Origin of the sequence: Arthrobacter glacialis (assembly GCF_002909445.1) — a bacterium.
In the GTDB taxonomy this organism is placed as follows: Bacteria; Actinomycetota; Actinomycetes; order Actinomycetales; family Micrococcaceae; genus Specibacter; species Specibacter glacialis.
The window spans coordinates 1-115,343 of sequence record NZ_PPXC01000005.1 but is presented as its reverse complement, the minus strand read 5'-3'; the positions used below and the strand labels follow the sequence as shown (position 1 = coordinate 115,343).

At 60.3% G+C, this 115,343-nt stretch carries 100 protein-coding genes and 3 tRNA genes (1 of these 103 running past the window's edge); 59 read left to right on the top strand and 44 right to left on the bottom strand.

What is annotated here, in order from left to right:
- Positions 1–1,149: the 5' portion of a LutB/LldF family L-lactate oxidation iron-sulfur protein gene (locus tag CVS27_RS07870; RefSeq protein WP_103465184.1), read on the bottom strand. 378 nt of this gene lie to the left of the window's left edge; 1,149 of the gene's 1,527 nt are visible here — the first part of the coding sequence; its start codon is at positions 1,147–1,149; its stop codon lies off the left edge, out of view.
- Positions 1,146–1,943 carry a (Fe-S)-binding protein gene (locus CVS27_RS07865; protein WP_103465183.1) on the bottom strand — a complete coding sequence of 266 codons (798 nt, stop codon included), beginning with the start codon at positions 1,941–1,943 and terminating at the stop codon, positions 1,146–1,148. Before CVS27_RS07865 ends, CVS27_RS07870 begins: the two co-directional genes overlap by 4 nt.
- Before the next feature lie 148 nt (positions 1,944–2,091).
- Here CVS27_RS07865 and CVS27_RS07860 point away from each other — a divergent pair, with 148 nt between their 5' ends.
- Entirely contained in the window at positions 2,092–2,607 is a 516-nt protein-coding gene (locus CVS27_RS07860; protein ID WP_103465182.1) for a DinB family protein, read from the top strand.
- Positions 2,608–2,628: 21 nt separating this feature from the next.
- Here the strand turns inward: CVS27_RS07860 and CVS27_RS07855 are convergent, their stop codons facing one another.
- Positions 2,629–3,084 carry an Lrp/AsnC family transcriptional regulator gene (locus CVS27_RS07855; RefSeq protein ID WP_103465181.1) on the bottom strand — a complete coding sequence of 152 codons (456 nt, stop codon included), beginning with the start codon at positions 3,082–3,084 and terminating at the stop codon, positions 2,629–2,631.
- Positions 3,085–3,188: 104 nt separating this feature from the next.
- On the opposite strand from CVS27_RS07855, the gene CVS27_RS07850 reads away from it, so the two are divergent.
- Positions 3,189–3,881 (top strand): LysE family translocator, encoded by a 693-nt coding sequence (locus tag CVS27_RS07850; protein WP_103465180.1) that lies wholly within the window; start codon positions 3,189–3,191, stop codon positions 3,879–3,881.
- An 89-nt stretch (positions 3,882–3,970) separates the two neighbouring features.
- Here CVS27_RS07850 and CVS27_RS07845 read toward each other — a convergent pair whose 3' ends face one another.
- Positions 3,971–5,005: an adenosine deaminase gene (locus CVS27_RS07845; RefSeq protein WP_103465179.1), complete on the bottom strand. Its 1,035-nt coding sequence runs from the start codon at positions 5,003–5,005 to the stop codon at positions 3,971–3,973.
- Positions 5,006–5,051: 46 nt separating this feature from the next.
- Positions 5,052–6,191 (bottom strand): type I restriction enzyme HsdR N-terminal domain-containing protein, encoded by a 1,140-nt coding sequence (locus CVS27_RS07840; protein ID WP_103465178.1) that lies wholly within the window; start codon positions 6,189–6,191, stop codon positions 5,052–5,054.
- 305 nt (positions 6,192–6,496) lie between these two features.
- Between CVS27_RS07840 and CVS27_RS07835 the strand changes: the two genes are divergently transcribed.
- The 14 genes from CVS27_RS07835 (at position 6,497) to CVS27_RS07770 (ending at position 19,272) form a co-directional block, all read left to right on the top strand.
- Positions 6,497–7,597: a DUF475 domain-containing protein gene (locus CVS27_RS07835; protein ID WP_243400091.1), complete on the top strand. Its 1,101-nt coding sequence runs from the start codon at positions 6,497–6,499 to the stop codon at positions 7,595–7,597.
- A 47-nt stretch (positions 7,598–7,644) separates the two neighbouring features.
- Positions 7,645–8,235 carry a TerD family protein gene (locus CVS27_RS07830; RefSeq protein WP_103465176.1) on the top strand — a complete coding sequence of 197 codons (591 nt, stop codon included), beginning with the start codon at positions 7,645–7,647 and terminating at the stop codon, positions 8,233–8,235.
- A gap of 58 nt (positions 8,236–8,293) precedes the next feature.
- The gene (locus CVS27_RS07825; protein WP_103465175.1) at positions 8,294–8,875 is read left to right on the top strand and encodes a TerD family protein; all 582 of its coding nucleotides are present in this window, start codon (positions 8,294–8,296) and stop codon (positions 8,873–8,875) included.
- 95 nt (positions 8,876–8,970) lie between these two features.
- On the top strand, positions 8,971–9,552 hold the full coding sequence (locus CVS27_RS07820) for a TerD family protein (protein ID WP_103465174.1): 582 nt from the start codon (positions 8,971–8,973) through the stop codon (positions 9,550–9,552).
- Positions 9,553–9,705: 153 nt separating this feature from the next.
- A complete protein-coding gene (locus CVS27_RS07815) occupies positions 9,706–10,899 on the top strand; it encodes a toxic anion resistance protein (protein ID WP_103465173.1) in 1,194 nt (397 codons plus the stop codon).
- A gap of 36 nt (positions 10,900–10,935) precedes the next feature.
- Positions 10,936–11,493 (top strand): hypothetical protein, encoded by a 558-nt coding sequence (locus CVS27_RS07810; protein WP_103465172.1) that lies wholly within the window; start codon positions 10,936–10,938, stop codon positions 11,491–11,493.
- Entirely contained in the window at positions 11,481–12,032 is a 552-nt protein-coding gene (locus tag CVS27_RS07805) for a TerD family protein (RefSeq protein ID WP_165788102.1), read from the top strand. The genes CVS27_RS07810 and CVS27_RS07805 overlap by 13 nt, the downstream gene beginning before the upstream one ends.
- Positions 12,033–12,041: 9 nt before the next feature.
- On the top strand, positions 12,042–12,890 hold the full coding sequence (locus CVS27_RS07800) for a hypothetical protein (RefSeq protein ID WP_103465170.1): 849 nt from the start codon (positions 12,042–12,044) through the stop codon (positions 12,888–12,890).
- A 48-nt stretch (positions 12,891–12,938) separates the two neighbouring features.
- Positions 12,939–14,132 carry an HpcH/HpaI aldolase/citrate lyase family protein gene (locus CVS27_RS07795; RefSeq protein ID WP_103465169.1) on the top strand — a complete coding sequence of 398 codons (1,194 nt, stop codon included), beginning with the start codon at positions 12,939–12,941 and terminating at the stop codon, positions 14,130–14,132.
- A complete protein-coding gene (locus CVS27_RS07790; protein ID WP_103465168.1) occupies positions 14,129–15,628 on the top strand; it encodes a phosphoribosyltransferase domain-containing protein in 1,500 nt (499 codons plus the stop codon). Before CVS27_RS07795 ends, CVS27_RS07790 begins: the two co-directional genes overlap by 4 nt.
- Entirely contained in the window at positions 15,625–16,794 is a 1,170-nt protein-coding gene (locus CVS27_RS07785) for a cysteine protease StiP family protein (RefSeq protein WP_103465167.1), read from the top strand. Before CVS27_RS07790 ends, CVS27_RS07785 begins: the two co-directional genes overlap by 4 nt.
- The gene (locus CVS27_RS07780) at positions 16,791–17,606 is read left to right on the top strand and encodes an HAD family hydrolase (RefSeq protein ID WP_103465166.1); all 816 of its coding nucleotides are present in this window, start codon (positions 16,791–16,793) and stop codon (positions 17,604–17,606) included. The genes CVS27_RS07785 and CVS27_RS07780 overlap by 4 nt, the downstream gene beginning before the upstream one ends.
- 85 nt (positions 17,607–17,691) lie before the next feature.
- On the top strand, positions 17,692–18,780 hold the full coding sequence (locus CVS27_RS07775; protein WP_243400090.1) for a GmrSD restriction endonuclease domain-containing protein: 1,089 nt from the start codon (positions 17,692–17,694) through the stop codon (positions 18,778–18,780).
- Positions 18,781–18,864: 84 nt separating this feature from the next.
- The gene (locus CVS27_RS07770; RefSeq protein ID WP_103465165.1) at positions 18,865–19,272 is read left to right on the top strand and encodes a hypothetical protein; all 408 of its coding nucleotides are present in this window, start codon (positions 18,865–18,867) and stop codon (positions 19,270–19,272) included.
- Positions 19,273–19,357: 85 nt separating this feature from the next.
- Here the strand turns inward: CVS27_RS07770 and CVS27_RS07765 are convergent, their stop codons facing one another.
- Positions 19,358–21,127: a glycoside hydrolase family 35 protein gene (locus tag CVS27_RS07765; RefSeq protein WP_103465385.1), complete on the bottom strand. Its 1,770-nt coding sequence runs from the start codon at positions 21,125–21,127 to the stop codon at positions 19,358–19,360.
- A gap of 328 nt (positions 21,128–21,455) precedes the next feature.
- Positions 21,456–22,076, bottom strand: coding sequence for a LysE/ArgO family amino acid transporter (locus CVS27_RS07760; RefSeq protein WP_207767484.1), 621 nt, complete (start codon positions 22,074–22,076; stop codon positions 21,456–21,458).
- A 70-nt stretch (positions 22,077–22,146) separates the two neighbouring features.
- Between CVS27_RS07760 and CVS27_RS07755 the strand changes: the two genes are divergently transcribed.
- Positions 22,147–23,085 carry a LysR family transcriptional regulator ArgP gene (locus CVS27_RS07755; RefSeq protein WP_207767474.1) on the top strand — a complete coding sequence of 313 codons (939 nt, stop codon included), beginning with the start codon at positions 22,147–22,149 and terminating at the stop codon, positions 23,083–23,085.
- Positions 23,082–24,314, top strand: a complete 1,233-nt coding sequence (locus CVS27_RS07750) for an MFS transporter (protein ID WP_103465163.1) — start codon at positions 23,082–23,084, stop codon at positions 24,312–24,314. The genes CVS27_RS07755 and CVS27_RS07750 overlap by 4 nt, the downstream gene beginning before the upstream one ends.
- An 88-nt stretch (positions 24,315–24,402) precedes the next feature.
- Here CVS27_RS07750 and CVS27_RS07745 read toward each other — a convergent pair whose 3' ends face one another.
- Complete coding sequence (locus tag CVS27_RS07745) at positions 24,403–25,875, bottom strand: TIGR01777 family oxidoreductase (RefSeq protein ID WP_103465162.1); 1,473 nt, start codon at positions 25,873–25,875, stop codon at positions 24,403–24,405.
- 121 nt (positions 25,876–25,996) lie between these two features.
- Here CVS27_RS07745 and CVS27_RS07740 point away from each other — a divergent pair, with 121 nt between their 5' ends.
- Both CVS27_RS07740 and CVS27_RS07735 read left to right on the top strand, forming a co-directional pair.
- The gene (locus CVS27_RS07740) at positions 25,997–29,677 is read left to right on the top strand and encodes a TM0106 family RecB-like putative nuclease (RefSeq protein WP_103465383.1); all 3,681 of its coding nucleotides are present in this window, start codon (positions 25,997–25,999) and stop codon (positions 29,675–29,677) included.
- Between the two features lie 7 nt (positions 29,678–29,684).
- Positions 29,685–30,335: a DUF1345 domain-containing protein gene (locus tag CVS27_RS07735; protein WP_165788277.1), complete on the top strand. Its 651-nt coding sequence runs from the start codon at positions 29,685–29,687 to the stop codon at positions 30,333–30,335.
- A 6-nt stretch (positions 30,336–30,341) separates the two neighbouring features.
- Here the strand turns inward: CVS27_RS07735 and CVS27_RS07730 are convergent, their stop codons facing one another.
- The 5 genes from CVS27_RS07730 to CVS27_RS07710 form a co-directional block, all read right to left on the bottom strand.
- Entirely contained in the window at positions 30,342–31,658 is a 1,317-nt protein-coding gene (locus CVS27_RS07730; RefSeq protein ID WP_103465161.1) for a M18 family aminopeptidase, read from the bottom strand.
- 133 nt (positions 31,659–31,791) lie between these two features.
- Complete coding sequence (locus CVS27_RS07725; protein ID WP_243400089.1) at positions 31,792–32,502, bottom strand: response regulator; 711 nt, start codon at positions 32,500–32,502, stop codon at positions 31,792–31,794.
- Positions 32,499–33,782, bottom strand: coding sequence for a sensor histidine kinase (locus CVS27_RS07720; protein ID WP_243399771.1), 1,284 nt, complete (start codon positions 33,780–33,782; stop codon positions 32,499–32,501). The genes CVS27_RS07725 and CVS27_RS07720 overlap by 4 nt, the downstream gene beginning before the upstream one ends.
- A gap of 41 nt (positions 33,783–33,823) precedes the next feature.
- Complete coding sequence (locus tag CVS27_RS07715; protein WP_103465160.1) at positions 33,824–34,723, bottom strand: ABC transporter permease; 900 nt, start codon at positions 34,721–34,723, stop codon at positions 33,824–33,826.
- Between the two features lie 2 nt (positions 34,724–34,725).
- Complete coding sequence (locus tag CVS27_RS07710) at positions 34,726–35,673, bottom strand: ABC transporter ATP-binding protein (protein WP_103465159.1); 948 nt, start codon at positions 35,671–35,673, stop codon at positions 34,726–34,728.
- A 185-nt stretch (positions 35,674–35,858) separates the two neighbouring features.
- On the opposite strand from CVS27_RS07710, the gene CVS27_RS07705 reads away from it, so the two are divergent.
- Positions 35,859–36,518 (top strand): phosphatase PAP2 family protein, encoded by a 660-nt coding sequence (locus CVS27_RS07705; RefSeq protein WP_103465158.1) that lies wholly within the window; start codon positions 35,859–35,861, stop codon positions 36,516–36,518.
- Here CVS27_RS07705 and CVS27_RS07700 read toward each other — a convergent pair.
- The 3 genes from CVS27_RS07700 to CVS27_RS07690 all read right to left on the bottom strand — a co-directional run bounded on the left by CVS27_RS07700 (position 36,515) and on the right by CVS27_RS07690 (position 39,252).
- Positions 36,515–37,726: an MFS transporter gene (locus tag CVS27_RS07700; RefSeq protein ID WP_103465157.1), complete on the bottom strand. Its 1,212-nt coding sequence runs from the start codon at positions 37,724–37,726 to the stop codon at positions 36,515–36,517. The two genes, CVS27_RS07705 and CVS27_RS07700, sit on opposite strands and share 4 nt — an antisense overlap.
- Before the next feature lie 74 nt (positions 37,727–37,800).
- A complete protein-coding gene (locus CVS27_RS07695) occupies positions 37,801–38,493 on the bottom strand; it encodes a phosphonatase-like hydrolase (RefSeq protein ID WP_103465156.1) in 693 nt (230 codons plus the stop codon).
- A gap of 12 nt (positions 38,494–38,505) precedes the next feature.
- A complete protein-coding gene (locus CVS27_RS07690; protein WP_243399772.1) occupies positions 38,506–39,252 on the bottom strand; it encodes a GntR family transcriptional regulator in 747 nt (248 codons plus the stop codon).
- Between the two features lie 171 nt (positions 39,253–39,423).
- Between CVS27_RS07690 and CVS27_RS07685 the strand changes: the two genes are divergently transcribed.
- Positions 39,424–40,611, top strand: coding sequence for a TIGR03364 family FAD-dependent oxidoreductase (locus CVS27_RS07685; RefSeq protein WP_103465154.1), 1,188 nt, complete (start codon positions 39,424–39,426; stop codon positions 40,609–40,611).
- 464 nt (positions 40,612–41,075) lie between these two features.
- Here the strand turns inward: CVS27_RS07685 and CVS27_RS07680 are convergent, their stop codons facing one another.
- The gene (locus tag CVS27_RS07680; protein WP_103465153.1) at positions 41,076–42,758 is read right to left on the bottom strand and encodes an ABC-F family ATP-binding cassette domain-containing protein; all 1,683 of its coding nucleotides are present in this window, start codon (positions 42,756–42,758) and stop codon (positions 41,076–41,078) included.
- Positions 42,759–42,988: 230 nt separating this feature from the next.
- Here CVS27_RS07680 and CVS27_RS07675 point away from each other — a divergent pair, with 230 nt between their 5' ends.
- Together CVS27_RS07675 and CVS27_RS07670 are read left to right on the top strand one after the other, a co-directional pair.
- The gene (locus tag CVS27_RS07675; RefSeq protein ID WP_165788276.1) at positions 42,989–44,299 is read left to right on the top strand and encodes a sensor histidine kinase; all 1,311 of its coding nucleotides are present in this window, start codon (positions 42,989–42,991) and stop codon (positions 44,297–44,299) included.
- A gap of 26 nt (positions 44,300–44,325) precedes the next feature.
- Positions 44,326–45,024, top strand: coding sequence for a LuxR C-terminal-related transcriptional regulator (locus CVS27_RS07670; RefSeq protein WP_243399773.1), 699 nt, complete (start codon positions 44,326–44,328; stop codon positions 45,022–45,024).
- Positions 45,025–45,117: 93 nt separating this feature from the next.
- Here the strand turns inward: CVS27_RS07670 and CVS27_RS07665 are convergent, their stop codons facing one another.
- The 4 genes from CVS27_RS07665 to CVS27_RS07650 all read right to left on the bottom strand — a co-directional run bounded on the left by CVS27_RS07665 (position 45,118) and on the right by CVS27_RS07650 (position 53,681).
- Positions 45,118–49,998, bottom strand: coding sequence for an NPCBM/NEW2 domain-containing protein (locus CVS27_RS07665; protein WP_243400088.1), 4,881 nt, complete (start codon positions 49,996–49,998; stop codon positions 45,118–45,120).
- A gap of 310 nt (positions 49,999–50,308) precedes the next feature.
- Positions 50,309–51,523: a C40 family peptidase gene (locus CVS27_RS21025; protein WP_243400087.1), complete on the bottom strand. Its 1,215-nt coding sequence runs from the start codon at positions 51,521–51,523 to the stop codon at positions 50,309–50,311.
- A 224-nt stretch (positions 51,524–51,747) separates the two neighbouring features.
- Entirely contained in the window at positions 51,748–52,401 is a 654-nt protein-coding gene (locus CVS27_RS07655) for a response regulator (protein WP_103465151.1), read from the bottom strand.
- A complete protein-coding gene (locus CVS27_RS07650) occupies positions 52,398–53,681 on the bottom strand; it encodes a sensor histidine kinase (protein WP_103465150.1) in 1,284 nt (427 codons plus the stop codon). The genes CVS27_RS07655 and CVS27_RS07650 overlap by 4 nt, the downstream gene beginning before the upstream one ends.
- A gap of 190 nt (positions 53,682–53,871) precedes the next feature.
- Here CVS27_RS07650 and CVS27_RS07645 point away from each other — a divergent pair, with 190 nt between their 5' ends.
- The 3 genes from CVS27_RS07645 to CVS27_RS07635 all read left to right on the top strand — a co-directional run bounded on the left by CVS27_RS07645 (position 53,872) and on the right by CVS27_RS07635 (position 56,306).
- Positions 53,872–55,002, top strand: a complete 1,131-nt coding sequence (locus CVS27_RS07645) for an ABC transporter permease (RefSeq protein WP_103465149.1) — start codon at positions 53,872–53,874, stop codon at positions 55,000–55,002.
- Between the two features lie 124 nt (positions 55,003–55,126).
- Positions 55,127–55,831, top strand: coding sequence for an ABC transporter ATP-binding protein (locus CVS27_RS07640; protein WP_103465148.1), 705 nt, complete (start codon positions 55,127–55,129; stop codon positions 55,829–55,831).
- Positions 55,832–55,922: 91 nt separating this feature from the next.
- On the top strand, positions 55,923–56,306 hold the full coding sequence (locus tag CVS27_RS07635) for an META domain-containing protein (protein WP_103465147.1): 384 nt from the start codon (positions 55,923–55,925) through the stop codon (positions 56,304–56,306).
- A 111-nt stretch (positions 56,307–56,417) separates the two neighbouring features.
- On the opposite strand, the gene CVS27_RS07630 is transcribed toward CVS27_RS07635, so the two are convergent.
- Both CVS27_RS07630 and CVS27_RS07625 read right to left on the bottom strand, forming a co-directional pair.
- Positions 56,418–57,866, bottom strand: a complete 1,449-nt coding sequence (locus CVS27_RS07630) for a phytoene desaturase family protein (RefSeq protein ID WP_103465146.1) — start codon at positions 57,864–57,866, stop codon at positions 56,418–56,420.
- The gene (locus tag CVS27_RS07625; RefSeq protein ID WP_103465145.1) at positions 57,863–59,059 is read right to left on the bottom strand and encodes a glycosyltransferase 87 family protein; all 1,197 of its coding nucleotides are present in this window, start codon (positions 59,057–59,059) and stop codon (positions 57,863–57,865) included. The genes CVS27_RS07630 and CVS27_RS07625 overlap by 4 nt, the downstream gene beginning before the upstream one ends.
- Here CVS27_RS07625 and CVS27_RS20755 point away from each other — a divergent pair.
- Positions 59,058–59,333 (top strand): hypothetical protein, encoded by a 276-nt coding sequence (locus CVS27_RS20755; protein WP_103465144.1) that lies wholly within the window; start codon positions 59,058–59,060, stop codon positions 59,331–59,333. The two genes, CVS27_RS07625 and CVS27_RS20755, sit on opposite strands and share 2 nt — an antisense overlap.
- 91 nt (positions 59,334–59,424) lie before the next feature.
- Here the strand turns inward: CVS27_RS20755 and CVS27_RS07615 are convergent, their stop codons facing one another.
- Both CVS27_RS07615 and CVS27_RS07610 read right to left on the bottom strand, forming a co-directional pair.
- The gene (locus CVS27_RS07615; RefSeq protein WP_103465143.1) at positions 59,425–60,060 is read right to left on the bottom strand and encodes a histidine phosphatase family protein; all 636 of its coding nucleotides are present in this window, start codon (positions 60,058–60,060) and stop codon (positions 59,425–59,427) included.
- A gap of 29 nt (positions 60,061–60,089) precedes the next feature.
- Positions 60,090–61,538, bottom strand: a complete 1,449-nt coding sequence (locus tag CVS27_RS07610) for a CCA tRNA nucleotidyltransferase (RefSeq protein WP_243400086.1) — start codon at positions 61,536–61,538, stop codon at positions 60,090–60,092.
- Positions 61,539–61,677: 139 nt separating this feature from the next.
- On the opposite strand from CVS27_RS07610, the gene CVS27_RS07605 reads away from it, so the two are divergent.
- The 10 genes from CVS27_RS07605 to CVS27_RS20745 all read left to right on the top strand — a co-directional run bounded on the left by CVS27_RS07605 (position 61,678) and on the right by CVS27_RS20745 (position 72,771).
- Positions 61,678–62,217, top strand: coding sequence for an NUDIX hydrolase (locus CVS27_RS07605; RefSeq protein ID WP_207767473.1), 540 nt, complete (start codon positions 61,678–61,680; stop codon positions 62,215–62,217).
- A gap of 60 nt (positions 62,218–62,277) precedes the next feature.
- Positions 62,278–64,095: a murein biosynthesis integral membrane protein MurJ gene (gene murJ / locus CVS27_RS07600; protein WP_165788105.1), complete on the top strand. Its 1,818-nt coding sequence runs from the start codon at positions 62,278–62,280 to the stop codon at positions 64,093–64,095.
- Between the two features lie 127 nt (positions 64,096–64,222).
- The gene (locus tag CVS27_RS07595) at positions 64,223–65,596 is read left to right on the top strand and encodes a hypothetical protein (RefSeq protein WP_103465140.1); all 1,374 of its coding nucleotides are present in this window, start codon (positions 64,223–64,225) and stop codon (positions 65,594–65,596) included.
- Between the two features lie 125 nt (positions 65,597–65,721).
- Positions 65,722–66,678, top strand: a complete 957-nt coding sequence (gene trxB / locus CVS27_RS07590; RefSeq protein ID WP_103465139.1) for a thioredoxin-disulfide reductase — start codon at positions 65,722–65,724, stop codon at positions 66,676–66,678.
- 16 nt (positions 66,679–66,694) lie between these two features.
- Positions 66,695–67,021, top strand: a complete 327-nt coding sequence (gene trxA / locus CVS27_RS07585) for a thioredoxin (protein ID WP_103465138.1) — start codon at positions 66,695–66,697, stop codon at positions 67,019–67,021.
- Between the two features lie 365 nt (positions 67,022–67,386).
- A complete protein-coding gene (locus CVS27_RS07580) occupies positions 67,387–68,103 on the top strand; it encodes a DUF222 domain-containing protein (RefSeq protein ID WP_103465137.1) in 717 nt (238 codons plus the stop codon).
- Between the two features lie 23 nt (positions 68,104–68,126).
- A complete protein-coding gene (locus CVS27_RS07575; protein WP_103465136.1) occupies positions 68,127–69,596 on the top strand; it encodes an HNH endonuclease signature motif containing protein in 1,470 nt (489 codons plus the stop codon).
- Between the two features lie 1,051 nt (positions 69,597–70,647).
- Positions 70,648–70,803, top strand: coding sequence for a hypothetical protein (locus CVS27_RS20750; protein WP_165788106.1), 156 nt, complete (start codon positions 70,648–70,650; stop codon positions 70,801–70,803).
- Positions 70,804–71,001: 198 nt separating this feature from the next.
- The gene (locus CVS27_RS21725) at positions 71,002–71,301 is read left to right on the top strand and encodes a hypothetical protein (protein WP_442319967.1); all 300 of its coding nucleotides are present in this window, start codon (positions 71,002–71,004) and stop codon (positions 71,299–71,301) included.
- 1,293 nt (positions 71,302–72,594) lie between these two features.
- Positions 72,595–72,771: a hypothetical protein gene (locus CVS27_RS20745; RefSeq protein ID WP_165788275.1), complete on the top strand. Its 177-nt coding sequence runs from the start codon at positions 72,595–72,597 to the stop codon at positions 72,769–72,771.
- 2,899 nt (positions 72,772–75,670) lie between these two features.
- Here CVS27_RS20745 and CVS27_RS07555 read toward each other — a convergent pair.
- From CVS27_RS07555 to rpmH, 8 genes are all read right to left on the bottom strand, one after another.
- Entirely contained in the window at positions 75,671–76,681 is a 1,011-nt protein-coding gene (locus CVS27_RS07555) for a ParB/RepB/Spo0J family partition protein (protein WP_103465133.1), read from the bottom strand.
- Positions 76,682–76,767: 86 nt separating this feature from the next.
- Positions 76,768–77,823: a ParA family protein gene (locus CVS27_RS07550; RefSeq protein WP_243400085.1), complete on the bottom strand. Its 1,056-nt coding sequence runs from the start codon at positions 77,821–77,823 to the stop codon at positions 76,768–76,770.
- A 74-nt stretch (positions 77,824–77,897) separates the two neighbouring features.
- Positions 77,898–78,536: a 16S rRNA (guanine(527)-N(7))-methyltransferase RsmG gene (gene rsmG, locus CVS27_RS07545; protein WP_103465131.1), complete on the bottom strand. Its 639-nt coding sequence runs from the start codon at positions 78,534–78,536 to the stop codon at positions 77,898–77,900.
- Positions 78,537–78,620: 84 nt separating this feature from the next.
- The gene (locus CVS27_RS07540) at positions 78,621–79,157 is read right to left on the bottom strand and encodes a Jag family protein (protein WP_103465130.1); all 537 of its coding nucleotides are present in this window, start codon (positions 79,155–79,157) and stop codon (positions 78,621–78,623) included.
- Complete coding sequence (gene yidC / locus CVS27_RS07535; RefSeq protein ID WP_103465129.1) at positions 79,157–80,119, bottom strand: membrane protein insertase YidC; 963 nt, start codon at positions 80,117–80,119, stop codon at positions 79,157–79,159. Before yidC ends, CVS27_RS07540 begins: the two co-directional genes overlap by 1 nt.
- 18 nt (positions 80,120–80,137) lie before the next feature.
- Complete coding sequence (gene yidD, locus CVS27_RS07530; RefSeq protein ID WP_103465377.1) at positions 80,138–80,494, bottom strand: membrane protein insertion efficiency factor YidD; 357 nt, start codon at positions 80,492–80,494, stop codon at positions 80,138–80,140.
- A 35-nt stretch (positions 80,495–80,529) separates the two neighbouring features.
- Positions 80,530–80,955, bottom strand: a complete 426-nt coding sequence (gene rnpA, locus CVS27_RS07525; protein WP_103465128.1) for a ribonuclease P protein component — start codon at positions 80,953–80,955, stop codon at positions 80,530–80,532.
- 55 nt (positions 80,956–81,010) lie between these two features.
- A complete protein-coding gene (gene rpmH / locus CVS27_RS07520) occupies positions 81,011–81,148 on the bottom strand; it encodes a 50S ribosomal protein L34 (RefSeq protein WP_044569795.1) in 138 nt (45 codons plus the stop codon).
- 565 nt (positions 81,149–81,713) lie between these two features.
- Here rpmH and dnaA point away from each other — a divergent pair.
- The 12 genes from dnaA to CVS27_RS07465 all read left to right on the top strand — a co-directional run bounded on the left by dnaA (position 81,714) and on the right by CVS27_RS07465 (position 94,599).
- Positions 81,714–83,150 carry a chromosomal replication initiator protein DnaA gene (dnaA, locus tag CVS27_RS07515; RefSeq protein WP_103465127.1) on the top strand — a complete coding sequence of 479 codons (1,437 nt, stop codon included), beginning with the start codon at positions 81,714–81,716 and terminating at the stop codon, positions 83,148–83,150.
- Positions 83,151–83,611: 461 nt separating this feature from the next.
- The gene (gene dnaN / locus CVS27_RS07510; RefSeq protein ID WP_103465126.1) at positions 83,612–84,736 is read left to right on the top strand and encodes a DNA polymerase III subunit beta; all 1,125 of its coding nucleotides are present in this window, start codon (positions 83,612–83,614) and stop codon (positions 84,734–84,736) included.
- A 53-nt stretch (positions 84,737–84,789) separates the two neighbouring features.
- Positions 84,790–85,677 (top strand): phosphogluconate dehydrogenase (NAD(+)-dependent, decarboxylating), encoded by an 888-nt coding sequence (gnd, locus tag CVS27_RS07505; protein WP_103465125.1) that lies wholly within the window; start codon positions 84,790–84,792, stop codon positions 85,675–85,677.
- A gap of 21 nt (positions 85,678–85,698) precedes the next feature.
- On the top strand, positions 85,699–86,919 hold the full coding sequence (recF, locus tag CVS27_RS07500; RefSeq protein WP_103465124.1) for a DNA replication/repair protein RecF: 1,221 nt from the start codon (positions 85,699–85,701) through the stop codon (positions 86,917–86,919).
- On the top strand, positions 86,912–87,502 hold the full coding sequence (locus CVS27_RS07495; protein ID WP_103465123.1) for a DciA family protein: 591 nt from the start codon (positions 86,912–86,914) through the stop codon (positions 87,500–87,502). Before recF ends, CVS27_RS07495 begins: the two co-directional genes overlap by 8 nt.
- A gap of 335 nt (positions 87,503–87,837) precedes the next feature.
- Positions 87,838–89,925, top strand: a complete 2,088-nt coding sequence (gyrB, locus tag CVS27_RS07490) for a DNA topoisomerase (ATP-hydrolyzing) subunit B (protein ID WP_103465122.1) — start codon at positions 87,838–87,840, stop codon at positions 89,923–89,925.
- A gap of 70 nt (positions 89,926–89,995) precedes the next feature.
- Positions 89,996–92,641, top strand: a complete 2,646-nt coding sequence (gene gyrA, locus CVS27_RS07485; RefSeq protein WP_103465121.1) for a DNA gyrase subunit A — start codon at positions 89,996–89,998, stop codon at positions 92,639–92,641.
- Positions 92,638–93,186 carry a DUF3566 domain-containing protein gene (locus CVS27_RS07480; RefSeq protein WP_103465120.1) on the top strand — a complete coding sequence of 183 codons (549 nt, stop codon included), beginning with the start codon at positions 92,638–92,640 and terminating at the stop codon, positions 93,184–93,186. Before gyrA ends, CVS27_RS07480 begins: the two co-directional genes overlap by 4 nt.
- A gap of 121 nt (positions 93,187–93,307) precedes the next feature.
- Positions 93,308–93,381, top strand: a tRNA-Ile gene (locus CVS27_RS07475).
- Positions 93,382–93,429: 48 nt separating this feature from the next.
- Entirely contained in the window at positions 93,430–93,537 is a 108-nt protein-coding gene (locus CVS27_RS21615) for a DLW-39 family protein (RefSeq protein ID WP_370739490.1), read from the top strand.
- Between the two features lie 40 nt (positions 93,538–93,577).
- Positions 93,578–93,653 (top strand) — tRNA-Ala (locus CVS27_RS07470).
- 73 nt (positions 93,654–93,726) lie between these two features.
- Complete coding sequence (locus CVS27_RS07465; RefSeq protein WP_103465119.1) at positions 93,727–94,599, top strand: DMT family transporter; 873 nt, start codon at positions 93,727–93,729, stop codon at positions 94,597–94,599.
- A gap of 91 nt (positions 94,600–94,690) precedes the next feature.
- Here the strand turns inward: CVS27_RS07465 and CVS27_RS07460 are convergent, their stop codons facing one another.
- Positions 94,691–95,737 (bottom strand): hypothetical protein, encoded by a 1,047-nt coding sequence (locus CVS27_RS07460; RefSeq protein ID WP_103465118.1) that lies wholly within the window; start codon positions 95,735–95,737, stop codon positions 94,691–94,693.
- Between the two features lie 139 nt (positions 95,738–95,876).
- Here CVS27_RS07460 and CVS27_RS07455 point away from each other — a divergent pair, with 139 nt between their 5' ends.
- Both CVS27_RS07455 and CVS27_RS07450 read left to right on the top strand, forming a co-directional pair.
- The gene (locus CVS27_RS07455) at positions 95,877–96,419 is read left to right on the top strand and encodes a peptidylprolyl isomerase (protein WP_103465376.1); all 543 of its coding nucleotides are present in this window, start codon (positions 95,877–95,879) and stop codon (positions 96,417–96,419) included.
- A gap of 339 nt (positions 96,420–96,758) precedes the next feature.
- On the top strand, positions 96,759–97,370 hold the full coding sequence (locus tag CVS27_RS07450) for a rhomboid family intramembrane serine protease (RefSeq protein ID WP_306418483.1): 612 nt from the start codon (positions 96,759–96,761) through the stop codon (positions 97,368–97,370).
- A 94-nt stretch (positions 97,371–97,464) separates the two neighbouring features.
- Here the strand turns inward: CVS27_RS07450 and CVS27_RS07445 are convergent, their stop codons facing one another.
- A complete protein-coding gene (locus CVS27_RS07445; RefSeq protein WP_103465116.1) occupies positions 97,465–98,013 on the bottom strand; it encodes a flavin reductase family protein in 549 nt (182 codons plus the stop codon).
- Positions 98,014–98,473: 460 nt separating this feature from the next.
- Positions 98,474–98,602 (bottom strand): hypothetical protein, encoded by a 129-nt coding sequence (locus CVS27_RS21470; RefSeq protein WP_279325105.1) that lies wholly within the window; start codon positions 98,600–98,602, stop codon positions 98,474–98,476.
- Between CVS27_RS21470 and CVS27_RS07440 the strand changes: the two genes are divergently transcribed.
- Both CVS27_RS07440 and CVS27_RS07435 read left to right on the top strand, forming a co-directional pair.
- A complete protein-coding gene (locus tag CVS27_RS07440; protein ID WP_165788274.1) occupies positions 98,601–101,222 on the top strand; it encodes a helix-turn-helix transcriptional regulator in 2,622 nt (873 codons plus the stop codon). The two genes, CVS27_RS21470 and CVS27_RS07440, sit on opposite strands and share 2 nt — an antisense overlap.
- Positions 101,223–101,434: 212 nt before the next feature.
- The gene (locus tag CVS27_RS07435; protein WP_103465114.1) at positions 101,435–101,707 is read left to right on the top strand and encodes a hypothetical protein; all 273 of its coding nucleotides are present in this window, start codon (positions 101,435–101,437) and stop codon (positions 101,705–101,707) included.
- A gap of 4 nt (positions 101,708–101,711) precedes the next feature.
- On the opposite strand, the gene CVS27_RS21235 is transcribed toward CVS27_RS07435, so the two are convergent.
- Positions 101,712–101,966 (bottom strand): cell division protein CrgA, encoded by a 255-nt coding sequence (locus tag CVS27_RS21235; RefSeq protein WP_243399780.1) that lies wholly within the window; start codon positions 101,964–101,966, stop codon positions 101,712–101,714.
- A 262-nt stretch (positions 101,967–102,228) separates the two neighbouring features.
- Here CVS27_RS21235 and CVS27_RS07425 point away from each other — a divergent pair, with 262 nt between their 5' ends.
- The 3 genes from CVS27_RS07425 to CVS27_RS07420 are packed head-to-tail and all read left to right on the top strand — an operon-like array spanning position 102,229 to position 103,815.
- Complete coding sequence (locus CVS27_RS07425) at positions 102,229–103,011, top strand: class E sortase (protein WP_370739489.1); 783 nt, start codon at positions 102,229–102,231, stop codon at positions 103,009–103,011.
- Complete coding sequence (locus CVS27_RS20740) at positions 103,011–103,175, top strand: hypothetical protein (RefSeq protein ID WP_165788108.1); 165 nt, start codon at positions 103,011–103,013, stop codon at positions 103,173–103,175. The genes CVS27_RS07425 and CVS27_RS20740 overlap by 1 nt, the downstream gene beginning before the upstream one ends.
- 1 nt (position 103,176) lies before the next feature.
- Complete coding sequence (locus CVS27_RS07420; RefSeq protein WP_103465111.1) at positions 103,177–103,815, top strand: anthranilate synthase component II; 639 nt, start codon at positions 103,177–103,179, stop codon at positions 103,813–103,815.
- Positions 103,816–103,850: 35 nt separating this feature from the next.
- Here the strand turns inward: CVS27_RS07420 and pknB are convergent, their stop codons facing one another.
- The 7 genes from pknB to CVS27_RS07385 form a co-directional block, all read right to left on the bottom strand.
- Positions 103,851–105,749: a Stk1 family PASTA domain-containing Ser/Thr kinase gene (gene pknB, locus CVS27_RS07415; protein ID WP_103465110.1), complete on the bottom strand. Its 1,899-nt coding sequence runs from the start codon at positions 105,747–105,749 to the stop codon at positions 103,851–103,853.
- A gap of 68 nt (positions 105,750–105,817) precedes the next feature.
- Positions 105,818–107,599 (bottom strand): protein kinase domain-containing protein, encoded by a 1,782-nt coding sequence (locus CVS27_RS07410; RefSeq protein WP_103465109.1) that lies wholly within the window; start codon positions 107,597–107,599, stop codon positions 105,818–105,820.
- Complete coding sequence (locus tag CVS27_RS07405) at positions 107,596–109,065, bottom strand: peptidoglycan D,D-transpeptidase FtsI family protein (RefSeq protein WP_103465108.1); 1,470 nt, start codon at positions 109,063–109,065, stop codon at positions 107,596–107,598. The genes CVS27_RS07410 and CVS27_RS07405 overlap by 4 nt, the downstream gene beginning before the upstream one ends.
- Positions 109,062–110,456: an FtsW/RodA/SpoVE family cell cycle protein gene (locus CVS27_RS07400; RefSeq protein ID WP_103465107.1), complete on the bottom strand. Its 1,395-nt coding sequence runs from the start codon at positions 110,454–110,456 to the stop codon at positions 109,062–109,064. Before CVS27_RS07400 ends, CVS27_RS07405 begins: the two co-directional genes overlap by 4 nt.
- Entirely contained in the window at positions 110,453–112,186 is a 1,734-nt protein-coding gene (locus tag CVS27_RS07395) for a PP2C family protein-serine/threonine phosphatase (RefSeq protein ID WP_306418482.1), read from the bottom strand. Before CVS27_RS07395 ends, CVS27_RS07400 begins: the two co-directional genes overlap by 4 nt.
- On the bottom strand, positions 112,183–112,668 hold the full coding sequence (locus CVS27_RS07390; protein ID WP_103465106.1) for an FHA domain-containing protein FhaB/FipA: 486 nt from the start codon (positions 112,666–112,668) through the stop codon (positions 112,183–112,185). Before CVS27_RS07390 ends, CVS27_RS07395 begins: the two co-directional genes overlap by 4 nt.
- Positions 112,665–113,465 carry an FHA domain-containing protein gene (locus CVS27_RS07385; RefSeq protein ID WP_103465105.1) on the bottom strand — a complete coding sequence of 267 codons (801 nt, stop codon included), beginning with the start codon at positions 113,463–113,465 and terminating at the stop codon, positions 112,665–112,667. Before CVS27_RS07385 ends, CVS27_RS07390 begins: the two co-directional genes overlap by 4 nt.
- 386 nt (positions 113,466–113,851) lie before the next feature.
- Here CVS27_RS07385 and CVS27_RS07380 point away from each other — a divergent pair.
- Both CVS27_RS07380 and CVS27_RS07375 read left to right on the top strand, forming a co-directional pair.
- A tRNA-Leu gene (locus tag CVS27_RS07380) sits at positions 113,852–113,934 on the top strand.
- A gap of 667 nt (positions 113,935–114,601) precedes the next feature.
- Positions 114,602–114,979 carry a phage holin family protein gene (locus CVS27_RS07375; protein WP_103465104.1) on the top strand — a complete coding sequence of 126 codons (378 nt, stop codon included), beginning with the start codon at positions 114,602–114,604 and terminating at the stop codon, positions 114,977–114,979.
- The last annotated feature ends 364 nt before the right edge of the window (positions 114,980–115,343 follow it).

Sequence of the window (115,343 nt, the reverse complement as noted above, 5' to 3'; positions counted from 1 at the left end):
GCAGAGTGAGGAGGCGTAGGGCAGGGAGCTGTTTTCCTCGCTCTTGATGCCCGTCATGAGTGGGGAAAGAATGGCACCAATGGGGCCCGGGTAGGTGGAGCCGTAGGCGTGCCCGCCGGTGCGCTCGTACACGGGGCACACGTTCATGCAGGCTGAACAGCGGATGCAGTTCAGCGCCGTCCGGCCATATTCATCGGCCAAGGCAGCCGTGCGGCCGTTGTCCAGCATGACCAGGTGCACATTTTGCGGGCCGTCGCCGGGGGTGACTCCAGTCCACAGGGAGGTGTACGGGTTCATCCGTTCACCTGTGGAGGACCGGGGCAGCAACTGCATGAACACCTCAAGGTCGCTCCACGTGGGCAGCAGCTTCTCAATGCCCATGACGGTGATAAGGGTTTCCGGCAGGGTCAGGCACATGCGGCCGTTGCCTTCGGATTCCACAACAGTCAGCGTGCCCGTATCCGCAAGCCCAAAGTTGGCGCCGGAGACAGCCACCTTGGCGGAAAGGAACTTCTTGCGCAGGTGCTTGCGCGCCGCCTCGGCCAGGCGTGCCGGTTCATCCGTGAGGTTCGGGTCCACCACCGGCATTTCTCGCAGGAAGATCTCCCGGACCTGGCTGCGGTTCTTGTGAATCGCGGGCACCAGGATGTGGCTGGGCTTGTCGTGGTCAAGCTGCACAATGAGCTCGGCCAGGTCGGTCTCATAGGCGGCGATGCCCTGCTCTTCCAGGTATTCGTTCAGACCGATCTCCTGGGTGGCCATGGACTTGACCTTGACCACCTCGGTTTCACCTGTTTCCCGGATCAAGGCGGTGACAATCTCATTGGCTTCCTGGGCGTCGCGGGCCCAGTGGATGATGCCGCCACGTGCAGTGAAGTTTGCTTCAAACTGCTCCAACAAGGCCGGCAGGTTCGCCATGGTGGCGTCCTTGATGGCGCTGCCAGCATTACGCATGTCCTCCCAATCGGGAAGCTCCGCCACCACCTTCAGGCGCTTGTCACGGATGGTGTGGGTCGCGTGGCCCAGGTTGGCGCGCAGCTGGGTGTTGGCCAGTTCCCTGCGGGCAGCCTGGGGGAAGGACTCCGTGGCGTTGATGTTGCCCTGGCCAAATACCGGCAGTGTTGGCATGCCCAGAAAAGTGTTGCTCATCGCTTGCTCCCTGCCAATTTGACGACGCCTGAGACGGTTGCGGGGTTTTCAAGGGTGCTGGCAAGGATCTCAGCAAAGTGGAGGGTGCCCACATCGCTGCCCTGCCGGGACAACCCGCCGCCAATGTGCAGGAGGCAGCTGGCGTCACCACCGGAGCACAACTCGGCTCCGGTGCCGCAGATGTTCGCTGCTTTGTCAGCATTCATGGCACTGGAGACGTCGGCATTCTTCATGGAGAACGTGCCACCAAAGCCGCAGCACTGCTCAGCCTCGGGCAGTTCCACCATCTCGATCCCACCCACGCTCGCCAGCAGGTTCAGCTGCCGGTCTTCCAGGCGCAGCAGCCGCATGCCGTGGCAGCTGGGGTGGTAGGTGACCTTGTGCGGGAAGTAGGATCCCAGCTGCTCGGCCGCGTTGGTGATGCCCAAGACATCTGTGAGCAGCTGTGAGAGTTCATAGGTTTTTGCGCCTACGACGGCGGCCCGGGCTTCCAGCGCTGCGTCACCGCATCGGCGGGCAACCAATTCGTGCTGGTGTTTCACACTGGCCACGCAGGATCCCGAGGGCGCCACGGCAACGTCGTAGTCGTCCGTGTCGAATGCTTCAACATGGTTGGCCACCACCGCGTGGGCTTCCTTGAAATAGCCAGAATTCACGTGCATCTGGCCGCAGCAGGCTTGCCCGGACGGGAACACCACCTCGTGTCCCAGCCGTTCCAGCAAGGCAACAGTGGCCTGTGCAGTGCGCGGATACATGGCGTCAACGATGCAGGTGGCGAACAGCGCAATTTTCATGATTCCCACTGTAGGGCAAAACGGCTGGGATGTGGACTGACCACACCCTAAGTTGCGAATCCGGCCACCCGATTCACTGGCTGCTTCCCCCGCCGAGCCCACTGCTGTAGCTTGGACGGCACAGGCACGGCCACCCAGGGAGACCACCATGTCCGCATCACCGCGTGCTTTGCGCGTTCCGCCGCAAGGGGATGAAAAGACGTGCCTGCATGTGGCGCTGCAACGCCACCGTGCCGCCGTCGTGTGGAAGCTCGACGGCGTCTCAGACACCGATCTGCGCCGCCCCATGGTTCCATCCGGGACGAATCTTTTGGGCCTGATCAAGCATTTGGCGGCGGTGGAATACGGCTGGTTTTGCGAGACCTTTGGCCGGCCCACCGAACCGCTGCCCGATGTGGATGCAGATCCCGAAGCCGACATGCGGGCCACCGCCGAGGAGACCACGGCAGGTATCCTAGCCTTCTACCAGCGCGCCTGCGCCGCCGCGGATGAGGTGATTGCCGCCGTCGGACTTGAAGAGACGGGCAGCAGCTGGGACGGGGAGACGGTGTCCATGCGCTGGGTGCTGGTTCACATGGTGGAGGAAACCGCCCGCCATGCCGGGCATGCGGACATTGTCCGGGAGCTGATCGACCACGGCACCGGGGACCACAACTTCGGCTGAGCCGGAACCCGGGCCGGGAAGTTACAGCGGCAGGCCAGCGCCGGGCTTGAGATTCTTCATGACAAGGGTTGAGCGCAGCCGCAGCACACCCGGAAGGCTTGTCAGCTCGGTGTCATAGAACTTTTGGTAGTCGTTCAAATCCCGGGCCATGACTTTGAGAATGTAGTCGGGGTCGCCAAACAAGCGCTGGGCCGAGGTGATGCGGGTGTTCGCTGCCACCTGCGCCTCAAAGTCGTCAATGGTGTCCCTGTCCACCTGCGCCAGCGTCACGAACACCAGCGCCTCAAAACCGAGACCCACTGAGCTGGGATTGATGACAGCCCGGTAGCCGCTAATGGCGCCGGACGCCTCCAAATCCTTGAGCCGGCGATGGCAGGGCGCCACCGTCAAACCCACCTGGGCGGCCAGTGCAGTGGCGCTCATCCGGCCCTCATTTTGGAGGGTGCGCAAAATTTCTCTGTCAATGGCGTCAATCACAGCAAAATCTTATCGCTCCTACGGTGGTTTGCGGCTAAAAAGGCAAACACTTATGGCGAGATTTTCCTTAAGCTTGCTCCTGTCAGCCCACCACAAGGAGCAGCATGGAACCGCAGGCACTCATTGGTTTCCTCATAGTTGCCGTCACCCTGACGTGCACGCCTGGCCCGGACTGGGCCTATTCCATTGCCGCGGGTCTGGGCAAGCGCAGCTTTCTCCCCGCCGTGGCGGGACTCTGCAGCGGCTACGTGCTGCACACCATCTTGCTCGCGGCGGGCATTGCAGCCCTCATGGCGGCCGTTCCAAGCCTGCTGATCTGGCTCACCGTGGCCGGCGCGGTGTACCTGCTGTGGCTGGGCGTCACGACTGCCAGGTCCTGGCGCAGCGCCGGCTTCATGACGGTGGGCCCCAACGGGGAGTTGCCGGCAGGCTCCCCGGGCGCGACTTCCTCCGGCACGCACATGGGCGCCTATCTCCAGGGTGTTGGCACCAGCAGCATCAACCCCAAGGGCATGCTGCTGTTCGTTGCCCTCACACCCCAGTTCATCAAGTCCGACGCCGCATTTTCGGTGCCGCTGCAATCCATGATTCTGGGCTTGACGTTCGTAGCCACAACAGCTGTCATCTACACCGCGATTGCCGCCGGCTCGCGCAAACTCCTGCGCTCACGACCGGGCGCGGCCAGTGGCGTGACACTCTCCAGCGGCATCATCATGTGCGCCTTGGGCGCCCTGCTCCTGGTGGAGCAGGCCGGCCCCGTCGTGGAGGTGGCGGGCCACTGGCTGGCCCGCGGCTAGAACTTTTGGCGCATATCTGCGCTTTGGCGGCTCATCAGCGGTTGGCGAACCGCTGATGAGCCGCCAAAGCGCAGAAGTGCATTCCTGAATCAGCCGTGGGTGTCACTCCACGCCGCCAGATCTGCCAACAACTCGCTTTTGCGCTCCGCCGAGGCAAAGGAGGAACGGATGGAGTTCCGTGCCAGCGTCTCCACCGTGGCGGCGTCCCACGCGAACTCAGCCACGAGCGCCGCAAAGTTGGCGCCCACATAGCCGCCAAAATACGCCGGATCATCGGAACTCACGCACACATTCAACCCCGCTTCGATCATCTGCGGCAAGGGGTGGGCGGCCAGCGTATCAACTGCCCGCAGGCGCACATTGGAGAGCGGGCACACGGTCAGCGGAACCTGCTCCGTCACCAACCGCTTGATCAAGAATTTGTCTTCCACAGCCCTGATCCCGTGGTCAATGCGTTCCACACCCAACAAATCCAGGGCATCCTCCACGTAGCTGGGCGGTCCTTCCTCGCCCGCGTGGGCCACCAGATGCAGACCCGCTTCCTTGGCCCGCTGGTAGAGACGCACAAACTTCGACGGCGGATTCCCCACCTCCGCAGAGTCCAGGCCAATGCCCATGATGGGTGCCCGCATGTGAAGCAGTGCCTCCAAAACAGCCAGCGCCGACTCCTCCGACTCGTCGCGCAGGAACGCGGCAATCAGCCCCGTGGAGATGCCAAACTCAGCCTCGCTGGAAGCCAGCGCGGCAGCGATGCCGTTGACCGCCGTCGAAAGTTCCACGCCACGGGCCACATGCGCCTGGGGGTCAAACATGATCTCAACGTGGCGCACCCCGGATTCCTTGGCGCGGGCCAGGTAGGCCCGGGTCATGTCGGCAAAATCGGCCTCGGAGATCAGGACAGCCATGTTGGCGTAGTACAGGTTCAAAAATGACTGCAGATCACTGAACTCGTACTGTTCGCGCAACGTTTCCAGGGTGGGAAACGGCAGCGTGATGCCATTGCGGGCAGCAAGGGCCAGGATCAGCTCCGGTTCCAGGGTGCCTTCAATGTGCAGGTGCAGCTCCGCCTTAGGCAGGGCTGTCAGCGCGGCGGAGTCGATATTTTTCGGAGCAGCTGTGGTCATTGCGCAAGTCTACGGCCGCAGCATGACCGCAGCCGGCAGGTCCCCGCTAAGACTTGAAAAGCTTCGCAATGAGCTTCGGATCTACAATCTCGGTCCGGATCACCTCACTCAGTGCCTCCGGCGTGGTGGTGGTTCCAGTCCGCCTTTTCACTTCCTTGCGCATCTGGTCAAGGATGGCCTCGGACAGGATCACATCCAAAAGGGCGCCGGGTTCTGTTGCCGCCCGGTGCTTCCAGGATTCGTCAATGCGGCGACGCTTCAGGGCTTCTCTGTGCAGCAAGAACATGAACTCGGCCTTTTCTTCGAACGACGCCGGACCGAGCAGGTCAATCTCGAAGGCCATGTTGACCACCACGGGCAGCCCTCCAGTCAGGTGGTAGGCCTGCCACACGGCACCGTTGGTGAGAACCATCCATTCAATACCCTCATTGACGGCATACATCTGGACCTGGCGAAGATGCCTTTCGTTCAGTTTCTGGCTGATGCGCTTGACCTCGATAAACGCCACGAGCTGCTTGTCGATCCGGACACCGTAGTCGGCAAAGTCCTGCCGGACCATGTATTCCGTGGTCAGGTCCCTGAACTTGTCGTAGTCCAAACCCTCACAGAGGATGTCGGTGACAACAAGTCGGGTGTCACCCTCATTGGCGTCCCGGGCTTTCAAGTCATGCAAGGGTTTTGTGTAGCGTTTAATGGCCTCGAGCACCTGCTCCCTGGCCATTGATTCCCACTTGGGCGTGCGGCTTGAAGGAAGGGCCTCCTGGGCGTTCAAGGCCGGCGATTTCACGGCCTTGGCTGGCTTGGCTGCATTTTCTAAGATTGCCGCTTCCACGGTTGCCGCGGCGGCCTCTGCGCCCGGGGCGACGGGTTCATCCACTGCCGCCTGAGTTGCAACCGACTGGGACGCAGCTGTCACTTCGGCTGGAACCCTAAGGCTGTCAGGCAACTGCAGGTAGGGGTCCGTGACACCGAAGGCGGCCTGTCCCATCAACCAGTTGAGCGTTGCGGCCCAAGTCTGAACAAGGGCCGAATCGATGCCTGCGTGTTCAGCACTCTTCGCCACGGCAATCTGCGCCAGATGAACAGTCGTTGGAACCTCGTGACCTGCATCCGCAGCGTCCTCCGCCCACCTGCTCAACGCCTGCAACCGGAGCTGTGATTTTGCATCAAGTGCCGCATTTTCCATGTCTTGATTCCCCTCAATCGTTTTTCGGTCCGGGCGCTAGGTGGCAGCTGGGAACACTATTGCCCTCAGATCGCCTTGCCCGCCAGTCTAGGCGGGCACTCGAGCGATTTGCGGCCAATACCCAGCGTTTTCCCAGCTTTATTGCCCGCATTCCATTAGGAATATGTAGTGGGAGTGGAGATAATTGAGTTTGAACGATTTCTCATCTGTTCCACCGGGGCAGATGGGTCCGTAAGAGCATCGACCATGATTCCTTAAGTCAGCATTGTTTGGGGAACTTTTGAGGAGCTTGTCAGCGCGTGTTCATGAAAACGTTTGGGTGGTCGTTCGCGATCTCCGCAGTGGCTCTCATTGTCGCGTTCATTTATGGCGGCCTTGAAGCACTTATTCTCTGCGCAATCCTGGGCGTTCTTGAAGTCAGCCTGAGCTTCGACAACGCAGTGGTTAACGCCCGCATCCTTGAAAGGATGAGCGCGTTCTGGCAGAAAATGTTCCTGACTGTGGGCATTTTGATAGCCGTTGTGGGCATGCGCGTTGCGTTCCCGCTGCTCATCGTGGGCGTGACAGCCAACCTCAACCCCGTTGAAGCCATCCGGTTGGCCATGGAAAAGGGCAGCATTGACGACCCCGGCTCCTACGCGTATCTTCTGCATGAAGCCCACCCGCAAATCGCCGCCTTTGGTGGCATTTTCCTGCTCATGCTGTTCCTTGACTTCATGTTTGAGGAGCGCGAGCTGCGCTGGTTGGGCCTGCTGGAACGGCCATTGGCGTTCGTGGGCCGCCTCAATGGGGCATCCCTGGTCATCGGCTTGCTGGTCCTGGTTGCTTCGGCAACCATGGTGCGCCCTGGCAAGGAAATCGACGTCCTAATCTCCGGCATTCTGGGCCTTGTCACGTACTTCCTGGTCCGTGGCCTGGGCGACTTGTTCGACGTCGACAACGACGGCGACACTGACGCCGACGACGCCGGGGCCCTCGCGAAGTCCGCCACGAGGGGCGTGGGCAAGGCCGTCGGCAAGGCGGCGTTCATGCTGTTCCTCTACCTTGAAGTCATCGATGCGTCCTTCTCGTTCGACGGCGTCATTGGCGCGTTCGCCATCACCTCCGACCCCATCATCATCGCCCTGGGCCTTGGCCTGATCGGCGCCATCTTTGTCCGCTCCCTGACCGTGTACCTGGTTCGCGAGGGTACCTTGGATGACTACGAATACCTGGACCACGGCGCGCATTGGGCCATCGGCGCCTTGGCCCTGATCTTGCTGCTAACCATTAGCGTAGAAATCAACGAAATCATCACAGGACTTATCGGCGTGCTGTTTATCGGCTCGGCGTTCATTTCATCAATTGTTCGCAACAAACGCGTGACTGCGGCAAGTCTGCCCTCGGTGGACCAGCTTTCCAGCTAGCGCATCAAATTACTCAATTCTCACCATTTTCAAAGGAGCAAAACGTTATGGGACTCAGCTTACAAAAGGGCCAGTCACTCTCGCTGAAGAAGAACGACGGCGGCTCCCTCACCCGTGTGCGCATGGGTTTGGGTTGGGATTCAGCCGCTCCTGTCAAGCGCGGCCTGTTCGGCATGAAGAAGGGCGGCGAGGTTGACTTGGACGCCTCGGCGATCCTCTTTGACGCCACCGGCAACGCAGTGGACACGGTCTTCTTCAACCAGCTCAAGAGCAAGGACGGCTCAACCCAGCACACAGGTGACAACCTCACCGGCGAGGGCGACGGCGACGATGAGGTCATCCTGGTTGACCTGGCCAAGGTTTCACCGGCCGTCACCCAGATCGTGTTTGTCATCAGCAGCTACAGCCGCCAGACCTTTGACACCGTGGCGAACGCCTTCTGCCGCCTGGTGGACGACTCCACCCCCGGCTCCCCCGAGGTTGCCCGCTTCCAACTCACGGATGCCGGCACCCACACCGCCATGGTCATGGCGAAGGTTTCCCGTGATGCTGCGGGCTGGACATTCACCGCCATTGGCGACCGTGCCAACGGCCGCACAGTCATGGACTTGATCCAGCCTGCCGCCAGCGCCCTGTAGGGTGTCGCCAACAGTTCAATCGTTCCGACAGCTTCGTATCTAAGGAGTTTTAGCTTTCATGGCATCTCTAACGCTTTCCAAGGGCAACAACCTATCCTTGACCAAAGCCGACCCCGGTTTGAGCAAGGCCGTAGTTGGTTTGGGCTGGGATCCCCGCACCACCAGTGGTGAAGCCTTCGACCTGGACGCCTCAGCCCTGTTGGTAGGCAGCAACGGTAAAGTCCGCAACAACGATGACTTCATCTTCTACAACCAGCTCGAAGCCAAAGACGGCTCGGTCAAGCATTTGGGCGATAACCGCACGGGCGAGGGCGACGGTGACGACGAGCAAATCCTGATCGACCTCAATGCTGTCTCCGCGGACATTGAACGCGTCATCATAGTTGTCTCCATTGATCAAGCTGACGCACGGAGGCAGAACTTTGGCCAGGTCCGTGACGCCTACTGCCGCGTGGTCAACCAGGACAACGACATCGAAATTGTTCGCTACGACCTCTCCGAAGACGCCGCCTCGGAAACCACCATGGTGTTTTCCGAGATTTACCGCAACGGTGCGGAGTGGAAGTTCCGCGCCGTCGGCCAGGGCTACGCCAGCGGACTGCACGGCATTGCCACGGACTACGGAATTGTTCTGGACTAACTTTTAGTGCCTCGCCCAACCCAGGGCACAGCACACAGGCTTTTCTTTCCCAGAAGAGCCACCTCCGAATATCAACAACGTAAGGACAAGATCTCATGGCTGGATTGACGCTTGCAAAGGGCAACAACCTTTCTCTGACCAAAACTGATCCGGGCCTGCAGCAGGCCGTGGTTGGTTTGGGCTGGGACCCCCGCACCACCACTGGTGAGGCGTTTGACCTGGACGCTTCTGCACTCATGGTCGCCGCCAACGGCAAGGTTCGTTCCGCCGATGACTTCATTTTCTACAACCAACCCACAGCCAAGGACGGCTCAGTAACCCACCTCGGTGACAACCGTTCAGGTGAAGGCGCGGGCGACGACGAGCAGATCCTGATTGACCTGACGAAGGTTGCCGCGGATGTTGAGCGCGTTGTCATAGTTGTCTCCATCGACCAGGCGGATACGCGCGGCCAGAACTTTGGCCAGGTGCGCGGCGCCTACTGCCGTGTCATCAACCAGAGCAACGACAACGAGATCGTCCGCTTTGATCTCAGCGAAGACGCCGCACCGGAAACCTCCATGCTGTTTGCGGAGATCTACCGCAACGGCGCCGAATGGAAGTTCAAGGCAGTCGGCCAGGGCTACGCCTCCGGCCTGGCTGGAATTGTGTCCGACTTCGGCGTCCCCATGGGCTAGTCCGCCCCCGCTCCCTAGCCTCGTACCTCGGCTTGGGACCCTCGCGGGCGCGGCTCCACCCAGCTCCTCCGCCCTCCCCTGTTGCAGCCGTTGGCGCGTCTGCAACAGGGCCCCAATCACTTCACCCCTGGCAACTGGAAATTGGATCTCACTATGACTTCACCTTTGACACCTCCCACCGAGTCCGAAACTGCCCTCGTGCTGAAAGCCCCTGACGCCCCCGGCATTGTTGTGGCCGAAGAGGCACCCGGAATGGTGCCTGTCCCGGCAGAACGTCAGGCGGAGATCAGCCGCCAGGCGAAGGATTTCATCGCCGAGATTGCCGACTTCGATGCCCGCAGCCCCGAATTCACCAGCAAGGTGGATGGCATTTCCAAGCTGGCCGGCTCCGAGATGACAAGCTCCTCGGACGCCTCCAGCCGCATGCTGGAGCGCTCCACCACCTCCATTGCCGGAGCCAAGAAGAGCGGCAACGGCGCCCAGGCCCATGTGGCCGGCACCTTGAATGATCTGCGCACCACCGTTGAGGACCTGACGCCCAACAACGCCGACCTCAGCACCGGCCGCAAGATCCTGGGCTTCATCCCCGGTGGCAACAAGCTGGCCAAGTACTTCCAGAAGTACGAGTCGGCACAAACCCAGCTCGACGCCATCATCAAATCCCTCATGGCCGGCCAGGATGAACTCCTCAAGGACAATGCTTCGCTGGCAGGGGAAAAGGTCAAGCTCTGGGAGACCATGCAAAGCCTGAGCGAGTACGCCGTGTTCGCCAAGGCCCTGGATGGCGCCTGTGTTGAGAAGATCGACGCCACCCGCGCCTCGGGCCAGATTGAGCAGGCCCAGAAGCTGGAAGCGGATGTGCTCTTCCCCATCCGCCAGCGCCACCAGGACATCCTGACCCAGCTGGCAGTGTCCGTCCAGGGTTACCTGGCCATGGACTTGATCCGCAAAAACAACCTTGAACTGATCAAGGGCGTTGACAGGGCCCGCACCACCACCATTTCGGCCCTGCGCACGGCCGTCATCGTGGCCCAAGCCCTCGCCAACCAGAAGATGGTGCTGGATCAGATCGATGCCATCAACACCACCACCAACAACATGATTTTGAAGACCAGTGAAATGCTCAAGGATCAAACTGTGCGCATTCACCAGCAGGCCGCGAGCTCCGGCGTCAGTGTTGAGACGCTGCAAAAGGCCTTCGACAACGTCTTTGAGACCATGGATGCCATTGACACGTTCCGGGCGTCTGCCGCCAAGAACATGGAAGGCACCGTGCACGCCCTCGAAGACGGCCTGGCCAAGGCCAAGCCGTACCTGGAGCGGTCCCGCCAGTCCGATCGGGAGTAGCCTAGAACGTACCGACGACGAAGCAAGGGTAGTGCGATGATTGGCCGTTTTGTGGCGGGCAGGTTTGGTGGCGGGTCAGCACCGCAGCAGCCAAACCTCCCCGCAGTAGATCCCGTGGCACAGGAGATTGCCGAGATGGGCACAGCTGTGGACAGCTTGCGCTCTGCCGTGCGCAGGGCAGGGAGCAAGCTGCCTCCCCTGCTCATGTCACAGCTGCGCCATCTGGGCGACCTCATGCAGGAGGCTGTGGCCGATATCAGTGTCCGTGGCTGCTCCACAGAGCAGCGGGTGCTGCTCAACGCCATGATCACCAGCTACGTGCCAACGCCCTTGCAGGCGTACCTGGCCTTGCCGCCGGCGCATCATGACGAAGAATCGAAGGCAACGTTCATGTTTGCGGAGCAACTGGCCACCCTTGAGGAAACTCTTGCGGACTTGCTGAACCAGATTCGCATCGGCGCTGTGGAGGAACTCTCCACCCATGGGCGCTTTTTGGCGGATAAATTTTCCGCCCAGGATGTTGCCTTGCAACTTCAACAACCAGTTCAAGAAAGGGACCCATTGCGTCTGGAGGGCCAACAGTGGCAGCACTAGTACCGGGGGCAAACGCCGCCCTGACAGCTGAAAATCCAGACCTGGACCACGTGGTGGTGGGCATGGGCTGGGACACCATCCCCAGCAATGGCCCGCAGGTGGAACTGGTGCCTTTTGCGCTTATGTGCAACACGGACGGCAAGGCCATCTCCAACGACCATCTGGTCTTTTTCAACCAGCTGGTCAGTGCCGATGCGTCCATGACATTCATCGGTGATGCGGACCAGGAACAAATTGATGTTCTGCTCAACCAGGTCCCGCAGGACGTTGCCAAGATTGTTTTCCTCGCCTATGTGGATCCTGAGGTTCGCGGCCAAGGGACTTTCGCCTCGGTTCGCAGCTCCCATATCCGGGTGGCCAACGCGCAAAACCGCGAACTGGTGCGCTTTGACATTGCTGCGATCCAGCTGGCTTCCGTCACCGCCATGATCTTTGGTGAGCTGTACCGGCACCGCACGGACTGGAAATTCCGGGCTCTGGGCCAGGGCTACAGCACAGGCTTGGCCGGAGTGGCCAAGGACTACGGAATCAGTCTGTAGGGCGCCCCGGTGAATGTTCCTGCAACCCCACGCACCGATCTGCCCTTCCTGCGGCGGCGGATAAAACCGGGCCGCACCCAAGACGCACCCGGTGCCGCGGCAACGGCCGGACTTTCGGTGCCCGCACGCGCAACAGCGCCCAGCAGTCCGGCCGCATCCAGCCCCTCGCTGACGCTTCGGCCCCAAGCAACCCAAGCACCCCAACCGCCAGCCCGATCAACGGGTGCCCAGCGCCCCGCGGGCTTGGTTCTGGGAGGTGCAGCCCCGGTGCTGGCCACCGATGGTCGGGCCCAAATGTTGGCGGCCCAGCGTGAGAAGGCCCAAAACGAGGACCATGAGGTCCAGCTGCTCTTCCCCGCCCCGGGAATCGCGAAGCTGTATGAGCTGAATTTGGCCCAACGGGTGTTGCGGCTCTCTGCCCTTGAATCGGCTGTTGGCACCATGGTGGTCAGCGGTTGCTCGGCCGTGGCATGGGAAAGCGTGCGCCGCGTGACAGGTGGCGCCACTGCTGACGGGCACAAGGCGGGGACTCCCGTCATGACAGCCGGGAACCGTGAACTGGTGGGCTATCACGGCAAGGACGCATTAATTTCTTTGCGTCATGTGCGTGAGTTGCGTCGGGCGATTTTTATCAACCGCAGCAGCGCCGCCATGGGTGTGCGGCTGCTGTCCGGTGAATCCATTGCGGTCCCCCCGGCCACCAACGGCACCCAGATAGTGCTGCTGGTCCACCGGATAGGCAATGTTCTGGAGCTTCGCGCGGAGCCTGTCCCGCACGATTGGCCCGACATTGAGGTCTGGGCGGAGTTTGATTTTTCCATGACACACAGGGCGCCAGCCTCCGCCTACGGGCGCTAGTTTCCTTCCCTGCAGGGCCGCAAACCCTGCCCCAGCTTGAAAGGGCTAATGCGACATTTCCGCTCTCTGACCGAATCCCAGTCCGCCCAGCTCTTCCACCGCCTCCCTGCGGAGGTGAGCCCTGCCAGCAGCCCGGCATTCCTCGCGGTGGCGTTGGGCGGCACCCTGTACACCCCGGCCAATCGACTGGACCTGGTCAAGGACGTGCTGCGCCAACGCGATCTGGGCTGCGTGTCCATGGTGCTGTGCCTGGAGGATTCCATCTCCGACGCAGAAGTGCCGCGGGCCGAGGAAAACGTCATTTCCACCCTGCTTTCGCTCGCCGGGCACCAGCACGATCTGCCCTTGCTGTTTGTACGCGTCCGCACACCTGAACAGCTGCTCTCGGTGGCGCGCCGTGCAGGTGCCGCCACGTCCTTGCTGACGGGTTTTGTGATCCCCAAGTTCGACAACGAATCGGGCAAGGGTGCCGCGTTCCTGCAGGCATTGCATGTGGTTCAGACCGAGTTGGGGCTCGACGGCGCACAGAGCCCCGATGGAGTGCCGGGACGGCGGCTGCGCATCATGCCCATCCTGGAATCGCCCGCGGTGATCCACTTGGAGACGCGGGCTGCTGCGCTGACAAACATTTACTCGCTGCTGGCCGCCAACCGCGAGGACATTTTGTCGGTGCGGATAGGCGCCACCGACATGTCCAGCACCTTTGGGTTGCGCCGCTCCCGAGATTTGACCATCTACGACGTCAACGTGGTGGCAGGGGTCATTGGGGATATTGTGAACGTGCTGGGGCGGCCGGAGGGCGGCTTTGTCATCTCCGGTCCCGTCTGGGAACACTACTCCAACACTGAGCGGGTGCTGCGTCCACAATTGCGTGTCACACCGTTTGCGCGCCAGGACGAGCAGAACCTGCGCAAACGCATCATGACGGCAAACCTGGACACCCTGATTCGGGAGATTGAGCTGGATTTGGCCAACGGCTTGTTGGGCAAGACGGTCATCCATCCCACCCACGTTGCTTTGGTGCATGCCATGAGCGTTGTCAGCCATGAGGAATACCTCGATGCGCTGGCTATCGCTTCAAACGTTGGCGGCGGCGCCGCCGCATCCCCCTATGGGAACAAAATGAATGAGATGAAACCCCACCAAGCCTGGGCCCAACGGACCTTGTTGCGCGCCGATGCCTTTGGTGTTTCCGCCGCCAACGTCACGTTCGTGGACCTCCTGGAAGCGAGCATGAGATGAACACTTCCACCGCTGATCACCTCCAGCCTGGCCCTGCCTGGAGCGGCGGCTTTGTTGCCGAGCGCCTCAAAGTCCGCATCCACTCCGATCCCGGCAGCGCCGTGGCAGTGCAGGATTTGGTTGGTTTGGCGCTGCGCCGCAACCCCAAACGGGCGCACCTCTTGGTCTCCAAGGTGCTGGCCAAACATGTCCCCACCGAACCTGCCCTGGTGATCGCCGCCGGGGAATTGTTGGGCGCCTTTGTTGCCAGGCAGCTTTCAAGGCTCACGTACGACGCCGGCGACCGGCTGGCCATGCCCATCTACGCCGTTCCGGACCAGGCTCTTGCGGACGCCGCCACGCAATTGGCAACAGTCTTGCAAAGCCCGACCGGGCATCGCGCGGATGCCGTAGCCGCCCTGGCCGGCGCGGTGGCGGGCATGCGCACACAGCTTGCAGGCGCCGTGGTCCTTGGCTATGCAGAGACGGCCACCGGCTTGGGGCGCCTGGTGGCCAATGCCCTGGGCGCCTACTACATCCACTCCACCCGCCATGCCACACCGGGGATTCCCTCCGCGGCCGGCTTTGAAGAGGGGCATTCGCACGCCACCTCGCACAGCTTGGCACCCACCGATCCGCACTGGTTTGACGGGGCAGGTCCCGTGATTTTGGTGGACGACGAGCTCAGCACGGGTTCCACCGTCATCAACACCATCCGCGAGCTGCACGCGCTCATCCCGCACCCCGTCTATGTGGTGGCTGCCCTCATTGACCTGCGCAGCGACACGGACAGGGCACGGTTTGATGCGCTGGCCGATGAGCTGGGCTGCCGCATTGCCGTGGCAGCATTGGGAACGGGCCGTGTTGAGCTCGCCGATGACATTCTGGACCAGGCTGCGGAGCTTCTGGCCACCCTGCCGCAGCCAGTAGTTGCAGCAGAGGAGCCCGGCCGGTTGTCCATGCTGGAGCTCGCGGCGCAGGACGTGGCGCCCGTACGCAGCGACAGATTTGGCAACGCCGCGCCGCCGCAGGAGGCCACCATTGCGCTGGTGGCCGGCCAGGTCGCCGAACATCTGAGCAGCCTGGCGTTGCGCGGGCCTGTGGTTGTGGTGGGAACCGAGGAGAACATGTTCCTGCCGCTGGCCGTTGCCGATGTGTTGGCCGCCATGCTGCCGGAGATCGCCGTGCGTTTTTCCACCACCACCCGCTCCCCCATAGTCCCTCTCGCGCGGGACGACTATGCCATTGCCGGGGCACTCACCTTTGCCAGCCACGACCTAACCACCGACGGCCCGGGCGTGCGCTTTGCCTACAACCTCAACGGACCGGGGCAGCGCCCCGGCACCATTGTGGTGTTCCCGGAGCCGGGCACCAACAGGCAAGCGGTTCTGCAGGGCCATCCCGCCACCGACCTTCCGCCACTGGCGGGGGCGCTGCGAACAGCCGCCGACGACGTTGTGGTGGTTCTCCTGCCCGCTGATGCACCATCCGCCACCGCCACAAAGGATCAGCCATGAGCCAGTTTCCACTCCCCACGCCCCTGACCGGGCCGGACTTTGGCTCCTACGAGGCAAGTGAGGTCACCTGGTTGTTGAAGGACCTGAGCCACCTTGCCTTGGAGGCGCCAACAGCCGACCGCGAGCACGCCATCCAATCGGGTGCGGCGAACTACGCCGAGTCCCTGCCGGTTGAGTACACGCCAAGCCCCGAATACCAGGCCCTGTACCAGGAAGCCGTGGAACGCGCCGGGGAGCGTATTGCCACGGCCGTAGGCGTCGTGACCGAGCTGGCCCTGGCCGCCCGCCAAAACCGGCCCGTACTGGTGTCCCTAGCACGCGCCGGCACACCCATTGGCATTTTGATGCGCCGCTGGGCCCAACAGATTCACGGTTTGGACTTGCCGCACTTCACCATGAGCATTGTGCGCGGAGTGGGATTGGATCAAACGGCGCTGCGGTACTTGGCAGCCAATTTTGACCCTGCCCGGATACTGTTTGTGGACGGCTGGACGGGCAAGGGAGCCATTTCACGGGAGCTGAGCGCCGCCTTGGACGCTTTCGCGGCCAGCGATGGCGTCCGTTTTCCGGATGACCTTGCCGTGTTGGCCGATCCCGGGCATTGCGTGTCGATGTTCGGCACCCGGGAGGACTACCTGATCCCCTCGGCCTGCCTGAACTCGACAGTGTCAGGCCTGGTGTCGCGCACCGTTTTCAACACCGACCATATTGGCCCCCACGATTTCCACGGCGCCAAGTTTTATGCCGAACTGGCCCCGGCCGACGTTTCCAACGACTTCCTGGCCGCCATCTGTGCGCACTTTCCGGGAGTTCAAGCAGCCGTTGAACAACAGCTGGCGCAGCATACAGCCGCCGCCCCGGCCCCCACCTGGGTGGGCTGGCAGGCAGTGGAGCGGATCAGCACAGAGTACGGAATCAACAACGTCAACCTGGTCAAACCGGGCGTGGGTGAAACCACGCGCGTGCTGCTGCGCCGCGTCCCGTGGCGTGTGCTGGTCAACCCTGACGCCATGGACGACGTGGCCCACGTGCTACTGCTGGCGCAACAACGCGGAGTCCCCGTGGAGGCGGTGCCGGACCTTCCCTACAGCTGTGTCGGCCTGATCCACCCCCAATTCGATAAAAGCGCCGTGGGCGCCGACGGTAAGGCAGTACACAACGCATGAATACCCCGATTCTTGTAGCCTGCGATCTTGACCGGACGCTGATCTACTCCAAGAACGCCCTCTGGCTCACCGGCGCCGACAAGGACGCCCCCGCCATGGTGGTGGCTGAGGTGTACGACGGCGCACCCCTCTCCTACATGACCCGCACGGCCCAGGAACACCTGCTGGCACTCAAGCACACAGCCACTTTTGTGCCCGTCACCACCCGTACACAGGCCCAATATGAGCGCGTGCAATTGCCCGGCCCTGTCCCCCAATACGCCATCACCTCCAACGGCGGCGTGCTGCTGCACCACGGAACCCCGGACGCGGCTTGGCATGAACAGCTCACGGCCAAGATGGCAGCAGCCTGCGCCCCGCTGGAAACCATTGAGGCCTATCTGGCCAACCCTGATTTTGCCGGCTGGATCCTGCGTTTGCGCCGTGCCGAGGACCTTTTTGTCTACGCCATCATTGACCGCGACGCCATGCCGGAGGCGTTTCTCACTGAGCTGACACGTGTGTGCACGGAGGCCGGTTGGACTGTCTCGGTGCAGGGTCGGAAGCTGTATTGCGTCCCCGTGCCCATCAACAAGACTGACGCCCTGGCCGAGGTTGCCCGCCGCACAGGCGCCACGACGGTCATTGCCGCGGGAGATTCGCTGCTGGATGCGGACATGCTCGCCGACGCCACCCTTGCCTTCCGGCCCATCCACGGAGAACTGCACGACGTCGGATACCTAGCCGCCCATCTTCGACTCACTTCGGTGCGCGGCATCCTGGCGGGCGAAGAAATCCTGCGCAGCATCCTGGCAGAGGTCACCGCCGCCTGACCCCTTGGGCTTGAGACCGACGTTGTCGGTGGCTGGCGGTAGGCTGGACGTTCACCACAATCCGTTATCCGGGGAGAACTCTGTCTTGTCGCTTGTACGCAGCACCCGCCCTGTTGGGGCCACCGAATTCATTGTGGGCACGGTCCTGGCCTCCGTTTTATTCCTAGGCACAGCATGTGGCGGCGCCCCGGCACCCGCTGCGGCCCCGGCGTCGAGCATGCCAACCCAGGGTGTCCCTGCCGAACCCACAACGACGCCGGCTGACAGCGCCCCGCTCGAAGTCGATGTGGTTCCAGACGCCGGCGGCGCCGATCTGGCCGCCAACAGCCAGCCAGCATTTGCGGCCACGGCCGTAGCAGTGCTGGCCACGATTCCCATCAAGGGCCGGGCCCCCAAGACGGACTACAGCCGGGAAGAGTTTGGGCAGGCGTGGGCCGATGTGGACAGGAACGGTTGCGATACGCGCAATGACATCCTCAAACGGGACCTGAACGCCAAGACGTTCAAGCCCGGAACCGGCGAATGCCTGGTGCTGACGGGTGTTTTGGCGGATCCCTACACGGCAACCACCATCGATTTTGTTCGCGGCTCGGCCACCAGCAGCGCCGTCCAGATTGACCACGTTGTGGCGCTCAACGACGCCTGGCAAAAGGGCGCCCAGCAGCTCAGCGTTGCCCGGCGCACAGCCCTCGCCAACGATCCACTGAATCTGCTGGCGGCGGACGGCCCCGCCAACCAGCAAAAGGGTGCCAGTGACGCGGCAAGCTGGCTGCCGCCAAACAAGAGCTACCGCTGCGACTATGTGGCACGGCAGATTTCCGTCAAGGCCACCTACTCCCTGTGGATAACGCAGGCGGAACATGACGCCATGGCGAAGGTCTTGGCCAGCTGCGCGGCCATTGAAGTGCCCACCAATCAAACTGCACCCGCTGCCGAACCGCAGGTGAAGCCGGTCATTGTGCCGCCCGTGGCTCCGGTTGCTCCCGTGGCCCCTGTGGAGGCTGCGCCGGCCCCACCCGCAATGGTGCCGGCGGCCCCGCTGGTCCAGGCGCCGGATGTTTTCTACAAGAACTGCTCCGCTGTTCGCGCCGCTGGAGCCGCGCCCATTCGTGCTGGCCAGCCGGGTTACAGCACCAAATTGGACGGCGACGGCGACGGCGTGGCCTGCGAGTAGTATTTTTTCCGCCGCGGGCTGCTCTTCTGCACAGTATGTGAGATTCCCTCTAGCAACTAGTTCAGGAGTGGCTAAAATTGGGGTGTGAGCTCTCATAGCGACCAGCCCTTGGTCCCAGCAGTGTGGCGACGCCATGACACGGAGATTCTGCCGTTATGGCGTGAACGGCTGTGCGCCGAAATGGGCCCCACCGTGGCGAGCCGCTACGCAGCGGGACTATTTTTCGAGGACAGGCGCAGACCCATCGCCCAGTGGTTCAATCCGGCATTGGGTGCTGCCCTGCTAGTGGGGATCGAAACCTCCGCCGAGTGGCCGGTTCAACGTTTTGGCCTGTTTTACGCCCCGGCCAGCGGAGGGGTGATTCGGGTCCACACCACCATCCACGAATGGTATCTGCGCACCCCCAAGCAGTCCCCCACCGAGGAAGAAGCCTTCGCCCAGGCCATCAATTCGGCCGAGTCCTTCCTGCAGGTGGAGATGGATTTCATCTAGGCCACGGCCCAAAAGAGGTGCCGCCACGGAACAATGAGGTGTTCCGTGGCGGCACCCTCCCGGAAGTTACCCGGCGTTGAACGCCCTAGGACTCCGTGTGCCCCAAGTTGTGCTCGGCAACGAAGGAGACCATGGCGCGGGTTGCCGAATGCAATTCCAGCACCAAAACCTCATTGCCCGTGGGCTTCAGCAATGTTCCCGGAACGTAGAGGGTTTGCTGCGGCCCGCGGGCCCAGTACCTCCCAAGGCAAAAACCATTGACCCACACCAACCCCTTGCTCCAGTTGTGCGTGGCAAAATACAGGTCCCCGGCAACGGGGTGGTCAAACGTGGCCCGCGCAAATACCGGTCCGGCCAATACCTCCACCTGTTGTTGCGGCACTCCGTCGAAGGCTTGCGAAACGGGGCCGCCAGCCAGCAGCTGAAGCGGCGACACCTGCCAATTCTTCAGCGGCACCCCATTCAGCCTGGCAGAGCCGATCAAGCCCTTCGGCTCACCCAGGCGTGGTCCATAATTCACGCGGCCTTGGTCCTCCAACAAAACCTCAAGGGTCCCACCACTGTGTGCCGGCAGCACCAGGGACGTTTCCTTTTGGTCCCGTGAAAGAGTCCCAACATGCTGGCGGTTGAGGAAGACCTGGGCCCGGTCCCGGACTTCCTCAAATTCAAGGACTGCCTGCGCACTTGCCTGAACCTGGGTCCGGTAAACACTAAATCCGCTGTAGTGGCCCATGGCATCGGTGCTGGTTAGTTCTTGTGAGCCGGTCCAATCGGCGGTTGCGTCAAAGTAATCCCACAAGGAAAGTTCCTGTGTCAGGGGCAGCTCCAGGGAGCACGCCTCTTCCTTGGCCGCCGGAACGTCGTGCTCATCAAGCTCCGTGTAGCGGGCCAGGATTTCCCTGAACGCCCAGTACTTAGCCGTGGGGTGCCCCGATTCATCCAGTGGCGAATCGTAGTCGTAGCTGGTGACCGTTGGCTGGAAAACGCCCTTGTCGTTGGCTCCGTTGGTGAACCCAAAGTTGGTTCCGCCATGGAACATGTATATGTTGACTGAGGCTCCAGCCGCGAGCAGATCCTCCAGTTCCTGGGCCGCCTGCCCTGCCGCGGTGGTGTGGTGGTGGGCGCCCCAATGGTCAAACCAGCCAACCCAGAATTCGGAGCACATCAAGGGACCGGTGGGTTGGTGTTGGCGCAGTGTTGCCAGGCGTTCCTTCGCGCGGGAACCAAAGGAGCCTGTCTTGTGCAGGCCCGGCAGGCTCCCGTTGTCCAGCATGTCCGGCTCCGGCTGGTCCACGGTTGTGAAGGGGACGCTCAAACCAATCTGCCGGTTTAGTTCCACCAGTTCTTGAAGATAATCCTTGTCGGCACCGTAGGCACCGTACTCGTTTTCAATCTGCACCAAGATGATGGGGCCGCCGGCGTCGATCTGCCGGGGAACCAGGATGGGGGCCAGCTGTTCAAAGTACCTGCGGACAAGGTTCATATAGACCGGGTCAGAGGACCTGATCACGGGATTTCCACTGCCAAACAACCAGGCCGGCAGTCCGCCATTGTCCCACTCAGCACAAATGTAAGGCCCGGGCCGAACAATGGAGTGCAGGCCTTCGGCGGCGACCAGGTCCAGAAAACGGCCCAGGTCCAGCCCCCCGGTGGTGTCAAAGGTGTCGGGGGTTGGGGCGTGCATGTTCCAGGCCACGTAGGTCTCAATGGTGTTCAAACCCATTTGGCGTGCCTTGCGGATCCGGTCCGCCCACTGGTCCGGATGCACCCGGAAATAGTGCAGGGCACCGGCCAGTATTCGGTGGGGTTTTCCATTGAGCATGAAATCCTGCTCACCGATGGTGAAGCGTGACATTGATGTTCCGATCGAAAAAGTAAAGAAGGGATGGCCCGCAACGGCCCAGGGCGCCTTGCGGACCATCCCTGACGGGATTCTTGCATGTTACTTTGAAGCCCTGCTGCTCGCCGTACTTGGCCGTTTCCCTGGCCATGTATGAAGGCCCACATCCAAGTTATTCTTGGCGGCGTTGGCCAGTTCCGCTGAATCACCGCCGGCACACCCGCAATAGCTGCTGTTTCACGTGACGCGGGAAGGTCCAGTGGGCGGGTCTGAGGCGAACTACACCGCAACACCATTTTTTGGGAACCAATGAACCGGTCCCCTCCACCTGCGGCGCCGCAGGTTAGACGCCCAATGCCATCTTGATGCCCAGGAACAGCATGACGGCGGCTATGAGCCCATCCAGCACGCGCCACGCACCGGGCTTGGCGAACACCGGGCGCAGCAGTTTGGCACCGAAGCCCAGGGCACTGAACCACACCACGCTGCCCAGCGCCGCTCCGGCGCCGAACCACCAGCGCAGCTCCCCGTGCTGGTTGGCAAGCGTGCCCAGCAGCAGAACGGTGTCCAGATATACGTGGGGGTTCAGCCAGGTCAGGGTCAGGACGGTGATCAGTGCAGCCTTCCTGCTCATGGTCCCCGTTTGGGTGCTGGCATGCAGCGTGCCCGGATGTACGGCACGCTTGGCGGCAAGAACGGCGTAGCCAATCAAGAATGCCGCCCCGGCTAGCCTGATCACCACAACAACAGCAGGCGCGGCAGTGATCACGGCACCAATGCCGAAGATCCCGGCCGCAATCAGAACTATGTCGCTGAGCATGCAAACCAGGACCACCAGCCCCACATGTTCACCTCGAATGCCCTGCCTGAGCACAAGTGCATTCTGGGCGCCGATGGCGATGATCAGGGCCAAGCCGGCTCCGAGTCCTGTGGCAACGGTGGCGAAAATTTCAAGTGGCATCATAAGCATTGAAACTACTAGGCTCGGGACAGACAGTACAGCTAATTATTTTGATGCTACATAAGGAAAACTAATGCTGGCTTTTCAGACGGAACAGTTGCGCACGTTTCTGGCGGTACTGGACTTGGGCACCTTTGACGCCGCCGCCGGGCACCTGCACGTCACCGCCTCCGCTATCTCCCAGCGCATCAAGGCCATGGAACAAGCCGCCGGACGGGTCCTGCTGCAGCGCACCACCCCTGTCACTCCCACAGCCGCCGGCGCCGTGGTGCACAAGCTGGCCCGCCAACTGCGGCAGCTGGAAGCGGATGCGGCTGCGGAACTGGGGATGACCGGTGCCAATCAAAGCGCCATTGCCGTGGTGGTCAACGCAGACTCCCTGGCCACCTGGTTCATGGATGCCTTGGCTGCGGTGCCGCCCACCGAGCACATGACCTTCGAAATAGTGCGCGCGGACGAGCACCATTCCGTGAACCTGCTGCGTTCCGGCGAGGTCATGGCGGCGGTCACGGCATCTGCCGAGCCCGCCCAGGGTTGCTCAGTGGTGCCGCTGGGCGCCATGAACTACCGCGCTGTTGCCTCGGCTGATTTCATGCGCCACTGGTTTCCGCAGGGATTCTGCGCCGAACTGCTCGCCGCGGCCCCTGCGGTGCAGTTCGACCGCAGCGACACCCTGCAAAGCAACTTCTTCGCCGCCATCACCGGTAACCCGCTCAGCGGCGCCGAGCACTTCATCCCCGACACCATTCAATTTGCCAGGGCCGTTGAGCTGGGGCTGGGTTGGGGGCTCATGCCCGAAGCGCATTGCCGGGCCGGGCTGGACTCCGGGGCACTGCTTGAACTTGTTCCCGGCCACGTTTCCAGCATTAAGCTGTACTGGCAGCGCTGGAAGATCAATTCAGCCGCCCTAGACATGCTCAGCCATGCTGTCCGCACGACGGCGGCTGCCGCACTCGACCCGGGCGCAGCGTTGCGTCGACCTTCAGCTTCCACGCAAGGATCCACTCCATGAGCACCATTTCCCTCCAGCGCCGCAACCAAAGCGTGCTGGTCATTGGCCAGCTGCTGTCAGGAGTGGGGGTTGCCTCAGGGGTGGCCGTGGGCGGCATCCTGGCGGGCCAATTGGCTGGCACCACGGCGGCGTCGGGGTTTGTTCAAACGGCGGCAGCCTTGGGCGCCGGGCTGGTGGCAGTGCCGCTGGCCAACCTGGCGGTCCGTGCCGGGCGCCGCTGGGCCCTGAGCACAGGCTTTGCCCTGGGCGCCGTGGGTGCCGCCCTGGTTTTGCTGGCAGCGGCCCTTGGCCAGTTCTGGCTCATGGCCGCCGGCATGATGTTCTTTGGTTCGGCCACGGCTGCCGGCCTGCAGGCACGCTATGCAGCAGTGGACGGCGCGGCTCCGGAGAAGGCCGGGCGCGCCATGGCCATTGTCATTTGGGCCACCACGGTGGGTTCTGTGGCAGGCCCAAATCTATCCGAACCGGGCCGACTCATGGGCCTCCAGCTGGGTCTTGTGCCGTTGGCCGGTCCCTTTGTTTTTTCCCTCGTTGCCTTTGTCACGGCAGCCCTGGTCATAGCCGTCTTCTTCTTGACGCCCCCGGCGTTTTCTGACGCCAGCACCGAGCCCCGCCAGCGCGTCAAAACCCATGGGGCTTGGCGTGCGCTGCGCCTGGCTGCCCACAATCCGCGGGCACTTTTTGCCCTGGCAGCTGTCACTGGCGGGCACTCGATCATGGTGGGCGTCATGGTCATGACACCCGTTGCCATGAACGCCCATGGGCACACCTTGGAGATCATTGGCATTGTCATCAGCTTGCACATTCTGGGCATGTACGCGGCAAGCCCGGTGTTTGGCATCTTGGTGGACAAGCTGGGCGCACTTCCCGTGGTGTTCATTGGCTGCGGCATTTTTCTGGCCGCCATCAGCCTGGGCGCTGTGGTCTCGGACAGCAGCGACCCCTTGCTAATGTCCGTGGCCCTGACCATGCTGGGTCTGGGCTGGTCCGCGAGCCTGATCGGCGGCTCATCGCTTCTCACCCAGTCGGCCCCCACCGAGTTGCGCGTACCGCTGCAGGGCGCCAATGACATGATGATGAACTTTGGCGCGGCTGGCATGGCTGCGTTGGCCGGCCCCGTCCTAGCTCTGGGCGGCTTCTTCTGGGTCAACATGATGGCCCTGGCCGTGCTGATCCCCGTGGTGGTCCTTGGTGTTCGCGCCTTGCGTTCGGCTCCGGACGTCAAATGAACGCGAATGCTGACTGTAGCCGCAGGAATGCCTGAGTAACCATGCATCTCGGGGCTGGCGTCAGCACTCGCGTCCGGTCCGCAGCCGTCTACTCCCCCAGGATGTGCCGTAAGGCCAGTTCCAGGCTTGCATGCCTGAACTGGTAGCCGCTGGCCTGAATTTTTGCGGCCGAGACCCGTTGGCTCGCCAGCGCCAGTTCGGCGGCGCCTTGGGCCCCCAAGAGCAGTTTGGGGCCCAACGCCGGCACCTTCAGGGCTGCGGGCCTGTGCAGCACCTTGCCCAGGGTGTGGGCAAATTCCTTGGCCGTGACGGGGTGCGGGGCCACGCCGTTGACAGGCCCCTCCAGCGTGGGGTTCAGCGCCGCGTGGGCAAAGATCCCGGCAATGTCATCAATGCCAACCCAGCTTTGCCACTGTTCGTCCCCCAACGGCCCGCCAGCACCCGCCAGATACAGCGGAAGGAGCCGTTGCAAAACGCCCCCGGCAGCCGAAAGCACTATGCCCGTGCGCACGTTGACCACCCGCACCCCGGCCGCAGCAGCTGGCGCGCAGGCGGCCTCCCAGTCCTTGCACACCGTGGCCAGGAAATCGCTGCCGGCAGGGTCAGTTTCCACCAGTGCCCGGGAAGAACCGCCCGGAGCCTGCCCCTCCGCACCGTAGTACCCCACGGCCGAGCCGGAAACCAGCGCCCGCTCCACACCGTCAGAGGCCAGCTCAGCAAGTGCCTGCGCCAGCAGCGTGGTGCCGCGTATCCGGCTTTGGTGAATGGCTTCCTTGTTCGCATCGGTAAACCGTCCACCAATGGGGTGCCCGGCCAAATGAATCACCGCTTGGCACTGGGCCAGGGCCGCGGAATCAATGGCCCCGGTCTCCGGATCCCAAAAAATCTCGCCCTCGTTCCGCGGTGCCCGCCGCACCAGTGTGAGCACCCTGTGCCCGCCGCCGGTCAGCAGTGCACCCAATTGGCGCCCCACCAGGCCAGAGGCACCGGAGATGGCAATGGTCAGCTGCTCTCCGGGATGGGCGTAATGGAAGGACAGGTCCGCCAGCAGCTGCCGTTCCCGGAACGCAAACATGCGCGTCAGCTCCGCATCCATCCGCTTGTACGCCCACTCCCCGCGCGCCACGGCCGGCAGCTCATAGGTGACCTCATCAACCATCAGTGTGGTGCCGGCCTGGGCCCCGTCGGTGAACGTGTGGCGGTGCGTCCACGCGGCCAGAGGACCCTTGTCCATGACGTCGGTAAAGCTTGTTCCGGGCACCAGTTCCGTATGCAGCGCGTCCCAGCGGATCTCCGGTCGCGTCCACTTCTTCGCCGCCAGCGAGGCAGGCAACAGGCCCCGCACACTGCCCGCGGCCGAGCCCAGCCACATGCCCACCCCGCCAGGGGCACCCACGCCCATAGCCGCCGTCGAGCCTGGATTAATGCCGTCGGATGGTTCGGCCAGGATGCTCCCAAAGAACGACGGCGTGAGCCGCACCAGGGCGCCGGGCCGGGTAAACCAGGCGAAGACGTCGGCGCGCGGGTAGGGGATGGATGTTACGTAGCGGAACGAGCTCATGATGCCTCCAAAGTGGGTAACACCTCCATCTTGCCCCATGGCGGGGACGGCATGCGAAGGAATGTGGGCGACCCTTGCTAGATTCAAGGTGCTGCACTCACACGGCACGGAAGGTACTGACATGTTTTTGCTTGACTCTCCCGGGGGCGGCACCCCGCTGATCTTCTCGGCGTCGGACCTGGTGACGGCCAGCGAATGCCAGTACAAATCCTTGCGGATCCTGGATGAAAAGCTGGGCAGGACAGCTAAGCCCGGCTTCGCCAGGGACGCCATGCTGGAGCGTGCCGCCGAGTTGGGCGACGCCTTTGAGCACAAAATCCTTGACGAGTACAAGGCTGAATTCGGCGTGTGGGACCCCGCCACAGGCAAGGGCGTGAAGGTGGTTGACCGCGGCGCACTCAGCTGGGCGGGACTCGAAGCTAAACGGGAGGAAACCCTTGACGCGCTGCGGACCGGGGCCGATGTGGTCTTCCAGGCGACGTTCTTTGACGGCTCGCTGGTGGGGTTTGCCGATTTCCTCGTCCGGCAACCCGACGGCACTTACGCCGTTCACGACACCAAGCTGGCCCGGCACGCCAAGGTCAGTGCACTGCTGCAGCTGGCCGCCTATGGCGATCAGCTGCAGAAATACGATATTCCCGTCTCAGACGTGGCCACCTTGGTGTTGGGCAATCGCGACCACAGTGAGCACCCCATGCCGGACCTGCTGCCGGTATTCCGCGAACGCCGCGACAATTTCCTGGCCGTGACGGCGGCGCACCGGGCCCAGCCGGAACCCGTTGCCTGGCTCCAGGAGGGCATCAGCTATTGCGGGCGGTGCGACTACTGCGCGCAGCAAGTGCAGGAGCACCAGGACCTGCTGTTGGTCAACGGCATGAGCACTTCCCAGCGACGCAAGCTCATGGCCGCCGGCATCACCACTATCCAAAAGCTGGCAGAGCTGCCCGCACCCGAGTCCGGCCCGCTGGTGCGGCTGCGTGACCAGGCCCGGATGCAGCTGGGTCAGGAGGTGGTGGACGGGACTGCCATGGCTGGCAAAGACGAAGCCGCCCACCCCATCAGTTACAAGGTGTTGCGGAGCAGCATCAGCAAGTTGCCCGCTCCCAGCGACGGGGACATCTTCTTTGACTTTGAGGGCGATCCGCTCTGGCAGGATCCCGCGGATGGAAAGTGGGGCATCGAGTATCTCTTTGGCTCCATCGAGGCGCCCCCGGCCGGCTCCGAGATCCCTCCGGTATTCATACCCTTCTGGGCACATTCCCGCGACCAGGAACGAAAAGCTTTCACAGCTTTTCTGGACTATGTGGAAGCCCGCAGGGAAATATGGCCGGACATGCATGTTTACCACTACGCGCCGTACGAGAAGTCGGCGCTGCGCAACCTCTCGGTGCGCCATGGCGCGGGCGGGGCCACCGAGGACATTGTGGACAATTGGCTGCGCACGGGCCTTCTGGTTGACCTGCTGGACACTGTGCGCCAGTCAGTGCGGATCTCCGAATCCTCGTACTCCATCAAGAAGCTCGAACCGTTCTATATGCCCGCCGGGCGGGAGGGCGATGTGACGGATGCAGGGGCCTCCGTGGTTGCCTACGCGGACTACTGCACAGCGCGCGACGCCGGACTGGCCGGGGACACTGCCCTGACCGCCAAGGCCGCGCAGATACTGGCGTCCATCAGCGACTACAACGAATACGACTGCCTCTCCACCCTGCACCTGCGCGATTGGCTGTTTGAGATTGGGGCGGCCGTTCAAATCGGAGCTTGGACCGAGGGCAGCGGCAAGCTCAACCTTCCCGACGAGAAGAAGGTCAGCTACGAACCCACCGACGATGAGCGCAAGTTGCAGGCGTTCATCGAAAACTTGGCGCAGGAAAAAGGCCACACGTTCACGGACGACGAGAACGCCATCGCCATGGTGGCCGCGGCAGCCAGCTACCACCGCCGCGAGGACAAGCAGTTCTGGTGGGGCCACTTTGACCGTCTGGACAGCGCAGTGGATAGCTGGTCGGAGGAACGCAACATCTTCATCGTCCAGGCTGCCGAGGAGATCGACGACTGGGCGAAGGCAACCCCTCGGGCCAGAACTGAAACGCGCACGCTCAAACTTTCGGGTTCGGCCACGGAAGGATCTGACTTCCGCCCGGGCACGTCGTGGTTTGGCATGTTCAATGCCCCGCTGCCCGACGGCATGGAAGCCTCGGAAGGCAGCAAGCTCGGGAGGGACGGGCACTTCAGCATCACCGTGCTCGAGGACCTTTCCGAGCCGTCAACGCCGGAGCTGACCACCTTGCTGGTGACCGAAAAGTCCACCACAAAAGTCCAGCCCTACCATCAAAAACCCATAGCCCTGACACCCAACAAGCCTGTTCCCACCGCGAGCATCCGCGAGGCCCTTGCAACGCTGGCCAACACCGTGGGCAGCAACGTGCCGCACCTGCCCAAGCATCCGGGCATCGAGATCCTGCGCAAGGCCAAGCCCCGGCTGGCCAGCGGCGGCAGCCTGCCCTCCGCCGTCGTCCATAGCGACGGGCACAGCACGCAACAGCATAACTACATCGGCGCCATCACAGCGGCGGTGCTGGATCTGGACCACTCGTACCTGGCTGTCCAGGGCCCGCCCGGGACCGGCAAGACGCACGTGGGTTCCCACGTCATCGCGAATCTCATCAAGGAGGGTTGGAAAGTTGGCGTGGTGGGGCAATCGCACGCCGTGGTGGAGAATTTGCTCCGCAAAGCCATCGAAGCCGCCGGCGTGGACCCGGAGCGGGTGGGCAAGAAGCTGTCAGCACCTCACGACGTACCGTGGAAAATTACCGATGACAAGCAGTTTGGCAAGCTGCTCAATAGTACCCAAGGCGCACTGATTGGCGGGACTGCCTGGACCATGACGGGCGCCAATGTGCCGCCCGGCTCCTTGGACCTGTTGGTGATTGACGAGGCCGGGCAGTACTCGCTGGCCAACACGCTGGCCGTGGCACAGTCCGCCCAACGTCTCTTGCTGCTGGGAGACCCGCAGCAGCTTCCCCAAGTCACCCAGGGATCGCACCCGGCACCCGTGGACGAATCGGCGCTGGGCTGGCTGTCAGCCGGCCACGCCACGCTGCCCGCGACCAAAGGCTATTTTTTGGCCGATTCCTGGCGCATGCACCCCGAACTGTGCGCAGCCGTTTCCAAACTGAGCTACGACGGCAAGCTGTCCGCAGCTCCCGCCGCATCCCAGCGTCACCTGACGGGCCGAGCTCCCGGAGTGGAGACAGTTTTCGTGGCCCAAGCCCCGGACAGCGGGAAGGACAATAAACAGTCCTCCCCCGAGGAGGCTGCCGAGGTGGCGGCTCAGGCGAAGGCCCATCTTGGGCTTCTCTGGACACCCGGGGAAGGCGAAACACCTCGCCCGTTGGTGCAGGAAGACATCCTGGTGGTCGCAGCCTACAACGCACAGGTCCACCTGGTCCGTGGAGTGCTGGATGCGGCAGCACTCACGGGCGTCAAAGTTGGCACCGTGGACAAGTTCCAGGGCCAGGAGGCGCCAGTGGTATTGGTGACCATGGCGTGTGCCGATCCCACGGGAGCTCCCCGCGGGATGGAGTTTCTGCTGAACCGGAACCGCATCAACGTGGCGGTCTCACGTGGGCAGTGGCGGGCAGTCATCATCCGTTCCCCTGAACTGAGCAACTTCATGCCGTCCAAGACCTCCGGCATGGCTGAGCTGGGCGCTTTCATTGGATTGTGCAACGCGGCGCCTGCCCATTCCATGTCAGCCAAGGGCGCGGCAGCGGCACCGGGACCAGACACCATGGCATGATCACAGCATGGACCACCTGACTTCCGGCCGCAGGCGGCACCGGCAGCTTCGCATTCTCAGTATGGTCATCTGTGGTGCCCTGGCCACAATTCTGACGGGCTTGTTGGGCGCGTGGATCTACGCCCCGGCTGTGGGGTGGACTGCGGCGGCACTCATCTACAACGCCTCCGTGTGGCTCGCCATTGCTCCCATGGATGCCCAGCGCACTGCAGCGCATGCTGTGGAGGAGGACCCGGGGCTGCGCACCTCGGATCTGTTAATCTTGCTGTCGGCGATAGGCTCGCTGGCCGCCGTCGTGCTGGTCATCCTGGGCAGCAAAGATGTGGAGGGGCCGGGGCGGTTGCTGCTAGCCCTGTTGGCCACCAGCTGCACGGCCCTGTCCTGGCTCATGGTCCACACCCTGTTTACGCTGCGATACGCCGAGATTTACTACAGCGGCGAGCCCGGCGGCATAAATTTCAACCAGGAGGAGCCGCCCCAGTACACGGACATTGCGTACATGGCCTTCAGCGTGGGTATGACCTACCAAGTTTCGGACACCAACATCACCACCCGGACCATGCGCTCGGCGGCGCTGCGGCATAGCTTGCTCGCCTTCGTGTTTGGCACGGGCATTCTGGCCACCACCATCAACCTGGTGGTCAGCCTGGCCAACTAGCCGCCACTAAATGGCGGCCCCGAAGAAGGTCTCCGAGATCCGCGCCAGATAGTAGGGATCGGCAATGCCGCACAACTCCCGGGCGGAATGCATGGACAGCAGCGGAGTCCCCACATCGAGGGTGCGGATGCCCAAACGGGTGGCCGTCAACGGGCCGATCGTTGATCCGCAGGGAACGCCGTTATTGGAGACAAACTCCTGGTACGGCGCACCGGCGCTGGCGCAGAGGTTCGCCCAGATGGCGGCACCCACAGCATCTGTGGCATAGCGCTGGTTGGCATTGATTTTCAGCAGCGGGCCACCGTTGAGCACGGGAAGGTTCGCCGGATCATGCCGTTCGCCATAGTTGGGGTGGACGGCGTGGCCGGCGTCGGCCGAGATGCACAGGGAGTTCACAAAGGCGCGGCGCCGTTCACTCACGCTTGCACCCAAACCATCCGAGACCCGGGTCAGGATATCCTCCAGGATGGGCCCGCACGCACCGGAGCGGGAAGCCGAACCAATTTCTTCATGGTCAAAAGCGGCCAGGACGGGGATCACGGGCCGTCCCCCCGCCTGTGCAGCCCCGGCGGCCTTGGCCTCCCCTGCTTCTGCAGCGCCAGCGGCGGCAATGAGTGCCACAACGCCCGCGTGCACCGACGTCAGATTGTCCATCCGGCCTGCGGCAAAGAACTCATCGTTGGCGCCAAAGATCGCACCGGGCTGAGTATCGGCCACCACAATGTCGTAGCCACCAATCGTGTTGGCATCCACCCCTGCCCGGCTCGCCAACAAGCCCAGCAGATCCTCGTCGGCCGGGTTGCCCTGGCCCCAAATGGGGTTCATGTGCGCTTGTTTGTCCAGCTTGAGTCCGTCGTTGCTGCTGCGGTCAAGGTGGATGGCCAGTTGCGGGAAGCGCAGCAGGGGCCCGGTGGCCACCAGGGTTTCGGTGCCGTCGCGGTCCACCAAACGTCCGGCGAATTGCAGTTCCCTGTCCAGCCATGAATTGAGCAGGGGCCCGCCGTAAACCTCAACGCCTGCCTGCAGCCACCCATAACGGCCCGTGGTGGATTTGGGCTTGAGCTTGAACGACGGCGAATCCGTGTGCGCACCCAGAATGTTGAACCCGGTGGTGGCGGTGGCGTTTTCCGGCACCACCCAGGCGATGATGGCGCCGTCGCGGATCACAAAGAATTTGCCGTGCGTGGGCCACGGAGCCGTCTCCGCGAGTTGACTGAACCCTGCCGCCTCCAGCCGGCGTCCCGCCTCGTGAGCTGCATGAAAGCTCGACGGCGACGCCTCAATGAAGTCACGAAGGTCCACGATGTGCTTAACGAAAGTCATACCTAGATTCAACCACGAAGGGCCGCGGACGGTGCGGAGTTGAAGTGGCCGCCGGAAACGTCACCACGGCGTAGACCAAGACTAGAACTGTGAGGCCGCAGGCAAGGGCAACCCCAGGACGGCGGCACCTGCGCTAGTAGTCAGGGTTGCTGGGGATGACCAAGCCTGTTTCGTAGGCGTACACCACCACCTGCACCCGGTCCCGCAGATGCAGTTTAGTCAGAATCCGGCGCACATGAGTCTTCACGGTGGCCTCGGAGAGGAACAATTTGTGCGCAATTTCGGCGTTGGAGAGTCCTTGGGAAATGCATTGGGCCACCTCCAACTCTCGCGGGGTGAGATCCTCCAGGAGCGGATCGGACTGGTGTGCCGGGCGGGGCGGACGGCTGCGCACAAAGTTTTCCAGCAACCGCTGGGTGACACGCGGCGCCACCACTGCGTCGCCGCTGGCCACCAGCCGCACAGCCTGCACCAATTCCGCCGGGGCCACGTCCTTGAGCAGGAAGGCACTGGCACCGGCCTGCAGTCCGGCAAAGGCGTATTCGTCCACATCAAAGGTGGTCAAAATAATGACCCTTGCCTCCGACGGGGAAGCACTGATCTTCCCCGTCGCTTCAATGCCGTCCATGATCGGCATGCGGACATCCATCAAGACCACATCCGGCGTCAAGCGATCCACGGCGGCAAGCGCCTCAACGCCGTTGGAGGCCTCACCAACAACGAGCAGATCCGTTTCCCCTTCAAGGATGAGCCGGAAACCCATCCGTAACAACGGCTGGTCATCCACCAGCAGAACCTTTATTGCATCTTCATCCACAGCGTTCTCCCCCATAACATCGCTCATGGTGCACCTACGTTAGGGCGCAAAATTGCCTGGACCGTCCAGCCACCCTGGGGCGCCGGTCCGGCGTCGACCGTTCCACCATAAATCCCAGCACGCTCCCGCATTCCCACAATGCCACTGCCGGAGCCCAATGAGGCGTTCATGGTTCCGTGCCCGTCGTCGCTTATTCGCACGGTGAGCTCTCCCTGGGCCAAGTTGTTCTCGACCATCACCTGAACCCGGGAAACAGCCGTCCCATAGCGGAGCACGTTGGTCAGTGATTCCTGCACAATCCTGTACACCGTCAGCTCCAGGGATGGGTCCGCTGGCAGTGGCGGCCCGGAATGGGTCAGCGCCAGCGGCAGGCCAGCCTGCCGGAAGCCCTCAATCAGGGCACCCATGGTGGTGTGGTCCGGTTGCGGGGAACGGTTGGCACCGCCGTCGGCACGTAGGACGCCCAAAACCCGGCGCATGTCGTTCAGCGCAGTGCGCCCCGTCTGGGACAGCTGACTCAGCACCTCCCCAGCCTTGCTCGGATCATGCCTAGCCACCACGGCGGCGCCGTCGGACAGGGCCACCATGACTGTCAGCGAGTGCGCCACGACGTCATGCATTTCCCGGGCAATCCTGTTTCGCTCTGCCACCGAAGCCAGTTGGGCATTGCGGACGGCCCACTGGCGCAGCTCCGCCTCATGTTTGCGCCCGCTGCGCACGGAAGCGCCAATTCCTGTGGCAATAATATTGGCCAGCGGCATCATGATGGCGGAAATAATGTTCGTTTCATCGGCTGTGGGACCGTCTGCCACCAGGTATTCGCTGGGGAGTTGGTAGATAAAGAGGGTGTACAGGCTCAGGGGAACCGCAGCCACCACGGCCAGCGTGAAGCTCAGCGGGGGGCGGTAGGCCACCGCCACGGCGTAGAGGGCAAACCAGATGCTGATGCCAATACTGCCGGAATTGGGCACCATGGCAATATTGAGCAACTCAAAAACGGAGAGGATGGCCAGTACCGCAAGGGGCTTGTCGCGGCGGAACATGAGCACCGTGGCCGAGGCCCCGACGATGACAAAGTGGGCCGTCAAATTCATCTCCGCCCGGGAGCTCAGGAAGACACCTGATCCGGCCAGCAGGTACGCAAAAACCACCACCACGTCCATGACGCGGGGATGGTTGTAAAAGTACGTGCGCAGCTTGCCGCGGCGGCGGGCCGAAAACTCGTCGGCCCGCCGCTCAACGGAAGGTAATTCGGCGGGGGCCAGGGCCGTTCGTTCCGCGGCCCCCGCCTGGCTTTTTGTACGCATAAGTGTGAGCTTAGGACCCTGGCACGGGTCCGGCGCCCTGCTTAGACGTCACGGTTCTTGAGGGACACCAAGGCCGGCACGGTGACCAGGACAATCCAGCCCAGGAAGATCATGCCGCCGGCCAGGGGGCTGATGAAGGCGGCCTTGTCGCCGATTTCCAGCATGCGTCCACCGGCCACGCTGGGCACGTACTGGCCCACGTATTTCCAGAAGTCACCGGGAACCAGGGTCAGCAGTGAAGTGCCGATTTCCAGGAGGAAGAGCAGCCCCACGAGGACAATGATGCCTCCTGCGGAACTCCGGATCAGCGTTCCCAGAGACAGGCCAATGAGGGAAACACCTGCAACGTATACGCCGCCCATGAGGATGCTGTAGAGCACCCCGTCCATGCTCAGTGACATGTCAATGCCGAAGGAACCCAGGATCGGGATGGAGACCAGGAACGTGGCGAAGGCTGCCACGAGGGTCAGCACGTAGGAAACCACCACCAGGACTATGGCCTTGGCGAAGAACGCCGGCAGGCGTTTGGGCACCGCGGTCAAGGTGGAGCGGATCATGCCCGTACCAAATTCGGAGGAGATCAACAGCACGGCCAGTGCACCGAGCACAAGAACGCCCAGCTGCAACCCGGCAATCGGTGTGCCGTAGATGCTGAAGCCCTGCGCACTGGCGGCGTCCATGGCCTGCTGAAGCGTCATTTGCGATTCACCTGTGCCGGAGCCGGGGCCTGCCGGGCCGCTATGCATGATCGCGTCAATGACTGTGCCGCGCACCCAGGCGGCAAAGGCGCCCACGCCAACCACTGCCACAAAGGTGAAGGCGAGCAGCATCTGGGTGGAGCGCAGGGAACGGAACTTAATCCACTCGCTGCGCAACACTCCGCTGAAGGTGAGGGACTTGCGGCCAGCACGACTGGAGGCCGGAATCGTTGCAGTGCTCATTGTTAGCGTCCCTTCACAGCGGCCGGAACGGGCGCGTTGTCAGTAAATTCTTGCGAGTGGTACTCAACGGCGTCCTTAGTGAGGTTGAAGTAGGCCTCTTCCAGGGAGTTGGTGAGCGGTGTCAGTTCATACACCAGCACCCTGTTGTCCATGGCAATGGTTGCAACTTGGCGGGCATCCAGGCCGGACACCTCCAGGGTCTCGTTCTCGTGGCACTCAACCTTGACGCCGTTGGCGCCCAGCAGCTGGCTCAGGCGGGTGACCTCCGCCGTGCGCACCCGAACCTTGGCCTGCTGCGTGCCAGCCAGAATCTCGGCGATGGGGGCGTCCGCGATGATCTGGCCACGCCCAATCACAATCAAGTGATCGGCCGTTTGCGCCATTTCACTCATCAAGTGCGAGGACAGGAACACTGTTTTGCCCTGCGCAGCCAAATGTTTGGCCAAATTGCGCACCCACAGCACTCCTTCGGGGTCCAGACCGTTCACGGGTTCATCCAGGATCAGTGTCTGAGGATCGCCCAGCAGTGCCGAGGCAATGCCCAGCCGCTGCCCCATGCCGAGGGAGAAACCGCCGGCCTTCTTCTTGGCGACGGCTGCCAGTCCGGTCATATCGATGACCTCGTTGACCCGCTTGGTGGGGATGTTGTGCGTGGCTGCCATGGCCAGCAGGTGGTTGTAGGCGCTGCGGGAAGTGTGCACTGCCTTGGCGTCCAACAGCGCGCCCACCTGATGCAGGGGGTCGTGGTGGTCGGCGTAGCGTTTGCCATTGACGGTCACCTTGCCGGCCGACGGCTTGTCCAAGCCTACGATCATGCGCATGGTGGTGGACTTGCCTGCACCATTCGGGCCCAGGAAGCCTGTGACCATGCCGGGCTTGACCGTGAAGGTGACGCCGCCAACGGCCGTCTTGGCACCGTAGTGCTTGGCCAGGTTTACTGCCTCAATCATGTGGACATCCCCTTTGGATGATCTCTGAAAAGTTGTTGCATTCTTTTGGAATCTACTTACTACCGTACGCACCCGCCAACGATTTTTCCTCTATCTCAGGGATGAATCAGGGTCCATTCAGGGTCGTCCCTTTGGATGATGCCGCGGCAGGGCTTGCCCACAGATGAACACCATAGAATGGCCAGATGCTCACTCAAACACAGTCAGCTGCAGGCCTTCAGCCTGTGGACTGGCCCCACACCCGCCTGCTATGGGCGTCCTTGCCAGCACTGGCGATCGTGCTGGCCGGCGCCGTGGTGGTCTTCGCAACCGGGAACCAGCCGCCATTTCAGGGGCTCGACGACGGCTGGTACCACCTCATGGTGGACTCGCGGACGCCGTGGCTCACGGCCGCGAACCTGGTTTTGAACGTTGTTGGCAACGCCGGCATGGTCATGTACTGCGCCGTACTGTTTCTTGTCCTCATGATCCGCCACAGGCGCCTGGCATACTTTACTGCCGTGGCCAATCTGACCGCCTTAGGCCTGACACACTTGATCAAGTTCCTGGTGGCCCGGCCACGGCCGGAAGACCAGCTGGTGCACGTGGATTCCGGCTCATACCCGTCGGGGCATGTCAGTGGCACGGTGGCAGCCATGGTGACAACCGCCGTCGTGCTGGGAAAGGTGTGGATGTGGATCAGCGGGGCCATTTTGAGTGTGGCCATGATGTACAGCCGCACCTACCTTGGCGCCCACTGGGTATCGGACACCATCGCCGGGGCGCTGCTGGGGGTGGGTGTCACACTTTTGCTGTGGGTGGCCCTGAAGGATAAATGCCTTGGTGGGAATATTTTCAGGCCTTAGCGCTCGACCGACTCAAACTCGGACTCCGCGAGCGGCCGTGCGGCCGGAACCGTGAGGATGGAGGCCACAATGGCAATGCCAATGGCCAGCAACGCCCAACGAATGGTGACATGGTCGCCCAGGAACCCGAGCAGGGGCGGCCCGGCCAAAAAGGCCACATAGCCAATGGTTGACACCACGGAGACCCTTGCCGCAGCACGTGCCGGGTCATCGGCAGCCGCCGACATGCCCATGGGGAAGCCCATGGCGGCGCCGGCGCCCCAGAACACGGCACCCAGTCCCGCCACCAGCATGTTCGGCGCCAGCACAAAGATCACCAGGCCGGCCAGAGCTGTGCCAAGGCTGAAGTACAGCACAGGCACCCGGCCGTAGCTGTCAACGAACCGGCCGCCGAAAAACCGGAACAAGGTCATGGAAGCAACAAAAACGGCAAACATGATGGCCCCGCCAGCTTCCGTGGCGCCAAGCCCGTCCACCGTGGCCTTGGCAATCCAGTCGTTCGCGGCACCTTCGGTCAGGGCGGCACCCAAAACCACCAGGCCCACCAGCAGCGTGCGTTTCTCCGTCCACGCGCTGCGGCCCTTGGGAGCTGTTTCCGCGGGCCCGCCGCCTGTGGCAACCATGCTGGCGCCGGCCTTGCTTTCGGGCAGGAACCAACGCGGCACGAGCACCATCGCGGTGCTGACCAGGACCACAATGGCGGCCAGGTGCAAGGACATGCTCACGTTAATGGCTGACAACCCCGCACCAACAAGCGCACCAATGAGCGCCCCGCCGCTAAACCCGGCATGGAACTGCGGCATCACGGTCCGGCCCAAATGCCTTTCCACATCGGCGCCCTCAATGTTTTGGGCAACGTCCCAGAGCCCAATCCCCACACCGAAGAAGACCAGCCCCACTGCCGTGAACGTCACGGAGCCCTGGGCCAGGGCGAACGCCACAATCAGCCCACCAAAGGCGGCAGTGAATCCGCCGGTCCGCACGGTGCTCGCCGTGCCAATCCGCGCCACAACCGACCCCGCCAGGGGCAGTGCCACCACCGACCCTGCCGCAATGGTCAGCAGCAGCATGCCCATCTCACCGGCCGTCAGGTCAAGGATCCGGGTCACGGCAGGAATGCGTGCCGCCCAGCTGGCAAACACAAAGCCGTTGATGGCAAACACGGCAAATGTGGCAATGGCCGCGGAACGGACCGCTTGCTGATTCATGGTGGAGACGCTCTTCTGTCGATGGTCGGCATAAGTCTATGGAACCACTCTAGTGTCGCCCTCCCGCCGGCGGCTCAGGCTGGGCGCTGAGTCTCAGCCAATTCAGGCACCTCCACCACTCCGGTGAGGATGTAGTCGTGAGAGTGGGCGGCCAGGTCATCCCGGCTCAATTTGCCCGTCAGGACGCCCACCGAGATACCGCCAGCGTTGCGTCCGGCCTGCACATCAACCACAGTGTCTCCGGCTGCCAGCACCTTGCGCACATTGATCACGCCGGTCTTTTCCATGGCGCGGTGAATCATGTAGGGGGCCGGGCGTCCGGCGGAGACGTCGGAGGTGGTGACAACGGCATCAACGGTGGAACCGGCATCGGCACCCACTGCCCAGCCCAGCGATTCCAGCAGGGGGTGGGCAACGTCGTCGTCAAATCCTGTGGTCAGGGCAACTTTAATGCCTCGCTCACGCAGCGTGGCAATGGCTGCGGCAACGCCCGGCAGGGCCACAGGAGGTGTTGCGGCGTACCGTTCGACCAGGAGTTCACGGAACCGGACAAACGCCGCGGCCACCCGCTGTTGAGTTGCTTCCTGCCCGCCCAGCGCCATCAACGCGGTGATGGCACTGACCTTGTCGGCCCCCATCCATTCCTGCAAATCTGCTGTGGCCACGGGAGCCCCGGTCTCTTCCACGGCGTCCTGCAGCGCAACGTAGACAATGCCGTGGTCATCCACGGTGGTTCCGGCCATGTCAAAGACGGCAAGTTCAATCATGGTGTTCATTCCTTAATAAGTGGTGGTGCTTTGGACGCGGGCCACGGGGGTCCGGCCGTGCAGGGTGTTGTTGATCATGAAGTTGGCAAGTTCGGGCCGGTACCTGTCATCGGCGTATTCCAGGCGGTCGCCGGTGCTGGAGAATGTCACGCGCCGCTCCCGCAGCAGGGGTGCACCCTTGGCAATCCCCAACAGTTCGGCGTCGACGGTGTCAGCGGCCACGGCATCAATGGTGTGCCTTGCACTGTGCAGGTCCACGCCGGCACCCAAAAGGTAGCTGAATGTTGAACCGGAGTCGGTGTCAAAGTCGAAGAGGGCCCGCCCAGCTGAGGGCACAAAGTGTGAGCGCTCCACCATGGCGGGTTCGCCGTCAAGCAGGCGAAGCCGCAGCAGGCTCACCACCGGCTCACTTGCCTGCAATCCCAGCTGGTCGGCAATAACAGGCCCGGCAGGCCTGCGCGTAATTTCCTGAGTCTGCTGCCCGGGCACCCTGCCCATGGATTCGGCCCATTGGGTGAAGGACAGGAACGTCTCCACCGACTGGGAAATCACTGCCGGGCGAACCACGGGAGGCTTGCCCCGGCCACCTGAAATGGCCCCGTCTTGGCGAAGGGCGGCCAACGCCTGGCGAACGGGCCCGCGGGATGCACCAAACTCTTGGCACAGCACGGCCTCGGACGGCACAGGCTGGCCCTCGGGCCAACTCCCGGAGTCAATCCTGTGCCTGAATTCATCCCGAAGTTGTTGGTGCATGGCCATTTTCATTCCTTGAGTGTACAAGTGGAAAATGGCCAAAAAACGCTAAATTTCGGCTCTCTCGTTGAACAAATGGTAAACATTTGGCCACCAAAATGAACCGTCAAAGAACTTGTCCATACAAGTGCCATTTTCATTTGATTTGGGGGTCAACTGCAAGGCACAGTCGTTCTCATGAACCAATCCAAAATTCACCTTCAGCCCACGGATGTCTTGATTGTGGGGGCCGGCATCACCGGGCTGGCACACGCTGCCGAGGCAGTTGCCCGCGGCCTGAACGTGCACATCATTGACCGGGACACGCGGGCCGTGGGCGCCTCCATCCGCAACTTTGGGCATTGCTGCGTGGGCGCCCAGTCCGGTGAACTGCTCGAGCTGGCCACGGTGGCCCGCGAAGGCTGGTTGCGCCATAGCGAGCTGGCCGGTTTCTTCTCCGTGGAATCCGGCGGCCTGGTCGTGGCCCGCAGCAGAGCGGAAGTTGCCGTCCTGGAGGAGCTGGCCGCCACGCGCGGCTCCGACCAGATGCAGCTGATCAATGCCGCGCAGGTCCGCCAGGAGCTCTCCGGCAGCGGGGATCCGGCAATTCTGGCCGGAGCCCTGATCCGTGATGACATCCGGGTGGATCCCCGTGAGGCGGTTGCCAAGCTGGCCGCTTGGTTGGCAAAGCAGCCCAAAGTCACCTTCTCGTGGCGCACCTCGTACTTCGGCACCGATTCACGAGAGCCTGTTTCGAGTGCCACGCCCGACGCCGAAACTTCCCACCGCACCGACGTGACCGTGCGCACCTCCCGCGGCACACTCACGGCGTCGCGGGTCATCGTCTGCGTTGGCCACGATCTTGACTACGTGCACCCGGACGTTGCCGAACCTTTTGAGGTGAACCGCTGTTCCCTGCAGATGGCGTTGGTGCGCCCAGCCGCACCGCTGACGATCAGGCGCGCAGTCCTGACGGGCACCTCCATGCTGCGCTACCCGGCGTTCGCTGAAACGGGAGCAGCCGCGGAACTGAAGAAGGAACTGGCCGCCAACAGCCCCGAACTCCTGGCCATTGACGCCAATCTCATGCTGACCCAGCGCCCCGACGGCACACTGCTGATTGGCGACAGCCACCACACGGCGACCACCCAAGACCCATTCCTGATTGAACAAACCCAGGACACCCTGCTGAACGCCACCAGCAAGCTCCTTGGCATGGGCAGCTACACCGTGCTGCAACGCTGGCAGGGAATCTACGCCTCGAGCCCGCAGCAAAGTTTTTTGATCAAGGACGTTGCACCCAACGTCACGGCGGTCTCCGTCACCAGCGGAATCGGCATGACCATCTCCTTTGGTCTGGCCAAAAAGACGTTCAGCCAGTTCTAACCCTCCCCCAAACAACTGACCCGCAGAAAACGCCGAAAAACAGGGGGAAACCCTGATTTTTCGGCGTTTTCTGCGGGTCAGTTGAGTCAGCTGGTGTGCGGCTTCGCCGCGCCAGTGGCAACTGAAAATTCTGCCGTGGCTTATGCGCAGCCGTGGAAACCAGTGTGGCGCATAGACCCCAATCTGGGCACGCCTGCTTTGGCTATGCGTCGCGCCAGGAGCCAGTGCGGCGCAGCTTTGACACTGGCGCCATGCCCGGTATCAGTAGCGCGCATGCCCAAAGCGGCCCCGGCTTATGCGCGGCCCCAACTCCCAGGCGGGCGCATAAGCTGCCAACACCACACAGCTGGCCACCAGCAGACACTCAAGAGCTGTGGGCAACTCGGATACTGCGGTCGCCCCTATCCAAACTGCCCAACCCGCCCCATTTACGTTTCAGGTGGAGAGGTCAGTTGGAGAGATTCCTAGCGGGCGCGCTCAACCCGCTTTTCATCCCACACGGGCTCTTCGGATTCGTACACCTTGCCGTCTGAACCAAACACCAGGAACCGGTCAAATGAACGGGCAAACCAACGGTCGTGGGTCACGGCCAGCACTGTTCCCTCAAAGGAGTCGATGGCCTTCTCCAACGCTTCGGCCGAGTGCAGGTCAAGGTTGTCGGTGGGCTCGTCAAGCAGCAGCAGGGTGGCGCCGGAGAGCTCCAGCAGCAGAATCTGGAACCGCGCCTGCTGGCCACCGGACAGGGAGTCATACTTCTGCTCAGAGCTGGACGCCAGTCCGTAGCGGTCCAGAGCGCCAGCGGCGGCCTCGCGACCCAGCCCGGAGCGGTGCTCGTCCCCTCGGTGCAAAATGTCCAGCAGGGTCCTGCCCAGCAGGTCCGGGCGGGCATGAGTCTGGGCAAAGAAGCCGGGCCGGATGCGGGCACCCAACTTCACCTTGCCCTCGTGCGGCACATGGGCAATATCGACGTCGGACACTGGCTCGTGTTCCTTGTCCGGATCCGAACCGCCCGCCGCCAGAAGCCGCAGGAAGTGGGATTTTCCTGAACCGTTGGAACCCAGAACGCCCACCCTGTCACCAAACCAAATCTCGGTGGTGAACGGCTTCATCAGCCCCGTGAGTTCAAGTTTGGTGGCCACAATGGCGCGCTTGGCCGTGCGCCCGCCCTTGAGTCGCATCTTCACGTTCTGCTCAATGGGCAGCGCCTCCGGCGGGCCCTTTTCCAGGAACTGCGCCAGGCGGCTCTGCGCGGCCTGGTACCTGTTGGCCATGTCAGAGCGGAACGCGGCCTTGGTCTTGTACATGATGACGAGTTCCTTGAGCTTGATGTGCTCCTCGTCCCAGCGCTTGCGCAGCTCCTCAAAGCGGGCATTGCGGTCTTCGCGGGCCTTCACATAGGACTCGAAACCGCCACCGTGGGTCCAGCTTGAGGCACCATTGATGCCCGGCTCCAGCGTGACAATCCTGTCTGCAGCGTTGGCCAAGAGTTCCCTGTCGTGGCTGACGAACAGCACCGACTTCTCTGACGCAGCCATTTTGGCTTCCAGCCAGCGCTTGCCGGGAACATCGAGGTAGTTATCGGGCTCATCCAGCAGCAGGACCTCGTCGGGTCCGGAGAACAACGCTTCCAACACCAGGCGCTTCTGCTCGCCACCGCTGAGGGAGGACGCTTTGCGGTACTGGGCCGTGTAAAAATCCACACCCATGGCAGCCATGGTGACTTCGTCCCAAGTGGTTTCCATTTCGTAGCCGCCAATATCACCCCAGTCGGCGATCGCCTGGGCGTACGCCATCTGGCTTGGCTCGTCGTCGCGCTCCATCATGGCCAGTTCGGCGTCATCGACGGCCTTGCCGGCGGCGGCAATGTTGGCCGAAGCCACGGAGAGCAACAGGTCTCGCACGGAGCTGTCATCGCGCACCTGGCCAACAAACTGGCGCATGACGCCCATGGTTCCCGAGCGGGACACTGCCCCCTCATCGGGCTTAATGTCCTGGCAGATGATGCGCAGCAGGGTGGTCTTGCCTGTGCCGTTGGGGCCAATCAGGGCGGTCTTGGTGCCGTCGGCGACGCGGAAATTCACCCCGTTCAGCAGCTGTCGGCCGTCGGAGAGAAAGTAGTCAATGTTTGCAACGTCTATATGTCCCACTCAGCAATTCTCCCATCCCCGGTGCTCCACGCCGAACGGCCGACGGCGGGACCCTCGCTTCCCCTCGAACGGGCAGTCCCCGCCTCGCGAACGGGCAGTAGTTGTTGATGTTGAGCGGAAACATCAACAACTACTGCCCGTTCGGCAGGCACCGGGGTGGGGTTTTCCCTACCCTGCATTGACCGGGTGGCATGATGGTTTCACGACGGCGCCGCGGCAAGGATGGAACTATGAACACCTCAGCTACTTCCAAGCCCCGCAATTCGTGGTTGATCCTACGCCCCGCCACCTGGCGCCAGATCGGTGCTGACGTGGTCTACATCCTGCCAGGCTTCTTCGTTTCGCTAGTGTCCTTCATTGTCTTGGTGACCTTGTTTTCCGTGGGTGTCTCCACGCTCATCATCTGGCTTGGTCTGCCCATCCTGCTGTGCTGCCTTGGCGTTTCCCGCTGGTTCGCCAACATTAACCGGGCGATGGTGCAGCGCTGGGCTGGCAGAGTCCCACCCGCGCACTACAAGGCGCGGCACAAAAATACCATTGGCGGCATGTTCAGCAACCTGGCGGATCCGCAGCTGTGGAAGGACCTGATCCACGGAACAGTAGTGTCGTTCACTTTTCGCACCGCCTCCTTCAGCGTTGCTGTCACTTGGCTGGCCGCGGCACTTGGCGGTTTGACACAATGGCTTTGGGGACGGTTCCTGCCGGCAGACAATATTCCGCTAGCGGAATTGATCGGCCTGGACCGCCTGCTCGGCCTGAGCCCTGCGGCCGCCGAGGGTTGGTTGGGCCTGGCCTACGGTGTTCTCTTTCTCTTGACCCTGCCATTTGTCACCCATCTCCTGGCGGGCACCGATGCCGCCATGACCCGTGGATTGCTCACGAACGAGAACGCCGCATTGCGCGCCCGCAGCGAGGAGCTGGCCGCCAGCCGCGCCCAAGTCGTCTCGGGGGGAGCCAACACTTTGCGCAAGATTGAGCGGGACCTGCACGACGGCCCCCAACAGCGCCTCATTCGCTTGCAGATGGATATTGAAGCCGCCCAGCGGCGCATGGCCTCCGACCCGGCTGCTGCCCGGGACCTGATGGACGGGGCATTGGAGCAAAGCCGGGAAGCTCTGGCCGAACTACGGTCCTTGTCCCGTGGCATCGCCCCACCATTGCTCGCCGACAGGGGCCTGCGAACAGCCATGGAGTCCCTGGCCGGCAAGTCAGTTGTGCCGGTAGCGCTCACGAGCAACCTTGAGCATGGCACCCGCTTGGCCGAAAGTGCGGAGAATGCTGCCTACTTTGTGATCTCCGAGGCACTGGCCAACGTCTCCAAACATTCCGGGGCCAGCAAGGCCGCCATAACAGTCAACGCGGAACCGGCAGAGTTGCTGATCGAGGTCAGGGACGACGGAAATGGTGGCGCCCATGTAGGCAAGGGGCACGGACTGGCCGGTTTGGTCGACAGATTGGCTGGCGTGGATGGTTCCTTGGAAATCGTCAGTCCAGCGGGCGGCCCCACAACTCTGCGGGCCAGCATCCCGCTGGGCATTTGAGTCCTGGACGCTTGAATCCCGCACCCATGAGCCAGGCCGGCAACCACGCAGCCAGCGGCTACCCTGAGGTTATGCGTGTTGTTTTGGCTGAAGATTCTGTCTTGCTCCGCGAGGGCCTTGTCCGCCTGCTCGAAGAGACTGGCGCGCAGGTGTGCGCAGCCGTGGGCGACGGCGAGGCGCTGCTGCTGGCCGTTGCAGAGCATGTTCCGGACCTGCTGATCACGGATGTGCGAATGCCTCCCTTGCACCGGGACGAAGGGCTCAGGGCGGCCATTGATGTCCGACGGCGGTTCCCCTCCGTTGCTGTCTTGGTGCTTTCACAGTATGTGGAGTTGAGCTACGCCAGTGAGTTGCTGGCAGGCGCCTCAAACGGTGCGGGTCTGGGCTATCTACTCAAGGACCGGGTGGCCCGTTTTGCGGACTTCACTGACGCCATTGAACGTGTGGCGGCCGGGGCAACTGTCATTGATCCCGAGGTCATCAGTGCCTTGCTGACCAATCGCGGCGCGAGCGATCCGATCAACACCCTGAGCCCCCGTGAGTCACAGGTATTGGAGCTGATGGCCCAGGGGCTCACGAATGCCGGGATCGCCAAGTCCCTGGTGGTCAGCGCCGGCGCCGTGGAAAAGCACATCAGCGCCATCTTCGCCAAGCTGGGCCTGCACCAAAGCACTGACGACCACCGCCGCGTGCTCGCCGTCCTGAGCTTCCTGCAACGCAATTAGGGTCAGCAACTCCACAAGACTGAAAACTGATGGGCCCCTCCGCGCACTGCGGACGGGCCCATCAGTTACTGCTCTTTACTTATGTACCGCTGCCTATGTACGACGGCGGCGGGTGATTGCCAGCGCGCCGGCACCTCCCAGCACCAGCAACAATGCCAGGCCTGCCGGAAGCAGGACCTTCGCGCCGGTGTTGGCCAGGTCGTCAGCATCGCCGGCAGTGTTGCTGCCATTGTTGGTTGCCGGAGCCGTGGTTGCAGGAGCCGTGGTTGCAGGAACGGTCGGTTCCGGGGTAACCGGGGGGTCAACCGTTGCAGCCGCAACCACCAGGGCGGTGCGGGCCACAACTGTGCCGGCTTGCTCCAGTGTCAGCTCGTGGGCTCCGGCGGCAAAACCTGCCGGAATGGTTGCCGTTACCGACGCTGAGCCGTCAGCGCCAGCCTTCACTGTTGCCAGCTTGACCGGATCGGAATGAATCCACAGTTCGTAGGATTCACCGGCAGCCAAGTTCTTGGCGGTGACAGTGATGGAGGAACCAGCAACCGCATTGGCGGGCGACGAAAGGCTCGGAGCAGCCGGCTCCGGCGTCTCCACGGGTACCACTACGGCATCAACCGTTGAGGAGGCCCGCAAGCCTGCCTTGTCGGTGACGCGGTAGCCAACGGATACGCCGTCGTCCCCGGCCTTGATTGCGCCCGTGTATGTCTTCCAGGTGGTGCCGCCGTCTGTGGAGTATTCCACTGCGGCAACGCCGGATCCGGAATCGCTGGCCGTCACGGTGACGGTGCGTTCCTTGGCGTCCACCGCGGCTGCCACAACAGGCACCTGGGTGTCCACCTTGAAATCAGCTGTGGCCTTGACGGTTTCAACGTTGCCTGCGGCATCGCTGGAGCGGTACTTGAAGCCGTTGACACCCTCGGGGAGGGTCACTGCTGCGGTGTAGGCAGTCCAGGGGCCGGTACCGATCTGGTATTCGGTCTTGGCAACGCCAACGTTGTCAGTTGCAGCCAGGGTGACCTTCGGGGCGGTGGTGTACCAACCCGTGGCAGCCGGGGTGGCCGGGGAAACCGTGGCAGTGGTTGCCGGAGCAACCGTGTCAGCAGGTGCGGGCTCTGCACAGGCGAACTTTGCATCGCCCCACACACCGTGGGCGCCGTTGATGGAGCCGCCGGGAATCGGGTCAACCTTGAGTTCCAGATAGGAAACGCCGGTCAGGTCGATGTTCAGTTTTTCCGGGGCGAAGCCCTTGACGATGGTGCGGCTCTGGTAGAGAACCTTGCCGTCGCCAATCACCGTGAAGATGATGGTTCCGCCAAAGTCGCCTTCGAGACCAACCTCGCCGGTGAAGAGGCTGCACTGTTCGCCCACGTAGTAGCTGAGCTTGGACGCCGCGTGGACACCCAGGCCCGTCGTGTACGTTGTGGTCTTCGGGTTCGCGGTGTCTGTCCGGTCAACAATTGTCAACGGGACATCCGGTGAGTTCGCAGCATCTTTGTTGACAACGTCCTTGCCGATGATGCCGTAGCCGTTGGTGGAACTCATGGCTGTCAGGTCAGAAATGAAGCTGTCTTTGTTCGGTGCTGTGGGCAGCGGGAAGTCCACTACCTTCCAGTCGAAGAACTTGACGTTCTCGGCAACGGGCAACTGCACGGAGGCCAGTTCCTTGTTGGGAAGCAGACGCACGGTGGCTGAGTAGATTTGGTAGCCGGTGGTGGTGTACTCCGGGTTGCTGGCCTGTGCCTTGCTATTGCGACCCATGGCCTTGATGGCCACCTTGGCCCCACGGGTGTCACCCTGCGGGAGCCAGTTCGGGAAGTACGGGCTCTGCTTTTGCACAGTGCCGTCCTTGTAGGTGATGGTCAGCTCGGGGCTGACACCTGAACCAGCGGCAGCCGATCCAAGAATTGCCAGCTCGGTACCCTTGCCGGTCAAGGCAACTGTCTGCCCATTCAGCGCAACGGCGTTGTCCTTATCGGCACCCGCGGCAGGCCAGGTGTAGTTGACCTCGGTGGCCAGGCCAGCGTCCACGGTAACGGTGGAACCGGGGGTCACTCCGCCAGCAGGGAGCGTTGCATTCTTCAGCTGCTCAGCATTGAAGGAGGCTCCGCCGCCGTCAAAGTTGCCCAACTTGTCCACGAATGAACCATTGGCGCTCGTGACGGAGATGTTGTTGGATGCCCCGGCCAGTGAACCGTAGGCAACATACATCTGGTTGGATCCGGTGACTTCCTGGGCCACATTCTTGGAGTCCTTGTAGCTTGCCTTGGCACCAACGCTCTGCAGTCCAGCGGCCGATGTGGTGCCCGGAACTAGGTCAAAGGTTGCCTGCACCGTGGCACCCGGCGCCACGGAGGCAACTGTGGCACCCTGGGCATTGCTCACGGTCCAGCCGGCCGGAGTGACGGGGGTGATGACAACGTTTGTCTTTGCATTGCTGCCGTTGTTGGTGAAGGTTGCCGAAGCTGATGTCTTCTGGCCCTGGAATACTTTAGTTTCCAGGTTCACAGCCACCTGGGCCGCCAGTGCATCGGAATCGGTGCCGCCGACGGCGGAGGTTGCCTTCAGCGTGACAGTGGCGGTTGCCGTGGAAGCAATGTCGCCGGCCTTGACGTGGACCGTGCCACCGGCGTCGGCAGCATCGTAGTACCAGCCGGTGACGGCCGTCTTGAATGCAGCAGCGTCTGCCACCTTGGTCAGCGTGGTTGCGCCAATGGTGACAGCCTGGGGCTGGGAACCGCTGTGAACAGCCAGGTTGTAGGGCCGGGTTGGAGCCTTGCCGGCGTAGTCGCCGTCGCGCTTGCCAATGGTGACAGCAACGTCGCCACCATTCTTGGCCGGAGCGGTGACGCTGAACGCCTGCTTGCTGGACTTGCCGTTCTTGAATTCTCGCGAAACCTTGTCATCCTCGTTCAAGGTGAAGGAGGAAGCCCCGGCCGGGAATACGTCTACCGTGAGGGCAGAATTTTCCGGGACCAATGAGGCGTTGCGGGCAATGGGTCCCTTGGGCACAATGGCACCGGCGCGCACAAAGATGGGCAGCTTCTCCAGCGGGGCGCTGTAGCCGTTGAGGACCTGGCCACCCGTGTAGACGGTGCCGGACCAGTAGTCTACCCACTGGGTTCCGGTGGGGAGCACAATGCCGTTGCGGACAGGGGTGTTGGTGGAAACGGGGGCAACCAGGTAGTCGCTGCCCAGCAGGAACTGGGTTTCAGCTTCCTTGGTGTAGGACAGCGGATCGTTGGGGAATTCCAGCGGCATGCTGCGCATCATGCCCACGCCGTTGGTGTTGGAATCAACGGCCAGGGAGTAGATGAAGGGCATGAGTTCCTGGCGCATCTGCAGGTATTTGCGGTTGATCTCGGTGGCGGTTTCGCCGTAGAGCCAGGGGCGCTTGTCCACGCTGGACCAGCCGCTCATGGAGTAAAGCTCCGGGGCAAAAGCCTTCCACTGCAAATCGCGAACGTAGCTCTCGGTGCTGCCGCCGAAGATGCCGTCAACATCGGAGGAGGTGAAGGCCTGTCCGGAGTTCGTGGCACCGGCCATGGCCGGAACAGCCCACCGGACTGCGTCCAGGTTGCCCGAGTGGTCACCTGTCCACGGCACGCCACAACGCTGGGCACCTGCCCAGGCCTCCACCATCAAGGTGTTGGCGCGGCCGGATGAGTACGTTTCAATGCCGCTCTTGGCGGACTCACAGCCCGTCAGGGCCATGCGGTAACCTTCGCCGACCCAGGCAACGTCAAGCTTGCGCATCGCAATGCCGTCGGTGCCGACTTCCTTTTCCTGGTTGGTCAGCGTTCGCTGGGTCCATAAACCGGTTTTCAGATCCGCCTCGGCCTTGATGGCCTTGACGGTGTTGCCCAAGCCCTTGTCGGTGCTGTTCGGGTCGTAGGGGGCGTTCTTGTCAAAGTCGGCGGCGTCTGTGGTGTACTCGCAGCCGTAGCCGTCGTTGATAATCATCCAGCCGGCGGGCATGTCATTGGTCTTGAACTCTTTGGCCGTTGCCACGGAGTCGAAGGTGTTCTGCTTTTTCGTGGCATTGGGATCGGCTGGCGGGGCTTCCCCGCGGAGGGCACGGTTGTAGCAGTCCGCATCACCGTATTCCAAGCCGTAAACGGGGGGAAGGTTGGGCCGTCCTGTCAGCTTGGTGTAGCCGTCAAGATTCTGCTTGTAGTCGCCCACAAAGTAGTAAGCGTCAAACCGCTTTTCCTTGTGCGTGGTGGTTTCATTCTCCGTAAACGTGTACGAACCGGGGGCAAAGGTGTTTCGCAGGACACCATAGCCGGCACTTGTCATGTAGTACGGGACCGCGTTGGGGTGGCCCCCGTCATCCCAGTCGTAGTTGTTGGAGATGTTGATGGTGGAGCCGGTGTGGACTACACGGCCGTTTTGCATGCCGCCACCGAGGAACTGTTCGCCGGTGATCGGCTTGAGGTGCTGCGTTGTGGTGTTTGTACCGAAGCTCAGTGCGGAGGATTCCTGCCACACAATGCTGCCGTCGGCCCGCTTGAGCGTGAAGGCGCCCGTGGACTTGCTGACCTCGAGCTTGACCTTGGGAGTGGCCATGGTGATGACGCCACCTGCCTCGGTCGCGGTGACAGTACCGGCTGTGAAGTCGCCCTGGCCTACAACAATATTGGCCGAGCGCTGGGGGTCTGCCGGAGCCGCCGGTGTGTTGGCCGGGTCGCTAAACGTTCCTGTGGGGCTGGCTTCCAAACGGAAGTTGCCGTCGTCAAGGAAGGTGACGCGAATGGCACCGCTGGCAGGGGTCAGAGTGACCACGTTGCCTGTTTTGGTGAAGGTGCTGATGGCACCGAGTGTGGTGCCGTTGCTTTCCACCTGAACTTCGGGCTTGATGTTCGACGCCGCAATGGGGGTTCCGGGGGCAGCCACGGCAGCCTGGGACAGCGCCAACGCCGGCAGAGTTCCCACGGCAAGCAGCCCGACAAGCGCCACGGCCGTGGCCCGCCGGCTCATTCTCCTCCGACCGGGTGATTTGACCGGCGTTTTCGCCGGACTCGACTCATGAAGCAATGTCATGTGAACTCTCTTTCGGACTGTCGCGATGGTTTGTGACTAATTGCTTATCCAAACACTCATTAACAATCACCCAGATATGTGATCCAGGTCAAGTTCTTTTGGTCATGTGACCGATATCAACAATTTGTTACACGGATTGTCCGCATGACCAGGCACGTCTTTCCCGGCTCGCCAAAAACATGCGGCGCCTGCCACCGCTTAAAAGTTGGTGGCAAACGCCGCAGGAAAGTTCATAGAGCTCTGACGGCTAGGGGGCGGGGAAAGCACTTTCAATTGACTGTGGCTCTGTAGCCAAGGCGCTCATTCGCTCCGTCGCAGTGGGCGAAGGACCCTCTGTCACCGGTTCGGAAGTGGTGGGAGCTGTCGACGCAGGCGGATTTGCCACCGGTGCCGTTGCCGTCTGTGGACTCGTTACTTCCGGCGTGGGGTCAACCGTTGCCGGCGGAGTGGTTGCCGGGTCCGTCGTTGCCGGCGGAGTGGTTGCCGGGTCCGTCGTTGCCGGCGGAGTGGTTGCCGGGTCCGTCGTCGCAGGCGGGGTGGTTACCGGAGGCGTGGTGCCCGGGTCCGTTGTCACGGGCGGCGTGGTTGGAGCAGTGGTGCCCGGATCCGTGGTTGCCGGAGGCGTGGTGTCAGGGGCGGGCTTGGCGGATGGACTCGTGCTTGCCCCAGGCGCTGAGGTGGACTTGTCCTTGGCGGCCTCGGCTCTGGCTTTTTCATCAGCGGCGGCAAACGCGGGCATGGTGAAGTACGTGGAGGAGCTGCTCGTGGATGCTGGTGTGTGCAAAATGGTTCCCACCGAGGGGTTCAGGGCACTGATCATCTTGCCGCCACCAATGTAAATCCCAATATGCGACCAGTGGTTGGGGCCGTCGGGATTCTGAACCACAATGTCGCCGGGTTGAGGATTGTTGGTTTCCACCATGGGCAGCCACTGCTCCGTGCGTGGCAGACCCACGCCAGCCTGGCGATAGGCCCATTGCACAAAACCGGAACAGTCCCAGCCATTTTCAAAGCTGGTGCCGCCCCAAACGTAACTGTGGCCCAGGCCTTGGTATGCGGCAGCAAGAATGTCCTTGCGAACCTTTGAGATCAGCTCCGCGGAGACCTCCGGAATATCCCCGCGCATGGCGCTGACGGAACGCCCCAGCTGCGGCGTATTTCCATTGGGGTCCGTCAGGTCAAAAATTTGTTTGGCAGCGGGCTTCTTGGCCAGAATCAAGGTGTCAGCGAAGGAGATTTTCACTCCAAGTCCTTGGGCTGCAAAGGAATCAAATCCAAGGGGCGTGGCCTCCTGGAAGGTTTCAGCCGTTCTGATCAGGTTTTGGGCACTCAACGCGGCAGCGGTGTCTGCCGTGGACGTACCAACATAACCAGCCCCCACAAATCCACCCGAGGCCAAGAGCGTGCAGGCAACTGCCATGCTCAACTGATAGGGCCGTGATTTGCCTGGTGAAAACTTCACTCGGTGGTCCCCCGCTTCCTTGCACAAGATAGTGATGAGCATACGCCGCATCCTCAGAAGCAAACAGCGTTTTTACAAAAAACACAGATTTCATCGGCGAACGTTATTTCTAACTACCCGCACAAATGTTATGCATATCACACTGTAGATCATCTTCGTCCTTGCTGCACTTATGAAGCTCACGGGGGACTTTTAAGACGAAAATGTATTTCGCGTTACACCACCTAAGATCCGGCGCTGCGAATGATCCGCCGCGTCACGGCGACAGCGATGGCAGCCGTGCGATTGTCCACACCCAATTTGTCGTAGATGTGCACCAGGTGCGTTTTCACAGTTGCCTCGGAGATAAAGAGGGCTTTGGCAATGGCCTTGTTGCTCATGCCCGTGGCCAGCAACTCCACCAGTTCCACTTCCCTGGCGGATAGGACAGGGGCAGGGTTGCGGATTCTACCCATGAGCCGGGCAGCAACTTCAGGGGCCAAGGCCGTTTGCCCTGCGGCCGCGGACTGCACGGCTCCTCGAATCTGTTCGGGCGGGGCATCCTTGAGCATGTACCCGCTTGCCCCGGCCTCTACGGCAGCCAGAATGTCGGAGTCTGTATCGTAAGTGGTCAAAATCAGGACAGGCGGCGCATCCGGCAACGCCTTGATCGCCCTGGTGGCGCTGACCCCGTCCATGCCAACGCCCATTTGCAAGTCCATGAGCACCACATCCACGGGTTCACCCAAGGTGTGCAGGCGTTCCACTTCCTTCACGGCGGCAGCTCCCTCTGGCGCTTCCGCTACGACTGTGAAGCCCTCGAATTCGGTGAGCATGGCGCGCAGTCCGGCACGTACCACAGGGTGGTCATCCACCAATAAAATGCGGATCTCGCTCATGCGCTCTCTCCCTGCGTGCCGCTGCCTTCCAAGGGCAGCCGGATGGCCACCACAGTTCCTTCACCCGGAGCCGACTCGACCGTCAGGGTTCCGTGTTGCGCCTCCACCCGTTCACGCAGGGACCTCAAGCCAAAGCCGCTCCCGTCCGCCCGGGCCGCCACAGTGTCCGCAAGCCTTTGGGGCTCAAAGCCACGGCCGTCGTCGTACACGTCAAGGGTCACTTCGCTGCCCAGAAAGGCCAGACTGACGACGGCGGACTTGGCGTGGGCGTGTAGCCAGACATTGGCCAGGCTCGCCTGGGCGGCGCGCAGAAGGGTCACCTTGAAAGGTTGCGGCAGGTCGATGGGTTCGCCGTCGAGGCGGAAGCTGCACCGCAACGATCCGCCGCGCACGGCTGCCTCCTGCTGGGTTTTTGCGCACAGCCGGGACAAACTCTCCGCCAAGGAAGTTTCGGCCAAGGCGGGCGAGGACAGTCCGCGCACGAAGTTCCTGGCCTCCGCCAGATTTTCAGCCGCGGTGGCTTCCACCATGGACAAACTTTCCTTGGTGGATTCCTGGTCGCCCGTTTCCAAACTGCGCAACGCCGCGCGGGAGACCAAAATAATGGAAGAAAATCCCTGAGCCAGGGTGTCGTGGATTTCCCGTGCCAGCCTGGCCCGTTCGGCCAATACGCCGGCCTCGTGCTGGGTGGCGGACAGCTCGGCACGGGTGCGGCGCAATTCCTCGGCGGCCTGGCGCTGATTTTCGCCCTCCTGGTACAGAAGCCTGTACGCCTTGGATGTCGCCACGGCAAATGTTGCACCGAAAACCGGCCCCAGAATCACTGGCAGGGGCGGTGTGCTGGATCCCGTGGAAATCCATTGGGCCACGATGACCCCGGCCGTCATGGCCACCACTGCGCAGAGTCCAGCCCAGCGGGGCAGTAGGTGCAGGTGAAGGAAGAACAAAGGGAAGGCCAGCCAGGAGAATTCCACCGAACCAATCATGAGCACGGCCCAGAGCGCAGTGATCGCGGCCAGCCACAGGACGGCAAAACGCCGAGGGTTGCGGGCTATGGCGCCAACTGAGAATCTCTTCTCGGCCACGGTGCCCAGCAGGTAAACCACTGCCAACAACAGGGCCAAGGTCAGGAACAAATACCTCAAGTGGTGCCCGGATTCCATGGCGAGCAGGCGAACCACGCCAACGCCCAACAGCACGGCAAAGCCAACATGCAAGGTGACGCGCAGAAATCGAAGAATGGTTCCACTTGTCACGGGCGGGGCTTCCACGGCAGACATGTCACCAGCTTAGGCGCTGGGACCCGTCAGCAGGTCAACCAAATGGTTGAGTCCGAGTTCATCCTCCTGGCAGTTGCGAGATCAACCAAGACCGCGATGGAAGTGCCCCCCATTCGCAGGACAGTGGAAGTACCAGCCAAATCTCCTTCACAAGAGCCCGCATCGAATGGGCATATGAAAGAAGTCGCACATGTTCCTCGCCATCAGAGATATCCGTTTTGCCAAAGGCCGGTTTGCCCTCATGGGCGCCGTGGTGGCGTTGATCAGTCTGCTGCTAGTTCTACTCTCCGGCCTCACCGCGGGTCTGGGCAACCAGTCCACCTCCGCCGTGGCCCAACTTGGCGAGGAGACCGGCAACGCCGTCGGCCAGCTGGTGTTTGGTGCCCCTGCCGAGAACGATCCCAAGATTTCCTTCACCGAAAGCCAGGTCACGGCAGACCAGCTAAACGTGTGGGCGGCGGAGGCCGGCGTGGGCTCAGTGGTGCCCCTGGGTATCAGCCAAAGCCGATTTCAGGGCGCCGGCGACAGCAAAGGCATTGCCAACGTAGCCGTGTTTGGTGTTGGCGAACCGGCATCGGGCGGGAATGGCGCCGGAGCCGGGATCGCGCCGTCGGCCATCAGCGACTCAACAGTGGTCATTGGCGAAAGCGTGGCCAAGGAACTCTCCCTCTCAACCGGCGACCCCGTGACCATTGCCGGCACGGAGCTGTTGGTGACGGGGATCGTGCCCGACCAGTGGTATTCACACAGCTCTGTTGTATGGACCACACTGCCCACGTGGAAGAAGGTGGCACACCTCAGCGACCCGGACCAGTTGGCAACAGTGCTGGCCATGACCTTTGAGAAGGGCGCCACGGTGGACATCGACGCCGCCAACGCAGCAGCCGGCACCATCAGCACCACGCGCAGCGGATCGTTTGCCGGCCTGGGCGGGTACAAGAGCGAGAACGGCTCGCTGATGATGATGCAGGCGTTCCTGTACGGAATTTCAGCCCTTGTCATCGTGGCATTCCTGACAGTGTGGACAGTTCAGCGCACCCGCGATATTGCCGTATTGAAGGCCATGGGAGCCTCAGGGAGCTACCTTCTCCGCGATGCCCTGACCCAGGCGACGTTGGTGCTGCTCGCCGGTGCGGGCCTGGGCGGTCTCATTGGGGTGGTGGGCGGCATCCTCGCCGGACAGGCAGCGCCGTTCCTGCTAACCCCAGCAACGACGTTGCTCCCGGTTCTTGGCATTGTGGCGCTGGGCCTGGCTGGCGCGGCATTGGCCGTCCGCAAGGTCACCCGGGTTGACGCCATGATCGCCCTCGGCGGGAACTAGTTTCCACCTGCTCCCCATTTGTGGGTCGCAAGCGACCCACAAATGGGGCCCCTCGCAGGCGTGGGCCCAACCAATTCCGCCCGCCCTCTCCTTTCTTTCTCTCTTACTTGCTAAGGAATCCCCCATGACTGCACTGAATCTGATCAACGTGACGCTGCAATACCCCGATGGTGAGGGGCTCATGACGGCCTTGGACACCGTGAATCTCGCGGTCCATCCTGGTCAATTCATTTCCTTGGTGGGCCCCTCGGGCTCCGGAAAGTCAAGCTTGTTGGCCGTGGCCGCCACCTTGATCAAGCCCACATCGGGTCTGGTCATGATTGACGGTGTTGATGCTACGGCCTTGCGTGAGAAGGAACTGGCCGCCTTGCGCCGGGACAAAGTAGGCATCATCTTCCAGCAGCCCAATCTCTTGGCCTCGCTCACGGCAGCCGAGCAACTGATCATCACAGACCACCTGCGCGGGAAGTCGTTGCGCGCGGCAGCTGTTCGAGCCAATGAGCTGCTGGAGATGGTGGGCCTTGCCGACTGTGCCAAGAAGCGCCCGCATCAGCTCTCGGGCGGCCAGCGGCAGCGGGTCAACATTGCTCGTGCCCTCATGGCACAGCCAAAGGTTTTGTTGGTGGATGAGCCCACGGCGGCCTTGGACCATGAACGCAGTGCCTCCATTGTGGGGCTGTTGCGTGAGGTCTGCGACCAGTTCAACGTGGCAACCGTCATGGTCACCCATGACACAGAGTTCGTTCCCCTGACTGATGCCGTTGCCACCATGCTCGATGGCGCTCTTACGGCTCCTGTCCCGGCAATGGAGACTGCCTCCGCCCGCTAGGGGCCACGGCGCACAGCCACTAATTCCCGGCAATGCAATACCATGAAGGAAACTCTTCTGTTAGACCAGCGCGATCGGAGCCACCTTCATCATGAAACGCCTTGCAGCCCTCACCGGCAGCCTTCTCCTTGCTTTGACCATCTCCTCCTGCGGCGCCGCAACGGGCCCCGTTGGCACGTGGGGAGAGGGCTACAAGACTGACAAGTTGCCGTATTTGGAGCTTGCTCTGGGCCAGGAGCAGGATGCCAACAAGGCTGGTTTCCTGACGGGCAGCGATGGCTGCAACCGCCTTTCAGGCCAGTGGCTCATGCTCGACGGAGAACTCACCTTCCCGCAGATCGGTGGCACCCAGATGGCGTGCGAAGGCATGGACACCTGGCTGTCCAAGGCAGCAGGGGGCACCATCTCCGGCGACGTTCTGACGGTCACCGATGCCAACGGCGCAACCCTGGGCACGCTGGAACGACGCGGCTAGTCCCCGCGCCCTCCCCAAATACGGGGCTACGCCAAACTGACCCGCAGTAATCGCCGAAAAAACACGAATTTCCCTGTTTTTTCGGCGATTACTGCGGGTCAGTTGTTTAAGTTACAGACCCAAGTCGGGGGCGGGCAGGCCAAAGGTATTCTTCAGGGCAGACTTGGCCGCAAGCCAGCCGGCCATGCCATGAACGGCCGGTCCCGGCGGCGTGGAGGCCGAACCCAAATAGAGCCCTTCCGCAGGCGTCCGCCAGGGATCAGGTGAGATCACGGGACGTTTGAGCAACTGCGCCATGGTCACCGCTCCGGAGCTAATGTCCCCGCCAATGTAATTGGCGTTGTAGTTGCCCACATCCTGCGCCGTTAGGGTGGTGCTGGCCAGGATAAGGTCTTTGAACCCTGGGGCGTATTTTTCCACGGAACGGATAATGTCCTCCGTGCAGTCCCGCGTGGACCCTGCCGGGACGTGCGTATAGGCCCAGAACGTATGCTGTCCGGCAGGTGCCCGGCTGTCGTCAATGACCCCCGCCTGAACGGCGAGAACATAGGGATTTTCCGGATGCCGCCCCGCCAATACCTCATTTTCAGCAAAGGCAATGGCCCTGCGGGTGCCGCCGAGATGGAGGGTGGGTGCATTGCGTAGTTCCGGCGCTGTCCACGGCACTGGTCCGGAAAGCGCAAAATCAACTTTGCACACTCCTGCCCCGTATTTAAATGATTCCAACTGGCGTATATATCTGGTCGGTAATACATCGCTTGCCATGGTGGCCAGTGCCCGGGGCGTGACATCGCAGATGACGGCCCTTGCTCCCGTGGCATTTTTCAGCCCGGCCACACTGACAACACGGTGGCTTACCTCAATCTGGCCGCCGTGGGTCAGCAGGTCATCCGCCATGGCCTGCGCAATGGCCTGCGAGCCACCACGGGGAACAGGCCAACCCGATGCATGGGCCAGCACCCCCAGCAGCATTCCCGCACCCGAGGCGGACAAGGAAGGCAGGCGGCCAATGGCGTGCGCGGCGACACCCGTCAGCATGGCCGGTGCAACATCTTCCTTGAACCCCATATTCCATGCGGGGGTTCCCTGCGCCAGCGTCCGCACCCCGTACTCAAGAACTGCCAATGGGTCTTGGGGAAGGCGCAACAGGCTCCCCTGGGTGAAATCAACAACGCCGTCCAGGCGCCGCAGCAGGGGTTTCATCAGGGCCTGCCAGGCACGACCGTCGGCACCAAGACCCTCAACTGTCCGCTCCAGATCGCGGTAGGCGATCCCTGCCCGGCCACCGTCCAGAGGGTGCCCGTAAGAGACTTCCGGCACCAGCAGCTCGATCCGCCGGCTCAGCTCAAAGGCCTTGAAAAACGGTGAGGCCAACGCCATCGGGTGAACGGCCGCGCATACGTCGTGCCGGAATCCGGGTAACGTCAGTTCGGCCGTTCTTGTGCCACCTCCGATGGAATCGGCGGCTTCGAAGAGGCGCACCGAGAGCCCGGCCCGGGCAAGCGTTACGGCGGCAGCAAGACCATTGGGTCCGGCCCCCACCACGGCTACATCTGTCATTGCAAAGACTTCTCCCCGCCCGTCTCTGCAGCGTCCTTTTCGGGACTACCCGTCTCTGCTGCATCGGACACGTCGGTCCGCGCACCAGTAACGAGGGCCCTTGTGGCAGCTGCGGGTGGATCCAACAGGACACCGCCTTGCGGGTCACCGCCAGCGCCACGGCGCACCACGTCGAAACCGGGGACGAACATGTCGCGAATGCACAGGCCAATGAGCGCGCACGTGGCAACGCCAGCTGCCAGTGCGGCCATCAGGAAATATGGTGCGTCAATGGCATGCTGGTCGCTGAGATTGCCCAGTACCTTGCTGCGGAACAGCATCAGGGCAATGAAATGGGTGATGATGGCGGCTTGCCAAACGAGCACCGGGCGCCATCGCGGCAACGCCAAGGCCAGCAGCGGCACCAGCCAAACCGCATCCCACGGTTCGGTGGACTTGTTGACCACCATGAATCCCGCGGCCGCCACAAACATCAATTGGGCCATGCGGGGTTTGCGTGGGGTGTAGAGGGCCAGGGCAGTCAGCCCAAACACCAGCACCACCAGGAGGATGGTGGCCAGTGTGTTGGTGGCCCCAACATCCAGCCCCGGCCATCCCATGCGCTTGGCCAGCAGGTTCATGCCGCCGTAAATCGACGACTCCGAGGGTTCACTGGCCAGCAAGTTCTTCAAATAATCCGGGAAGGCCGGCGGGTTCACCGCCATGATGGGGGCCAGCACCAGCAGCCAGGCAATGGCCGCAGCAGCAACCATCTCCAGCATTTTGGTGGTGTGGCCGGTTCTGATGCCCAGTAGCAGCAGGGCGAGCACAACGAAGATCACGTAGGGGGCGGCCAAGGCGGCAACGCCGAACACCGCTCCAGCCCAGAGTGTTTGCCTGCGGGCAAAGAGATAGATCGCCAACGCCACTAAGGCTGCGGCCCAGAAGTCCCAACTGACATAGGCGGTGAGGATGAGAACCGGGCTGGCAGCGACAAGGGCAGCATCCCAGACCCTGCGCCCGGCTGTGCGGGCCACAAGAACCACTGTGACCATCCACACGACGGCGATCAATGCCGCGTTCAGATCAAAAAACGCCAGCTGGCGCAGCGCCCCGTCGCCCGAGCTACGGGTCAACCATGCAGTAATCCCGGCAATCCAGCCCGCCAACACTGGATGGTCGAACGGTGATCCCTGCGAAAAAAACGGAACCATGGTGCCCAATTTGTCGTCGACAAATGAATTTGGAAAAGCAGACCAGCACACCGTTGACTGCTGGTCTGGCGTGGTCCACCCGGCGGTCCGGCAATGGGATTTGGTCATCACGGCGATGATCGCGGAAACGGCTGTCATCAACACTAAGACCCGTTCCACGGTGAAGAAACCGGGGTTGGTGCTCCCCGGCGCCGTCCGCCTGCCCAACGGTCCGCCAACCGGCTCCGTCATGGTGCGCAGCAAGGAGTCGCTGCGTGAGGGCACAACTATGTGATGCCGGGGCTTTGTCCCCGGAGCCTGTGAATCCGCCATGATTACGAGCCTACTCGGTGTTGCCCTTTCAACCGGATTGCGTCACGACGGCGCTACAGGCCCCACTGTTCAACGGCCGGAGTCTTCTTATCCCAACCCAGCGTGCACACTTTGGCGGTGCCCAAAACAAAGTGGCGGCCCTGCCCCGCGGGCAGTCCCAGCCAACGCGCAGTCACGATGCGCAGGAAGTGGCCGTGAGCCACAAGCAGCACGTTCGCCGGGGCTCCGTCGGGCCGCTGAACCGCACGCACACGCGCAACAATCGCATCGGCGCGCTCCGCCACATGGGAGAGCAGCTCGCCGTTGGGCACGCCATCATCCCAAATCAAGTACCCGGGGTTCTGCGCCCGCACCACTGCACTGTCAATGCCCTCGTAGTCGCCGTAGTCCCATTCGACGGCGTTCGGCTCCACCACGGCGTCGGGGAAGCCCACCAGGGCCGCCGTGCGGTGGGCACGTTGCAGCGGTGAGGAGAGCACCAGGTCAAAGTCGACGCCGGACAGTGCCGCCTGCGCGGAGCGGGCCTGCGCTTCGCCCTCGCTGGTCAACGGAATATCCGTCAGGCCCGTGTACTGCCCGCTGCGGGACCACTGCGTTTCGCCGTGGCGCAGAAGCCACAGTTTGGGGCCGCCAGGAATAGGAGGCTGCGGTGCCGGAATGTTCGGTGCCTGCGTGGTGCTGTTGCTCATTGTGATCCAGTCCAATCGGCGATTGTTAATTAGGCTTCAACGGCCGGCGCAGGCTGTGATTCAGGCTGCTCCGCCCACCACTGACGCAATACCTCTTCAGCTTTTTCGGCACCCAAGGGTCCGTACTCCATGCGCTGATCCAGCAGGAAGTTGTAGGCACGGCCCACCACCCTCCCCGGTTTGATGTCCAGCAAGGCCATGATGGCGCCACCGTCAAGGTCCGGGCGGATGGAATCCAGCTCCTCCTGCTCAGCCAGCACCGCAATGCGTTCTTCCAAGTCGTCGTAGGCAAACGCCAGACGGTCGGCTTTACGCTGGTTGCGGGTGGTCACATCTGAGCGGGTCAGGCGGTGCAAACGCTCCAGCAGTGGCCCGGCGTCCGTCACGTAGCGGCGCACAGCTGAATCGCTCCAGCCGGCTTCGCCGTAGCCGTAGAAGCGCATGTGCAGCTCCACCAGGCGTGAAACAGCCTTGATGGAGTCGTTGTCAAAGCGCAATTCCTTCATGCGCTTTGCTGTCAGCTTTGCGCCGGCAAGATCATGGTGGCGGAAGCTCACACCACCGCCGGGCTCAAAACGGCGGGTCTTGGGCTTACCGACGTCGTGCATCAGGGCAGCGAAACGCAGCACAAAGTCAGGGCCCGGAACGGCCCCGTCAGGCCCGGTCTCCAGGGATGCTGCCTGTTCCAGGACCTGCAGGGAGTGCTGGTAAACGTCCTTGTGCCTGTGGTGCTCATCGGTTTCCAACTTGAGTGCGGGAATTTCCGGCAGCACCAGATCGGCCAGTCCCGAGCCCACCAGGATGTCGACGCCGGCGCGCGGATGAGCCCCACAAATCAGCTTCACCAGTTCATCGCGAACCCGCTCGGCGGAAATAATGCTGATTCGTTCGGCCATCCCTGTCATGGCCGAAAGGACGTCCGGGTGCAGCGAGAAGCCCAGTTGCGAGGCAAAACGCGCAGCACGCATCATGCGCAGCGGGTCATCGGAGAACGAATCCTCCGCCTTGCCAGGGGTCCGCAACAGGCCCGCGGCTAGGTCCTCGGCACCGCCGAAGGGGTCCACGAGCTCCATGGCAGGCAGCCGCAGGGCCATCGCATTGACACTGAAATCACGGCGCTGCAGGTCCTCTATCAAGGAGGTGCCAAAAGCCACAACGGGTTTACGCGACTGCGGGTCGTACGCCTCGGCACGGTACGTGGTGACCTCAATGAGCAAGACTTCTTTATTGCTGTTCCGCTTGCGGAAACCAATGGTGCCGAAATCCCGGCCCATTTCCCAGTGTGAATCCGCCCATTTCTTGGCTACCTGGAGTATTTCATCGGGTGTGGCGTTCGTGGTGAAATCCAGATCAGGCGATATGCGCCCTAAAAAGAGGTCGCGAACGGGTCCACCCACAAGAGAAAGCTCGTAGCCTGCGTCAGTGAAGAGACGTCCCAGCTCAAGAACCACCGGGTCAAATTTTGAAGTATCGGCCACCAAATTCATAGTCCCTTAAGAATGCCAGACTTTTCCCGCCACGCGCTTGCCCTCACGCCGCCATGAGTTTGGGCGCCATCGAAAACTACGGATCCGTGGCTGTCATCATCCGTGCACAAAGATAGCTAGAGTGGACTCCATGGTTCACCCAGTGCCGCGCGCGCCCAAGAGGAACCCGTTGCCAACGGCTATGGGTCCGCTGGTTGTGCCCGCAGCACCGAGCGCCCCGAGCCAGCTGCCCACTGTTGAGGAAGTCTCCGCCGGCGGCGTGGTTGTTCAGATGCACGACGGCGTCCCCCGGGTTGCGATTATTGCCCGCATCAACCGCGGTGGCCGGCTGGAGTGGTGCCTGCCCAAGGGTCATCCCGAAGGCCAAGAGACGCATGCCGAAGCTGCCGTGCGCGAGATTGAAGAAGAAACAGGTATTGCCGGGGACATTTTGGCAACCCTTGGCAGCATTGACTACTGGTTCACTGTCAGCGGGCACCGGGTCCATAAAACTGTTCACCACTTCTTGTTGCGCGCCACGGGCGGTTTTCTGACCATTGAAAATGACCCCGACCATGAAGCAGTGGACGTGGCCTGGGTACCCCTGAATGAGCTGGCCAAGAAGCTCTCCTTCCCCAATGAACGCCGCATCAGCGATTTGGCCCGCGAACTGCTCCCCGAATACTTCTAGCCACCACCGTGGCTGTGCGCTGTCAGCACTCTTGAAGCGGGCAGTGAGATGATGGAAACGATGTCTAACGAAGAACGGGTCAATATCCCGCCAAAACCCACTGCTGCGCCACGAGTGTCCCTGCTGCAAACCATAGCCCCGAGCAATATGGAGACCATGCCGCAGTCTGCAATGCAGGCACCGCCAACGCAGTCGCAGCCCGTGGTTAGCCAGCAAAGCAAGAACACCATACCGTCGAGCGCCGCCCGCTCCAGCGCGTCGATGGCGATCGGCACACTTGCCTCGCGCATCCTTGGCTTCATCAAGGCCATCGTGCTCGGCATCGCGATCGCCAACTCCACTGTTGGAAACATCTTTGAAGGCGCCAACTACCTGCCGAACCTGATCTTCTTGATGCTTGCCGGCGGTTTGTTCAATGCGGTGCTGATCCCGCAGATCGCCAAGGCAAGCAAACAGCCTGACAAGGGCACAGATTTCATCTCCCGGCTCTTGACCCTGGGTGTCATTGGCCTCCTGGCGCTGACATCTGTTGTCATGCTTTTGGCCGCTCCCATCATGGGACTGTCCACGTCCTTCACGGGCAAGAACCTGGAATTGGCCATCACCTTTGGCCTGTTCCTGCTGCCGCAGATCTTCTTTTACGGCTTGTTTTCCCTACTGGGCCAGGTTTTGAACGCCCACAACTCCTTCAAGGCCTATGCCTGGGCCCCTGTCGTCAACAATGTGGTGGCGATTGCCGGCCTGCTGGTGTTCATCCTCGTGGCAGGCAGTGCGACCACTAGCCCGCACACGGTGGACAACTGGACCGCAGGCCAAACGTGGATGCTGGCCGGAACGGCCACGCTGGGCATCGTGGCGCAGTCGGCAGTGCTGCTACTGCCCGTTCACCGACTGGGCCTAAATCTGCGTCCCAAGTTCGGCTGGAAGGATTCCGGCCTGGGAGCTGCCGCCAAGGTTGCCGTGTGGACCATGGGCACCATGGTCATTGGCAATCTGAGCTTCATCATCATCTTGCGCGTCGCCACCATCCCTGCCGGAGGCGATGGAGGCGCCGATTCCGACGCCACCATTCCCGGCATTCTGGTGCTGAACCGCGCCACCGAGCTGTACATCATGCCGCACTCCATCATTGCCCTGTCCATTGCCACCGTGATGTTCACGGCCATGTCGCACGCCGCGGCCAGCAGAGACATGTCGGGTCTGCGCACTTCGTTGGCCGGGGCGCTGCGCACCACCGGCATGGCCACTGTATTCGCTGGAATTGCCTTGGTGGTGCTCTCAGGCCCCTTCGGCATGCTCTTCGGCGGCGGCACGGAAACAGTGGGCCGTCACATTGCCATCACACTTTCCATCCTGGCCATTGGCGCACCGTTCTACAGCATTAACTTCATCCTCAACCGGGTTTTTTACGCGCAGGAGAATGCCAAGACCCCGTTCATCATCCAATGCATCATGGTCTGCATTGGCTTGGGCGGGGCATTGCTGGCAAGTCTCCTGCCGCAGGAGTTCATCATTTACGGCCTTGCAGCCAGCTACACCGTTAGCAATGTTCTGGGCCCCGTTGTCAGCCACCTGTTCCTGCGGGCCAAGCTGGGCGACTACGGCGGTGGCCTCATTGTCCGTGCGCACATGCGCTTTCTGGCGGCGGCCCTGGCCGCAGGAATTGTCGGAGAGTTGACCCTCATGCTCTTTGGCGGAACCGTGGCCGGAGGGTTTATGTGGAGTTCCATTCCCGCCGCGGCAGTGACTTTGGCAGTTGTGGGCACCATCATGGCTGTGGTCTACATCATGATCCTTAAACGTATGCGCGTGCACGAAGTTGATGCGCTGCTCAATCCGCTGATCAGCAAGGTTCGTAGTCGCCTGCCGTCAAGGTAGCTGGAAGTATCTGCGGCCAATCGAGCCGCAACCACGGAACATGCAGTGTTTTCCGATAGAATCAGTCAAAATATGGCTTTGTGCGCATTACCCGCCGAAGCCACCGTGTTTGTAAGAGGAGGATTTGGTGCCACAACCCATCGACGTGGGCTCCATCCTTGGCGGCCGTTACAAGGTTACTGGCCGTATCTTGGCTTCTGCCGAGAACGACGTCATTTTGGATGGCCTTGACCAGGTTCTCAACAGGCCTGTCAGCATCCTGGTTTCGGCTGTTGACAACTCAGCCAACCTGACGCAAAGTGCCCGTGAGGTTGCCATTGGGACACGTGTGTCCGGTGTCTCCATCCTTGATCTGGGTGTCCAGGATCAAGCCACCTACCTCATCGCAGCCAGAACCTCGCCGGCGGAATTGCTGGACCTTGTGGTCCCCACAGATGCTGTGGAGCAGGTCTACCAGGAGCCGTTCTTCACAGATACCCTCGGCACTGAAATCTTTGGCAAGGCACGCGACGCTGCTCCCGTGAGCAGCGCCTACGTGTATGAGGACAATTCGCCCATGACACCGGCGCACCCCTTGCCTCCCGTCCGGCAAACACCCGCCCCCACACCGCCCACGGCGGCTGTGGCAGCTGCGGCGATTCCCGCCGTCGAGCCTTCCTCTCTCGCCCCGGGAACCCCGTCCAAGGTGACCTTGTGGGATGAGGACGACTACGGATTTATCAATGAGGACCATGAGGAAACCGTGGCCCAGGAACGCCGCGCGGGGACCTTCCCGGCGGCGGCGCGCCAGGCGAGCAATGACTACGTCGCCGATGATTTGCTTGACGAGGACGACGACGACGACAGAAACGCTCCCCGGATCAGCGGGCGCTTGCTGACCGGTGCCATTGTGAGTGTTTTGCTCATCGGTGCACTTATTTTTGCGCTCCAACACATTGGCACTTTGTTTAACGGTTCCAGCAATCAGGCCGGCACCAGCTCCTCAGCTACGCCGCCCCCCACTGAGGCACAATCCCCCTCCGCGGCGCCGGTGCCAGCTGCTGTTGCCCCCGTCATCAAGGGCCTGACTGACATCACCACCTATGCACCCGGCGTGCAGAACTACGGTGAAGCGTACTTCCCCCGCCTCAAGGACGCCATTGACGGCAACAAGGGCACCTACTGGCCCACCGTGGAGTTCTCCAATGCCGACTTCGCCAACCTCACTGAGGGCGTTGATTTAGTGGTTGAACTCGCGGAGGAATCCACCATCAGCTCCGTGACCATCAATCAACTAGCTGGATCGGGTGGGCAATTCAACATCCTGACCAACAGCAAGCCCGAGATCGCTGGTGCCACCAAAATTGGTAGCGGCTCCTTTAGCTCCCCCGACTTCACGTTGAAGGCGGCCCCAGGCGTCAAGGCAAAGTATGTCATCATCAGCTTCACGGAGTTGCCCAAACTCCAGCCATTCGTGACCTACCCCTTTGGGTTGAAGATCACCGAGATCAGCATTAGTTAGCCACTGGCATTCCCCCACGTCCGCGTGAGAGGAATAACCGCGCCCCCATGCCGGTTGTGGATAGCGAAGGTCCCATTGAACCGCCACGCCGCGGTCAGTCAAAGTAGGAAGAGGAACACTCACCCGTGAGCACGCAAGCTACCCCCGCAAGCGATGTCCGTGATGTCATCATCGTAGGTTCTGGTCCCGCAGGTTACACCGCGGCGATCTACACCGCCCGTGCGGATCTGAAGCCGCTCATGATCGCCGGTTCCGTTACCGCAGGCGGCGAGCTCATGAACACTACAGAGGTGGAGAACTTCCCCGGCTTCCCCGAAGGCATCATGGGTCCGGATCTCATGGAGAACTTGGGCCAGCAGGCTGAGAAGTTTGGCACCGAGGTGATGTACGACGACGTGACTTCCGTTGAGTTGGAAGGCACCATCAAGACTGTAACCCTGGCCGACGGCCAGGAATTCAAGGCACGCACCGTCATCATTTCCACCGGCTCCGCCTACCGCGAGCTTGGTGTTGAGGGCGAAAAGCGTCTTGTTGGCCACGGGGTGAGCTCCTGCGCCACCTGCGACGGCTTCTTCTTCAAGGGTCACGATATTGCCGTTATTGGTGGTGGCGATTCCGCCATGGAAGAGGCAATCTTCCTGACCAAGTTTGCGGATTCCGTGACAGTGGTTCACCGCCGCGACACGCTGCGTGCCTCCAAGATCATGGCCGATCGCGCCCTGAACCACCCGAAGATCAAATTCATCTGGAACTCGGAGGTTGTTGGCGTTGACGGCGAGGCCAAGGTTACCGGCATTCGCTTGAACAACCTGGTCACGGGTGAGAAGAGCGAGCTTGCTGTCACAGGCGTATTCGTTGCCATAGGCAACGATCCCCGCGTCGACCTGGTCAAGGGAGTTTTGGACCTGACCGGAGCCGGCACCATTGCCGTTGAGGGCCGGTCTTCCAAGACCAGCCTGCCGGGTGTATTTGCCGCCGGAGACGTAGTGGACCCCACTTACCGCCAGGCCATCACGGCCGCGGGCTCGGGATGTGTTGCCGCACTGGATGTGGAACACTTCCTGGCCGATCAGAATTCCTAAGAGAAAGTAGTTCACCATGAGTAATGCCAAGAGTGCAACGGACGCAACATTTGCCGAAGACGTATTGAACTCCGAAAAGCCTGTCATTGTGGATTTCTGGGCTGAGTGGTGTGGCCCCTGCCGCAAACTTGGTCCTATCCTGGATGAGATTTCAGTTGAGTACGCGGACAAGGTTGACGTCGTTAAGGTCGACGTCGATGCCAACCCCGCCATTTCCGCGAAGTACGGAATTACCTCCATCCCGGCCGTGTACCTGTTCAAGGGCGGCGAGGTAATCGGCTCCGTCATTGGCGCCCGGCCGAAGCAGTACTTCGAGAAGGAATTCTCCGGAGTACTGAGCTAGTCAGTTGCTGCGTCCCATAATGGGGTCGCAGCGATGAATTCTTCTTGAAGGGTGTGGACCGGACATTGTCCGGTCCACAACTGTTTAACGGGTCATTTCCACTTCTCCCAGATTGATTCTAGGCTCCAGAAAGTTGTGGCCCATCCCCGTTGGACACCGCATTCTTCGGCCCAAAATCCGGTTTCACGTGAAACGCTGTGCCCATCACGGCCTGTAGTTGCCGTGTGCCACTCCATCCTTCGGGCACTTGCGTTGATTCAGGGGATTCACTCGCATGGAGATGAGCTGAAAATTAGATAGAACTTTTGTTTGGGAAAGTAATGAGTCCTATTGATATTTGGGTACATGCCAACTAGACTTATGGTATGGGCGGTTCAGTGAATTTCCCGGATGGCTGGGAAGGTTCATCCACCACAGCGGCTGTGGCGGAACTGGTGGCTGGGATCGTTCTTCCCTCCATTGAACCGCTGGCTACTGACATGGCAGCCGTGTCCTCGTTGCCCCGCCTGCCATCCTTGAATCGTGGACCGGACGGCACCGGGGTTGCCCCCTCGCAGTTGGCCTTGGTGCAGGCGTTCATGGATGAGTGTGTGGGGATAGTGGCTGCGTTTAACGCCCTGCAGAACCGGGCTGCCGCGTCCCTGGCCACAGTGTTGGAACGCTTCGCCACTGCTGCAGAGGCCGAGCGCAGGCTCCTGGGGTTGGACGCTTGGCAGAACGAGGTGTCCACGGCCGGGACCAATGCTGAGATTGCAACGATCCTGGGCATCAGTGAGGCCGCCGCCAACGGCCTGGTGGACCATTCCACTGTCATGGTCCGTGAGCTGCCGGCCACGCATGAACGCCTGGCCAGTGGGGAGTTGGGGTGGCCGTACGCGGTGATCATTGCCGAGGAAACCACCCTGTTGCGCAACAATAACCTCCCAACGGACGGTGTCACCGAGTACGAGACCTTGTTGCTGGAGAAGGCCCGGGATTGTTCCCTGAACAGTTTCAAGGACAAGGCCCGCCGGCTCCGCGAACGTCTCCACCCCGAGAGCATCCCCGCCGCACCCGCGACGCCTGCCGGCGCCGGGCCCTGAGTGTCAGCCGCGCGCATGACGGCATGTCCTGGCTAAGCCTGTACGCCCCGGCAGCCACGATCGAGGGCATCTGGGACCAATGCACCCTCACCGCCCAAGCTGCCCAAGGCCCCCACGAACCCCGCACCCTGACCCAACTCCGTGCCGACGTCGCCGCAGCGCTGCTCCTGAACCAGTCCCTGTCCCGGAACAACATCCACACCCCACCAACCCCCACCAGCGGAACTCCCTACTCCGACGGCTGGGGCGCCACCGCCGCTGGCAACGCGGACGTCCACGGTAGTAGCCTCGGCAACAGCCAGGATTGCGGCCAAGCCACTGACAGCAGCGCAGACATGGGCTTTCCTTCAACAGCTGTCCGAGTCCCTGAAACATCTCCGATTGCTGAGCCAAGGTTCATTCAGATCGAGACTGATCCGTGCGCTGGAGCACCCTTCCCGGATACTGACACCGGCCGCTACAGGATCCCTGGCACCAGCATTCCCGTTTTTGAAGACCCCGACTATCAGGACCCGGGCTTCAAGGATCCCGACGATCGCAGTCACCCCGATTGGCATCCCAACGCCACACCTCCACCCCTGATACCAGCCACAGCCACGGCCACAGAAGCTGACCGCACAGCATACCCTCCCCGGGTTGATGATGCTCAGTGGCCCTCTGGCATCAATGATGCAGCGGACTATTGTGGGATTGACGGGCCGCCCATGCCCCGGGCCACTGTGTTGGTGACCGTCCCGGCACTGTCGTTGTTGGGGCACATTAATGCCCCGGCCGTGTTGGAGGGGTACGGGCCGATCAGTGTTGAGGTCGCCAATCGACTGCTGGCCGGGTCCACCAGTTTCTACCGGGTTTTGACCGACCCCATCAGCAACGAACCCCTGGATCTTGCCCCGGACACGTACCGGGTGGGCAAGGCCATGCGGTTCATGCTCCGCGGCCGGGATCACTACTGCCAATTTCCAGGCTGCACCGCCAAGGCGTCTCTGGCCGAACTCGACCACATCCTGCCGTGGGAGAGCGGCGGGAAAACCGCCGCGGGCAACCTTGAATTTTTGTGTAAACGCCACCACCTGGCCAAGCACTTCAAGGACGGCAAAACCCGCTCCGGGCAGGTCCGGGAGCAGCAACGACCGGAACGGCGGGCCCTGAAACTCCGCGGCTGGACAGCCGTCATGACCGAGAGCGGCCGGCCCGGCTGGATCTCACCCTCCGGCCGGTACCACCCACCCCAGCCCCTGGAAACCCAGCCCGCCAGCTACCCCAAATGGCTCAAAAAGAACATCCAGCAACGCCTCGACGGCCTGGGCTGGGATGAGGACCCCTTCAGCCAACTGAACGAAAACGAGATCATGGCCATGGACTTTGAAGAAGACTACGGCACCCACCCCCTGCCCGAACCACCCGATTGGGCCTTCCCTGACAACCATGAAGCCCAACAACAATGCAATGAGCAGGCCGCACAACGCGACCTCAACGGACCACACGAGGAATAACACCCCGAAACCCCCACAGCGCCCATGCCCAATTATTTGCAGATCGCAGCTGATGGACTTCTAGCCCAGCCCGCGGCACTCACATCACGCCATGGTCCTGGACACCTAGCCGTGACTGGGCGCCCCTCAAGAATCGGCAAAGAGCAGTCCCAAACGGGCCCCGCTCCTGCCCGTGTTTCACGTGAAACAGAGACGCCTGCCAGCCACGGAATCAGTGGCTGATGTCGTTCGAGAGTTGTACTCGGAGTGAGGTGCGGAGTCTTGGGATGAGGGATCCATGTTTCAGCTTCCGTCAGTTGCGTTGTGTGGCCCCGGAGCCCTCATTGTTGGCTCAGCATGTATGCAGCGGACACCGCTGAACTAGTTAAGGCGACTGTTCAAGCACCCCGCCCGAACCCCCAATGGCCCCTTGGCTTCTGAACAAGTTGGAAGTGACTGCCTCGATCTCAGGCCAGCCAACCCACCAGCCAGAATTGCCAGAAAACTCACTCAAGCCACATCGGCCAGTGTCAGAAGCTTGACTGCCATCTGGGTATCGAAAGGCATGGGGCATGACGAAGTCGCCAACTATCTGCATCATCTGCGATTTCCAACAGCCTGCCTAAGCGTCTCCCATCGGGAGTCCCGCCGTGGGGGCTCGCCCTCGTGTGGTTCATCAGCGGCGGGTGCCGGCCAGTCATCTGGTTGTTTCACGTGAAACTTCGATGCCGGCTGCCCGTCTGATTACCTTTCCGACAGTCGAGTCCCTAGGGGACTTCCCATCGACCAATTTCCGCATGACCCCTCGCCAGTATTGACTACGAGCATGTATGGGCCCGCACCTATGCTGGCTTCGAAAGAGCTCAAAGTCGCATCGTCATTCATCTGCACCCCTTCCCCATCGACGTCCACACAAGCACATCGTCTCGCACGAAGCCTCTCAACCGGCAGGCGATGAATCCCCCCACCACAGAAAAGTTGGTGCCGCGGAGCGTTCCGCGGCGAAAAGCACCGGCGCGATCCTGGCTGCGCACCGAGTCGGAGCGTGATCTTACGGCCGGAGGCGATACCCATGAACACGACCCCATTTTCAACTGTGCTCGTCACTTCGACGACGGGCTCCAACCAGCGGAGGTCCGAGCAGGATCAGCCGCAGCTCGACGCCACTACCGGATCCGCGCCGCCAGAAAGCGAGCGTTGGTCCTCGGTGGTGGCGGACGGCTCCTGAGCAACGCGGCGCGCTGCCGTCGCCGCCCGGCTTCCCAGTCAGCGCTGGCCGCAACGCACCGCACTCATCACGGCGGTCAATTCCCACACTGGTCAACCGGTGGTGTTAGACCGCGAGAACGGAGTCGAGCCAGCTACGGGCGGGTGCTGGTACTCGCCCCCTTCGGCGGCAGAACGTGGCATCCGCTGGACGGGGGGCATGCAGCTCGAAGAACTGCGCGCAGGCGGCAGCAGCGTCGAAACGATCATCCTGGACAGCAACCCCGGGGAGATGTTCGGCGCCAATGCGATGGCTCTGTCGATGCGTACGGCCCCTGATGCAGGCTCGTTCGGCCGTCTTCACGAACTCGGTGTGGAGCTCGTGAGTCAACAGTTCGATCCAGGTCGAGCGGTGGTTGCCTACCGGGTCGTCGAGACAGACAAGTTCGCCCGGTGGTGTCGCGGCTGCGGATGCCCGGCTGAGCGGCGCGACAGCATGACCCCGCGGCCGGTGCATTAGCGGCCGGGTTGGCTCCCGAGGACATTGTCGATCGTGATCCGTCCCTGTCGCTGCAGCGGTTGTGGGCGTGTGTGGCGCCAGGACACTGGTGGACTGCCGAGCCGCGGGCTCGGCATTTCGTGGAACACGGGGAACGACACGGTGCTGGCTGTGGGCATACATGCATTGATCCAGGGCCCACACAGGATCGGTGGTGTGCACTTGATTGGCGCCGCCGTGTCCAGCAACCCATCTGTGGAAACCGCGGCCGCAAGCCCACTCCGCTCCATGCCGCGCAGCGCACCCTCCACACCAGCGCCATGCGGATCGTCGAGAAGTGCCAAGTCTGTCTCGCGGCCTTTCTCTCTGTCTCGCAGCATGTCGAGGTCGTGGCGACCTGCGCGACCTACTACCACTGCATCGTCGGCCGGCCCTCAGGCAACGTGCCACGGACGTCCCTGGCAGACTCGCACACCTCCGCGGACACTCCTCCCGGATCCGGATCCTAAGGAAATACACGGCATGCCCGTTGTTCGAAGCCGGTGGATTCAGACCCCGACAACACCCTCGATTGCGACTAGCCCCTATTGCCCTGCCTCTCACCACGATGCATAGTCCCTCAGTACAACTGTCGGACTTTGGCGTCGACACCAGCCGCATCCAAGATTTACGGGCCAGCGCAAGGCCGTCTTCCCGCGGAAGAGTTTCCGGTCCAATGGGGTTACAGGGTGCATCCGCTCGCTGAGGTGTGGAGCGCCAACCACAACTCTTCCGCTGCGCAGTGACACATCGGTGCTCCGACCACCAGTCACTGATCTAGTGCGTTGCAGGCCTTGCTTTCGTCACCAAGCATGCACAGAAGAATTCGGACCGTTTCATCTTCCTGAAGACCATCCCAGCCGCCCGGTGTCACGCGTTTTGATGCGACCGCGCGGCTCTTGCGGTGGCACCTTCGACAAATACCCCACGCTTTTTTCACAAGGCACTCCCCCTGCAGCATCCATATTGCTATGGTGCACTGCCGAACCACGTAACTCCCTGTCCAACACCTGAAATAGCTGCCACGCACTTTGACTGGATGGCCAGGAGAACGTTCAGACTGCAGGGGTCATTGGAAGTGGGTTTTAGTTTCAGGCAGGCAAGCGGATGATGGGTCAATCCGGACGGACAATCGGTACCGGCCAAGCTTGGAATTGATGTCTGGCTTCCACCCTGGTGGAACGTTCACTTTGACGAGACCACCTCACCCGAGATCACGGCAGCGGTCATCACCAAAAGAATCCAGGCCAGTGGCCAGTCGCCAAGACTTGCCCGATGTGCTCCTTGCCAAAGGAATCCTTGATCGACATCGTCGTCCTCGTTGGGCACGATGGGTTGTTTGCCGGACGCTGGGCAATGCCGGGACAACCACACCTGGACAGCCCAAACCTCCTGCGGTCCACTCCCCGCAACATGGCGGGCAGTGGAATCCACGGGACCGCTCCGCTGTAACCTCCCTGACCTTCGTCAAGACAGGGCGTCTGCTGCACCGCACTGCGTGCCTGACCAGGCTGGGCCCGGCACTGGTGCAGCTCGTCGGCTCGTTAGCCAATAATTGGAGGGAATCCAGTCCAAGAGAAATGCGGGTCATGCTTGTGGCCCATGGAAGCGACGCTGCAACGAGCAGCCCACATACGCACTGCAGCTCCGTAGCTCCGTTGGTTTTGCTGCATAGGGTATCCCATGCCTTGGGGTACGCGGCTTCCAACTGCGAATTGGCGTCGCTCAGTCACTTGGCCTCGGGGTCCAGACCTCGCGTCAGGTTTTGCGTGGCACCCTCACTGTCCTTCCAACCCGCCAAGAATCTGTCAGGAGGCAGGGCAAGCATGATATTGCCGGTGGGAAGCTACACCGAAGTGACACGTCTGGGTGCGTGACTCCGACCATTCCTCGAGACCTAGTTCCCACTTGAGGTGGGTACGGAATAGTTGCAATCCTGTCTGTGGACCGGGGGCTTCCTTTTTTGGCTGCCGGTGCTTGTTGTCGTCCATAGTGAACTCTGCGATGAGCCGCTGCAGCTTGTCATACTCCTGAAAACTCACCGGACCGAACTGCAACAGTTTGGTTCAGCAGCGCTGGCACCCACTCCCTGTCCCATTGGATCGGTCCACACGGACCTGCTGCCCACCCTGCTCCTGTTCCGGGACTGCATTCGGCACTGCCAAGTCGGCGACGGCCGGTATCTTCCGGGTCTACTCACGCCCGGTCTCAGGATTTCTTACAATGCAATCGGGCCGGCCTCGCTGGTGTGGATTACGCGCCCTTTCCGCACTCGTGAGTGGTCATCGGGGATTCAAGACCAACACGTCTTGGTCGTTGCCCAGGTGCCGACGGGCGAGGTCGGAATGTCGGACCTCGATCAGCTGCGCGGTCACGCTGATTTCCCAGTGTGGCAGGTGGGCGCTTGTGGGGTTCGCGAATGCAGAGACCCTTGCCTGGTGCAGCCATTTCGAGGCTATCGCCACCGCAGGTGGCTTTCGGGTTCAAAGATGCCAAGTGATCGCGGCAGCGCACTCGCAATCCAGCATCCCCTCACCTGCACAGCGGGAAGTATGACCTGAGACCCCATGGCCGCAACTGGAGCAATGACGTGGACGAATCTCCACCGAACGTCAGACAATGTGGATGCGTCTCGATTCCAGAGCGACACTGACTATTCGGCGACATCCTTCTGAGGCTCGATTCCCGTCCGTCAACTTTTGGCCAGCGAGGCGTAGACGAGTGGTGGGGTCAACTTCCAGTCGATTGATGGAGACCGGAAGGGGATATGCACTGTGTGAGTGGTTGCGCGACCGACACCGATTTGCCTGGATTTGCGGCGTAATTCCATGCCGATACCCAGTTCCCACATTCACCACCATGGAGCCTTCCGGAAGACTACAGGCCTGGAATTATCCTTCGAAGACGGGCCCGAGGCGCGCGGCGAGACATGGGATATTCCCACCAACTCTCAGCCCTGCCCTTTCTGGCTGCAACATCATCGGATTCCCTGATCAAGGTGGTGTCTCGCTGGCGAAGTGCCGGTTTGGGCGGACAATCTCCGACGACAATAGTGGCGACCGCCGGTATTCACGCTTCTGAAATACGCAACACTCACCGCTGAGCAAGGTAGCCCGCGAATGAGGGTATCTGCCGGCCGCACCGCAACTCAGGGCCGTCGTCCCCAAACGTCCATGACCAGGGCGCGGCTGTACTTCGCATGCGAAAGCTTCCACCCTGCAGGGCATTCCAGTCAACCTGATCGAAGCGCCGATCGCGCACCCACCTACCATTGCTGTCCCTGATTTTACGAGGACACGGAGTCCTTTGGGTGTCGTAGGACCGGCTCTTTCATCGTCCGTTTCACGTGAAACATTCGCGCGGATCGTGGCCGCCCATACTTGGGTTTCCTGACCGCGGCAGCACGGCTTCCACTCCAGCGCACCGGGTGAGGTCCGGGTCGGCGCCGCCGGTCACGTAGGGCCGGTTCTTGCGGTCGACGGCACCGCTGGTGGCTACTACGCCCCTACAGAGCCCTGCGGGGCCCTTAGGGCAACCCGGGTTACCTTGGTGGACTGGAGCCCCTCAGGGCGGGCCCTGGCGGCCATTGGCGCCCATTGGCGGGGTGGGTTGATCCCCCAGGTAGAATCCAGGGGCACGGAGGCCCGGGCTGACCGCACGACACCCGCCCTCCACCTACCCAACTCCCGGGTCCCGCATGGAAGCAATTGGGGAGGATGGTCGGACTGCGACCGTACTGAATTCTGAACCGATTCCACTCGAGGGGGCACAATATTCTGACGTCATACTCACGGATACAACGACGGAGGAGCCATCGCTACACCCGTGGGCCTCAAGTCCACCGGATTCACCACCAGTATGCAACACAGCCGTTAAGTTCCGAATGGCAACCAGGTTCCGCAGGCTCCGCTGAAGCGGGACTGATTGGCTCACTGCGCCTGATGCGATTAAGATGTCTGGCTAAACGCCACCCTCCCCCGACAGTCTGTAGATCCCACTCAAGTGGATGCACCACGATCGACTCATCTCCAGGGAAGGCTCGTGCCCGGGGAATCGAACTGACCAAAGGTCTGGCTTCGGCCATGCGAGCAAATGACAATTCGCCATATGAACCAAAAAGTGAGCGTCGCCCAATTGTTGACTATCAAATCCAGCAGCAGTGGCAACTTCCGAATTTGTCTCTTGTTTCACGTGAAACACTATCGCGCTATTCGAAATGGCCCATCAGGGTCCGATCACTCCACTTCGGACGTTCGAAAAAATGATGCTTAGAATCAATCCTGGGGAACTCCAATTAAGCAACCAGCGGCAGTGTTTCACGTGAAACACTGCCGCTGGTTAGAGATGAGAACTAGTTGCCGCCGGGACTCAAGACATCCATGATCCGGTTGAGGTCTTCAACGGAGGCGAACTCAATACTGACCTTACCTTTGCGGGCACCCAGGGAAATCTTCACATTGGTGTCAAGGCGGTCGGCCAGAGAGCTTGCCAAGAAATCCAACCGCTCGTGGCGGGGACTGGGTTTCTTTGCTGCGGGCTGCTGACCATTAAGCGGCGCCTGGTAAAGCTGCACAGCTTCCTCAGTGGCCCTGACCGACATCCCCTCAGACACGATCTTCTGAGCCAACTGCTCCATGGCGGCAGCTTCTGGCAGAGCGAGCAAAGCGCGCGCATGACCAGCGGACAAAACACCTGCCGCAACTCTGCGCTGCACCACTGGAGGAAGCTTCAGCAGACGAAGCGTGTTCGAAACCTGGGGACGCGAACGCCCAATCCGATCAGCCAATTGTTCGTGAGTGGTACCAAAATCCTCCAGCAACTGCTGGTAAGCCGCAGCTTCTTCCAAGGGATTCAGCTGACTGCGGTGGAGGTTCTCCAACAGCGCGTCACGGAGGAGGTTGTCATCACTGGTTTCCCGGACAATAACAGGAATGGTTTCTAGACCGGCGGCCTGACTGGCGCGCCAGCGGCGCTCACCCATGACCAATTCATACGGCTGATCGCCAACTTCGGTCGATACGCGCACCACAATGGGCTGCAGAACACCGATTTCGCGTACCGAATGTACAAGCTCGGCCATATCGTCTTCATCGAAAACGGTTCTGGGTTGCTTGCGGTTCGGGTGGATCTGGCCAACCGGCAGTTCCAAAAAGCGTGCACCAGGAACTTCTACAAGTTCCACAGCTTCAACGACAGGCTTCTTGGCGCTTCGCACTGGAGCTGCAACGGGCTTGCGCCCCTTGGGCTCAGGAAAGAACAAGTCTACTGGCCGTGTCGGCTGCGAGGATCCGCTTTCATCACCAGAAGAGTTGGGTATCAAGGCACCCAAACCACGACCAAGACCCCTGCGCTTGTCAGTCATTGTGACTTCCTCCGTTGAATGAACCCCAAAGAGTGGGGTCTGCTTAAATTCATTGTAATCTGCAAAGTTCCGAGCTACGGGACGCACTATTCCGTTGAACGCTCTGCCAATTCCGCAGCGGCTTCCAGATACGAAAGCGCCCCGGTCGACGAAGGATCGTAGGTCATGACCGTCTGCTGGTAGCTCGGAGCCTCGGAAATCCTGACGGAACGTGGAATCAGCGCACGCAATACCTGCTTGGGGAAGTGCTCACGAACGTCAGCTGCCACATGGGCCGCCAAATTGGTTCGCCCGTCATACATCGTCAACAGAATCGTAGAAACCACCAGGTCCGAATTGAGATGCTTTTGAATCATCTCAATGTTTTTCAACAGCTGGCTCAATCCCTCAAGTGCATAGTATTCGCACTGAATCGGGATCATGACCTCATTGGCAGCGCAGAAAGCATTGACAGTCAGCAACCCCAAACTAGGCGGGCAGTCGATGAAGATGAAGTCCAGGCGCTCCTGCCCTTGGGTGGCTCGGTACTTTACATACTCATCAATTGCGCGTCGAAGCCGCTGTTCGCGCGCTACCAGGGATACGAGTTCAATCTCCGCACCAGCAAGGTGGATGGTGGCCGGCGCACAATAGAGGTTGGCAATGTCGGGGCATTCTGCAATGACATCAGACATGGGAATATCGTTGATCAACACATCGTAGATGCTGTCGACGTCAGCATGGTGCGGTACACCCAAGGCTGTGGATGCGTTCCCTTGGGGATCGATGTCGATAACCAGAACCTGCAGCCCGGCTGATGCCAAGGCAGCCGCAACGTTGACTGTCGTTGTTGTCTTGCCAACGCCACCCTTTTGGTTGGCGACAGTCAGAATTCTGGTGCGTGAGGGGCGCGGCAATTTCCGCCCGAGCAGCCGTTCACGTCGCCTGGTCTCGCTGACCAATTGACTTGCAATGGGGCTACTGTCGTCAAATTCATTGTTCAGCGGAATGGCGGCAATGGGGTCCGTTTCACGTGAAACATCCACCTTGGTGCCCGCTTGCGAGTAATCAACCAATTTTGGTTGACCGGAGGCATTTGAACGTGCCGACCCCAACGTCATGAACGGGGGGATCCGTTGCGAAGCTGCTTCGCTACTGGTCACGCTGACACTCTCACTTTCCTCAGGCAATGGTTGCCAACCTCTAGCCTATCGGTTCCAACCCACACGAGTGTGGATCAGCGCCGCTTCACCTTGACCCGAACCACTGTGGTGGGTTCTTCCAATACATCTTGGCCGGCAACCAGTACTTCGGTCTGGTAGCCGCCAAGCTTCTTAAGTGTCTTGGCTGCCTTGGTTATTTCCTCCTCGGCGCTGCGTCCCTTGATGGCCAAGAGTTCACCTTCACCGCCCAGAAGAGGGATGGTCAATGGCGCCAGAGTGTCCAGTGCTGATACAGCTCGGGCTGTCACAACTGAGCATTCGACCTTGCCGATGGCTGCCTCGGCACGTGAGCGTACGATCTCCACATTGTTCAGGCCCAGGTCCATGACCACTTCCTCAAGCCAGACCACTCGGCGCTCCAACGGCTCAATGAGCGTAAGGTACAGGTCCGGGCGGGCAATCGCCAAGCATAGTCCTGGCAGGCCTGCACCGCTGCCTACGTCGGCGACCTTTGCGCCGTCGGCAATCAGCTCCGCCACAACAGCACAGTTCAACACGTGACGGCTCCACAAGCGGGGCACTTCACGCGGACCGATCAGCCCTCGTTCGATCCCCGATGTAGCCAAATGCTCCACGTAGCGCTTGGCGAGATCCAAACGATCCCCAAAAATGCGTTCCGCTGCAACGGCCTCTTGTGCAGTAAGTTCCACCACTATTTTGTGTCCTCTTAACCGTGGTCCCGCCCACTGCCAAGGGCAATGAGCGGGACCATTTGTAAACTTCTCAACCAGCACGCCCTATTCGGCGGCTGACACCACAATGTGGCGCTTAGCGCCTTCGCCCTCTGATTCGGATTCCAAACCCAATTCAGCAATGGCGTCGTGCACAATCTTGCGCTCGTAAGCACCCATCGGTTCCAGCGGAACGGAGGCGCTGCCAGCCTTGATCTGCTCTGCGGCATCGCCAGCAATCTTGGCCAATTCCACGTTCCGGCGGTCACGGTAGCCGGAAATATCCAGAACCAGGCGTGAGCGGTTTTCCGTAGCGGAGAGAACGCTCAAACGCGTCAATTCCTGCAGAGCGTCCAAAACTTCGCCACCTTCACCAACGAGGTTGGCCAGTGAATCGGTCTCTTCATCCGTAAGGATGGAAATGTAAGTGCGTCCGTTGCGGACCTCGATGTCAATATCACCATCGATATCGGCAATGTCCAGAAGTTCCTCGAGGTAGTCGGCGGCGATGTCGCCTTCTTCTTCCAGGCGGCTTGCGCCGGTGCCCTCGGGGGCTGTTGCCTCTTCAACTTCTTCAGTGGCAAGTTGCGTTTCGTCAGGCATTATTTCTTCTTCCTGTTCTTACGTTGTGGCTGGCTGCGCTGGCCCTTGGGCTCAGGAATCTCTTCAACGACCTCTTCGACCTTCTTCTTCGAAGCACCCAACAGCGGCAAGCCCTTGGCTTCGCGGCGCTTCTGGTACTCCTTGTAAGCAGGTGACCCGGGCGTAGGCATGCGGCGAATTACGAAGAACTGCTGACCCATGGTCCAAATGTTGGTGGTGGTCCAGTAGATCAAAACACCAATGGGGAAGTTCACGCCACCAATACCGAAGACCAGCGGAAGCACGTACAGCATCATCTTCTGCTGCTTCATGAAGGGGCCCTGCATGGCTTCTTCAGACATGTTCTTAGACATGATCTGCTTCTGCGTGATGAACTGCGAGGCAATCATGGCCAGAATCATGATGATGGAGAGCCAAACTACGGCGACGTTCAGGTCGCCACCCTGGAGCTGCGGCAGGAAGGCCGCGGACAGCGGGGCTCCAAAAATGGTCGCCTGGTCAAACTGAGCCACCTGGTCGTGGGTCATGGCGCCGATGCCATCGCTATCGGCGTTGGCCTTGGCTACACCTGAAAGCACTTGGAACAGGGAGAAGAAGAACGGCATCTGAATCAACATGGGCAAGCACGCGGAGAACGGGTTGGTGCCGTGTTCCTTGTACAAGGCCATCTGTTCCTGGCCCATAGCCTGACGGGACAGCTGGTCCGTCTTGCCCTTGTACTTGGCCTGAAGCTTCTTCATATCCGGCTGCAGCGCCTGCATGCCACGCTGGGCCTTGATCTGCTTGACAAAAACAGGAATCAACGCGGCACGGATGACCAGCACCAGACCGATGATGGACAGCGTCCACGTAACACCGGAGGCAGCATCCATCCCAAGGAAGGTCAAGCCATCATGGAACTGCACCATGATCCATGACACAAGCCATTTGAAGGGGAACAGAATTGTATCGAAGAAGCCCATTTTTCTTTTCTAATCTCCTCAAGCCGCGTTGCGGCTTTGTGTTTCCTGTTGCTTGGCCAGAAAAACATGCGGGTGGTTCAGCTGGACAATCATGGGCACCATGGAAGGGTCATCCCAATCAACAGTGGCCGGTGATGGAACCGGATCAAGCCCGCCAGAGTTCCAAGGGTGGCACCGCACAATTCTGCGCGCAGCAAACCAACCGCCCTTGACTGCGCCGTGAACGGTCACAGCCTCCAAAGCATAAGCCGAACATGACGGAAAAAACCGGCACACCTGCCCATAAGTGGGTGAGACGACGCGCCGGTACAGTTTCAAAACGATTATAAGAATATTGCGGGGAAGATGCCAGAAGAAACGTACGACGGCGGCCATGGGCCTACGCGCGCGATACTCGGTTGGTGACGGGGTCACAACACATCTTCTCCTTTAGACACGTCAGCCTTGTCTACTGCAGGTGTTGGTGCCAACAGGGCAGAATCTCCCATTCTCTCCCGCAGGCGGGGGAAAACAGTGGAAACGGCCTTGCGGTAGTCCTTAGCAAGGTCACTGAAGGAGGCATCGGCGGATACGGGCAGAGCCCGCACCACGACATTGACTCCCTGGGGATGCTGCTTAATTGTCTCGACAACAATTTCCCTCAGTCTCCGTTTAACGAGATTGCGGGTCACAGCGTTCCCAACAGTCTTCGCAACGATGAACCCAACTTGGCTGGGCGCATCCGAAGAAGTGGACACCATATATAACACTAAGTTCCGGCGTCCATTGCGGACGCCGGAACGTACAGTATGTGAGAAGTTGGCGGAAGTCCGCATTCTATTCTTGGTGGCTAGCACCCTGCGATCAACCGCAACTTCACTAAGGCCCGACGAATCGTCAAGCAGTTATTGTTTAGGCCGACAGCTCTACGCGACCCTTGGTGCGGCGTGCTGCCAAAATGGCGCGGCCGGCGCGGGTGCGCATGCGAAGGCGGAAGCCGTGCTTCTTGGCACGACGGCGGTTGTTCGGCTGAAAAGTCCGCTTGCTCACGGTAGTTACTCCAAGACAATCAAAGATGCGCCTTGCCCGTAGCTAACAGTAAGAAAGGGGTCGACGCTAAGTATATGGATGCCTGCTCATTTGCCTCTCATTTACAAGAGGCACACGCAAGAGCGCAAAGCAGACACATGGGACTTCACAACATTAGGTCATTTGCGCCCCGGCAGTCAAACCAGGGTTTGCCAAATTCCGGCTTCCGAGGGCACCGGGCCCAGCCAAATCCGTCTGTAGGCCACTTTAACGCATTCCCATAGTCTCCATCCACAGCTGTGCATAACCCCGTGGACAACGTCTGTGGATGAAGTAGTTCAAGGCACCCACCTGTGACATTTATCCACAAGCACTTTCTCCCGCTATCTTCTGACGTATGCATCCCTTAGGCTGGGCCAGTAGAAAGTTATCCACGGATGTGCATAACTCTGTGGATTACCGCGATTTAACGGCTACTTACGCATCCTGGCTAGAGCTTTGAAGTGTGTAATGGAAGTCACGTGCAGTACGCGCGCAATCAATAAATATTCCGGTTCAACAACCGGTAGTAAGGGTGGAATTGCCAATGAGCACTGAGGACATCAATGACGTTGGTAGTTCCTGGCGGCGTGTCATACGAATTCTTGAACAAGACGAACGCGTTTCGCCGCGCCAGCGTGGTTTTGTGGTCCTTACCCAGCCCCAGGGTTTGATTGGCAACACCCTGTTGGTGGCTGTTCCCAATGAACTAACCCGGGAAGTCCTGCAGACTCAGCTCAGTACCGCTCTCAGCGACGCGCTGTCTCAAGTGTTTTCAGAAGAAATCAGTTGTGCCTTCAGCGTCAACGCCGATCTGGTGCCTCCTGTTAAGGAAGAGGAGCCCGTTGCAGCACCAGTTGCGGTGCGCACCGAACGCCCCACACACACCGAACGAACCGAACAGGTCTCCAAACCTGCACCAACGTTGCCCAGTACTTCGCAGGAATTTGGCCGGCTCAACCCGAAGTATGTGTTTGATTCCTTTGTCATTGGTTCCTCAAACCGTTTTGCCCACGCAGCGGCTGTGGCAGTTGCGGAGGCTCCGGCCAAGGCCTACAACCCTTTGTTCATCTACGGTGATTCTGGTTTGGGCAAAACCCACCTGCTGCACGCGATTGGCCACTATGCGCGCCGACTTTACACAGGCATTCGCGTCCGCTATGTCAACTCTGAAGAGTTCACCAATGACTTCATCAACTCGATCCGCGATGACGAAGGTGCCAGTTTCAAGCAGCTTTACCGCAATGTGGACATCCTGCTGATCGATGACATTCAGTTCCTGGCCAACAAGGACGCCACCCAGGAAGAGTTCTTCCACACCTTTAACGCCCTTCACAACCACAACAAGCAGGTTGTGATCACCTCCGATCTGCCTCCCAAGCGTTTGCAGGGCTTCGAAGAGCGGATGCGTTCACGTTTCGAGTGGGGCCTTTTGACGGATGTTCAGCCTCCGGAACTGGAAACACGCATTGCCATCTTGCGCAAGAAGGCCATCGGCGAAGGTCTTTCAGCCCCCGACGATGCCCTGGAGTACATCGCCTCGAAGATCTCCACAAACATTCGCGAGCTTGAGGGTGCCCTCATCCGCGTCACTGCCTTTGCCAGCCTGAACCGCCAACCGGTGGATGTTGGCTTGGCTGAACTGGTTCTCAAGGACCTGATTACTGACGACGGCGCCCAGGAAGTCACATCTGCGGCGATCCTGGGGCAGACGGCCGCCTACTTCAACATCTCCCTGGAAGAACTCTGCAGCAAGTCCCGGACTCGGTCCTTGGTGACAGCCCGCCAGATCGCCATGTACCTCTGCCGGGAACTGACTGACATGTCACTTCCCAAAATTGGTCAGGAATTCGGTGGGCGCGACCACACAACAGTGATTCATGCAGACAGGAAGATCCGGGAATTGATGGCCGAACGGCGCGCCATCTACAACCAGGTCACCGAACTGACGAACAAGATCAAGCAGCAACAGCGCGAAGGCTAATCCGCGTAGCGGAGAAAAAATCTTAAAATTAACAGTTGTGGATAACCCTGTGGATGGTTAAGTGCACAACCGCCCTCTTCCTGCGGATAACCCCTAGTGCAGCTGTGGATCGTCAAATCCGGCCAGAAAGTTCTCCACCGCCGCCCACAGCCCAAAGCGGTGGGACCTCACAGGCTGTGCACAGGCAACTTCGGCTAGACCGCGTGGACAGGGGCAGTTATCCACAGTATCCACAGGACTTATTAACACTTCTAACTACAAGATTCATTCGTTTCAAACAACATTTACCTTTGCGCCGCCCAGCACCCTCGTTGAAGGAAAGTCCAATGCCCACGAGGGCCCATCAAGGGGCTAAGCTGTTGGAAAGTATGTAATTCCGATGGTTACACCAGACCCTTCCCAGGTCTGGTCAATTAGCGGTTCACCAAAATTTTTCGCACCATGAAAGGCGGCACCCTTCCGTGAAGTTCCGAGTCGAACGGGATGTTCTGACTGAAGCAGTCAGCTGGGCCGCACGATCCTTGTCACCACGCCCACCAGTTCCCGTACTGTCAGGGCTTTTGTTAAAAGCTGAAGCCGGAACTTTGAGCCTGGCTAGCTTTGACTACGAAATTTCGGCACGCTTGCAGATCCCTGCGGACATTTCTGAGGAAGGAACCATCCTGGTTTCCGGCCGTTTGTTGGCTGACATTTGCCGCAGCCTGCCGGCTGCACCGGTTGACGTTGAAACTGACGGCAACAAAGTCACCTTGACCTGCCGCAGCAGCCGTTTCCATTTGGCCACCATGCCAGTGGGAGACTACCCAGAATTGCCTGCCTTGCCTGAAGTCAGTGGAACCGTTGACGGCGAAGCATTCGCTCAGGCCGTTTCGCAGGTCATCATTGCCTCGAGCAAGGACGACACCTTGCCCATTCTCACTGGCGTGAAAATGGAAATTGAAGGCGACCTGATTACCTTGCTGGCAACGGACCGGTACCGTTTGGCACTCCGTGAAATTCGCTGGAACCCCAGCTCACCGAACATTTCAACGGGGGCTTTGGTCAAGGCTAAAACTCTGAGCGAAGTAGCCAAGACGTTGGGAAGCTCCGGAAATATCAACATCGCCCTTTCCCAGAACAGCGAGTTGATCGGTTTCGAAAGTGGCGGTCGCCGCACCACGTCATTGCTGGTTGACGGTGACTACCCCAAGATCCGTTCTTTGTTCCCCAGCGATACTCCCATCCACGCAACGGTGGAAACCCACGCATTGGCTGAAGCAGTTCGCCGTGTATCCCTGGTTGCCGAACGGAACACCCCTGTCCGTTTGATCTTTACAGACGGTCAGCTGACACTCGACGCCGGAACTGGCGAGGATGCCCAGGCCTCGGAAAACCTTGAAGCAACGTTGGTGGGCGAGGACATCACAGTGGCTTTCAACCCGCACTACCTCAGCGAAGGTCTGAGTGCTTTTGACAGCAAGTACGTCAGGTTCTCCTTCACCTCGGCCCCCAAGCCGGCCATGCTCAGTGCGCAGGATGACATTGACGGTGAACGACGTGATGAATACCGCTACCTGGTTATGCCGGTGAGGTTGCCCAACCAGTAAGCCTCAGCAACGCTGCCGCACCAAGATCAGCCAAACACGGAAGAGAGACGAACGTGCATATTGGACTTGTTGGACTAGGAAAAATGGGCTTCAATATGAGGGCTCGCCTGCGTGCAGCGCAGATTGAGGTGACAGGTTTTGACAGGAACCCAGCAGTCACCGATGTAGCCTCAATGGCTGAATTGGTGGCTGCTGTTCCTGCTCCCAGGCTCATTTGGGTCATGGTCCCTTCAGGGGATATCACTTCCTCGGTCATCACCGAACTGTCGGTGTTGATGGACGCTGGTGATTTGCTGGTGGATGGCGGAAACTCACGATTCACTGAGGACCAAAAGCACGGTGCCATGCTCGCTGAAAAGAACATCGGGTTCATCGATGTTGGCGTGTCTGGTGGGGTCTGGGGTCTGGAAAATGGTTACGGACTGATGGCAGGCGGATCCAAGGAGAACGTTGCATGGGCACTTCCCGTTTTGGATGTGCTCCGCCCCGAAGGTGAACGGGCCGACAGCTTTGTTCACGTGGGAGACATTGGTGCAGGGCACTACGCCAAGATGGTTCACAACGGCATCGAGTACGGCTTGATGCAGGCCTACGCCGAAGGCTATGAGCTGCTCGCGAAGAAGGAAATCATCGAAGACCTGCCGGGCACTTTCCGTGCATGGCAAAAAGGGACAGTTGTCCGTTCCTGGCTGCTGGACCTCATGGTGAAGGCACTGGATGAGGATCCGGGGCTCGAATCGATCGATGACTACGTTGAAGATTCCGGTGAAGGCAGGTGGACCGTTGAGGAAGCCATTGCCAATGCCGTCCCGGCACCAGCCATCACGGCGGCGCTTTTTGCCAGGTTCTCTTCGCGGGAAGATAACTCGCCGGCCATGAAGATGGTCTCGGCCTTGCGCCACCAATTTGGTGGACACGCCACAAAACCTGCGGGTTCCTAACAGTGGATAATTCTCAGCTCAATGTATCTTGAACATCTTTCCCTCACCGATTTCCGCAGTTACGCCCAGGTGGATCTAACGCTTAGCCCCGGTGTAACTGTGCTTGTTGGTTCCAACGGTTTGGGCAAAACTAATCTGGTGGAAGCGATCGGCTATCTTTCAACCCTTTCTTCCCACAGAGTAAGCCAGGACGGGCCTCTTTTGCGCTTCGGCACTGAACGGGCCCTCATCCGGGCACAGTTGGTTCGCGCCGAGCAAAAGGTCATGGTGGAGGTGGAAATCAACGCATCACGGGCCAACCGTGCACGCATCAATCGGGCCAACCCGATCAGGTCCCGCGATATTTTGGGTATCTGCCGGACCGTCCTGTTTGCGCCGGAGGATTTGGCCTTGGTAAAGGGTGATCCCGGGAACCGGCGCCGGTTTTTGGATGACCTGTTGGTTGTTTTGATGCCTAGGCATGCTGCCACGCGCAGCGACTATGACAGGGTACTCAAACAGCGCAATGCACTGTTGAAGTCCGCAAGGGCAGCCCATTTTTCCCGATCGGGTGTCCCGGAAGTTCAGCTGGCAACCTTGGATGTGTGGGACCAGCACCTGGCCGCCGTTGCCGCAAATTTGTTGGCTGCCAGGCTCGATTTACTCAACCGCCTGCGCCCCCACATGGCCGAGGCTTATGCCCAGCTGACCGATGGTTCCAAACTTTTGCGGGCCAACTACCTCAGCAGTTTGGCTGACACTTCCGCGCACGACGGCGCCTCCCCCGACACTTTCGGTGTCGCCGATGCTCCTGGTGCAGGCGAGGACGTGGATCTTTCGCTTTTCAGTGTGGAAGAACTTGCGTCGATGTATGGTGCCGAGCTGCAGAGGTCCCGTGCCCGTGAACTTGACCGCGGTATGTCATTGGTGGGGCCGCACAGGGATGAGTTGGACCTGCTTCTGGGCCAGGCCCCGGCCCGCGGCTATGCTTCCCATGGGGAATCCTGGTCCATTGCCCTGGCGCTGCGGCTTGCCTCATTCCATGTACTTGATGAAGACAAACATGTGGCCGGAAACCAGCCCATCCTGATTCTTGATGATGTTTTTGCTGAACTCGATGCCCAACGGCGGAAAAAATTGGCAGTGATGGTTGGCTCGGCCGAACAGGTTTTGGTGACAGCTGCCGTGGCAGAAGATATTCCCGAGGAGCTGTCCGGCTCCAAGGTCCAGGTCATTCCAGGTGGAGTGGTTCCCCATGAGTGAGGATCCCAACGGTCCCTCAAGCAGCGACCCCACGGGAATAAGACGCAGCAAACTCGCGGCAGCCACGGACCATGTCACAGAAGTGGATGCGGCCCAGGCAGCCCTGAACCGGATGCGCACCATCGCCAAAAGCCGTGGAGAATTGCGGATCCCCCGAAGCAGATTGGGTGAAAAAGCCACGCCCAAGGCAAAACGGCAGCCGTTTCTCGATGCCAAATATGGCGGCGGCAGGGATCCTTTGGGGCTGGGCAACGTTGTGAGCCGGCTGGTCTCGGACCGTGGGTGGAGTTCCCCGCTGGCCGTGGGCTCGGTCATGGCGCAGTGGGACACGTTGGTGGGACCGGAGATAGCAGCCCACTGCCAGCCGGAGAGTTTTGAAGCAACAACGCTTCACGTCAGATGCGATTCCACCAGCTGGGCCACCCAGTTGCGGTTGCTATCATCGTCACTGTTGGCCAAATTTGACGCCGATCTTGGCCGGGGCGTGGTGACAAAAATTCTTGTGCTGGGACCTGCCGCACCAAGTTGGCGCAAGGGTTTCCGCACTGTGAAGGGCCGTGGTCCCCGGGACACTTACGGGTAGATCCGGCTGCGGCAGCCAAACAGTAACCGAGCTAGCCAGACCGCTGTAGGACGATTCAAACCCCTCACGCCGTACATCCCCTTAAAGATGGAATAACAATTGCGTTCTAAGGCGCTTTTCTGCCCAGCTAGGGCACGTTGAGGGCACATATACACCAGCCTCAAGGTAGAATTGGACCATAACCGTCTCTCTGCGGCGCTGTGGCTCGTTTTTAGTTTCGTTGAGAGCGGTATTTATCTGCCTTCAACGAGGACTCGATGCACGGGCAAGTGAAAGTCGTGCCCTGTCTCAACGTTGGCAATCGAGCTGAACAATAAGAGGGGTCGAACGCGCCTGTGACGACGAACAATTCGGATAGTGCCGTGAATCCAGAGTCGGTAAACACGCAGCCTAGTGAGGTTGCAGTAACCGAAAAGCCAGCGGACACCAGTCACTATGACGCCAGTGACATCACTGTGCTGGAGGGCTTGGAAGCCGTCCGCAAGCGTCCTGGCATGTACATCGGTTCCACTGGCCTGCGCGGTTTGCATCACTTGGTCTACGAAGTGGTGGACAACTCCGTCGATGAGGCTCTTGCCGGCTACTGCGACCACATTGAAATCACCCTGACAGCCAGCGGTGGTGTCAAAGTGGTGGACAACGGCCGTGGCATTCCGGTTGACATTCACCCCACCGAGGGCAAGCCCACGGTTGAAGTTGTCATGACCATCCTGCACGCGGGTGGAAAATTCGGTGGCGGCGGCTATGCAGTTTCTGGTGGTCTGCACGGTGTGGGCATTTCCGTTGTCAACGCCCTGTCACGGCGGGTCGACACCGAAGTTCGGCGCAAGGGATTCGTTTGGCGGATGAGCTTTGCCGACGGCGGCAAGCCCCAGGGCACGCTGGTCAAGGGCGAAGCCACCACCGAAACTGGAACAACGCAGACGTTCTATCCGGACCCGGAGATCTTTGAATCGATTGAGTTTGATTTTGAGACGCTGCGTGCCCGTTTCCAACAGATGGCGTTCCTGAACAAGGGTCTGAAGATCACGCTCACCGACGAGCGTGAAGTGAATGCTGTCCACGATGAAGACCCCGATCTGGATGCCATCCCTGAAGGCAAGGATGTCACCACCGGCAAGCGCGAGGTCATCTACCAATACGTGGACGGGCTGCTTGACTACGTTAAACACCTGAACACATCGAAGAAGTACGAGCCCGTCCACGAGGACGTCATCGCCTTCGAAACTGAGGATTCCTCACGCAGCATGGCTGTGGAAATTGCCATGCAGTGGACCACCTCGTTCTCCGAGAGCGTCCACACCTATGCAAACACCATCAACACCCATGAAGGTGGAACCCACGAGGAGGGCTTCCGCGCAGCTATGACCTCGTTGATCAACAGGTATGCGCGCGAGAAGAACATCATCAAGGAAAAGGATGACAACCTCACCGGTGACGACATCCGTGAAGGCCTCACTGCCGTCATCTCGGTGAAGCTCTCCGAGCCGCAGTTTGAGGGCCAGACCAAGACCAAGTTGGGCAACTCCGAGGTCAAGGGCTTTGTTCAGCGCGTCGTCACCGATGGTTTGGGTGACTGGCTGGAGCGCAACCCCGGCCCGGCCAGGGACGTCATTCGCAAGTCCATCCAGGCCTCCATGGCCCGATTGGCTGCCCGCAAGGCTCGCGAAAACACCCGACGCAAGGGCTTGTTGGAGTCCGGCGGCATGCCGGGCAAGCTCAAGGATTGCCAGTCCAAGGATCCTGCGCTTTCAGAGATTTACATTGTGGAGGGTGACTCAGCTGGTGGTTCGGCGGTGCGAGGTCGCAACCCAACCACGCAGGCCATCTTGCCGTTGCGCGGAAAAATCCTGAACGTGGAGCGTGCCCGCCTCGACCGTGCCTTGGGGAATACCGAAGTTCAGGCCATGATTACAGCCTTCGGCGCCGGCATTGGTGAAGATTTTGATGTCAACAAGGCCCGGTATCACAAGATTGTTTTGATGGCTGATGCTGACGTTGATGGCCAGCACATCACCACCTTGTTGCTGACTCTGCTGTTCCGCTACATGCGTCCGCTGATAGAAAGCGGCTACGTGTACCTGGCCCAGCCGCCGCTGTACCGGATCAAGTGGTCCAATGCGCCTCACGACTACGTCTACAGTGACAAGGAACGTGACGCGGCGTTGGTTGCCGGAGCTGCTGCGGGGCGTCGCATCCCCAAGGACAACGGAATCCAGCGTTACAAGGGCCTCGGTGAAATGGACTACACGGAGCTGTGGGACACCACCATGGACCCGGAACACCGCACCTTGCTGCAGGTCACCATGGACGATGCCGCCGAAGTGGACACGGTTTTCTCCACCCTCATGGGCGAAGACGTTGAATCACGACGTAACTTTATTCAGCAAAACGCCAAGGACGTAAGGTTCCTCGACATCTAGCCAGGGCAAGATATACCCCCCTAGTTATAGAGCGAATCAGACATATATTGCGAATGGAATATAAAGAACTATGAGTGACGAAACACCTCAGAATCCAGACGATATTTCCGTGGATGCCACGGGAAATGACGTCCTTGAAGGCAATGTAATGCACGACAAGATTGAGCAAATTGATCTCCAGGAGGAGATGAAACGCTCCTACCTCGACTACGCCATGGCGGTCATCGTGGGCCGCGCGCTCCCCGACGTCCGTGATGGGCTCAAGCCTGTGCACCGCCGCGTGCTGTACGCCATGTTCGACGGCGGATACCGCCCCGAGCGCTCCTTCAACAAGTGCGCCCGCGTGGTGGGTGAAGTCATGGGTCAGTACCACCCCCATGGCGACAGCTCCATTTACGATGCCTTGGTACGCCTGATCCAAGACTGGACCATGCGCTACCCCTTGGCACTGGGACAGGGCAACTTTGGCTCACCGGGCAATGACGGCGCTGCTGCGCCTCGTTACACCGAAACAAAAATGGCACCCATCGCCATGGAAATGGTCAGGGACATCGACGAGGAAACCGTCGATTTTCAGGACAACTATGACGGCAAGAACCAAGAGCCCACCATTTTGCCCTCAAGGTTCCCGAACCTTCTGGTCAACGGTTCCTCGGGCATTGCCGTGGGTATGGCCACCAATATTCCCCCGCACAACCTCCGCGAAGTTGCCGAGGGCGTCCAATGGTACTTGGCCAACCCCAATGTGGGACGCGAAGAACTCCTGGAGGCACTCATTGAGCGTGTCAAGGGCCCCGACTTCCCCACAGGTGCCCAGATTTTGGGCCGCAAGGGCATCGAAGATGCTTACAGGACTGGCCGTGGTTCCATCACCATGCGTGCTGTAGTTAACGTTGAAGAAATTCAGGGCCGCACCTGCTTGGTAGTTACCGAACTGCCGTTCCAGGCCAACCCTGACAATTTGGCCATCAAGATCGCCGATCTGGTCAAGGACGGCAAGATTTCCGGCATCGCTGACCTCCGTGACGAGACTTCCGGACGCACGGGCCAGCGCCTGGTTGTCGTGCTCAAGCGCGACGCCGTAGCGAAGGTTGTTCTGAACAACCTGTACAAGCACACTCAGCTGCAGGAAAACTTCAGCGCCAACATGTTGGCCATCGTTGACGGTGTCCCCCGCACGCTGCCCTTGGATGCTTTTATTCGCCACTGGGTAACCCACCAGATGGACGTCATTGTCCGCCGCACCAGATTCCGCCTGCGCAAGGCGGAAGAAGAAGCTCACATTCAGCGCGCACTGTTGAAGGCCCTTGACGCCCTTGACGAGGTCATCGCGTTGATTCGACGCTCATCCACCACGGAGGAAGCCCGCGACGGCTTGATCCAGCTGCTGGACATTGACGAGATCCAGGCCAAGGCCATTTTGGACATGCAGCTGCGCCGTTTGGCAGCCTTGGAACACCAAAAGATCACTGATCGCCACAACGTGCTCGAGGGCATGATCACCGAGTTCAACCGAATCCTGGCCGATCCTGAAATTCAGCGGGGTATCGTCAGCGACGAACTAGCTGAAATCACTGCCCGCTTTGGTGATGACCGCCGCACCGAAATTATGATGGGCTACGACCCCAACATGAGCATGGAAGACCTCATCCCTGAAGAGGAAATGGTTGTCACCATTACCCGGGGCGGCTATGTAAAGCGCACCCGAAGCGATAACTACCGTTCCCAGCACCGTGGCGGTAAGGGGGTCAAGGGAGCAGCGCTGAGGGGCGACGACGTCGTCGAGCATTTCTTTGTCACCACCACCCACCACTGGCTGCTGTTCTTCACCAACCTGGGCCGCGTCTACCGGGCCAAGGCCTACGAGCTCGCTGAAGCCGGCCGTGACGCCAAGGGACAGCACGTGGCGAACCTGCTGGCCTTCCAGCCTGACGAGAAAATCGCCCAGGTCATGGAGCTCAAGGACTACCAGCAGTCCCCCTACCTGGTACTGGCCACCAAGAACGGTCTTGTCAAGAAGACTTCCTTGGCGGACTACGACACCAACCGTTCGGCTGGAGTCATTGCCATCAATCTGCGCGACGGTGATGAGCTGGTCTCAGCCCAGCTGGTGTCCGACAGCGACGACCTGCTGCTGGTGTCCCGCAAGGGCCAATCCATCCGGTTCACCGCCAGCAATGAGGCGTTGCGGCCCATGGGCAGGGCAACATCGGGCGTCACGGGCATGAAATTCCGTGACTTTGATGAACTTCTTGCCGCCGATGTTGTCACCGAAGACTCATATGTGTTTATTGTCACGGAGGGTGGCTATGCAAAGCGCACAGCCGTCAGTGAATACCGCTTGCAGGGTCGAGGCGGTTTGGGCATCAAGGTTGCCAAGCTCGCCGACGACCGCGGAGACCTGGTTGGTGCCTTGATTGTTCAAGAGGATGACGAGGTTTTGGTCGTGATGAGCGGCGGCAAGGTGGTGCGCTCCAACGTCTCGGAAGTGCCCGCCAAAGGCCGTGACACCATGGGTGTCATCTTTGCCAAGCCGGACAAGAACGACCGCATCATTGAGGTGGCCCGAAACAGCGAGCGGGGCCTTGATGACGAAGATGAGTCAGTACAAACTGACGTCCCTGAAGAATCCGTTGAGGGTGCTCTCGAAGGTGAGCCTCAGCTTGATGAAGTACCGTTAAGCAACGAAGATGGAACAACTGGAGGTACCGATTGAGCGCCAATAACCCGATTCCGCGGCCTGGTTCCGCCCCGAGGGTAGGTGCTCCGGCGCGCCCTCCGCAGCGGCCTGGCGTTGCTCCGGCAACCACCACGAGTGCTGCGGCGAAGCGCCCAGCACCTAAGCCAGCGCCCAAAACAGCGCCGGCGCTGGTCAAGCCCGCACCCAAGGCAAAAGCCCGCCGAGCACGCCTTTTGGTGAGCAAAGTTGAGCCGTGGTCCGTGCTGAAGATGGCGTTCCTGCTGTCGGTTGCACTGGGCATCGTCACCGTTGTGGCTTCCATTGTGCTGTGGACGGTGCTGGACACCATTGGGTTGTTTGACACTGTCAACTCCTTCATCAATGACATTCAGGGCAAGGAGGGCGGCACACCCATTGACCTGTTGACGATTGTGTCGCTGGGCCAGGTTGCGTCGTTCTCAACGATCGTTGCCGTGGTGAATGTCTTGCTGCTGACAACCCTTTCGGTGCTTTCAGCGTTCCTGTACAACATCTCGGCCACCTTGGTCGGCGGCATCGGCGTTACCCTGACCGATGACTAACAGGTAGAAATATCGCCAAAATCCCTTGAATCGGCGGGTCCGAGCAGGCCTAGGACCCGCCGATTTGGGATTTTGGGAAAGTGTGCGGTAAAGTTTTGTCTCGGCCCGAACAGGGCCGGAAGGGCGCATAGCTCAGGCGGTTAGAGCGCTTCGCTGATAACGAAGAGGTCCCAGGTTCAAGTCCTGGTGCGCCCACGGAACCTAAAGGTTCTTAGGCAAGGATGGTTTGTAGTGAAGAAGTTGATGATCTTGGTCGCAGCTCTCAGTGCAGCGGTTTTCTTGAATAAGAAGCGGCGGGAATCCAAAGTTGCGAAGGCAACCTGGAGCAAGGCAACTGATTCAGTCAATTGAATCTTTTGAACTTGTTACAGATATACTGAACAAGCCTCATGGGGGCATGGCGCAATTGGTAGCGCACCTGCTTTGCAAGCAGGGGGTTCGGGGTTCGAGTCCCCGTGCCTCCACCATGGGAAACAACCCCGGTCTTTGGACCGGGGTTGTTTTGTCTTAAGCCTGTAGGTCACCCCCTACGCTTGAGGGGTGATATTTTTCCTGGCCATCGTAGGGATCCTGGGCGTTTCGGCCTCCGGTCCCATCATGGCAGCCACTGCAGCCCCCGCACTGACCATTGCCTTGTGGCGCAACGTGTTGGGTGCACTAGCCCTAGGCACCCCGGCTCTCATTAAGAATCCTGGGTTTTTAAAGGCGTTGACCCGCCAGGAACTGAAATACACAGCCATTGCTGCAACTGCCTTGGCACTGCACTTCGCCTGTTTCATCACCTCCGTAAAAATGACCAGTGTGGCGGTCGCTACGGCCTTGGTGTGCCTTCAGGCGGCGTGGATAGCCCTCTTCCAGTGGATCAGGGGCTCAAAGCCGCCTCGTCCCATTCTGCTGGGATTGGGCGCCGCCATGCTTGGCGTAGTGGTCATCACAGGCTTTGACATGGGAGTGTCCCGCGAAGCCTTGGTAGGAGACGTTCTGGCGCTTGCAGGAGGCGCCCTGGCAGCGGTTTACACCTTGGCGGGGGCCAAGGCCCGCAAAAGCCTTTCCACGGGCGTTTATTCAAGCCTCTGCTATGGCCTGTGCTCGGTGATTTTGCTGCTGATGTGTTTTGCTTTTGGCCAGCCACTGGTGGACATCCCCGCCGAGGCCTGGTGGGGGATCGTGGGCGTGACTGTGGCGGCCCAACTTTTTGGCCACACCATCTTCAACTACCTGCTGGCCACCATTTCGCCGCTGGTGGTGTCCATGATGATTCTGGTGGAGATTCCAGGAGCCGCTATTTTGGCTGCCATTTTCCTTGCCGAAGCCCTGCCGCCGGGAACCTACCTAGGACTTGGCCTAATTTTGGCAGGCCTGGCAGTGGTCATTCTGCGCCAGGGACGCAGCGGACTCAAACAGGAAAGATGATCTGCACCCTCAGATGACCCGTTAAACAACGGCAGGTGCCCGGTCAAGGATCCGGGCACCTGCCGTTTCATGCTCTGTTGCGCGCTGGAAGCTAGCTCTTGGGCCCTGTGGGCTTGGGCTTGGGAGTTCCATCGCCCACCGCGTCGGTGACAGCGTGTTTTGCCGTAGACGCGGCCCCTGCCGCAGCTTCCTTGGCCTTGGTAACGGCCTCGGCGGCACTCTCCTTGGCTTTCTCAATTGAGTCAGACTCAACTGCGTCAGAGGAGTCCTTGACGATCTCTGCCGCCTGCTCCTTCACGGTCCCGGCGGCGTTCTTGGCGCCTTCGCTGATTTTCTCAACAACGTCTTCAACAGCGTTTTCGACGTCCTTCTCAGCGTCGCGGTTAGCAGGAACCGGCGCCGGCACTGAAGGGGGAACCGCAGCTGGCGCAACGGGGGCGGGCGTCTTCCACGGATCAGCCACTGGCTTTGAAGCCTTCCATGCAGCTACACCCGCGGCACTGGCGGCAGCAACAATGCCCACAATGATCCAGCCCTTGTGGCTCTTCTTCGTTCCCTTGCTGGCTTTGTGCAACTCGGCAGCCAGTTTCTTGCTCGCCTGCGACGCGGCCTTTTCAGCCTTCGCCAGAGCCTTCTTGTTGCCTGTGAGTTTCGCCGCAGCAATCTCTACCTGGTGGGTCATCGCTGAACTGTCCAACGCCGAACCAACAGCGTGGGCTGCTACACCCAACTTGCTCGAAACCCTGGGGATGAAGTCATCCACCACTTTGTCCTTGGCCGAGGTGATGGCCGGAGCTGTCTTGTCCAACACCTCTTGAATATGCGGGGTAGCCCCGTCGACGGCGTCGGAAATGCGTGGCGCAAGCTTCTCGAGGCCTTCCTGGAGCTTCGGCGTGACGGCAGCAACGCCGTCGGCCGTGTACTGGGCAGCCTTGCGAAGACCGTCCTGAACCATGGGGGAAGCCTGTTCAATGCCCCTCTCAATGCGCGGAACAGCCCAGTTCAAGGCAGCCTCCACCCGCGGAGCTGTCCAGTCCTTGGCGTTTTCAACATGCGGAGAAGCCCACTCGATGGCATTGTCAACACCAGTAGTGAGTGAATCTTCCAGGCCTTGGGTAAAGCGGTCAACCTTCTTCACGTTTCCTCCAGATATTCAGCTGTTTCAAGGCTTAGCCTACGTCTCCTGCTGCCTGCTTGCTATCCCTGGACAGTTCGCCTGACGCGGAATGCGCCCGGTAAGCGTGAAAATCTTCAGCATGGCATGGCAGAATATCGCCATGACTGCTATCCCAACCGCAAAAGCAACTATCAGCACAAGCCTTGGCGATATCGAGGTGAACCTCTTTGGTAACCACGCGCCCAAGACAGTGGCCAACTTTGTTGGTCTGGCGACCGGAACCGTTGAGTGGACCCACCCGGGTACGGGTGAGAAGACCAACGCGCCGCTCTACAACGGCACCATCTTCCACCGCATCATCAAGGACTTCATGATCCAGGGTGGAGACCCCTTGGGTCGCGGAATTGGCGGCCCCGGCTTCCAGTTCGACGACGAGATCAACCCCGATCTGAACTTCAACGATCCCTACAAGTTCGCCATGGCAAATGCCGGCATCCAGGGCGGCCGCGGCACCAACGGTTCACAGTTCTTCATCACCACTGTCAATACCAGCTGGCTTCAGGGCAAGCACACCATCTTCGGTGACGTCACAGATGAGGCCTCACGGGCAATTGTTGACGCCATTGAAGGCGTGGCAACAGGCGCAGGCGACAAGCCGCGTGAAGATGTTGTCATCAACTCCATCACGGTTGAACAGCTCTAACAAGCTCGTAATCTCCATGGCTTTGGCCGCCGGATTCCTTGTGGGATCCGGCGGCTGAGGCCTTCCTTGTTTTTCGTTAGGACCCAATCCATGAGTTCTGCTTTCCCACCTCCGGGCGCCCCCTCAGAGGCTCCCGTATGCCCTCGCCACCCAGAACGGGTCTCCTATGTGAGCTGCCAGCGTTGCGGGCGGCCAACATGCCCGGAGTGCCAGCGCAGCGCGGCTGTGGGAATTCAGTGTGTGGATTGCGTGCGGGAATCCGCGAAGTCGACCCCATCCCGACGGACCATTTTCGGTGGTGTAGTGCGCACCGGGCGGCCGGTGGCCACCATTACCCTGATGGCAATTTGTGTTGTTGCCTTCGCGCTGGACTGGGCTATTCCCAATGGCTTTGTGTTCCAGAATTTTGCCTATGCACCATTTTTGACCGAGTCCGAACCGTGGCGCATGGTGACCAGCGCCTTCCTGCATTCGAGCAACATCATGCACATCGCCTTCAATATGTACGCGCTTTGGATTCTGGGCAACGCCTTGGAACCGGCCTTTGGCCGGGCCCGCTATGTGGCCTTGTACCTTGTCAGTGCCTTTGCGGGTTCGGTCGGCGTGCTGCTGATCTCGCCGCTGGACACAGTGGTTGTTGGCGCCTCGGGAGCCGTATTTGGTCTGTTTGGTGCACTGTTTGTGGTGCAGAAGAAACGTGGCGGCGATCTTCGGCAAATCGTTGTATTGCTGCTCATCAACGCGGCCATTGGATTCATCATTCCAGGCATCGCTTGGCAGGCCCACCTTGGCGGGTTGATTGCAGGTGCGCTCTGCGCCGCCGCCATAGCCTACGCGCCGGCCAAGAACCGCAACCTCATCCAGTGGGGCGGCATCGCTGCCGTCCTTGTTCTGCTGATCGGGCTGACCTTCTACAAGGTTTCCACGTTCCCCAACTTCATAGTGGGCTAGTGAATTCTGCTGATCGACTTGGGTCGGGGGCGGGCATGGACATCCATGCCCGCCCCCGACCTTTTTAGCACCCCTTGGAGCGCCCGCCCGCGAATTACTTCAGCCGGCGGTAGTCTCCGCCGTAGTGCAGCAGGGGCGACAATTCTTTGCTCCAGGGTGCGTCTTCGCCCATGGAAAGCACATGTCCCACCACCAACACGTGGGTGGCCGCTTCATGGACTGCAGTGGTTTCCACCTCAAAGTAGGCCAGCGCGCCCGCGATCACGGCGTTGCCTGTCATCGGCCCGCGCCTAAAATCAATCTGCTGGAGCAGCCCCTCAACGGGTGTTCCAGGGCTGGCCAACCAGTTTGCGTGGCCCTTCTGCTCAGCCGTCAGTAGAGACAAGGCCCAGGATCCCGACTCCAACACTGCCAATGCGATCCGAGATTCCGCGTACAGGCTCACCAGCAATGTCGGAGGGTCGTAGGAGACTGACAGAAAAGAACTGACGGTTGCAGCAAGATCGCGGTTGCGCACGGAGGTGCTGATGATGGCAACGCCACCGGCCTGTTCTGCAGTGAGCCGGCGGTACTCGTCTATCTGATCTTGTTCAGGGTGCTGTGGGAAAACTCTGTGGATATCAAGGGGATCGGATATTTCCATGGCTCCATGGTTGCACGTATCCACAGTTGTCCACAGCACTATCCACAGTTGGGCATAACTTACAGAGCTGTAGTTCGAGTACTTTAAAACTACTCGAACTACTAGTTATCCCCATAGTTTTGCACATTGGGCATAAGTTACACACATGTAATTCCACAGCTGTGGATTACTTTCCTGACGCAGTTTTTCGTACTTTCGGACCAAACCGCCACAAAGTTATCCACTTCTGTGGATAACTTTGTGAACAACTATGGATAACCACAGCTTCGAAGACGGGCTGTGGATAGTTCGAATGGGTTTTCAACGTCGGTGGATAAGTCTGTGGGTTGTGGGAAAAAGTTACACACAGTGTGGATAACCTTGGGGATAGTGACCTATATTTCGTTTCGCGGGACTAATACGGCATCCCTATCGACACAATCACCAACACGTACTTAGACTAAGGACAGTGTTATTGGCCTCACCTGGACCAGCTGCCAGCCATGGCGGCGGTGCCGCCACGCTTCGGCTGGACGCACAGGTCTTGGTACATGAAATGGGGATGTGTGGCCCGCGGGGCAAATATTGGGGAAATAGTTGAGCTACTCATGGACAGCACCTCCAAAGGTGTCCTCATAGTAGGTTCCAGAGGCACGGGAAAAACGTGGATACTCGGTCAGCTTCTGGCCGCCCTTGGCCCGGACGTTGTGACTATCAGGCTCTCGGCCAGCAAATCCTTGGCCGCCATACCTTTTGGTGCCGTCAATGCCCGGGTGGGCACAAGTGTGATCCGCAGCAGTGACTACTATGAGGTCCTGAACGGACTTATGGATCAGATCCATGCATCGGCAGAGGGCGCCAGTCAGGTGCTGTTGATGGTGGACAATGCCGAACATTTGGATTCCCAGAGCACGGCCATCATTCTCCAAGTGGTCATGTCCTCGAGCGCCAAATTGATCCTGGTGGACCAACACGGCAGCCATCAAAGTCATTTGAGGGAACTATGGCGTGATGGGCACTTGTCCCGCTTTGAATTGGCACCGCTCAAGCCCGAAGATGTGCAAGATTTCCTTGAAGGACTGCTGGGCGGCAAAGTAGCGCGCCCAACAACCGACTATCTAACCAGCCGTTCGGGCGGGAATCCACTGATTTTGAATGGCTTGGTGGCTGGCGCCCAAGAAGAGGGTTCCCTACGCAAAGTCAACAATGTGTGGATTTTGGCTCACCCGGCCGATCGGCTCGGTTCGGAATCTTGGGAATACCTGCAGATGGATCTGGACCACGTGCCTGCGCCATCCCGACGCATCATTGAAATTCTGGCTCTGGCCGGCCCATTGCCATTGGATGTGCTCCTTGATCTAACCAGCCCCGACGTGGTGGATGATATTCAACAGCGTGAACTAGTGGTCATTGTGCCCGGCGTATGTTTAACCATGCGCCTGGCACGGGCCGCCACGGCGGCACCCATCCGGGCGGCGATTCCGGTGGGAAGCAGTCGCCGGCTCTATGCCGACGTTTCAAAGGTCGTGCCCCCGGAACAGCATGGCAATCCGGAATTCATCGTCAACTTCACCCGATGGGCCTTGGACTGCGGGGTCCCCGTCGGCGATGGGCAAATCTTGGCGGCGGCCACATGGGCGAACCGGCTCATGCGCCCCTTGGAGGCCCTGCAATTTTGCTCCATCAAAGTAGATGCTAACCACTCCGCGGCGTTGTTGGCGCAGCAATCCATTGCCCGACTGAACCAAAACCATAAAGATGTGGCACGCTCGCTCGCACTGCAGGCGCTTGCTCTGGCACCAACACCGGAGATTGCCGCCAGCGCCTTGCATGCAGTGCATCTGAGCCACCTGTCGCATTTGGACTACGAGACCATCTTTGATGGTGCCCTGAAGAATTTTGAAAGCCGATTTTCTCCGGTGATCCTGCAGGAATCCTCTACCCGGGCTGACATCGAAGTGCTAATCCTGTGTGCCTTTAGGGATGTGGCGGTAGGGGACAGTGTTCGGGCAAGTGAGAATATTGAAGCATTGCTGCGGCACCCGCTGACAGCCAACATCAGCGATCAAACGGCCTTGAAATCATTGATGGGTGAGATTCTCAGCGCCACCGGCCGGATGAGCTCAGCCGTGCTGACAGCCATGGAAGTAATCGCCAATCTGAGCCGCCCTGAGGGATTCCCTCGTCCAGATATAGCCCTGCTGGCCTATGCCAGATCTGTTGCCGTCTTCATATACGACGGCGCCTGGGAGCATGTGCGCGGGGCCCTGGAACCTTCAACGTTTACCAATCCTGACCTCATGCTGTTTTCAGGCGGGCTGAAAGACTTGGCAGCTGCCATGGTGCAGTGCCGCCGTGGCCACGTCGAGGAAGCCATTGTGGCGTTGAACGCGGCAGTGGGGGTTTTGTCTGACTATGATCCCTGGTCGGTACTGCATTCGGCACTTGGGCTGCTGGCCTATTGTCTGGCGATGCGTGGGGACATTGCTGGTTCGCAAGAACGCTTGAGCCAGCTGGCAGCCCTCAATCGGCGCAGCAACAAGTTTTACTACTTGGAAGGAGCGGCCTACGCTGCGGCGGCCCAATTCATGTCAGGCCAATCCGAGCTGGGCCTGGCACGGTTGAGGCATCTGCAACGTGAGTGTGCCACTCGGGGCTTTCTTGGCATCGAGCTGACTGTTTTGTCACTCATGGTTCGTGTGGGTGATGCTGCGGCCGTGCTTAGGCTATTCGAGGTGGCCAGGCTATTGGAGTCCGGCAGTAAAGGGTTCTTCGAAGAATGGTCCAGTGCCATGCGATCACAGGAACCGGCAGGCCTTGACAAGGCAAGCAACACCGCCATGGCATATGGTTTTGAGCTTATTGCCGTTGAGCTGGCCACCCTTGCCCTGAAGAAGTTCAACGATCACGGCAAGGTTCACAAAAGCCGCAAGACAGCCAGCAAGGTCGTGGCCATGCGGGAAAAGATGCCAGGGCTGGTGTCGCCGGTTTTTCAGGCCATCGATCAGCCCCAAATGACCCGCCGCGAGCACCAGATAGCACTATTGGTGGCCCAAGGGGAGTCCAACAATTTCATTGCAGACAGGCTGAATGTTTCATTGCGCACCATTGAAGGACACCTCTACAGGACATTTATTAAATTGGACATTCAGTCGAGGGATCAATTAGCCACCAAAATCAACGGTGGAGACGACACTTCCGAGCAACACTCGGATGTTCTCTACTCCTAAACCCCTTTGACGTTCTAATACACACCAATGTCGGTGTTTTTTCCGGGCCACGATGAACCGCTGGAACAATTCGGATCTGACAGGGGTGGGTTTTGTGCCATCAGGTTGTTGTTGCCCTGTGCACAGGATTGCAATCCGCCTAGACTCAGAAGCAGGATGGCATTGACGCCGGAACAGGTCTGGCGCGATGCTCTAGAAAGCAGGGCAGCAGGATGTCTGAGCAGGAAGCTGAGAGTGGACGCTACGTGGAAGGTGACTTCGGTAAGGCCGGCGCCGAGGCGGGTCACAGGGCCGGAGATCCGGAGGGTAGCTACGTAGAAGGTGACTACGGGACGGCAGGCTCAGAGGAGGCTCAGGACGGTGGGGACCGCGGACAGTTCGTTGAAGCTGACTACGGCACGGCCGGAGATGTCCCTGGCCGTGCCGCTGAGGATCCTAAAGGCCGCTACATTCAAAGCGAGCAAGAGGAAGAAAACAATACTTAAAGGACTAGCTGCGCCAGCGGGTGGTCATCATGAAGCCGGCCAAGGCGATGCCGAAGCCAATGCCAATGTTCCAGTTATTAATGTTTGGGATGGGCAGGGCGCCGTCGGAGATGTAGTAGGTGATGATCCACACCAACCCGAGCAACATCAGCGTGACCATGACCGGCAAGAACCAGACGGCGTTGGGCTTCTGTGTCTTGCTGGAAGGCGTAGTGGCCGGCCCTTTGGTGGGGCGGGGACGCGATTTTGACTCGGGCACAGGAGCTCCTTGACGAAGTGGCCGACTAAATCGGCAACCGTGGTGGGTGGACGGCAGTTCTTGTTGCTGTGATGTTGCTGGGCAAATTATTCCAAGGCGGTGAACTGCCGCTATTGTTGACGTAATTCTAGCTGCATTTAGTGCAGTCGCGGATTGCATGACATTGCCGCTCAACTTCAGTCAGGAGACCCGCGTGGTTCGATCGCCAGGCCACGTCGATTCAGCCGTGGGCGTCGATGAGTTGATCTCCGACAACGAAAACGTGCGCCATCAGCGCAGACGTGCCGCCCGACGCCAGCGCGCCCAGCGTCCCAAGCAAGGCTTCTTCCGTACCTTGGTCCAGATCATTGGTGAACTCCTCATCACCTGCGGCATCATCTTGCTGCTGTTTGTGGTGTGGGAGCTGTGGTGGACCAATATTGAGGCCAACACGGCCCAGCAGGCGGCCGTGTCACAGTTTGCCCAGGAATTTCAGGGCCCGGTAACTCCCCCGGCCCCAGCCGCTCCCACCGATTTTGGTCCACCCAAGGTCATGGACGCCCCTGAACTACCCAGCACAGTCTTCGGCATCGCCTACGTTCCGCGATTTGGCGAAAATTACAGCCGTCCGCTCGTGGAGGGTGTGGGCCAGGCACAGCTGGATACCTTGGGTCTGGGGCGGTATGACAGCTCAACCATGCCGGGCGGTGTTGGCAACTTTGCCGTGGCCGGGCACAGGCAAACCCACGGCGCTGTTTTGGATGCCATTCATACACTGGTTCCCGGCGACAAGATTTACATCCAAACCAAAGATGGTTACTACACCTACGTGTTCCGCAACAACCAGATCGTGATGCCCAGCCGTGGGGACGTCTTGTTGCCGGTACCGACCCAACCGGATGCCAAAGCCACCGAGCGTTTCTTGACTATGACCAGCTGCAATCCAAGGTTTGGTGCCGAGGAACGCATCATTGCCTACTCGATCCTCGAATCGTGGCAGCCTGCCAGCGTTGGCCCGCCCGCAGCGATTGCCGCACAAGTTGCAGCGAACCAGAAAGGCCAATAATGTACGGCTGGATTTTTAGACACCTGCCAGGGCCCCTGTGGTTCCGCATCATCACTGCAGTTCTGTTCGTCGTGGCGGCCGTGTTCCTGTTGATGCAATACGCCTTCCCGTGGTTGTCACAGTTCAACCCCCTTACCGACTCCACGATTGGCAGCGGACCCTAAGATGGCCACACGAATCCTTGTCATAGATAACTACGACAGCTTTGTTTACACACTGGTTGGCTACCTGCAGCAACTGGGTGCAGAGACAACAGTTGTGCGCAACGATGACGTCACCTTGGCTGAAGCCATTGAACTGGCATCTGCGCGCGACGGCGTACTGGTCTCCCCCGGCCCGGGCACCCCCGCCGAGGCTGGCGTTTGCATCGATCTCATCAAGTGGTGCGGCGAGAACGCCAAGCCCATGCTCGGCGTGTGCCTGGGCCACCAGGCGCTGGCCGAGGCCTATGGTGGCGTCGTAACCCATGCCGAACAGCTCATGCACGGCAAAACCAGCGAGGTGCTCCATCACGGCACCAGCGTTTTTGCGGGGCTACCCAGCCCCGTGACAGCCACCCGCTACCATTCACTCTCGGCAGTGCGTGCGACTATCCCGGACGTACTGGAGATTACTGCAGAGACGGCCGACGGCGTGATCATGGGTTTGGCGCACAAGCACGCCCCATTGTGCGGTGTGCAGTTCCACCCAGAATCTGTTCTCACCCAGGGTGGTTACCTTATGTTGGGCAACTGGCTCGAATCGTTGGGCTTGGCAGGAGCGGCGGCTACAGCGGCAACCCTGAGCCCGCTTATCAACAGCTAGTCCGGCAGTTGCCCGGATTGGCCCGGAGCTTTGGCTTAAGGGTCCGGCGGGGCCGGATCGCTGGTTTTCACCGGTGCCAGCGGCGTGGGTGTCGGCGTGCTGCTCGGTGATGGGGTGGCCGGTTCGGGTGCTTTGGCCAAGGTGATGACAACGGTGGTCCGTTGTGCCACTTTACTCCCCGCCGTTATCGACTGATCCGTCACCATGCCAGGGGTGACAACGGAGTTTTCAGCCTCTTGCCACTCGGGTTCCAAATAGGGGGAAGCCTTCTTGAGCGCTGCCGTGACAGCTTCCTTCACCTTCTCCGGATCCTTGGTGAGATCAAACAGTGACGGCATGATGACCTGGCCGTTGGAGATCTTTAAAGTGACACTGGTACCCACGGCCACGCTGGCCCCGGGTGCCGGGTCAGTGGTGACCACAAGGTTTGCGGCGATGGCGGGGTCAGTGACGAAGTCATTGGAATTGAATTTCAAGTTCAGCGCGCCCAGGTTCGCCCGGACCTCGGACTCGGTCTTTCCTGCCAAGTCCTTGGGGATGGTGACCTCCGAGGGACCTTTTGAAACAAAAACATCGACCTTTGACTGAGGGTTCACTAAAGCCCCGGTGCCCGGATCGGTGCGGATGACGTCTCCTGGTGCCATCGTTGCGGAAAATTCCTCTGTACTGTCGGGCTCGAGCCCCAAATTCAGCAACTGGGTCAGGGCGTCATCCTTGCTGACACCAACAAGGGATGGCACGGAGACTTGCTCAACGGCTATAGGCCGGGGATTGAGCAGGTTGTAGCCCAGAACTGCACCACCGCCCAGCACAATCGCCAACAAGACAAAAAGTGTTGCCATCCAAGCCCTGCGGCGCCGCTTCAGGTCCGGAGCGAGATCCGCGACTTCCTGTCCACTGGTGTCCGCCGTCGTGAGCGCTCCCCCTGCCATGACCTTTGCCATGGCGCGGGTGGCAGGTCCGTCGTCGTCGAGAACTGGGGAACTCGCAAGTGTTGCCAGGGCAGGTGCAGAAACCGGAACAACCGGATCAACCGAATGGTCCACGCTGGGCCCGGGCGTCGGCATGACTCCCGTACGGGCAGCACGAAGGGCTCTGCGGAAGGATGTGGCATCCTGGAATCGGTGGTTGCGATCCTTTTGAAGTGCGCGCATGAGCACAGCATCCAGCGCGGCTGACAGCTCGGGGTTGAAGGTGCTCGGGGTGGGCGGTTGTTCACGCACGTGCTGGTAGGCGACGGAAACGGGTGAATCACCCGTGAATGGTGGGCGCCCAGCCAGCATTTCGTAGAGCAGGCAGGCAGCTGAGTAGAGATCACTGCGGGCGTCAACACTTTCACCGCGAGCCTGTTCGGGTGACAGGTATTGGGCGGTGCCCATGACCGTTTGAGTTTGTGTCATGGTTGCCGCGGAGTCGGCAAGAGACCTGGCGATGCCAAAATCCATGACCTTGACCTGGCCCAACAAGCCGTGTTCGTCTTGGGTGACCATGACGTTGGCTGGCTTGATGTCGCGGTGCACAATGCCGGCGCGGTGACTGTAATCCAGGGCAGCCAGCACGCCAAGGGTGTAGTCGATGGCCGCATCCACGCTCATGTCCTTGCTGCGGATTAAGTCACGCAACGTCTTGCCCCGGACGTACTCCATGACAATGTAGGGCAAATGCGCGGTGTCACGCGTCTGATCCGCGGTGAAGTGCTCACCAGTATCGTAGACAGCAACAATCGACGGGTGATTGAGCCCGGCCACAGCCTGAGCTTCACGGCGGAAGCGGGCCTGCAGGTGAGAGTCCCTAGCGACGTCGGCGCGCAGCAATTTGATGGCCACAGTACGGCCCAAACGGATGTCATGAGCCATGTAGACATCAGCCATGCCGCCACGACCCAGCAACTCCCCAATCTCATACCTGTCATTCAGGACGCGCGGAACACTCATGAGTATCTGGTTTGTCCTTTCATTGTGAGGCGTTGGTGGATGAGATTGGAGAGATGCGCGGGTTGAGACTATGGCTTCTTGCCGTCCGCCGGTGCCGGGGTGGTAGCTGCAGTGGCGGGACCGGTGGAGACGTAGTAGGTGACAACTGAACCAACAGCTACCTGTGTTCCTGCAGTCGGATTGGTGCGAATCACGTTCCCCACGGTAACCACTGATGCTTCTTCAACACGTGCCGGGATGAAGCCAGCGGCAACCAAGGCAGCGTCGTATGCATTGCCTTCCTGACCAGCGGACGATGGGACAGCCGCCGTTACAGGCGGCTCAGCGCCCTTTGAAACCGTGAGGGTGACAGCGGAGCCAACATTTTGGAGCCCAGTTGGACTCACGGAGACGACTTGCCCCGCGGGCACCGAGTCGCTGAACTCCTCAACGCTCACCACAGTCATTCCAGCGTTCTTCAGGATCCCTTCGGCCTCGCCGAAGGTCTTGCCAACCAACATATTGCTGACGACGTCGAATTGCTGGGGAGCCTCCGACGTGGGGGGCAACGACTCCTGTGTGGGGGTGGGGGCTTCCGAGGTAGTGGGCGGGGCCGACGTCGTGCGCGTGGCGGTGGTGGGCGCCTTAGTTTCGGTCGGTGAAGCATCTCCACCAAAGAACCCTGCACCCTGCAGCAGCAGGGCGCCTAGTGCGAAGACCAGCAAGGCAATCAAGGCAATGAGCGGCCAAGTCCAGGGACTGCGGCGCTTCTTGGCCGGTTCCTGCTGCTCTTCCTCGTCCAGGGCGAGATCGTGGTCTTCGCTCTCGGCCTGCCAGGCACGTTCGGCACCGAGGATTTCAGCCCGTGTCTGATGTGCGGCTGTTTCCTGGCCGTCGTCACCGAGAATGGGCAGGGCCGTGGTGCTGGGCTCAGCGATGCTCGAAACCACAGTCGTGGGCGCCGTTGCGTTGATGTCAACGGGCGCCGTGATGGGACCTGTGGTGGATTCAAACAGCAGCATGCCAGGGACTGCCGCATGGGCAGCCGGAATGTCGCCAGCGCGGATGGCCTCGGCAGCCTCCGCCAGCTTCAGGGCATTTGCAGGCCTGTTGCTGGGTTCCTTGGCGAGCATGGACATCAGCAGGGCCCGCACTGGTGTGGGCAGAGTGTCGGGCAGTGGCGGCGGCGCGTCATTGACCTGAGCCAAGGCGATGGCAATCTGCGATTCGCCGGAGAACGGCCGGTGTCCGGTGATGCACTCGTAACCAATAACGCCCAAGGCGTATATGTCAGAGGATCCCGTGGCTATTTGGCCGGTGGCCTGCTCGGGAGCCAAGTACTGGGCGGTGCCCATGACCTGGCCCGTCTGCGTCAAAGGCACCTGGTCAGCCAAGCGTGCAATGCCAAAATCGGTGATCTTGACCCGACCATCGGGGGTGATGAGCAAGTTGCCGGGCTTGACGTCGCGGTGGACCAAGCCTTGGGCGTGCGCCACAGCCAAGGCGCGGGCCGTCTGGGCGATCATGGACAGTGTCCAGTCGGCGGAGAGCACATGCTCACGCTCGATCAAAGCCGACAGCGGCTCGCCGGGCACCAATTCCATGACCAGATAGGCGGAGCCATCTTCTTCGCCGTAGTCAAAGACGTTAGCGATTCCCTCATGGTTCAGCAGGGCTGTGTGCTTGGCTTCGGCCCGGAACCTGGCTCGAAAGCCGGGATCACCGGTGTATTCGTCCTTGAGAATCTTGATGGCCACTATACGGCCCAGGACCAGGTCCTGTGCCTTCCAAACCTCGCCCATACCGCCAATGGCAATGCGTGATGTGAGTTGGAACCTGCCGCCTAAGGTGATACCAGAAATAGGCCTCACTTATTCAACACCGCCTTGAAGAGTTTGCTTGCGTTTGGACTAGTTAATTGTGCTCCGGTGGCAACGTCGACCCCTGGCATGACGATCGACACCACCACTTCGGGATCATTGGCTGGAGCGAAGCCGGTAAACCATGCGTTGTTCAACATAGTGCCGGACTCATTCAGACCGAGCTCAGCCGTGCCCGTCTTGGCTGCAACTTCAACGCCGGGAACTGCCGCCGCCGAGGCAATGCCATTGTCAACAACACTGACCATCCAGTCGGTGATCTGTGCTGCGATTTCCGGCGTGGTGGACTGGCGCAGGACCTCAGGGGTCAAGCTTGAAACGGTCTTTAGATCCGGGGTGCGGACCGTTTTCACCAAATTGGGTGTCATTTGTTGGCCGCCGTTGGCAATCGCGGCTGTCATCATGGCAATTTGCAGCGGCGATGCCAGAACATCCTTCTGGCCGATTGCGCTCTGGGCCAGGCCGGGGGCGTCGAGGACACCCTGACTCCCGGGGAAGCGGCTGTCAACAACTCTATCCGGGAAGTACACGGAATCATCATTGAAGCCAAATTTATTGGCCTGGGCTGTCATGGCATCTTGGCCCAGATCCAGCGCGATGCTGGCAAACGGTGTGTTGCAGGAGTTCTCCAGAGCAAAGGCAAAGGACGCCTTGTCCCGGATTGCGCACTGCCCGTTCGCGTAGTTTGGCAGCGTGTAGGTGATGCCGGGGAAGGTCATGGGGGAAGGGTTGGGCAGGATACTGTCCTTGTTGTATTTTCCGGACTCGAGCGCGGCTGCCGTGTCAACGAGCTTGAAAACAGAGCCTGGTGAGTACAAGCCTTTGTAGGCTTTGGAGCCATACAGGTTGATTCCTGGAACACCCACGAGTGACGCCATGGCCGCATTGACAGCTTTCTCGTCGTGGCTGGCCAGCAGGTTCGTGTCATAGGAAGGCTTGGACACCATGGCAATGATGGCGCCAGTCTTGGGGTTCATGACCACGATGGAGCCGTCCACACCGTCAGGAATCATGTCATAGGCAAGTTTTTGAATATTCGCATCAATGGTCAGCTCCACGGAGCGGCCCTGAGGTTGTTTCCCGGTAAAGGTCTGGGCGATGCGATCAAATAAGGCGTCGTCGGAGGTGCCCGTGAGCTGCTCCCGCATGGCGTACTCTATGCCGGACTGTCCGGAGAACCTGCTAAAGAAACCTGTCAGGCCCGCATACAGCAATGGATCGTTGTATTTGCGCTGGAACTTGCAATCGGTGTTAGTGGGAACGGACTCGGCGATGGCTTGTCCGTCAACAAGAATGGGCCCACGGTTTCCGCAGAAAGTCTTGAGCAGTTGCCTGTTGTTGTTGGGGTTGGCGTTGAGCGAGTCCACGGCAAAGAACTGCACATAGGAGATCGATCCAAAAAGCAGTGCAAACAAGGCGATGGCTACTATCCAGGAATTTCGAATTGCTTGATTCATGGCTTGGTCACCTCCAGTTTCGTATCATGTTCTTGCGGCCCTGAAGCTGATGGTTCGGGCGTGTTGGAGACGTCAATGGGGCGGCGTGCGGCGTCGGAAATCTTTAGTATCAAGGCCACGATGATCCAGTTCGCCAAGAGTGAAGAACCGCCGGCGGCCAGAAACGGCGTGGTCAGTCCTGTCAGGGGGATGAGCCGTGTGACTCCGCCGATGATGATGAAGCACTGCAGTGCGACAGCAAACGACAACCCCACAGCAAGCAGCTTGCCGAAAGCGTCCCGAGTTCCCAGGGCAGCTCGGAAGCCGCGGGAAATGAAGAGTGTGTAGAGGCTAAGAACGGCGAATAGGCCAACCAGGCCAAGCTCCTCACCAATGCTGGCAATGATCATGTCGCTATTGGCCAGGGGTACGGTGTCGGGTGAGCCTTGACCAAAGCCGGTCCCTATGAGGCCGCCATTCGCCAGCCCGAAAAGCCCTTCGACCACTTGAAAACTGCCGCCTGCAGCGCCAATGTATTCGGGGTCAAGGGCATTGACCCACACGTCGATGCGCCGGGTGACGTGGGGGAAAATCTGGTATGCCGCGACACCACCAACGGCGATGAGGGCTAGGCCGATCAAGATCCAGCTGATGCGGCTCGTGGCCACATAGATCATGACCATGAACAAGCCAAAGAAGAGGATTGATGAACCAAGATCCCGCTGGAAAACCAGCACGCCCACACTGGCCAGCCAGGCTACGATCATGGGCGCCAAGTCCCTGGCCCGAGGCAATTGGAGCTTGCCGATCTTCTTGCCGGCCAGCAGTATCAAGTCACGGTTTGAGGATAGGTACCCGGCAAAGAATATAGCCAGGGTGATCTTCGCAATTTCACCTGGCTGAAAAGTGAAGGGCCCAATGGCAATCCATACGGTGGCGCCGTTGACGTTGCCGGCACTGATTCCGGGAACGAGCGGCAAGACCAGCAGCACAACGGAGGCAAGCAGGGAGATGTAGGTGTAGCGGCGCAGAATTCGGTGATCGCGCAGGAACCAGATCACAGCTATGGCAGCAACTACGGCGAGACTTGTCCACATCCACTGGCGCTGTCCGGCCGTGTCGCCTGAGGTGATGTCCAGGCGGTGAATGACGGCCAATCCAATGCCGTTGAGCGCAACAACCACCGGTAATATAACCGGGTCGGCATATTTAGCCTTGATGCGAAGCGCTATGTGGAAACCGATGGAAAGAACGGCGAGAATAGCGATCTGGGTGTAAAAGTCGTTGTCAAAAGTGCGTCCCAGATTGAGATTCACCAGAGCATTGGCCATGGTGGCAAGGCTCAGCGCCAAGATCAGCAAGAGCAGTTCAGTGTTGCGCCGAGGCTTTGCCACGGTTAACAGTTGGCTCATTGTCCGCCTCCGGGGATGCACGTAGCTTGCGCGGTTGCTGTGTTGCTTGCCTGCGGAGTTGGTGTCCCACTGGTTTTGGCGGAGGCAGACGGGCTGGATGTTGGAGCTGCCGTGGTGGTTGAACTGGCAGAGCTGCTCGCCGGTGGGGCCGTTGATGCAAGATCGCACGGGGGCGTGCTCGTGCCGGTGCCCAGTTGCAGGTCGCTGATGATTTGCTCCGCACTGGCCAGTGTGGAGGCCGGCACAGTCTGGGAAACCAGCTGTTGCGAATAGCTCGGCAGGGAATCAACGTTCACGCCGGTTTCACGGTGCAGGTGGGACAACGAAATGGGGCCCAATGATTGTGAGACGCCTTGGAAGATTGCTACATTGCCGTTGGATTCGCCCACAAAGTACTGTGTTTGGGTCCATGCGTACGCTCCCCAGGAGGCCGCCACGATGACCAGTGCCGTCAGTGCGCCGGTGATTGCCCAAACCCATGGGCGTTGCCGAAGTCGAGGCAAGGAGACTTCCGTGTCCTCCACAAGGACCGGCGCAGTGTTGGTTTTGTGTGTGAGGACAGTTGCAGCTCGCTGCGTTGCAGGTTGTCTGGCCAGCTGTGGGATCTTCCCCTCAGCATTGGCTGTCACTGCCGCTCCCACCAGCTCATGCTCGCGCGAGGCCAGTTCCCGCAGAATCACCGCAGCCCGGATGTGCGTATCAAGCGCAGCCGCGTCGTCGGCGCGGGTTTTTGATGTCTCGGCGCCTGGTACTGCAGCGCCTGGTACTGCAGCGACTGATTCTGCTGTGCCTGATACTGCTGTGCCTGGGCCCTCGTCGAGGGCAGCTGAATCGTCGGCGGCCTGGCTTTGCGCCTCAGCTGCCGGGAGCTGCTCAGGGGCGTCCGTGGCGTCGTCCGTGGCAGTCTCATCGGCCAACGATGCCAGCTCTGGCTCTTCGGCAACAGTCGTGGCCCCAACGGTGGACAATGCGGCGGTGTCAGTGTCGTTTGGCACGCTTTCAACGACGTCGAACACCACCACGGTGACGTTGTCAGGAGAACCGGCCGCAAGAGTCAGTTCAATCAAGGTATCCGCGGCCGTGGCTAGCGATTTGGTGTGCCGGATGACCTCTTCGACCATTTCATGGCGAACAAAGTTCAGCCCGTCCGAACACAGGAGCCAACGCTCACCAGCCGTGACGTCGAAGTATTTCAAATCCAATTCGGGGGATGCATCAACATCACCCAGTACGCGCATCAGCACGTTCTTGTGGGGATGCACCTCGGCCTCGGCCTCGGTCATGCGCCCCTCATCGATCATGCGCTGCACAAAAGTATGATCGGTGCTCATCTGCTCGAAGGTGCCATCCTTGAGCCTGTAGGCGCGTGAATCGCCAATGTGCGCATAGGCCAAGCGGTCCCCGGAGAGCAGCAGGGCAGTGACGGTGGTGCCCATGCCGGCAAGTTTGGGATTGACGTGGACAAGCTCCGAGAGCAGGGAGTTGGCGCTTTGGATCTCGTCAGCAAGATGCGTGCCGGCGTCGCCGTCGTGGTGGTTGTGATCGAGATGGATCAGATCCAGGACGGTGGAGGCGCTGGCCACATCGCCACCGGCATGACCGCCCATACCGTCAGCAACCACGGCCAAGTACTTGCCTGCATAGGCAGAGTCGTCATTCTTGGCCCGAACCATGCCCACATGTGATCGGGCGGCATACCGCAGAATCAGTGGGTTTTTGGCCATACTCATGGCCTCAATTCGATGACCGTTTTACCGATCCGCACCGGAACACCGAGTTCCACAGGGAGTGCGCGTGTCAGCGCGGTGCCGCCCAAATAGGTCCCATTGGTGGACCCCAGATCTTCAATGAACCAGCGTGTACCCTGCGGAAACAGGCGTGCATGGCGTCCTGAAGCGTAGTCATCCTCCAAGACCAAGGTGGCCTCCTGCGCCCTGCCCAACAAGATGGGCGTGCCATCGAGTTCTAAGGTGGTGCCCGCCAAGGGACCTTCGGTGACCACCAATTGGCGGGCCTGAATCTTGGCTGGAGGAGAATCCTGAACCAGCTCCGGATGTTTGCGTGCCTGGCGGGCCGTGGGGGCACCAACTTTTGCTTTGCGCCCAATGACCAGGTCGCGTCGCATGGCTGCCACCACGGCAAACACCATGATCCACATCAAGACCAGGAAGCCGAACCGCATGATGGTGACTACAAGACTGAGATCGTTCATCCTTGAATACCGCCTCGTGCTGGCAAGATCCGGAAAGTTATTTGGGTGTGCCCCATGGTGATCGTCGATCCGTCATGCAGCGGCGCCGTGCCGTTGACGCGACGTCCGTCCACATAGCTGCCGTTGGTGGAGCCCAGGTCAACGGCTGTTGTGGCAGTGCCTTGGGTGCGGATCTCTAAATGCTTGCGTGAAACGCCTGTGTCGTCGATCAATATGTCTGCATCAGTCGACCTGCCCAGAATGATTGACTGGGCGTTAAGGGAGTACCGCTGGCCGTCAATGTCCAATACCGGCTGGCCTTGGACCGACGACGGCGTTGGCTGGCGCTTGTAGAGCGGCGCAGGTGCCGATGTCGATGAGGCCGGATTCTGGCTGGGCCTTGCCGGAGGGCGTGACGGGCTGGCTGCTGGTACTGCCGGAGCCCCGCTTTCCTTCTCGGTGGCGGACAAGACGTCAAATTGTCCCGCACGGAGCTCGGCAAGGTGATTGAAGGCAACCCGTACGGGCCCCTGCAGCACATAGCCCTGACTCCGTGAGTGGTTAATGACCACATCGCACAATTCTTCGGCCAGGGTGACGCCCCAGGCGCGGGCCCGCTCAAAATCTGCATCGCCCAATTGAATATTGAAGACATTGGGGGCCAAGGTGCGACCTGCATCCAAGGTCATCGCCTTGTCATCGAGTTCACGGCGAAGGGCGCTGGCCATCTCCACGGGCTGGAGCTGCTTCGAGCCGAGGGAGAAGGCGCCGCGAACTGCCTTTTCAATGCCTTTTTCAACGTTGTCAAACAATCCCATGTGCTCTCCTCTCCTAATCTCTCTTGCTGCCCCAGTACGGGAACAGCAAAATCGGCTGGCATCAGCGCTTTGAAACGGCGCAGATGCCGAGCTGCCCGCAGCGCGGTCAACCTGGTTCAAAGTTGATACTACTGCGCGAGTCTTGGAATATCCCTATTGCCGGGAGGGGATGTGGCGGATTTCCTACCAGGGTAGGGGTTGGGGGTTTAGCGGGAAAAGCTAGCTAAAGCCCCTAGAAATAGAGGATTTCAGGGTCTGGGATGGCAGCAGTAGTGGCATCCTGAGTCGTGTGGGGATGCTCGTTTTGGTATTTCGGAAAGTCTCCTATATGCTTGATCTCGCTGTTCCACTGAATGTTGAAAAACATTCGATGGACTGCGAAAAACGCGCGAGTGGCGGAACGGCAGACGCGCTGGCTTCAGGTGCCAGTGTCCGAAAGGGCGTGGGGGTTCAAATCCCCCCTCGCGCACGTTTTTGAATCAATCTCCGGTGGAACCAATGGTTCCGCCGGGGATTTTTTGTTGTGCCCCGATCTGAACCACACGAGTTCGCAGAGGTCTTGCGGCAAATCGGTGCGGAGGATAGAGGTACCAGTCAAAGGCTCGGTGTCCGGTGGGTCTGTTTTGGCTAAGGCCACTGATTCCTTGCTGGCATCGAGTTGGGGACGCATTGGGAACTCAGGCCTTTTGCTAGCGCCAACGCGTGACTAAGGGCTTGAAGCGCCACAGATTTTCAACGCCACCCAGGTCTCACAGCACTGGCAGAACCGTTCCGCACGAGCTTCTGAGTACATACACCTCACCGGGATTGACTGTTAGGAACCGCAACCCCGCATGCTTTCAAAGCAGGCGCACACCCCTACAACCCCCATAAACTCTGACCAAAATGGCAATCCTGTAAACACATTCTGGCGGCTAACCCATGTAGCAGCAGTCTATGTAGAGGCATAGGAGTCCTTATAGAGGAGCCCATAGTCGTGCAGTGCTGCTTGTGGAGCTCGGCGTCAGGCCCGATGGATGGATAGTGGACGCATCAGGGATGCGTAGGTATGGCTTCCTCGTCTACGTGGGTGCGGCAACAGTCCTAAGCAGGCACGGATCCTCCCGTTCATCTCTCTCAGCGATTAGGCTCGGGACATGAAGAAACTAGTGATAGGCATCGGCGTACAGCTGGGCAGCTCGGCCGTGGCCATTATTCTCGCCGCACTATTCCTGCCGGGGTTCCATCTGCGCTTCTCGGGATTCCTGACGGCGATCATCGTCTTTACCCTTGCGCAGTCGTTGCTGGTAGGGCTGGTGGCCAAATTAGCCACCAAGTACACACCGGCACTTGCCGGCATCGCATCGTTGGTCTCAACGTTCCTTGCACTCGTCATTGCAGACTTCGGTTTTGGCGGGATCAACATCAACGGATTCTTTACCTGGATGCTTGCGCCGCTCATCGTCTGGGCAGTGACTGCCCTTTGCGCCGTTCTGGTGCCCAGGTACGTGTTGAAGGAATCCGTCACCAACTAGCTTCACCGTGTCCAGCATCGCCACTCGCATGCTTAGACATGGGAGGGTTCTGTGGTTTGCGTGTTCGCGTAAAAGAGTGTATTGTTTTTCGAGTTGCCCCGCTCGTTGGGGGAACGAAAAACCCCCTACTTGATGCCGGTTTTCCGGTGTTTTTGTGGTGTTTTGGTTGGTTGGTTCGCTGTTTAGTGGATTTGCTTTTCTGAAACAATGTGGGTAAGCTTGAAAAGTTGCCTCGGCACTGATCATCGCGGACTGTTTGTTGGTTTGGGTGTGTTGGCTGGGTGTGGTTGTTGTTTGAGAACTCAATAGTGTGCCAAGTTTTATTGATACCAATTTATTTATATTGAATTGGTTATTTGGTTTT

Excerpts from the sequence above, each read along its gene's own strand:
- CVS27_RS07605 (WP_207767473.1), top strand. The coding sequence starts at position 61,678 with ATGGTTCACCCAGTGCCGCGCGCGCCCAAGAGGAACCCGTTGCCAACG.
- CVS27_RS07835 (WP_243400091.1), top strand. The coding sequence starts at position 6,497 with ATGAAAACGTTTGGGTGGTCGTTCGCGATCTCCGCAGTGGCTCTCATT.
- CVS27_RS07455 (WP_103465376.1), top strand. The coding sequence starts at position 95,877 with ATGACTGCTATCCCAACCGCAAAAGCAACTATCAGCACAAGCCTTGGC.
- CVS27_RS07665 (WP_243400088.1), bottom strand. The coding sequence starts at position 49,998 with ATGAGCCGGCGGGCCACGGCCGTGGCGCTTGTCGGGCTGCTTGCCGTG.
- CVS27_RS07445 (WP_103465116.1), bottom strand. The coding sequence starts at position 98,013 with ATGGAAATATCCGATCCCCTTGATATCCACAGAGTTTTCCCACAGCAC.
- CVS27_RS07450 (WP_306418483.1), top strand. The coding sequence starts at position 96,759 with ATGGCAATTTGTGTTGTTGCCTTCGCGCTGGACTGGGCTATTCCCAAT.
- CVS27_RS07840 (WP_103465178.1), bottom strand. The coding sequence starts at position 6,191 with ATGGAAAATGCGGCACTTGATGCAAAATCACAGCTCCGGTTGCAGGCG.
- CVS27_RS07575 (WP_103465136.1), top strand. The coding sequence starts at position 68,127 with ATGTCCTGGCTAAGCCTGTACGCCCCGGCAGCCACGATCGAGGGCATC.
- CVS27_RS07710 (WP_103465159.1), bottom strand. The coding sequence starts at position 35,673 with ATGATTGAGGCAGTAAACCTGGCCAAGCACTACGGTGCCAAGACGGCC.
- CVS27_RS07780 (WP_103465166.1), top strand. The coding sequence starts at position 16,791 with ATGAATACCCCGATTCTTGTAGCCTGCGATCTTGACCGGACGCTGATC.
- CVS27_RS07440 (WP_165788274.1), top strand. The coding sequence starts at position 98,601 with ATGGACAGCACCTCCAAAGGTGTCCTCATAGTAGGTTCCAGAGGCACG.
- CVS27_RS07635 (WP_103465147.1), top strand. The coding sequence starts at position 55,923 with ATGAAACGCCTTGCAGCCCTCACCGGCAGCCTTCTCCTTGCTTTGACC.
- CVS27_RS20755 (WP_103465144.1), top strand. The coding sequence starts at position 59,058 with ATGGTGCCCAATTTGTCGTCGACAAATGAATTTGGAAAAGCAGACCAG.
- CVS27_RS07745 (WP_103465162.1), bottom strand. The coding sequence starts at position 25,875 with ATGAGCTCGTTCCGCTACGTAACATCCATCCCCTACCCGCGCGCCGAC.
- CVS27_RS07385 (WP_103465105.1), bottom strand. The coding sequence starts at position 113,465 with ATGGGATTGTTTGACAACGTTGAAAAAGGCATTGAAAAGGCAGTTCGC.
- CVS27_RS21615 (WP_370739490.1), top strand. The coding sequence starts at position 93,430 with ATGATCTTGGTCGCAGCTCTCAGTGCAGCGGTTTTCTTGAATAAGAAG.
- CVS27_RS20740 (WP_165788108.1), top strand. The coding sequence starts at position 103,011 with ATGTACGGCTGGATTTTTAGACACCTGCCAGGGCCCCTGTGGTTCCGC.
- CVS27_RS07760 (WP_207767484.1), bottom strand. The coding sequence starts at position 22,076 with ATGATGCCACTTGAAATTTTCGCCACCGTTGCCACAGGACTCGGAGCC.
- CVS27_RS07845 (WP_103465179.1), bottom strand. The coding sequence starts at position 5,005 with ATGACCACAGCTGCTCCGAAAAATATCGACTCCGCCGCGCTGACAGCC.
- CVS27_RS07755 (WP_207767474.1), top strand. The coding sequence starts at position 22,147 with ATGCTGGCTTTTCAGACGGAACAGTTGCGCACGTTTCTGGCGGTACTG.
- CVS27_RS07630 (WP_103465146.1), bottom strand. The coding sequence starts at position 57,866 with ATGACAGATGTAGCCGTGGTGGGGGCCGGACCCAATGGTCTTGCTGCC.
- CVS27_RS07655 (WP_103465151.1), bottom strand. The coding sequence starts at position 52,401 with ATGAGCGAGATCCGCATTTTATTGGTGGATGACCACCCTGTGGTACGT.
- CVS27_RS07685 (WP_103465154.1), top strand. The coding sequence starts at position 39,424 with ATGAACCAATCCAAAATTCACCTTCAGCCCACGGATGTCTTGATTGTG.
- CVS27_RS07690 (WP_243399772.1), bottom strand. The coding sequence starts at position 39,252 with ATGGCCATGCACCAACAACTTCGGGATGAATTCAGGCACAGGATTGAC.
- CVS27_RS20745 (WP_165788275.1), top strand. The coding sequence starts at position 72,595 with ATGTGCTCCTTGCCAAAGGAATCCTTGATCGACATCGTCGTCCTCGTT.
- CVS27_RS07670 (WP_243399773.1), top strand. The coding sequence starts at position 44,326 with ATGAGCCAGGCCGGCAACCACGCAGCCAGCGGCTACCCTGAGGTTATG.
- CVS27_RS20750 (WP_165788106.1), top strand. The coding sequence starts at position 70,648 with ATGAACACGACCCCATTTTCAACTGTGCTCGTCACTTCGACGACGGGC.
- CVS27_RS21470 (WP_279325105.1), bottom strand. The coding sequence starts at position 98,602 with ATGAGTAGCTCAACTATTTCCCCAATATTTGCCCCGCGGGCCACACAT.
- CVS27_RS07495 (WP_103465123.1), top strand. The coding sequence starts at position 86,912 with ATGAGTGAGGATCCCAACGGTCCCTCAAGCAGCGACCCCACGGGAATA.
- CVS27_RS07830 (WP_103465176.1), top strand. The coding sequence starts at position 7,645 with ATGGGACTCAGCTTACAAAAGGGCCAGTCACTCTCGCTGAAGAAGAAC.
- CVS27_RS07810 (WP_103465172.1), top strand. The coding sequence starts at position 10,936 with ATGATTGGCCGTTTTGTGGCGGGCAGGTTTGGTGGCGGGTCAGCACCG.
- CVS27_RS07815 (WP_103465173.1), top strand. The coding sequence starts at position 9,706 with ATGACTTCACCTTTGACACCTCCCACCGAGTCCGAAACTGCCCTCGTG.
- CVS27_RS07730 (WP_103465161.1), bottom strand. The coding sequence starts at position 31,658 with ATGACTTTCGTTAAGCACATCGTGGACCTTCGTGACTTCATTGAGGCG.
- CVS27_RS07740 (WP_103465383.1), top strand. The coding sequence starts at position 25,997 with ATGTTTTTGCTTGACTCTCCCGGGGGCGGCACCCCGCTGATCTTCTCG.
- CVS27_RS07715 (WP_103465160.1), bottom strand. The coding sequence starts at position 34,723 with ATGAGCACTGCAACGATTCCGGCCTCCAGTCGTGCTGGCCGCAAGTCC.
- CVS27_RS21725 (WP_442319967.1), top strand. The coding sequence starts at position 71,002 with ATGCAGCTCGAAGAACTGCGCGCAGGCGGCAGCAGCGTCGAAACGATC.
- CVS27_RS07735 (WP_165788277.1), top strand. The coding sequence starts at position 29,685 with ATGGACCACCTGACTTCCGGCCGCAGGCGGCACCGGCAGCTTCGCATT.
- CVS27_RS07705 (WP_103465158.1), top strand. The coding sequence starts at position 35,859 with ATGCTCACTCAAACACAGTCAGCTGCAGGCCTTCAGCCTGTGGACTGG.
- CVS27_RS07650 (WP_103465150.1), bottom strand. The coding sequence starts at position 53,681 with ATGTCTGCCGTGGAAGCCCCGCCCGTGACAAGTGGAACCATTCTTCGA.
- CVS27_RS07720 (WP_243399771.1), bottom strand. The coding sequence starts at position 33,782 with ATGCGTACAAAAAGCCAGGCGGGGGCCGCGGAACGAACGGCCCTGGCC.
- CVS27_RS07865 (WP_103465183.1), bottom strand. The coding sequence starts at position 1,943 with ATGAAAATTGCGCTGTTCGCCACCTGCATCGTTGACGCCATGTATCCG.
- CVS27_RS07435 (WP_103465114.1), top strand. The coding sequence starts at position 101,435 with ATGTCTGAGCAGGAAGCTGAGAGTGGACGCTACGTGGAAGGTGACTTC.
- trxA (WP_103465138.1), top strand. The coding sequence starts at position 66,695 with ATGAGTAATGCCAAGAGTGCAACGGACGCAACATTTGCCGAAGACGTA.
- CVS27_RS07790 (WP_103465168.1), top strand. The coding sequence starts at position 14,129 with ATGAACACTTCCACCGCTGATCACCTCCAGCCTGGCCCTGCCTGGAGC.
- yidD (WP_103465377.1), bottom strand. The coding sequence starts at position 80,494 with ATGGCCGCCGTCGTACGTTTCTTCTGGCATCTTCCCCGCAATATTCTT.
- CVS27_RS07555 (WP_103465133.1), bottom strand. The coding sequence starts at position 76,681 with ATGACTGACAAGCGCAGGGGTCTTGGTCGTGGTTTGGGTGCCTTGATA.
- CVS27_RS07645 (WP_103465149.1), top strand. The coding sequence starts at position 53,872 with ATGTTCCTCGCCATCAGAGATATCCGTTTTGCCAAAGGCCGGTTTGCC.
- CVS27_RS07420 (WP_103465111.1), top strand. The coding sequence starts at position 103,177 with ATGGCCACACGAATCCTTGTCATAGATAACTACGACAGCTTTGTTTAC.
- CVS27_RS07820 (WP_103465174.1), top strand. The coding sequence starts at position 8,971 with ATGGCTGGATTGACGCTTGCAAAGGGCAACAACCTTTCTCTGACCAAA.
- CVS27_RS07850 (WP_103465180.1), top strand. The coding sequence starts at position 3,189 with ATGGAACCGCAGGCACTCATTGGTTTCCTCATAGTTGCCGTCACCCTG.
- CVS27_RS07405 (WP_103465108.1), bottom strand. The coding sequence starts at position 109,065 with ATGAATCAAGCAATTCGAAATTCCTGGATAGTAGCCATCGCCTTGTTT.
- CVS27_RS07390 (WP_103465106.1), bottom strand. The coding sequence starts at position 112,668 with ATGAACGATCTCAGTCTTGTAGTCACCATCATGCGGTTCGGCTTCCTG.
- CVS27_RS07675 (WP_165788276.1), top strand. The coding sequence starts at position 42,989 with ATGAACACCTCAGCTACTTCCAAGCCCCGCAATTCGTGGTTGATCCTA.
- pknB (WP_103465110.1), bottom strand. The coding sequence starts at position 105,749 with ATGAGTGTTCCGCGCGTCCTGAATGACAGGTATGAGATTGGGGAGTTG.
- CVS27_RS07400 (WP_103465107.1), bottom strand. The coding sequence starts at position 110,456 with ATGAGCCAACTGTTAACCGTGGCAAAGCCTCGGCGCAACACTGAACTG.
- CVS27_RS07700 (WP_103465157.1), bottom strand. The coding sequence starts at position 37,726 with ATGAATCAGCAAGCGGTCCGTTCCGCGGCCATTGCCACATTTGCCGTG.
- CVS27_RS07825 (WP_103465175.1), top strand. The coding sequence starts at position 8,294 with ATGGCATCTCTAACGCTTTCCAAGGGCAACAACCTATCCTTGACCAAA.
- CVS27_RS07860 (WP_103465182.1), top strand. The coding sequence starts at position 2,092 with ATGTCCGCATCACCGCGTGCTTTGCGCGTTCCGCCGCAAGGGGATGAA.
- dnaA (WP_103465127.1), top strand. The coding sequence starts at position 81,714 with ATGAGCACTGAGGACATCAATGACGTTGGTAGTTCCTGGCGGCGTGTC.
- CVS27_RS07765 (WP_103465385.1), bottom strand. The coding sequence starts at position 21,127 with ATGTCACGCTTCACCATCGGTGAGCAGGATTTCATGCTCAATGGAAAA.
- murJ (WP_165788105.1), top strand. The coding sequence starts at position 62,278 with ATGTCTAACGAAGAACGGGTCAATATCCCGCCAAAACCCACTGCTGCG.
- CVS27_RS07615 (WP_103465143.1), bottom strand. The coding sequence starts at position 60,060 with ATGAGCAACAGCACCACGCAGGCACCGAACATTCCGGCACCGCAGCCT.
- CVS27_RS07580 (WP_103465137.1), top strand. The coding sequence starts at position 67,387 with ATGGGCGGTTCAGTGAATTTCCCGGATGGCTGGGAAGGTTCATCCACC.
- recF (WP_103465124.1), top strand. The coding sequence starts at position 85,699 with ATGTATCTTGAACATCTTTCCCTCACCGATTTCCGCAGTTACGCCCAG.
- CVS27_RS07640 (WP_103465148.1), top strand. The coding sequence starts at position 55,127 with ATGACTGCACTGAATCTGATCAACGTGACGCTGCAATACCCCGATGGT.
- CVS27_RS07395 (WP_306418482.1), bottom strand. The coding sequence starts at position 112,186 with ATGAGTATGGCCAAAAACCCACTGATTCTGCGGTATGCCGCCCGATCA.
- CVS27_RS07750 (WP_103465163.1), top strand. The coding sequence starts at position 23,082 with ATGAGCACCATTTCCCTCCAGCGCCGCAACCAAAGCGTGCTGGTCATT.
- CVS27_RS07785 (WP_103465167.1), top strand. The coding sequence starts at position 15,625 with ATGAGCCAGTTTCCACTCCCCACGCCCCTGACCGGGCCGGACTTTGGC.
- CVS27_RS07625 (WP_103465145.1), bottom strand. The coding sequence starts at position 59,059 with ATGGTTCCGTTTTTTTCGCAGGGATCACCGTTCGACCATCCAGTGTTG.
- CVS27_RS07695 (WP_103465156.1), bottom strand. The coding sequence starts at position 38,493 with ATGATTGAACTTGCCGTCTTTGACATGGCCGGAACCACCGTGGATGAC.
- CVS27_RS07795 (WP_103465169.1), top strand. The coding sequence starts at position 12,939 with ATGCGACATTTCCGCTCTCTGACCGAATCCCAGTCCGCCCAGCTCTTC.
- CVS27_RS07375 (WP_103465104.1), top strand. The coding sequence starts at position 114,602 with ATGAAGAAACTAGTGATAGGCATCGGCGTACAGCTGGGCAGCTCGGCC.
- yidC (WP_103465129.1), bottom strand. The coding sequence starts at position 80,119 with ATGGGCTTCTTCGATACAATTCTGTTCCCCTTCAAATGGCTTGTGTCA.
- CVS27_RS07540 (WP_103465130.1), bottom strand. The coding sequence starts at position 79,157 with ATGCCTGACGAAACGCAACTTGCCACTGAAGAAGTTGAAGAGGCAACA.
- gyrA (WP_103465121.1), top strand. The coding sequence starts at position 89,996 with ATGAGTGACGAAACACCTCAGAATCCAGACGATATTTCCGTGGATGCC.
- CVS27_RS07725 (WP_243400089.1), bottom strand. The coding sequence starts at position 32,502 with ATGAGCGATGTTATGGGGGAGAACGCTGTGGATGAAGATGCAATAAAG.